This window comes from Pseudomonas sp. DWP3-1-3b3 (genome assembly GCF_049896305.1).
In the GTDB taxonomy this organism is placed as follows: Bacteria; Pseudomonadota; Gammaproteobacteria; order Pseudomonadales; family Pseudomonadaceae; genus Aquipseudomonas; species Aquipseudomonas azotoformans_A.
In genome coordinates this window covers 601,882-715,434 of record NZ_JAFCUA010000001.1, presented here as the reverse complement: position 1 = coordinate 715,434, position 113,553 = coordinate 601,882, and the positions used below count along the sequence as shown (strand labels likewise).

Sequence of the window (113,553 nt, the reverse complement as noted above, 5' to 3'; positions counted from 1 at the left end):
AAACCGTCGGCGGACACGGCCGAGGTGCTCAATACCTGTAAGGAAATTGCCGCTGCACCGGCGGCATCCTTGGGTTCGTATGTCATCTCCATGGCTGGCGCTGCGTCGGACGTGCTCGCGGTGCAATTGCTGCTTAAAGAGTCGGGCGTGCAGCGGCCGATGCGCGTAGTGCCGCTGTTCGAAACCTTGGCCGACCTGGATAACGCCGGCCCGGTGATCGAGCAACTGTTGCTGTTGCCAGGCTATCGTGCGCGTTTGCAGGGCCCGCAGGAAGTGATGATCGGCTACTCGGACTCGGCCAAGGACGCCGGCACCACCGCCGCCGCGTGGGCGCAGTACCGGGCGCAGGAGCGTCTGGTGGATATCTGCCGCGAGCAACAGGTGGAGCTGCTGTTGTTCCATGGTCGCGGTGGCACCGTCGGCCGTGGCGGCGGCCCGGCTCACGCGGCGATCCTGTCGCAGCCACCGGGTTCGGTGGCGGGGCGGTTCCGCACCACCGAACAGGGCGAGATGATCCGCTTCAAGTTCGGCCTGCCGGATATCGCTGAGCAGAACCTCAACCTTTATCTGGCTGCTGTGTTGGAGGCGACGCTGCTGCCACCGCCGCCGCCGGAGCCGGCCTGGCGGCATTTGATGGACGAATTGGCGGCAGACGGTGTCAGCGCTTACCGCGCCGTGGTGCGGGAAAATCCGCAGTTCGTCGAGTATTTCCGCCAATCCACGCCGGAACAGGAGCTGGGTCGCTTGCCCTTGGGCAGTCGCCCGGCCAAGCGTCGTGCGGGCGGCATTGAAAGCCTGCGCGCGATCCCGTGGATCTTTGGCTGGACCCAGACCCGCTTGATGCTGCCGGCCTGGCTGGGTTGGGAAGCAGCGTTGAGCAAGGCTCTGGAGCGCGGCGAAGGCGAGTTGCTGGGGCAGATGCGTGAACAGTGGCCATTCTTCCGTACGCGCATCGACATGCTGGAAATGGTGCTGGCCAAGGCGGATGCCGACATCGCCCGCCTGTATGACGAGCGCCTGGTGCAGCCGGACCTGCTGCCATTGGGTGCGCATCTGCGCGACCTATTGTCGCAGGCGTGCAGTGTGGTGCTCGGCCTGACCGGCCAGTCGCAACTGCTGGCCCATAGTCCGGACACCCTGGAGTTCATCCGACTGCGCAACACCTACCTCGACCCCCTGCACCTGCTGCAGGCCGAGTTGCTGGCCCGTTCACGCCAGCAGGAAGCGGCACAGGACAGCCCTCTGGAACAGGCGCTGCTGGTCTCCGTGGCCGGTATTGCCGCCGGTTTGCGCAACACTGGCTAGGGTTTTTTGCATGTTCTCAATGGCTTGCAGATAAACCACTGCGGCTGCCCTGAAAAGGGCAGTCGGCGTTTATGGGGCCGGGTTGCACTCAGGCACACCCTACCTATGACGCATGCCCTGCGCGGGTTCCTGCGACTTTTGGCGGCTTGTGTGGTTAAGGCCTGCTGTGTATCTTGATCAGCCTTTGGCCGTTTGGGCGGCCCGAATTCTATTTTTACGCGATTGGCCCCACGCGGCGAATCCGAGCATCATCTCTATAAAAAATTGAGGAGCACATCAATGCGCGTCATTCTGCTGGGAGCTCCCGGGGCCGGTAAAGGTACTCAGGCAAAGTTCATCACTGAAAAGTTCGGCATTCCACAAATCTCCACTGGCGACATGCTGCGTGCGGCCGTCAAGGCTGGCACCGAGCTGGGCCTGATCGCCAAGAGCGTGATGGACAGCGGTGGCCTGGTGTCCGATGACTTGATCATCAACCTGGTCAAGGAACGCATCAGCCAGGAAGACTGCAAGAACGGTTTCCTGTTCGACGGCTTCCCACGCACCATTCCCCAGGCTGAAGCCCTGGTGAAAGCCGGCGTTGAGCTGGATGCGGTGGTTGAAATCGCGGTGGAAGATGAAGAGATCGTCCAGCGCATTGCCGGTCGTCGCGTTCACGAAGCCTCTGGCCGCGTGTACCACACCGTCTACAACCCGCCAAAAGTCGAAGGCAAGGACGATGTGACCGGCGAAGACCTGGTACAGCGTAAGGACGACACCGAAGAAACCGTGCGTCATCGCCTGTCGGTCTATCATTCCCAGACCAAGCCGCTGGTGGACTTCTACCAGAAGCTGTCTGCTGCCCAGGGCAAGCCGAAGTACAGCCACATTCCTGGCGTCGGTTCGGTTGAAGCGATCACGGCCAAAGTGCTGCAAGCACTGAGCTGATCGCTCCACCGGCTTCACGGATAACGGCCCGCTTGCGGGCCGTTGTTGTTTATACTGGCGCACTTTTTTTCGACTTGGACACCCACACCGATGAGCACCCTGCTGGCCCTGGACACCGCGACTGAAGCTTGCTCCGTTGCCCTGCTGCACGATGGCAAGGTCACGAGCCACTACGAGGTGATCCCGCGTCTGCACGCGCAGAAGCTGTTGCCAATGATCAAGCAACTGTTGGAAGACGCAGGCACTACGCTGGCTGCGGTGGATGCCATCGCCTTCGGCCGTGGTCCGGGTGCGTTTACCGGTGTGCGTATTGCCATTGGTGTGGTGCAGGGCCTGGCATTTGCGCTGGAACGCCCGGTATTGCCGGTATCCAACCTGGCCGTTCTGGCCCAGCGCGCCTTGCGTGAACATGGCGCTCATCAGGTTGCGGCGGCTATCGATGCACGCATGGATGAGGTGTATTGGGGTTGCTACCGCGAAACGGCAGGCGAGATGCGCCTGGTGGGTGTAGAAGCCGTGCAGCCGCCTGAGTCGTCCGTATTGCCGGGTGATGCCAGCGGTGACTGGTTCGGTGCTGGCACCGGGTGGGGTTATGGGGAGCGCATCGCTGTGCCATTGGTTGGCAGAGACGCGGCGATGTTGCCCCACGCTGAGGATCTATTGACCCTCGCGCGCTTCGCGTTCGAACGGGGAGAGGCGATTCCAGCCGACCAAGCGGCTCCGGTTTACCTGCGCGATAAAGTGGCGCAGACCAAGGCCGAGCGCGGGATTATTTGACGTCAAAAATGATGGCAATTTGGGGCTAAATTCACCAATCGTCAGAATTTGCCCCCCGTTTTAAACCTTTTTCAAATTATGTGTTCTAGTTATCACCAGAGCATTTGCGCACCACGGATGATGCTGCCAAAATGCCATTACTGATAGCGAGTTCGCGCCCATGCGTATTGATGGCTTTTCCTCACAGTCCTACCCAATCAAGCGCAAGCCGCGTAAGGCAAACGTCACGGTAGACGAGTCTGTCGAGGATTCGCCGGACTTCATCGAGGTCCAGTCCGACGCGCAGGCCAACGCTCAAGCCCGTATCAGCGGTCTTCCCGCCCGTCAGCAAGACATGGTCTTCCCGCGTTCCATGAGCAAAAGCGTCGCCACCGCCCTGGCCAGCTACCTGACCACCGCCGGTTTTGTCGAATGGGATATGGAAGTGCTGGGCCTCGACATCCACATCTGATGCGCCTGCCTTACTACCTCGGTTGCCCGTCCTGGAGTGAAAACGCCTGGCGCGAGTACCTGTACCCCGCCGATGCCCGTTCCAGCGACTACCTCGCGCTCTACTCCCAGGTCTTCAACGCCGTTGAAGGCAACACCACGTTCTATGCACGACCCTCGACCGCCACGGTGCAACGCTGGGCTGAAATCATGCCCGACGATTTCCGTTTCACGGCCAAGTTTCCCGGTGATATCAGCCACAGCGGCAACCTGATTGAGCAGCTACCGGCTGCCGAAAGCTTTGTGGGCTTGATGAGCCCTCTGGGTGAACGGGTCTCGCCGCTGTGGTTGCAGTTGCCCGCGACGTTCACACCGCAGCGTCTGGGGGAGCTGGCAGGCTTCATTGATGGCTTGGAGCGGCCCATGGCGGTGGAAGTGCGTCATTCGGAATTCTTCGCCAAAGGTGATGCCGAGCGCATGCTTAACCGCTTGTTACGGGACCGGGGCGTTGAGCGCATCTGCCTGGACCCGCGTGCGTTGTTCAGTTGCACGTCTACATCGGCCGCCGTGCTGCACGCCCAATCGAAAAAGCCCAAGGTGCCGCCACGGCCGGCGGCACTGACGCAATTTCCCCAAGTGCGTTTTATCGGTCATCCCGAATTGGAAGCCAACGACCCGTTCCTGGTGCCGTGGGTGGAAAAAGTCGCCGGCTGGATCGAAGAAGGCCGCACCCCCTACGTGTTCCTGCACACCTCGGATAATCGCCTAGCCGCACAACTGGCCCTGCGTTTCCACGACCAGCTGACGTTGCGCCTGCCGTGTCTGCCGCCGCTGCCGACCTTGGATCGTGCTCCCGCCGTGGAGCAACTGGGGTTACTCTAGGGCTCCTTTTCCCGCCAGGAGCCAGACATGGATGCCCAAACCCTTCGCGCCGAAACCTTCAAGGCCTTGCACCAGCGTGACCGCGCGTTCGTGATGCCCAACCCGTGGGATGCAGGATCCGCCGTGATGCTGGCCAGCCTGGGGTTTGAAGCCCTTGCCACCACCAGTGCGGGCTACGCATTCAGCCTGGCGCGCCCGGATGCGGAAGGTGCGTTGTCCCTGGACGACACCTTGATCAACGCCCGCATGATTGCCCAGGCCACGGCGTTGCCGGTAGCGGCGGACCTGGAGAACGGCTTCAGCGACACCCCCGAGGGCTGCGCCCAGACCATCCTGCGTGCCGCCGCCACCGGTATCGTCGGCGGCTCCATTGAAGACGCCACGGGCATTGCCGCCGACCCGATCTATCCTTTCGAGCTGTCCGTCGAGCGCGTCGAAGCTGCGGTCGCCGCCGCGCGCAGCCTGCCATTCCCGTTCACCTTGACGGCCCGTGCGGAAAACCTCCTGCATGGTCGCCTGGATTTGCCCGACACTATCCGCCGCCTGCAAGCCTACGCCGAAGCCGGTGCCGACGTGCTGTATGCGCCGGCCCTGCGCAGTGCCGAAGAAGTGCTGGCGGTGGTCAAGGCGGTGGCGCCCAAGCCGGTGAACGTGTTGATGTCCGGCGGCTTGAACCTCAGCGTCGCGCAGCTCAGCGCGATGGGCGTGCGGCGGATCAGCGTCGGCTCGGCCCTGGCGTTGGCGGCCTATGGCGAGTTCTATCGTGCGGCTCAGGAGGTGTACGAGCTGGGCACGTTCACCTTTACCGAACGCAAGATGCCCTTCAGCCAGGCCAACGAGTTCTTCAAGGGTTAAAGGGTGCGCTTTTTCAACGTGATGGGCGTGCTGCTGATCCTGGCGGGCGGTTTTGCCGTTGGCGTCTGGCGTGGCTGGGTGCCGCTGCCGGCCGATTGGAACCCGTGGGCCCCGCTGGATGTGCGCGCCAGCCCGAACCTGTTGACCCGCTACAAGCTGGGGCGCCTGCAGGATGACCCGGCGCTGTGCGACCGGGTGCTGGAAACCTCGGGCCTGCGCGTCAGCCATCAAGCCGATACGCCCGCTGATGCGGCGTGTCCGCTGCGCAATACCTTGCGCGTTCAGGGGGCTGCGGTTGGCCTGAGCAGCAGTTTTCTCGCCAGTTGCCCGCTGGCGGTGGCGTTCGCCCTATTCGAGCGCCACAGCCTGCAACCGGCGGCCCAGGCGGTGTTCGGCCAGGCGGTGACGCGGGTCGATCATCTGGGCAGCTTTGCCTGCCGCAATATGTACAACCGCGCCGAAGGGCGACTCAGCCAACATGCGTCCGCCAATGCCCTGGACATCGCCGGTTTCCGCTTGGCGGACGGACGCAGTATCAGTGTGCTCAAGGATTGGCCGGGGGAGGGCGACAAGGCGCGGTTCCTGCGTCAGGTCCGCGACAGTGCCTGCGATGATTTCAACGTGGTGTTGAGCCCGGACTACAACGCCGCGCACCGCAACCATTTCCATCTGGACATGGGGCGTTGGTGGGTGTGTCGCTGAGTGTCAGGCGGCCAGGCGCAGGTTCTGGGTAACCAATGGGCGCGCCCAGTAGTAGTCGAAGTCGAGCGCCTTTTGCTGAGCGACCAGTTCTTCAGTCGGGTACGGGGTGGCGGCCGGCGGCAGCAGGTCCAGTTCGAATTCGGCGATGGGCAGGTGCAGTGGGCGTGGCTCCGGCGCCGGGCCTGGCTCTGGCAGCGGTTCGCCAGCGGTGAGCACAATCGGGCGGACCCAACCGCTTTCGAAGTTCTGCTGGCGCTGCTGGGCGACAATTTCCTCTTCCGGGAACGGCGTGGCAGCCGGTGGCAGCAGCTCGGTTTCGAACTCGGCGATTGGCAGGAACAGCGGTTCCGGCGGGGCGATTTCGGTGTCTTTCACGTCGCACTCACGCTGGGTGAGGATCTGCGACAACAGGTCGGCGCCGGCGCTGGGTTCTACCGCTGGGTCCGCCGGTGCCTGCGCCTGCACAGCCAGCGCGTCCGGCGTATCGCCGAGCTGCTCGGCCAACGCACGGGCGAAGAAGTCCTGCCACACATGACTCACCCCGGCCAGCGCTTGGGTATTGCGCAGGCCGTAGTGGTTGTGGGTCGGCAGTACACCGATGGTTAGGGGAAGAATGTCTGACATTTTTCTCGATCGACGCTCAGCTCTGGCAAAATACCTGACTGTTGTTTTTATCGGCCGCTGTTTGCCGATCCTTAATATTTTTGAGCGTAGCGATTGATGAGCGAACAACCAGCGGCCAGCCGCATCCAGGTCGAGGCCTTGGGCGAAGCGTTCCAGGGCCGTGCCGAGCATTGGGCAACACTGCTCGGGTTGCCGATGCACCTGGCGGATGCGGACTTTTCCCTACAAGTGGGCGAGCACGGCCTACAGCTGCAACAGCTCGGGCCTGACGCGCCGGGGCCGGTGCGGGTGGACTTTGTCGAAGGCGGCGCGGCGCATCGGCGCCTGTACGGTGGTGGCAGCGGGCAGATGATCGCCAAGGCCGTGGGCATCGCCCAAGGCGTGCGTCCACGGGTGTTGGACGCCACGGCTGGCCTGGGCAAGGACGCCTTCGTGCTGGCCAGCCTGGGCTGCGAGATGAGCCTGATCGAGCGCCAGCCGCTGATCGGCGCCTTGCTTGAAGATGGTCTGGCGCGTGGCGCGGATGATTTTGAGGTAGCGCCGATCGTGGCGCGCATGAAATTGCTCAAGGGCAACTCCATCGACGTGATGCGCGACTGGGAAGGCGAGCCGCCCCAGGTGATCTACCTCGACCCGATGTTTCCACACCGTGAGAAAACCGCCCTGGTGAAGAAGGAAATGCGCCTGTTCCGGCCACTGGTGGGGGATGATCCGGACGCGCCAGCGCTGTTGGCTGCCGCCTTGGCCCTGGCCAGCCACCGTGTGGTGGTCAAGCGTCCGCGCAAGGCACCGTGCATCGAAGGGCCTAAGCCGAGCCATGCGTTGGACGGCAAGTCCAGCCGGTATGACATCTATCCGAAAAAAGCGCTCAAGGTTTAAGCGGCAAGCAAAAGCGCTTTCAACTTGCAGCTAACCGCTTGCCGCTGCCTCCCTCCTATACGCCCGCATAAACAACCCCACCACCTCCTGCACATGGGCTTCGGCGGCTTCTTCACTCAGTTGCCCGCCGCAGCCATACAGCAAGCAGAAATTCGCCGTGCCCTTGAGCAGGCAGAAGAAATGCTCGGCCGCCGTAAAGGGTTTGTCGATGCTCAGTGCGCCGCTCTGGTCGATCTTGCGGAGCAGGCGTTCCATGCCTTGCAACATGCGCATGGGACCGGCCTCGAAGAAGATCTGCGAGAGTTTCACGTCCTGATTGCCGGTGGTCATCATCAGGCGATGCAGGTTGACCGATTCCTCGCTGTTGATCAGGCGATGGAACCCCCGCGCGATATTCAGCAACACAGTCTCCACGGGCATGCCCGCAGGCAACTCGAAGTACATCACCGGCAGTTGCTCTTCGCACTTGGCCACCACTGCGGCGGTGAACAAGGTCTCTTTGTCGTTGAAGTGGCTGTATACGGTCAGTTTCGACACGCCGGCCTCAAGGGCCACGGCATCCATGCTGGTACTGGCGTAGCCATTGCTCAAAAACAGGGTTTTCGCTGCTTCGAGGATTGCCTGGCGTTTTGCCATGTCCTTGGGGCGCCCGGGGCTATTGGTGTTCAGGGGATTGTCGGACATTTTCACCTTTAATACTGGACTGGTGAGTTTGGTATTAATAACATACCCGCCAGTATAATTATTCTTAGCTTCATTTGCGAAAGGTCCTACAGCATGCGCAGTACTTTCCTGCCCTTTGCGTTGCCTGTCAGTCTGGTCTTCCTGTTGGCCGGGTGCGGCCATGAAGAAGCGACCCAGACCACCCTCCGTCCGGCCATGGTGGTGCAGCCACAGCCTTCTGCACAGTCGATGGACAGCTACCCCGGTGAAGTGCGCGCCCGTTATGAGCCAGACCTGGCCTTTCGCATCGGCGGCAAAGTCAGCAAGCGCTTGGTGGAAGAGGGCGAGCGGGTCAAGGCCAATCAGGCGCTGGCCGAACTCGATCCTCAGGACGTGCGCCTGCAACTGGAAGCCACACGTGCCCAAGTCGCCGCCGCCGAGGCCAACCTTAGCCTGGTGCGCGCCGAGCGTGACCGCTACAAGACCCTGATGGACCGTCAGATGGTCAGCCGCTCCCAGTACGACAATTCCGAAAATCTCTATCGATCCGGTGAGGCCCGTCTCAAGCAGATCAAGGCCGAGTTCGACGTGGCCAGCAACCAGGCCGGCTATGCGGTGCTGCGTGCGCCACAGGACGGGGTGGTGGCCAAGCGTGCGGTGGAAGTCGGCCAGGTGGTGTCCGCCGGCCAGACCGTGTTCACCCTCGCTACCGATGGCGAGCGCGAAGTATTGATCAGCCTGCCGGAGCAGGGTTTTGGTCGTTTCAAGATCGGCCAGCCGGTATCGGTCGAGCTGTGGAGCCAGCCCGACCAGCGCTTCAGCGGCCGCATTCGTGAGTTGTCGCCGGCTGCCGATCCAAAGTCGCGTACGTTCGCTGCCCGTGTGGCGTTTACCGGCGGCAAGGTCCCGGCCGAACTGGGCCAGAGCGCCCGCGTGTTCATACAGGTCGACGGCGATATTCCACTCTCGGTCCCACTGTCGGCCCTCAGCGCGGAGAACGGTGCGTCCTACGTGTGGCGTGTACAGCCGGACAACACCCTCAAGCGCACACCCGTGCGCATCGGTGCCTTCGGTGAAAAAACCGTTCCGGTACTGGAGGGTTTGAGCGCCACGGACTGGGTCATTGCTGCGGGTGTGCATGTGCTCCATGAGGGCCAGCAAGTGCGCCCGGTGGATCGCTCCAACCGTGTGGTGAATCTGGCGGCCAAGGAGTAGTCCCCGATGGGTTTCAATCTTTCCGAATGGGCGTTGCGTAATCGCCAGATCGTACTGTTCCTGATGATCCTGCTGGCAGTGGTCGGCACCTTGTCCTACTCCAAGCTGGGACAAAGCGAAGACCCGCCGTTCACCTTCAAGGCCATGGTGATCAAGACCAACTGGCCCGGCGCCACGGCCCAGGAAGTCTCGCGGCAAGTCACCGAGCGCATCGAGAAAAAACTCATGGAGACCGGTGAGTACGAGCGCATCGTCTCGTTCTCGCGCCCCGGCGAATCCCAGGTCACCTTCATGGCCCGTGACTCCATGCATTCGGCGCAGATTCCCGAGCTGTGGTACCAGGTGCGCAAGAAGATCAGCGATATCCGCCAGACCTTGCCGCCGGATATTCAGGGGCCGTTCTTCAACGACGAATTCGGCACCACCTTTGGCAATATCTACGCCCTGACCGGCGATGGCTTTGATTACGCCGTACTCAAGGACTACGCCGACCGTATCCAGATTCAGCTGCAGCGCGTGGCGGATGTGGGCAAGGTCGAGCTGCTGGGCCTGCAAGACGAGAAGATCTGGATCGAACTGTCCAACCTCAAGCTGGCCACCCTCGGTTTGCCGCTGGCGGCGGTACAGCAGGCGTTGCAGGAACAGAACGCCGTCTCCACCGCCGGGTTCTTCGAAACCCCGAGCGAGCGTGTGCAACTGCGGGTTTCGGGCAACTTCAAGACCGTGGAAGAGATCCGCAACTTCCCGATTCGCGTAGGCGATCGAACCTTCCGCATCGGCGACGTGGCCGACATCCACCGTGGCTTCAATGACCCACCGGCACCGCGCATGCGCTACATGGGCGAAGACGCGATCGGCCTGGCCGTGGCCATGCGCGACGGCGGCGACATCCTGGTACTCGGCAAAGCCCTGGAAGGCGAATTCGCACGCCTGCAGAAGAACCTTCCGGCCGGCATGGAGCTGCGCAAGGTGTCGGACCAACCGGCAGCGGTGAAAACCAGCGTCGGCGAATTCGTGCAGGTACTGGCCGAAGCGCTGGCCATCGTGTTGCTGGTGAGTTTCTTCTCCCTCGGCGTGCGTACCGGCATGGTGGTGGCCCTGGCGATTCCGCTGGTGTTGGCGATGACGTTTGCCACCATGTATTACCTCGGTATCGGCCTGCACAAGATTTCCCTCGGCGCGTTAGTGCTGGCGTTGGGTTTGCTGGTGGACGACGCGATCATTGCCGTGGAAATGATGGCGATCAAGATGGAACAGGGTTACGACCGGCTCAAGGCCGCGAGCTTTGCCTGGACCAGCACTGCGTTCCCGATGCTCACCGGTACGCTGATCACCGCAGCGGGCTTCCTGCCGATTGCCACCGCGCAATCGAGTACCGGCGAATACACCCGTTCGATCTTTCAGGTGGTGACCATTGCGTTGCTCGCCTCCTGGGTGGCTGCGGTGGTGTTTGTGCCGTATCTGGGGGAAAAACTCCTGCCGGACCTGGCGAAGATTCATGCCGCCAAGCACGGCACCGATGGTCCGGATCCCTACGGCACACCTTTCTATCAGCGTGTAAGACGCCTGGTGGAGTGGTGCGTACGTCGGCGCAAAACCGTGATCGTCCTGACCCTGTTGCTGTTTATCGGCTCGGTGGCGCTGTTCCGTTTTGTGCCGCAGCAGTTCTTCCCGGCTTCTGGCCGTCTGGAGCTGATGGTCGATCTGAAGCTGGCCGAAGGGGCTTCCCTGAGCAACACCGCCGACCAGGTCAAGCGCCTGGAAGCCTTGCTCAAGGAACACGCGGGCATCGACAATTACGTGGCTTACGTCGGCACCGGTTCGCCGCGTTTCTACTTGCCGCTGGATCAACAGCTGCCAGCCGCCAGCTTTGCCCAGTTTGTTGTGCTGGCCAAAACCATCGAGGAGCGTGAAAGCCTGCGCACCTGGCTGATCGAAACCCTCAACGAACAATTCCCCGACCTGCGCTCACGGGTCACGCGCCTTGAAAACGGCCCGCCCGTGGGCTACCCAGTGCAGTTCCGTGTAACCGGCGAACATATTGAAGAAGTCCGCGCCCTGGCTCGGAAAGTTGCGGCGAAGGTTCGCGAAAATTCCCACGTGGTCAACGTGCACCTGGACTGGGAAGAACCGAGCAAGATCGTCTACCTCAATATCGATCAGGATCGCGCGCGCGCCCTTGGTGTGAGCACTGCCAACCTGTCGAAATTCCTGCAGAGTTCGTTGACCGGCTCCAGCGTCAGCCAATACCGCGAGGACAACGAATTGATCGAGATCCTCCTGCGCGGCACCGTGCATGAACGCACCGAGCTGTCGTTGCTGCCCAGCCTGGCGGTGCCGACCGACAATGGCAAAAGCGTAGCGCTGTCGCAGATTGCCACCCTCGAATACGGTTTCGAGGAAGGCATCATCTGGCACCGCAACCGCCTACCGACGGTGACCATCCGCGCAGACATCTATGGCAAGGAACAGCCGGCGACGCTGGTCCAGCAGATTCTGCCGACCCTTGAAGGCGTACGTGCCGAACTGCCAGATGGCTACCTGCTGGACGTTGGCGGCACCGTCGAGGACTCGGCCCGTGGCCAGAACTCGGTCAAAGCCGGCGTGCCGCTGTTTATCGTGGTGGTGCTGACTTTGTTGATGCTGCAACTGCGCAGTTTCTCACGCACCGCCATGGTATTCCTGACAGCGCCGCTGGGGCTGATCGGTGTGACGCTGTTCCTGCTGGTATTCCGCCAGCCGTTCGGCTTTGTGGCCATGCTGGGGACTATCGCGCTGTCCGGGATGATCATGCGTAACTCGGTGATCCTGGTGGATCAGATCGAACAGGACATCAAGGCAGGCCTGGCGCCCTGGCAAGCAATCATCGAGGCGACCGTCCGACGTTTCCGCCCGATTGTGCTGACAGCCCTGGCGGCGGTGCTGGCCATGATTCCGCTGTCACGCAGTGTGTTCTTCGGACCTATGGCCGTGGCGATCATGGGCGGATTGATTGTGGCGACGGCGCTGACACTGTTGTTTTTACCGGCCTTGTACGCAGCCTGGTTCCGGGTCAAGCCACCGGCCGTGTAAAGAGTTGTCGTAGGGGATTTCACAAAGCAGATACGGAGGCGGGAACGCTTCCAAGACGAGGGGCCACTCATTGATTACCTGATTGCCAGGTCTTTCGCCGGTAGGGCTTCACCCCTGCCGGTGGGAGCTTAAATCTGATGATTCAAGGAGTGCTCATGAAAATTGATGTCAATATCAGCTCTTCCCGGTCCGCGTGCAACAGCAACCCCTGCGGACCCAGCAAGCCTGAACCGGCCAAGCCTGACCCTTGCAAGGACTCTTGCAAGCCCGGCAAGAGCCTGGCCATCGGCTTCGGTGTCATGCCCCTGGGCATGATCGCGTTTGGTGGTCTTGGCCTAGGAAAGTTCTTCTGATCGTAGAAGAACCGCTTGAAACCAGGCAGGTGAGCCCCCCACACCTGCCTGGGTTTATTTTCGGTTTACAGCGCGCCGAAGACTTTCTTCGCCAGGCTGGTCGCGGCCGCCGCGGGGTTCTCGCGAATGGTTTCTTCCTGCTTGGCAATCATCTTGAACAACCCGTCCAGCGCCTGTTCGGTCACGTAGTTCTCAACGTTGGCGCTCTTGGCATCCACTGCACCAAAGGCTGCGGCTTTGCCGGCCAGGGCGTTGTATTGCTGGGCGACGCCGACCTTGTCGGTTGCGGCCTTGACGATCGGCAGGAACTTGGCGCGGATCTGTTCGCGGCTGCTTTTGTTGAGGTACTGGGTAGCTGAGTCCTGACCGCCACTGAGAATGCCCTTGGCGTCCGTCACGCTCATGTTTTTCACGGCGTTGACCAGGATCGGCTGAGCCTGGGTCACGGCGGTTTCGGCGGCCTTGTTCATGCTGGTTTCCAGCTGGGTCACCTGGTCGCCCATGCCGAACATTTTCAGTTTGTCGGCAACTTTGCCCAGCTTGCCGGGCAGGCCGATCTTCACTTCCGGGTTGTTGCTGAAACCACCGGGTACGCCCAGTTGCTTCACGGCGATCTGCGCGCCTTGGGTCAGGGCGTCCTTGAGGCCGCCACTGGCGTCGCCTTGGGACAGGCTGCTCAAGTCCAGGGCCATGGCGTTGGCGCCGAACAGCAGGCCGGCACACAGGGCAGTAAGACGAAGGGAGTTACGGAGCATGGGCGCTTCCTTTTTGATCTGGCTTAAGTTCTAGAGACTGTCAGTGGGCGACAGCATCAACCCGCAGGCGCAGCGGTTGCACGTCCTGGCCATTGAGCTGCACAGCGTGGCGTTCGGTGGTGATAAACAGTAGCTTGCCCTCCACTTCGATGCGAGCGCTCACCGAGTAAGTGTGGCCGGGTTTGACTTGCGCCGGGTCGTAGCTCAGGTGAAACGGCAGCGGCACCTGGCCTTTGACCGGGCCTTTCTGCTCGGCCAGGGTCACGGCCGGGGCGTCCATCAGCGACACGTCTTGCAGGCTGACGCTCAAGGTCGCGGTCGGTGGCAGGGCGATGCGTTGCAGGTAGAACACTTCGCCATCAAGGCTGGCTTTAGGGGCAGGGCTCATGGATTGGCAGGCTCCGAGCAGGGCAGTCAGGCCCAGGAGGATGATTTTTTTCACGGTGTTGCTCCTTTTCAACGGCGCCGGAATCCCTCCGGCGCCTCTTTAAATCTAGCGGGTTTCTTCAGGTGCAGTGGCTTCGGGTTCGACCGGTGCTTCAGCGGCGCCATCCACACGATGCAACGCCACCTGGCGGATCGACAGGCGAATCTCCGCCGGCAACACGCGCTTGGCCGCGCCTTCGGCCAGTTCGCCGAGCAGGTCGTGATAACTCAGCTTGCCGGCTTCGTCGCGGCGCAGCACATCTTGCTCCAGCAAGGTCTGGATGAAATGTCGGAAAAGGCTCTTGTCGAAGAATTCCGGGGCGTTGAGGCCATGCAGGATCGACAGGCGCTGGGCCATGATCGTGCACAGGTCTTCCAGTTCTTCGGCGCTGATGCTGTTCTGGCCGCTGTTGAGCAGCAGCGAAATCGCCATGTAGAAGCGTTGCAGGGTCTGGGCGATGCTCTTGGACAGCAGCGTCAACAGCACAAAGTGCCGCGAACTCGGCGCCGGACGCAGGTACACGTTGTTTTCGAAACGCAGCAGGCCTTGTTCGACAAAGGCCTCCAGCCATTGGTCGATCACCGTGTCCAGCTCTTCCAGCGACCAACGGATAAACAGCTCCGATTGCAGGTACGGGTACAGCGCGTGGGTGTAGCGCAGGATCTGGTCGCGGCTCATCCGCGAACTGCTCTGGAAGAAACTTGCCAGCAGCGCCGGCAGGGCAAAGATGTGCAGCACGTTGTTGCGGTAATAGGTCATCAGGACGGCGTTCTGCTCGTCCAGGTACAGAATCTTGCCCAGGGCATCACTCTGTTCCGACAGCAGGTCCATGTCCTTGACGTGCTTGATCAGCGCCAGGCCATCGCCTTCCGGCAGAGTGGTATGGGGCGAGTAGGGCACGCGGCGCAGCAGCGCCAGGTACAGGTCTAGCTGGCGCGCCATGGCCTGTTCATCCAAGGCCAGGCGGGTGGTGGACAGCAGCGCCAGAGCCACCAGGTTCACCGGGTTCACCGCCGCTGCTTCATTCAAGTGGCGTGCCACCTGTTCGCCGAGGCGGTTGGTGGTTTCGTTGAGCCAGGCGGGTTTATAGTTCGGGCCCAGTTCTTGGGAACGCCAGTCCGGTTGTTCGTTGTCGAGGAATTCGGCCAGTTTGATCGGCTCGCCGAAGTTGACCGCGACCTGGCCAAAGCGCTGCTTGAGCGCGCCGACCACTTTGAAAATATCGAAAATTGACTCTTTCTTCTTGGTCGCGCCGCGCAGCTCGCCCAGGTAGGTGCGGCCTTCGAGTACGCGCTCATAACCGATGTACACCGGCACGAACACGATCGGCATGCGCGAGGAGCGCAAGAAGCTGCGCAGGGTGATCGCCAACATGCCGGTCTTCGGCTGCAACATGCGCCCGGTGCGTGAGCGACCGCCCTCGACGAAGTACTCCACCGGAAAACCCTTGGTGAACAGGGTGTGCAGGTATTCGTTGAACACCGAGGTGTACAGCGGGTTGCCCTTGAAGGTGCGGCGCATGAAAAACGCACCGCCACGGCGCAGCAGGCTGCCGATCACCGGCATGTTCAGGTTGATCCCGGCGGCGATGTGCGGCGGCGTCAGGCCGTTCTTGAACAGCAGGTAGGACAGCAGCAGGTAGTCGATGTGGCTGCGGTGGCAAGGTACGTAGATCACCTCGTAACCCTGGGCAACCTTTTGCACACCTTCGATGTTATTGACCTTGATGCCGTCGTAGATCTTGTTCCAGAACCAGCTCAGCACCACCTCGAGGAAGCGGATCGCGGTGTAGGTGTAGTCCGAGGCGATCTCGTTGCCGTAGCGCAGGGCCTGGGCCTTGGCTTTTTCCGGGCTGATCTTCTCCCGTTCGGCCTCATCGGCAATGGCCTGGCGCACCAGCGGCATGTTGACCAGGCCCTTCACCAGGTTGCGCCGGTGTGACAAATCCGGACCGATGACCGCCGTCTTCAGGTTACGAAAGTGCACGCGCAGGATGCGTTGGGCCATGCGCACGGTGCGTTCGTGGCCTTTATTGTGCTCGATCAATTCACGCAGGTTGATAGGCGCAGAGAATTGCACCCGGGTCTTGCGACCGAGGATCAGGATGCTCAACAGGCGGCGCAGACGTCCGGTGACCGCCCAGCTGTCGGCAAACAACAGCTTCCACGGGCTGGACTCGCTCTCAGGGGATTGGCCCCAGAACACGCTCACGGGAATGATTTGTGCATTCTCTTCCGCGTGTTCGGTGAGGGTGTTGACCAATCGGGTCAGGGTAGGGGGGGCTCCGCGCTTGTCCTGGCGACCGAGCCAGTCCGGCTCCGGCGTGAGGTAGAAGAACGCCGCCGGCTCCATCAACGGGCCGACCGATACCGGCAGCACCGGGCGTGGCAGGCCGGCCTTGGTGCACTCGGCGTCGACCACGGCCAATTCGGTGAGGGAAGGCGATTGCAGGACGTAGAACACCGGCCGGCTGCGGTCCAGGTTAAGGGTCAGGGACGACTGGTTGATCGTCTCCGAGCGAACCCAGAGGTACAACAGTCGGCGCAAGGTGCCGAACACTAGACGGCGGAACGGGGAGCGGGTCATAGGCGTGCTGCTTCAAGTGGAAAAAACCGAGCAGGCGCTCGGGCGGGTAGTGTGCCGTATTCGCCGAAAATCGGCAAAAAAGCAGCGATGTAAACTTGAGTTGATCGTTTTTGAGCCTGTCTTATACTCGGCAGTTCAATGCGAGCGACTCAACAATAAAAATGCATGTGGGAGTAAGACAGATGGCAACGCGTGAAACCGGCAATGTGAAGTGGTTCAACGATGCAAAGGGCTATGGCTTCATCCAGCGCGAAGACGGCAAGGACGTGTTTGTGCACTACCGCGCCATTCGCGGTGACGGCCACCGCTCCCTGGCCGAGGGCCAGCAGGTGGAATACGCCGTGGTGACCGGCGAGAAGGGGTTGCAGGCGGAGGATGTGGTGGGGCTTTGAGCTAGAGTCATGCAACGCCGCTGAACCCATGTGGGAGCGAGCAAGCCCGCTCCCACATTTGATTGAGTTCACAACTCAGGTCTTATGCGGTTTTCCAGGTGATTTCTTCTTCGCCATCCGCGCTGATGCGCATCCAGTGATCAGCGCTTTCTTCACCTTCTTCCTCAACCCAAGTCCCCGGCGCGCAACGCACTTCCACGTTCAGCGCAGCAAATGCAGCGCGGGCGCAGGCGATGTCGTCATCCCACGGCGTCTGGTCGCTTTCCAGGTACAGGCTGTTCCATTTACCGACGGCTTTGGGCAGCCAGGTAACCGGCACATTACCGGCCTTGCATTTGTAGGTCTGACCTCTCTGGACCCAGTCGGAGCACGGGCCCAGAGCGGCGCCCAGCCAGGCGGCGATGGCCTTGTGGTCGACGTCGGCGTCCTTCAGGTAAATCTCGATATCGGGTTGGCGCATGGATGTTCCTCGTTGCGGGATTCGAAAATCCATTCGCGGATGCTGGAAAGTCAGTTATTGAAGCACGAAATAGTCGTAGCGCATCGACACAGTGACCACCAGCGGCTCGGCCGCTTCGATCACCTGTGCGCGACGCTCGGCGCTGGCACGCCAGCCGTGGGGTGTCATGGCCAGCAGGTTGGCGCGGTCCTGGGGCTCGGCCAGGCTCAGGGTAAATTCCAGCGTCTCGCTGTGCGCCAGGCTCATGCCGTCCGGCACCAGAGCCAGGTGCTTGTCGTCGGTGTACTCGCGCACTTCGTCGTACAGGCGTTCGCGCAGCTCCATCAGGTGGCCGCTGGTCGGGCCGACCTTCATCAAGCCGCCGCCGGGGCTGAGCAGGCGCTTGGCCTCTTCCCAATCCAATGGGCTGAACACGCTGGCGAGAAACTGGCAGCTGCCTGAGGCCAACGGCACACGGGCCATGCTGGCGATCAACCAGGTCAGCGACGGAGTGCGCTTGCACGCCCGCTTGACCGCTTCCTTGGAGATATCCAGCGCGTAGCCGTCGGCGCGGGGCAGGGCGTCGGCGATCTGCGCGGTGTAGTAACCCTCGCCGCAACCGATGTCGACCCAGCGCGCCGGGGCACGCTCGGCGGCCAGTTCGGCCAGGCGCTTGGCCACCGGGGCGTAGTGCCCGGCGTTGAGGAAGTCGCGGCGCGCTTCCACCATCGCCAGGTTATCGCCGGGGTCGCGGCTGTTCTTGTGCTGCACCGGCAACAGGTTCAGGTAACCTTGGCGTGCGCGGTCGAAACGGTGTCCGGCCGGGCACGCCACGCCATTGTCCACCGCGTTCAGCGGTGCGCTGCAAAGGGGGCACGCGAGCATCAGGCGAGCAACTTGATCAGGGTCTGGTAGTAGATCTCGGTCAGTACATCGAGGTCGCTGGCCAGAATGCGCTCGTTGACCTGGTGGATCGTCGCGTTGACCGGGCCCAGTTCGACCACTTGGGTACCCAACGTGGCGATGAATCGCCCATCGGAGGTCCCGCCACTGGTGGACGCCTGGGTCTCACGCCCGGTGATCGCCTTGATGCTGGCCGAGACCGCATCCAGCAACGCGCCCGGTTCGGTGAGGAACGGCAGGCCCGACAGCGCCCACTCCACATGCCAGTCCAGGCCATGTTTATCGAGGATCGCCGCGACACGCTGTTGCAGGCCTTCAACGGTGGATTCGGTGGAGAAGCGGAAGTTGAACACCGCCGTCAGGTCACCGGGAATCACGTTGGTCGCGCCGGTGCCGGAGTTCAGGTTGGAGATCTGGAAGCTGGTCGGCGGGAAGAAGGTGTTGCCGTCATCCCAATGTTCGGCGGCCAATTCGGCCAGTGCCGGCGCAGCCAGGTGGATCGGGTTCTTCGCCAGGTGCGGGTAGGCCACGTGGCCTTGCACGCCGCGTACGGTCAGGGTCGCGCCAAGGGAGCCGCGACGGCCGTTCTTGACCACATCGCCCACCAGGGTGGTGCTCGACGGTTCGCCGACGATGCACCAGTCCAGGCGCTCCTTGCGTGCCGCCAGGCGTTCGATCACGGCTTTGGTGCCATGGTGCGCCGGGCCTTCTTCATCGCTGGTGATCAGGAAGGCTACCGAGCCCTTGTGGTCCGGGTAGTCGGCGACAAAACGCTCCGACGCCACCAGCATCGCCGCCAGGCTGCCTTTCATGTCTGCTGCGCCACGCCCGCAGAGCATGCCGTTTTCATCGATCAGCGCGTCGAACGGGTCGTTCTGCCAGGCCTGTACCGGGCCGGTCGGCACCACGTCGGTGTGGCCGGCAAAGCACAGCACCGGGCCTTCGTGCTTGCCGTGGGTGGCCCAGAAGTTGTCCACATCTTCGATGCGCATTGGCTCAAGCGCAAAACCGGCGTCGCCCAGGCGCTGCATCATCAGCTTCTGGCAATCGGCGTCGATCGGCGTGACCGACGGGCGACGGATCAGGTCGATGGCAAGTTGAAGGGTCGGCGAAAGGTCGGCATGGGCCGTCATGGGGGGAACTCCGGAGCTTTTATAAATGAGCAGGCAAGGCGCACAAAACGGCCGTTATCTTATAGCAAAACGGCGGCCAGAGGCCGCCGTTTAGTGCATTGCGCAAGTTTTTACGCCGCTGGCGCGGGTTCCGGCGCCGCCGCAGGTTTGGGCAGCGAAGACAGGAACGCCATGATCAGTGCCGCCACATACGGCAGCGACTGCACCAGCAACATCACCACCCAGAAGCGGATGTCATTGCTTGGCAGGCCCTGCACCAGGTAGATCCCCAGCGCCGCGCCCCACAACAACAGCATGATGAACATTTCTTCGCGCGCTTCGGAAATCGCTACCCAGAAACCATGGTTATCCGCGTTTTTCGGGGTACGGAAGAACGGAATGCTGGTGGTGAAGAAGCCATACAGCACCGCCTTGGCGATGGTGTGCGACAACGCCAGCCCGGCCAGGGCCGCACAGAAAGCATCCTTCAAGTTCACGCCTACCGCACGACGGTAGAGGAAGATGATCTTGCCGACCTTGAACACGAACAACGCCAACGGCGGGATCGCGAAAATCAGCAGCGGCGGGTCAACCCGCGTCGGCACGATGATCATTGCCGCCGACCACAACAACGCGCCGACGGTGAAGAAGATGTTCATGCCATCCGCCACCCACGGCAACCAGCCCGCGAGGAAGTGGTAGCGCTGGCCACGGGTCAGCTCGGTGTCCTTGCCGCGCAAGAGGCTTGCGGTGTGACGCTTGATGATCTGGATCGCGCCGTAGGCCCAGCGGAAACGCTGTTTCTTGAAGTCGATAAAGGTATCCGGCATCAAGCCCTTGCCGTAGCTGTCGTGGTAATACGCCGCCGACAGGCCTTTCTCGAATACGCGTAGGCCCAGTTCGGCATCTTCGCAGATACACCAGTCGGCCCAGCCCAGTTCTTCAAGCACCGAGCGACGGGTCATGGTCATGGTGCCGTGCTGGATGATCGCGTCACGGTCGTTGCGAGTGACCATGCCGATATGGAAGAAGCCCTTGTATTCCGCGTAGCAGAGCTTCTTGAAGGTGCTTTCGTTCTGGTCGCGATAATCCTGCGGCGACTGCACCACGGCGATTTTCGGGTCGGCGAAGTGCGGCACCATATGCTTGAGCCAGTTCGGCGACACGCAGTAGTCCGAGTCGATCACCGCGATCACTTCGGCGTCCTTGGCGGTGTGCGGAATCAGGTAGTTCAGCGCGCCACCCTTGAAACCGGCCAGGGGCGAGACGTGGAAGAACTTGAAGCGCGGGCCCAGGGTTTCGCAGTAGTCGCGCACCGGTTCCCATACCGCCGGGTCCTTGGTGTTGTTGTCGATGATCAGGACTTCGTAGTCCGGGTAATCGAGGGCGGCCAGGGCGTCGAGGGTCTGTTTGACCATCTCCGGCGGCTCGTTGTAGCACGGCACATGGATCGACACTTTCGGACGGTAGTCCGAATCGCCTTCCACCGGCAGGAATTCACGTCGACGCTTGTGGGTCCACACCGCTTCCGCCAGTTCGTGGGCTTCGGTCAGCAACACGATAAACACGCCGAGCGCGCCGAGGGCGAGCAGGATGCCCACGGTGACGCTGAACCAGGTGCTGTATTGCTGGCTGTAGTCGTAGCCGATCCACACCAGCACCGAACCGCAGAGGAACGCGATAAAGGTCAGGAAGGTGCGACCACGCTGGCGCAGGGCCGAGCCGTCGATCATCAGCAGGGTCAGGGACAGCAGGGCCAGCACCACCGAACCAATGGCCAGCACGCGCCATTGCGGGATTGCGACCACGGGCCCTTCAAAGTTGAATTTCTGCTGGCGTGCGGCGTTATACACGCCCCAGTAAGCGCCCGCCGAGCCTTCGTCGCTGACTTTCCACGGCTGATCGAAGGCCTCGATCACAAAGTAGTTGAAGCCCTGGCGGTTCAGTTTGTTCACCAGCGTGCGCAGGTAGATCGCCTGGTCGGCGGGGGAGGTTTCATTACCCCCGCGCATACGGCCGTTGCTCGGCCAGCCGACTTCCGACAGCAGCAGCGGTTTTTTCGGGAACAGTTTCTTCAGGTCCCGGGCACGGTCGAGTACGTATTGGCCGGCCTTGTCCATCGGGATGTATTCCCAGAATGGCAGGATGTGCGCGGCGATCAGGTCGACGTGCTTGGCCAGTTGCGGGTTTTTCTCCCAGATGTGCCATTGCTCGGACGTGGTCACCGGCACTTTCACGGCGGCGCGCACCCGGTCCAGCAGCACGATCAGCGCTTCTGGGGTGATTTCTTCACGGAACAGCGCTTCGTTGCCGACCACCACCCGCACGACACTGCGCGAGCTGTTGGCGATTTCGATGGCGCGCTGGATTTCCCGCTCGTTGCGCTCAAGGTCCGGGCTGATCCAGATCCCCAAGGTCACACGCAGGCCGAATTCTTCCGCCAGCTTGGGGATATCCCCCAGAGTGCCGTCGACCGAGTAGGTACGGATGTTGTCCGTCAGCTTGCTCATGATCTCGAGGTCGCGACGCATCTGGTCGTCGGTCGGGTACTGGTCTTTCTGCGGGTACTGGCCCTGCTGGAACGGCGAGTAGGAAAAACCGGAGATCTGTTCAGGCCAGTTGGGGGTGGTGACGGGGCGGTTGATCAGCGCCCAGAAACCGGTGAACAGCGCGGCGATTGCCAGCACGATCACCAGATTGAGTCCAAATTTACGCGATGCCATGGCTATTTCGGGTTCCAAAGGGTGTGGAACGAAAAGAGGTGTCGGCCTGCGCCGAACGGCGCGCATCCTACACCGGCCCTTCCCTGACCGTACAGCAAGCAGAGAAAAACCGGACTTTAGTCAGCGAAAGGCCATCTAAGTTCTTTACTTGTAGCTTGTCGCTTCGAACTTGTCGCTCTGTAGTCCATAATGCGCGCCGGTTTTTGGGGTAATGGTCATGAGCACAGAAGATCCGCGGTTTGCAGGCGTCGCCCGCTTGTATGGCATTGAAGGCCTGGAACGCTTGAAAGCAGCCCATGTGGCCATCGTCGGCGTTGGCGGCGTAGGCTCCTGGGCGGCGGAAGCCGTGGCCCGTTGCGGGGTGGGCGAGATTTCGCTGTTTGACCTGGATGACGTCTGCGTGAGCAACAGCAACCGCCAGTTGCACGCGCTGGACAGCACCGTGGGCAAGCCCAAGGTCGAGGTGATGGCTGAACGCCTGCGCGGCATCAACCCGGATTGCACCGTGCATGCGGTGGCGGATTTCGTGACCCGCGACACCATGGCCGAATACATCACACCGGACATCGATTGCGTGATCGACTGCATCGACGCGGTCAACGCCAAGGCCGCGCTCATCGCCTGGTGCAAGCGCCGCAAGATCCAGATCATCACCACCGGCGGCGCCGGCGGGCAGATCGACCCGACGTTGATCCAGGTCTGCGACCTGAACCGCACCTTCAATGACCCGTTGGCGTCGAAAGTGCGCTCGACCCTGCGCCGCGACTACAACTTCTCCCGCACCGTGACCCGCCATTACAGCGTGCCGTGTGTGTTTTCCACCGAACAGCTGCGCTATCCGAAGCCGGACGGCAGCATTTGTTTGCAGAAGAGTTTTGTCGGGGATGGCGTGAAGCTGGACTGCGCGGGTGGTTTTGGTGCGGTGATGATGGTGACGGCCACGTTCGGCATGGTGGCGGCCACCAAGGCGGTGGACAAGATTGTGGCCGGGGTGCGCCGGCCTTCCGAGCGGATCAAACCCGCCTAGATCTCACTGCTGAACATAGATCCAAATGTGGGAGCGGGCTTGCTCGCGAATGCGGTGACTCAGTCAATGATGTACCTACTGACACTGCGCTTTCGCGAGCAAGCCCGCTCCCACATTTAGTTTTGTGTAAGGCTTAATGCCCGCATACGCTGCAGCACAGCGTTCAGGCCATTGCTGCGCGACGGTGACAGTTGGCGGGACAGCCCCAACTGTGCAAACCAGTCAGGCAGATCCACCGCCTGCAATTCTGCGGCGGACAGGCCATTGACCCGCGCCAGCAGCAACGCCACCAACCCACGAATCATCCGTGCCTCGCTGCTGGCGGCGAACTGCCAGTGACCATCGCGCAAATCTGCGACCAGCCACACCAGGCTTTCGCAGCCCTGTACGAGATTGGCGTCGACTTTATCCTCATCGGCCAGGGCAGGCAGGCGCTCGCCCCATTGCATCAGCATCCGCGCGCGCTGCTCCCAGCTGCCGACGGCCTTAAAAGCCTCAAGTGCGGCTGCGGCATCCACCGGTAAGCTCATCGCAGCATATCCAACGCTTGATCCAGCGCTTCAAAGAAGCGTTCCAGGTCATCGGAATCGTTATACAGCGCCAGGGACACGCGAATCGCCCCCGACAGATGCATCGCCTTGAGCAACGGCATGGCGCAGTGATGCCCGGCGCGCACGGCAATGCCTTGCTCGGTCAGCAGGTGCGCGAGGTCGGCGTTATGCACGCCATCGACCACAAAGCTGACCAGCGCCACCTGCGGCGAACCCAGCACGCGCACGCCATTGCGTGCCTTGAGCCCGCGCAACAGGTAGTCATGCAACGCCGCTTCATGGGCGATTACTGCCGGCTGATCCAGCGAACTCAGGTAATCCAGGCTGGCGCCCAGGCCGATCACGCTGGCAATCGGCGGGGTGCCGGCCTCAAAGCCCAGCGGCGCCGGGCGGAAGCTGGCGCTGTGGTAATCGGCCTGTTGCACCATCTCGCCGCCGAACTGCCAGTGGCGCAAGTGGTGGAGGGCGTCGTTACGGCCAAACAGCACACCGACGCCGTCCGGGCCATACAGTTTGTGGCTGGAAAACACATAGAAGTCGCAACCCAGCGCCTGCACGTCGTGACGACCATGGACGATGCCTTGGGCGCCGTCGATCACGGTCAGGGCGCCGTGGGGCTGGGCGAGTGCCAGCAGGGCTTCCAGTGGCTGCCAGGCGCCGAGCACATTCGACAGCTGGCTCACTGCCAGTAATCGCGTGCGCGGGCCGATCAGCTCGGCAGCGGCAGCCAGGTCGATCACGCCGTCATCAGCCAGTGGCAGTACCACCAGGTTCAGTGCGCGACGCTTGGCCAGTTGCTGCCAGGGCAGCAGGTTGGCGTGGTGTTCCAGGGCGCTGATGACAATCTCATCGCCCGCATTGAATAAGTGCTCAAGACCATAGGCCAAGAGGTTCAGCGCTGAAGTTGCGCCGTGGGTGAATACGATCTGCCCGCTGTCGCCTGCATTCAACCACTGCGCGACCTTGCTGCGGCTGTCTTCAAACGCCTGGGTCGCATGGGCGCCTGGCAAATGCTGGGCGCGGTGCACATTGGCTGCGCCGTTGGCGTAGTAATGGCTGATGGCATCCAACAAAGCCTGGGGTTTTTGCGTGGTGGCGGCGTTGTCCAGGTAGGTCTGGTCTTGCCGTTGCAGGGTGGCGATGGCCGGAAAGTCGGCGCGCCAGGGGGAGGGCACTAGCATGGTGTTCAAGACTCGTATAAGCGAGCCCCAGGGTCGGGGCCCGCTAGGGGCATCGAGTGGCTGCTTAGTTGTGAGCGTGCAGCGCTTCGTTCAGTTCGATGGCTGATTTGTGGGTTTTGCACTCCACGGCACCGGTCTCGGAGTTGCGGCGGAACAGCAGGTCCGGTTGGCCGGCCAGTTCACGCGCCTTGACCACTTTGACCAGTTGGTTCTGCTCGTCCAGCAGCGCGACCTTGGTGCCGGCGGTGACGTACAGGCCCGATTCCACGGTGTTACGGTCGCCCAACGGGATACCGATACCGGCGTTGGCGCCGATCAGGCAGCCTTCGCCAACCTTGATCACGATGTTGCCGCCGCCCGAGAGCGTGCCCATGGTGGAGCAACCGCCGCCCAGGTCCGAACCCTTGCCGACGAATACGCCCGCCGATACACGGCCTTCGATCATGCCCGGGCCTTCGGTGCCGGCGTTGAAGTTGACGAAACCTTCGTGCATCACGGTGGTGCCTTCGCCCACATAGGCACCCAGGCGGATGCGTGCTGCGTCAGCGATACGCACGCCGCTCGGCACCACGTAGTCGGTCATTTTCGGGAACTTGTCCACCGAGAACACTTCCAGCAGCTCGCCACGCAGGCGGGCTTCCAGCTGGCGTTCGGCCAGTTCGTTGATGTCGATCGCGCCCTGGCTGGTCCAGGCCACGTTCGGCAGCTGCGGGAACACACCGGCCAGGCTCAGGCCGTGGGGCTTGACCAGGCGGTGGGACAGCAGGTGCAGCTTGAGGTAGGCCTCAGGCGTGGAGGTCAGTGCGGCGTCTTCGGCCAGCAGAGTGGCGACCAGCGGCGTGTGGCTTTCGGCCAGGCGGTTGAGCAGCGCGGCTTGGGTAGCGTCGACATTCTTGAGCGCATCAGCCAGTTGCAGCGCTTGGCTGATGGTGAAGGTGATCGCCTGGTTGCCTTCGGTGTAGCCGAGGATCGGCGCGATGGCTGCGACGATTTCTGCCGACGGGTTGAGCAGCGGTTGTGCGTAAAACACTTCCAGCCAAGCACCTTGGCGGTTCTGAGTGCCGACGCCGAAGCCCAGGCTGAACAGGGAATTGGACATGCTGTTACCTCTACAAAAATGGAAAGGGCTGGCCTACTTGAGGGCCGCCGAATAACTATCTGGCTTGAAGCCAATCAGGGTTCTGTCACCGAGATCAAGCACCGGGCGCTTGATCATCGAGGGTTGTGCGAGCATCAATTCAATGGCTTTCGACTGATCGAGATCGGCTTTGCGTTCGTCTTCGAGTTTGCGAAAGGTGGTGCCCGCACGGTTCAAAACCACCTGCCAACCGTGCTCGTCGCACCATTGGGTCAAGTGTTCGCGGTCGATACCGGCCGTTTTGTAGTCGTGGAACTCATAGTTGACGCCGTGCTCATCGAGCCAGGTGCGCGCCTTTTTCATGGTGTCGCAGGCTTTGATGCCGAAAAGGTGCAACGTTTTGCTTGAAGCGGTCAAGGAATTGCCCCCCTTTGGACCAAGTAGAAACGAAAGGTCACGGATTATGCCACGACCAGCGCGTTTGGGTGCCGCTCGTCAGCGCTGTGCGACTTTTGTGCAAAAGCCAGCGAGTAACATAGCCGGGTAATATGGCACTTCAACGGCCAGTTGTTGCCTGATGTGTGTCGTTGCAAGTCGATTGTCCGGGAAAACCGCGTTATGCAAACCGCCTACACCGTTCTTATCCTGCTGATGCTGGTCAGCGTTTCGCGTCTGGTCGGGCGTGTCATTCCTCTGCCGTTGCCCTTGGTACAGATTGCCGCCGGTGCCTTGCTGGCCTGGCCGACGCTGGGGCTGCATGTGGCGCTGGACCCCGAGTTGTTCCTGTTTCTGTTCCTGCCGCCGTTGCTGTTCTCCGATGGCTGGCGTATGCCCAAGCGCGAGTTGTGGCGGCTGCGCGGGCCGATCCTGACGTTGGCGGTGGGCCTGGTGCTGTTTACCGTGGTGGGCGCCGGTTACTTCATCCATTGGATCTTGCCGACTATCCCGTTGCCGGTGGCCTTCGCCCTGGCGGCCGTGTTGTCGCCGACGGATGCCGTGGCGGTGTCGGCCATTTCCCAGAATCGCTTGCCCACGCCGCTGATGCACATGCTCCAGGGCGAGGCCTTGATGAATGATGCTTCGGGCCTGGTGACCTTCAAGTTCGCCCTGGCGGCGGCGCTGACCGGGGTGTTTTCCCTGGCGGATGCCAGCCTCACATTCGTCTTGGTGGCTGTCGGTGGCCTGGCAGTCGGCGTGGCCCTGAGTTGGCTGGTCGGCCGTTTGCGCGCGTGGATGATCGCCCGTGGCTGGGACGACCCGGCCACCCACGTGGTGTTCATGTTGCTGCTGCCGTTTGCGGCCTATGTGCTGGCCGAACGCCTGGGCGCATCGGGCATTTTGTCGGCGGTGGCGGCGGGCATGATGCAAAGCTGGCTCGACCTGTTGCCGCGCCAGACCAGCACGCGCCTGCTCAATCGCAGCGTGTGGTCGTTGCTGGAGTTCGCCTTCAACGGTTTGATCTTCCTGCTGCTGGGCTTGCAACTGCCGGACATCATCAAAGCGGTGGTCAGCCATGAGCCGACACTGTGGCCAACCCTGTTTTATCGCTGCCTGGATGTGGTGGCGATCTTCCTGGTGCTGGTGGTGCTGCGGTTTATCTGGGTGCAGAGCATCTGGCGGCTGTCGGGCTTGCTGCGCAGGTTGCGTGGGAAAAGCGAACTGACGCTGGTGCCGACCGCCCGTTCCTGCTGGCTGTTGACGGTCGGCGGCGTGCGTGGGGCGGTGACGTTGGCGGGTGTGATGTCGGTGCCGTTGTTGCTGGCGCCTGGACAGGATTTTCCCGAGCGTGACCTGCTGATTTTCATCGCGGCAGGCGTGATTCTGTTGTCGCTGGTCGCCGCCTGTATCGCCTTGCCACTACTGTTGCGTGGCATCGAAAAAAGCCCGGACGAAAAACGCCACAAGGAAGTGCGCGAAGCCTGGAAGAGGACTGCCGTTGCGGCCATTCACGCGCTTGAAGCGCAAGAACCGGCAGACGCCGAAACCCAGGACGCCGCTCAAGCCGCGCTTGCCACGGAGCTCAAGGCACGGCTGATGTCGGAATATCGCCATCAATTGGACGTGTTCAATGACTCCGCCGAAGCCCAGGCCCTGGCGCAGCAGATGGACCTGCTGGAGCGCAAACTGCGGCTCAAGGCCCTGCGGGCGCAGCGGTTGGAGTTGTACAGTTTGAGTCGTCATCACCAGATTGGTGATGACGTGCTGCGTGAGGTGCTGGCGGATCTGGATATGAGTGAGGCGAACCTGGGCAAGATCAGGTGACTGGCGACTCAGCTGGCTGTTCCTTGGGATAGGCTTTTTTCGCCCAAGCAATATCGCCGTCACTCAAGGACCAGGTTTCGGACTGGCCCCAGTTCCCATCCGTAACGTCCGGCTTGATTTCATAGTGCATGACAGAGTCTCCGTCATAGGGAAGCAGATCGTATTTCGGCCGTTTGGGCAGGGGGAGAACATTGTTGTCTACTTCAGACTTGCCCATTTTGTGAGTTTTCTTGTAGTAGTCGTAGGTCTTTTCTGTGTTCCATGGAATGTTTGAGTCTGGATGTTGATGGGCGTGATGAGCTCCCAGCATATGTCCAAACTCATGCATGACAACGTATGCGAACCTGGGGTGTTTGTGGTCCATCGGTAGTGTCATGGATGGGATTGCCTGACCCATGCGACTCGACATTTTGCCGATTGATGAGTGGCCGCCGCTGGTTGTGGCGGCTTCAATTCGAACATCACCTTTGTTGCCAGCCACGAATTCGAATTTGAGATTGATATGGGGCAACCACTCGCTCGCGGCTGCTTTGACCGCCTTCGCATATTCACTGTCCGGGGCGTGATCGAATAGGGCGATTTTGATCGTGCTGTTCTGCGGCCAGTACTTGCGAGGCTCGCCAATATTGCGCCGGTGCCTTGAAAGAGTGGGCGCATCGGTGGTGAGGTCAGCGCTTTGAGTGGTGGCTGGTGAGAAGTGAGTAGCTGGATGAGCGGCTGCATTGATCATGGTTTTTCCCGTGGTCAGGTAGGACGAAGGTATTGGTTTATTCGTCCAGACCGCAAGAACGTTCCTGATCATGGCGTGCGAGAGTGTGAGCCCACGTATATGTGGCGCGCGTGGGCTCTGCCTTTCACTGCTTGCGTTGAATAAACTCGCGAATCCGCTCCGCCGCTTCCACGCACTCCGCCAACGGCGCAACCAGCGCCATGCGCACACGGCCGGCGCCAGGGTTGAAGCCGTCCACTTCCCGTGACAGGTACGAACCCGGCACGACGGTCACGTGTTCTTCCACGAACAGGTCACGGCAGAACGCGGCGTCGTCGCCATTCACATTCGGCCACAAATAGAAACCGCCATCCGGACTCTCTACGTCCAGCACTGGCTTGAGAATCGCCAACACTGCGTCGAATTTTTCGCGATACAAATCACGATTGGCGAGCACGTGGGCTTCATCCTGCCAGGCCGCAATGCTCGCCAGCTGGGTCTGCACCGGCATCGCACAGCCGTGGTAGGTGCGGTATAGCAGGAACGCCTTGAGGATGTCCGCGTCGCCGGCCACGAAACCGGAGCGCAGGCCCGGCAGGTTGGAGCGCTTGGACAGGCTGTGGAACACCACGCAGCGCTTGAAGTCCTGACGGCCCAGTTCGACGCAGGCGCTCAACAGGCCGGGCGGCGGGGTTTGTTCGTCGAAGTACAACTCGCTGTAGCACTCGTCGGCGGCGATGACGAAGTCGTATTCGTCGGCCAGGGCGATGAGTTTTTTCAGGGTATCGACCGGGATCAGCGCGCCGGTCGGGTTGCCGGGCGAGCACAGGAACAGGATCTGGCAGCGTTTCCAGATGTCTGGCGTCACGGCGTCGAAGTCCGGGTTGAAGCCATTGGCGTCCAGGCACGGCAGGTAGTGCGGCTTGGCCCCGGCGAGGAACGCGGCGCCTTCATAGATCTGGTAGAACGGGTTCGGGCTGACTACCAGCGCGTCGTCGCCACGGTTGACCACGGTTTGGGTAAAGGCGAACAGCGCTTCACGGGTGCCGTTGACCGGCAGGATATTGCGCGCCGGGTCGAGCCAGCCGTTGGGCACGTTGAAGCGACGTTCGCACCAGGCGCCGATGGCTTCGCGCAGGGCCGGGATGCCCAGCGTGGTCGGGTACACGGCCATCTGGTCGAGGTTGTTGCTCAATGCTTCGGCCACGAAAGTGGGCGATTTATGTTTCGGTTCGCCGATGGAGAGCGCGATCGGGCGCTTGTCCGGGTTTGGCGTGACGCTGCCCAGCAGGGCGCGCAGTTTCTCGAACGGGTAGGGCTGGAGCTGGTTCAGAGCGTTGTTCATCGGTGGATCTCGTGCAAGGCGTTAAAAACTGGGGCGACGCTTTTCAAATAGTCAGGCGTGTCAGCTCGACGCCGGGTTCCTGGGTCACGCTCAGCTGCTGGACGATGGCTTCCTGCAGGCGCAGGCACAGTTCCGGGTCGGACAGCGGCTGGTTGTCGGCATCGGTGATGAAGAACACGTCTTCCACGCGCTCGCCGAGGGTCGCGATCTTGGCGTTTTGCAACGACAGGTCGAACTCCAGGAAAATCCCGCCGATGCGGGCCAGCAGGCCCGGACGATCCGGGGCGCTGAGTTCCAGTACTGTCACCGGCCGCTGGGCGTCATTGGAAATGGTCACCTGTGGCGCAAACGCAAAGTGCTTGAGTTGGCGCGGTACCCGACGCTGGATGATGGTCGGGTAGTCGTCAGGGTTGCGCAGGGCCTCGGTCAGGCCTTCGCGGATCTTTTTCACGCGTGCCGGGTTGTCGCCAATCGAGTCGCCATCGGTGTCGAGCACGATATAGGTGTCGAGGGTGAACTGGCTGCTGGAGGTGATGACGCGGGCGTCATGGATGTTCAGGTTGAGCTGGTCCATGGCTGCCACGGTCACGGCGAAGAAGTCGTGCTGGTCGGGTGCGTAGATGAAAATCTGCGTGCCGCCTTCGAATTCGCGCTGGGTGGTTTCCTTGATCAGCACCAGCGGGCCGCCATCGGCGGGCTGTTGCAGGATCGCATCGGTGTGCCAGGCGACATCGCCGGCGGTGTGGCGCAGGAAGTAATCGTCACCCAGCTGCGACCACAACTGCTCGACGTCGTCCGGGTCGTTACCGCCGCGCACCAGAATGTCCAAGGCCGCGCTTTGGGTGCGGCGGATCTGCTCTTCGCGGTCCACCGGGTTCTCCAGGCCACGGCGCAGGGCGCGCTTGGTCTCGGTGTACAGCTGGCGCAACAGGCTGGCACGCCAGGAGTTCCACAGCGTCGGGTTGGTGGCGTTGATGTCGGAGACAGTCAGCACGTACAGATAGTCGAGGCGGGTTTCATCGCTGACGATCTGCGCAAAGTCGTGGATCACCTGCGGGTCGGACAAGTCCTTGCGCTGGGCGGTGGTCGACATCACCAGATGGTTCTGCACCAGCCAGACGATCAGGCGGCTGTCCCACACGGGCAGTTGGTGGCGCTGGCAGAAGGCCTCGGCGTCAACCGCGCCCACCTCGGAGTGGTCGCCATGCCGACCCTTGCCGATGTCGTGGTACAGGCCGGCCAGGTAGATCAGCTCGGGCTTGGGCAGCTTGGCCATGAGTTTGCTGGCCAGCGGGAATTTCTCTGACACTTGCGTGTACTGAAGCTTACGCAGGTGCTTGATCAGGTTCAGGGTGTGGGCGTCCACGGTATAGATGTGGAACAGGTCGTGCTGCATTTGCCCGACGATAAAACCGAACTCCGGCAGATAGCGCCCCAGGATGCCGTAACGGTTCATGCGTCGCAGGTTGCGGTGGATACCGATCTTGCACTTGAACAGCTCGATGAACAGGCTGGTGTTGCGGATGTCGTTGCGGAAATCGTCGTCGATCAGGTGACGGTTCTCCCGCAGCAGGCGGATGGTGTCGGCGCGTACGCCTTTGATTTCCGGCTGTTGGGCCATCAGCACGAAGATTTCCAGCATGGCGAACGGCGTACGGCGGAACACGTTGTCGTTGCGTGCCTCGATATAGCCGTCGTGCAGTTGGAAGCGTGCGTTGATCGGCTGCGGCGGCGCTTCGTCTTCAGGGGCCAGGATCACCTCTTCGAAGTGCTGGATGATCAGGTCGCTGAGCTGGGCAATGCTCATGACCACCCGGTAATACTGCTGCATGAAGCTTTCGATGCTGGTCTTCGCGTTCTCACCTTCAAAGCCCAGCAGGGTGGCGATGGAGCGCTGGTGGTCGAACAGCAGGCGGTCTTCGGAGCGCCCGGCGAGCATGTGCAGGGCGTAGCGCACTTTCCACAGGAACTCCTGGGACGAGGCCAGCAGGGCGTTTTCGCTCTCTACCAGGAAGCCCTCGCCAGCCAGGGCGCGCAGGTTCAGGGTGCCGTACTGGCGACGGGCAACCCACAAAATCGTCTGGATATCCCGCAGGCCACCGGGCGAGCCTTTGACGTTGGGTTCCAGGTTGTATTCGGTGTCGTTGTACTTGTGGTGCCGGGCCTTTTGCTCGGCACGCTTGGCCAGGAAGAAGTCCTTGCTCGGCCACATGTGTGCGGTGCTGGTGACTTCGAGCATGCGCTGGCGCAGGCGCTCGGGGCCGGCGATGGTGCGGCTTTCCATGAGGTTGGTGATGACGGTGAGGTCGGCGCGGGCCTCTTCGGCGCATTCGTCGACCGAGCGCACGCTTTGGCCGACTTCCAGGCCGATGTCCCACAACAGCGTCAGAAAACGCTCGATGGAATCGCGAAAGATCTCATGATCGGCGCTGTCCAGCAGGATCAGCAGGTCGATGTCCGAGTAGGGATGCAGCTCGCCGCGCCCATAGCCGCCGACCGCCACCAGGGCGATGTCGGCGTCTTCACTCCAGCTGAACTGTTCCCAGGCCTTTTGCAGGATGTTATCGACAAACCAGGCGCGGTCCTCGATCAGTCGGCGGATGTCCCGGCCGCTGCGAAAGCGCTCGTCGAGCACCTCGCGGGCCTGGCGGATGGCCTTCTTGAACGCGGCGATTGGGCTCGCCTTCAGGGCCAGTTCGGCCTGGAACTGGCCACGGTCGAAGAGTTCGGGGTCCACCTGGGGCATCGATCGGCTTTCCTTTCTATCTATAAGTCAGTTACAGGGTTGCGGGAAAACCGAAGCAATCATCACGCCGAAACGCGTGGAATGGTGTCGTCAGCGCGCAGGGTGAAGATCTCGTAGCCGGTTTCGGTGACCAGCAGGGTGTGTTCCCACTGGGCCGAGAGCTTGCGGTCCTTGGTGATGGCGGTCCAGCCGTCGCCCAGCACCTTGGTGTCGGCCTTGCCCTGGTTGATCATCGGCTCGATGGTGAAGGTCATGCCCGCCTTGAGCTCCATGCCGGTGCCAGCGCGGCCGTAGTGCAGGATCTGCGGCTCTTCGTGGAACACGGTGCCGATACCGTGGCCGCAGAATTCGCGCACCACCGAGAAGCCGTTCTTTTCCGCGTGCTTCTGGATCACTTCACCGATATCGCCCAGGCGGCAGCCAGGCTTGACGATTTCGATGGCCTTGTACATGCATTCCTGGGTGACCTGGGACAGGCGCTCGGCCCAGACCGGCACATTGCCGACGTGGAACATGCGGCTGGTGTCGCCGAAGTAGCGGTCCTTGATCACGGTGACGTCAATGTTCAGGGTGTCGCCGTCCTTCAATGGCTTGTCGCCTGGAATTCCGTGGCAGACCACGTGGTTGACCGAGGTGCAGATCGACTTCGGGAAGCCCTTGTAGTTCAGTGGCGCAGGGATGGCACCCTGCACATTGACTATATAGTCGTGGCAGATCTGGTTCAGGGTTTCGGTGGTGACGCCGGGCTTGACGTGTTCGGCGATCATTTCCAGCACGTCGGCAGCCAGTTTGCCGGCGATGCGCATGCCAGCGATGTCTTCGGCGGTTTTCAAGCTAACGGTCATACAGGCTCTCTCTAGCGCGACGCGCTGAAATCAATACGGTTTACGGGCGTGCGACAAAAGGTTGCAGAGTTCGCACAAGCCACAGAAAACGCGATTCTAACAGACGATGGCCTCAAATCATGAGCCTCTGATGATCGCTTCTCTCTATAAGGTAGGGCTATGTCGGCTCTATTCAAGGGGTTACACGAAAGCGCGCAGCGGCAAATGTGATTGCGTATTCCGTTTTTGCCGATGCTGTGGTATAAAATGCGCCGCTTTCCGGGGATACCTCGTAAAGCTTAAATCCACACACGTGTCGACACGATGACCTGGGTGCCGGAGGCCTTGATGCCGCTGGTTGGTCATTGGGATACGTGGAGGCCAAACCCGACTTATTAAGGAACTATCATGTCCCAAGTCAACATGCGCGATATGCTGAAGGCCGGTGTGCACTTCGGTCACCAGACCCGTTACTGGAACCCGAAAATGGGTAAATACATTTTCGGCGCGCGTAACAAGATCCACATCATCAACCTTGAAAAAACCCTGCCAATGTTCAACGAAGCTCTGACTTTCGTAGAGCGCCTGGCTCAGGGCAAAAACAAGATTCTGTTCGTCGGCACCAAGCGTTCCGCTGGCAAGATCGTTGCTGAAGAAGCAGCACGTTGCGGTTCGCCGTACGTCGATCACCGCTGGTTGGGCGGCATGCTGACCAACTTCAAAACCATCCGTGCTTCCATCAAGCGTCTGCGTGACCTTGAAGTGCAAGCCGAAGACGGTACTTTCGCCAAGCTGACCAAGAAAGAAGCGCTGATGCGCTCCCGTGACCTGGAAAAGCTCGATCGTTCCCTGGGTGGTATCAAGGACATGGGCGGTCTGCCTGACGCACTGTTCGTTATCGACGTTGATCACGAGCGCATCGCGATCACCGAAGCCAACAAGCTGGGCATCCCTGTTATCGGCGTAGTCGATACCAACAGCAGCCCGGAAGGCGTTGACTACATCATCCCAGGTAACGATGACGCAATCCGCGCTATCCAGCTGTACATGGGTTCGATGGCTGACGCTGTAATCCGTGGTCGCAACCACGTTGCTGGTGGTACCGAGCAGTTCGTTGAAGAAGCTCCGGTAGCTGCCGCTGAGTAATTAGCGCCCTGGCGTTGACTCAGTAAGCAAAAAGGGGGCTTGGCCCCCTTTTTGCCACCTCGAAAACCGTTTGTCGGTAACGCAGCTACATCATTTGTAACGTGCAGTGGCCTACAACGGAGATTCGGGAAGAATTGATCGCCCGTTTGATCGGGTGGAATGGTTGAAAACCTATCCAAGAGGATTTTGAAATGGCAGAGATTACTGCAGCGTTGGTTAAAGAACTGCGTGAGCGTACCGGCGAAGGCATGATGGATTGCAAAAAGGCCTTGACCAAGGCCGGCGGCGACATCGAAAAAGCCATCGACGACATGCGTGCCTCGGGCGCCATCAAGGCCGCCAAGAAAGCAGGCAACGTCGCTGCTGAAGGCGCTATCGCTCTGGTTGAAGACGGTAAAGCTGCCGTTCTGCTGGAAGTGAACTCGCAGACCGACTTCCTGGCCCTGCAAGATGACTTCAAGGCATTCGTTGCTGCCAGCGTCAAGAAAGCATTCGACGACAAGCTGACTACCGTTGAGCCTCTGATCGAAGCTCAAGAAGCTGATCGCCTGGTACTGGTCGGCAAGGTTGGCGAAAACGTCAACATCCGTCGCCTGACTCGCGTTGAAGGTGATGTGGTGGGTGGTTACCTGCACGGCAACAAGATCGGTGTAGCCGTTGTTCTGAAAGGCGGCGACGTTGAGCTGGCCAAAGACATCGCTATGCACGTTGCTGCAAGCAACCCAGAATTCCTGCTGCCTTCGGAAGTTTCTGACGAAGCGATCGAGCGTGAAAAAGCTGTGTTCCTGAGCCTGAACGCCGACAAGATCGCCGGCAAGCCAGAAAACATCGTTGAAAACATGATCAAAGGCCGTATCAGCAAGTTCCTGGCTGAAGCGAGCCTGGTTGAGCAGGCGTTCGTCAAGAACCCTGAAATCAAGGTTGGCGAACTGGCTAAGAAAGCCGGTGCTGAAATCGTTTCCTTCACTTACTACAAAGTAGGCGAAGGCATCGAGAAGCCGGTCGACAACTTCGCTGAAGAAGTTGCTGCCCAGCTGGCTGCCGCCAAGCAATAAGACAGTTTTCAACTGTCGCCCGAAAGAGGCTGCCCGCTCACGCGCGCAGCCTCTTTTCAAATGGGAAGGCCGATTTTAATTGGCTTCCCTTCGGAACTGGCTTACAAAGCCGTGTTCCGATGGCGCTGTAGCAGCGTCCAGCTAGAGTGAACGCAAGCCGTAAACGGCTCGCCAAGAATTTTTAAAAATACGCCGCAGGAGAGATTCGCAATGGCTCAGCAGGGCAGTGGTTATCAGGCTCGCTATAAACGCATTCTACTCAAGCTTAGCGGCGAGGCCCTGATGGGCTCGGAAGAGTTCGGGATCGATCCCAAGGTGCTCGACCGCATGGCGTTGGAAGTCGGCCAACTGGTCGGTATCGGCGTACAAGTCGGCCTGGTGATTGGCGGTGGCAACCTGTTCCGCGGTGCGGCACTGAGCGCCGCCGGCATGGATCGGGTCACTGGCGACCACATGGGCATGCTGGCCACTGTGATGAACGCCCTGGCCATGCGTGACGCCCTGGAGCGTGCCAACATCTCGGCTATCGTGATGTCGGCTATTTCCATGGTCGGCGTGACCGATCACTATGACCGCCGCAAAGCCATGCGCCACCTGAATTCCAAGGAAGTGGTGATCTTCGCTGCTGGTACGGGCAACCCGTTCTTCACCACCGACTCCGCAGCCTGCCTGCGTGCCATCGAAATCGACGCTGACGTGGTGTTGAAGGCGACCAAGGTGGATGGCGTGTACACTGCCGATCCATTCAAAGACCCGCATGCCGAGAAGTTCGATCATCTGACCTACGATGAAGTGCTGGATCGCAAGCTGGGCGTGATGGACCTGACGGCTATTTGCCTGTGCCGCGACCACAAGATGCCGCTGCGCGTATTTAACATGAACAAGCCCGGCGCCCTGCTGAATATCGTACACGGCGGCGCAGAAGGGACTCTGATCGAGGAAGGCCAACAATGATCAACGAAATCAAGAAAGACGCCCAGGCGCGTATGCAGAAATCCCTGGAATCCCTGAGCCATGCATTCGGCCAGATCCGTACCGGCAAGGCGCACCCAAGCATCCTGGGCAGCGTGATGGTGCCTTACTACGGTTCCGATACCCCGATCAGCAGCGTCGCCAACATTACCGTTAAAGACTCGCGCACCCTTCAAGTTGTCGCGTTCGAGCGCAACATGCTGGGTGCTGTCGACAAGGCCATCCAGAGCGCCGGTTTGAACCTCAACCCGACCAACCTGGGTGAGCTGCTGTTGATCTCCATGCCAGCCCTGACTGAAGAAACCCGTAAGGGCTTCACCAAGCAGGCGCGCAGCGCAGCCGAAGACGCCCGTGTTGCCGTGCGCAACATTCGTCGCGATGCCCTGGGTGACCTGAAGAAACTGGTCAAGGACAAGGAAATCAGCGAAGACGAAGAGCGTCGTGCCACCGCTGATATCGACAAGCTGACCAAAGATGCCGAGGCCCAGATCACCAAGGCCACGGAAGAAAAAGAAAAGGACCTGATGGCCGTATAAGGGGTCAGGACGCCTTCATGGAAAAGACCAAGCAGACTGTACCCTCTGTGGTGCCGCGCCATGTCGCGATCATCATGGATGGGAATAATCGCTGGGCGAAGAAACGCTTTATGCCGGGTGTTGCCGGGCATAAAGCGGGTGTCGATGCGGTAAGGGCTGTGATTGAGGTGTGCGCCGAAGCCAAGGTTGAGGTGCTGACCTTGTTCGCCTTCTCCAGTGAGAACTGGCAACGGCCCGCCGAAGAAGTCAGCGCCTTGATGGACTTGTTCTTCAAGGCCTTGCGTCGTGAAGCCAAGCGCCTCAACGACAACAACATCAGCCTGCGCATCATCGGCGATCGCTCGCGCTTTCATCCCGAACTGCAAGCCGCCATGCGCGAAGCCGAGGCCATTACGGCCGGGGCCAATCGATTTGTGCTGCAGATCGCAGCCAACTACGGTGGCCAGTGGGATATCGCCCAGGCTGCACAGCGTCTGGCGCGTGAAGTGCAGGCCGGTCATCTACGGCCGGACGACATCACCCCCGAACTCTTGCAAACCTGCCTGGTGACCGGCGATCTGCCGTTGCCTGACTTGTGCATCCGTACCGGTGGCGAGCACCGCATCAGCAATTTCCTGCTGTGGCAGCTGGCCTACACCGAGCTGTACTTCTCCGACCTGTTCTGGCCGGACTTCAAACACGATGCCATGCGCAATGCGCTGGCCGATTTCGCTTCCCGTCAGCGTCGCTTCGGTAAAACGAGCGAGCAGATCGAAGCTGGAGCCCGGGTTTAAATGCTTAAACAACGAATCATCACAGCACTGATCCTGTTGCCTATCGCCTTGTGTGGGTTTTTCCTGCTCGACGGTTCCGCCTTTGCGCTGTTTATCGGTCTGGTCGTCACCCTGGGTGCCTGGGAGTGGGCGCGCCTGGCGGGTTTCAGCGCGCAATTGCCGCGTGTCGTGTATGCCGCTGTCGTAGCTGCCTTGGCGTTCCTCTTGTACATCCTGCCGGACCTAGCGCCGTGGGTGTTGGGGGCGGCCGTGTTGTGGTGGGCGCTGGCGACATTCCTGGTGCTGACCTTTCCACGCACCAGCGGCAAGTGGTCAAGTGTGGCCTGCAAGTTGGTGATTGGCTTGTTGATTCTGTTGCCAGCCTGGCAAGGGTTGGTGGAGATCAAGCGTTACCCAATGGGTAATTGGCTGATCCTGGCGGTCATGGTGCTGGTCTGGGGCGCTGATATCGGCGCCTACTTCTCAGGCCGGGCCTTCGGCAAGCGCAAGCTGGCGCCGGCGGTCAGTCCAGGCAAGAGCTGGGAGGGCGTGTATGGCGGCCTGGCGTTGACCCTGGTGATCGCACTCGTTGTCGGTGTTGTGCGCGGCTGGTCGGTGAAGGAAATCTTTTTGGCGCTGCTGGCCACCGCCATTGTCGTGTTCATCTCGGTCGTGGGTGATCTCACCGAAAGCATGTTCAAGCGTCAGGCCGGGATCAAGGACAGCAGCAACCTGCTGCCGGGTCACGGCGGCGTATTGGACCGCATCGACAGCCTGACCGCTGCCATCCCGATCTTTGCCGTACTCTTGTGGATGACCGCTTCGTGAGCCGCCTGCAGCAAGTCACCGTGCTGGGTGCAACCGGTTCGGTGGGGTTGAGTACCCTCGATGTTATTGCTCGTCATCCTGATCGCTACCAGGTCTTTGCCCTGACCGGTTTTACCCGTTTGAGCGAATTGCTGGCCTTGTGCGTGCGTCATGCGCCGCGTTTCGCCGTGGTGCCTGAGGCGGCGGCGGCTCGTGGGCTGCGGGACGATCTTCGGGCTGCCGGGTTGTCCACTCAAGTGTTGGTGGGCGAGGAGGGGCTGTGCCAGGTCTCGGCCGATGCTGAAGTCGATACTGTCGTCGCCGCCATTGTCGGCGCTGCGGGCCTGCGTCCGACCTTGGCTGCCGTGGACGCTGGCAAGAAAATCCTGCTGGCCAATAAAGAAGCGCTGGTCATGTCCGGTGCGCTCTTTATGCAGGCGGTGCGCAAGAGCGGTGCCGTGTTGTTGCCGCTGGACAGCGAACACAATGCAATCTTCCAGTGCATGCCCGGCGATTATGCCCGTGGCCTGAGCCAGGTGGGTGTGCGTCGGATCCTGCTGACGGCTTCCGGTGGCCCGTTCCGACAAACCCCGCTGGCTGAACTGGAGCACGTATCGCCCGACCAGGCGTGCGCTCATCCGAACTGGTCCATGGGGCGCAAGATCTCCGTGGATTCGGCGAGCATGATGAACAAAGGCCTGGAGCTGATCGAGGCGTGCTGGTTGTTCGATGCGCGTCCGGATCAGGTCGAGGTGGTGATTCACCCACAAAGTGTGATTCATTCCCTGGTCGACTACGTGGACGGTTCGGTCCTGGCGCAGTTGGGCAACCCTGATATGCGCACGCCGATTGCCAACGCCCTGGCCTGGCCGGAGCGGATCGATTCGGGCGTAGCGCCTTTGGATCTGTTTGCTGTGGCCCGTCTGGACTTCGAGGCGCCGGACGAGCAACGTTTCCCTTGTCTAAGCCTGGCGCGGCAGGCGGCTGAAGCGGGTAACAGCGCACCGGCGATGCTGAACGCGGCCAACGAAGTGGCTGTGGCAGCGTTTCTCGAACGGCGCATCCGCTTTCCGCAGATCGCGAGTATCATCGAGGATGTCCTGGCGCTTGAGCCTGTCGTCGCAGTGAATGATCTTGGGGCCGTCTTCGAGGCCGATACCAAGGCTCGGACCCTGGCAGAACAATGGTTGAGCCGCAACGCGCGTTAGTCTGCAGGCAGGTTTGAGTCTTCAGGCACTGGATTGGAATGCGGAGAAATTAGATGAGTGCGCTTTACATGATTGTCGGCACCCTGGTTGCTCTGGGTGTGCTGGTTACCTTCCACGAATTCGGCCACTTCTGGGTGGCGCGTCGTTGCGGCGTCAAGGTACTGCGCTTTTCCGTCGGTTTCGGCATGCCGCTGGTGCGTTGGCACGACCGTCGTGGCACCGAGTTTGTGATTGCGGCTATCCCGCTGGGTGGCTACGTCAAGATGCTCGATGAGCGCGAAGGCGAAGTGCCGGCAGATCAGTTGGATCAGTCTTTCAATCGCAAGACCGTTCGTCAGCGTATCGCCATTGTCGCCGCCGGCCCGATCGCCAACTTCCTGTTGGCGATGGTGTTCTTCTGGGTGTTGGCCATGTTGGGCAGCCAGCAGGTGCGTCCGGTCATTGGCGCGGTCGAGTCGGACAGTATTGCCGCCAAGGCTGGATTGGTTGCCGGGCAGGAAATTGTTTCCATTGATGGCGAACCCACCACGGGCTGGGGCGCGGTCAATTTGCAGTTGGTGCGTCGTCTGGGTGAAAGCGGCATCGTCAACGTGGTGGTGCGCGAGCAGGATTCCACCAGCGAAACCCCGCGTGAGCTGGCCCTCGATCATTGGCTCAAGGGCTCTGATGAGCCTGATCCGATCAAGTCCCTGGGCATACGCCCATGGCGTCCGGCCTTGCCGCCGGTCCTCGCTGAGCTGGACCCGAAAGGTCCGGCCCAGGCTGCCGGCCTGAAAACCGGTGATCGCCTGTTGGCCCTTGACGGGCAGGTGCTGGGTGACTGGCAGCAGGTGGTCGATCTGGTTCGTGTACGTCCTGATACTAAAATTGTGCTGAAAGTTGAGCGCGACGGTGCTCAAATCGACGTCCCGGTGACCTTGTCGGTCCGTGGGGAAGCCAAGGCTGCCGGGGGTTACCTGGGTGCCGGGGTCAAGGCTGTCGACTGGCCGCCATCGATGGTGCGCGAGGTGAGCTACGGGCCGTTGGCAGCGATTGGCGAAGGTGCAAAACGCACCTGGACCATGAGTGTGCTGACCCTGGAATCCCTCAAGAAAATGTTGTTCGGCGAGCTCTCGGTAAAAAACTTGAGTGGACCGATAACCATTGCTAAAGTGGCGGGCGCTTCTGCCCAGTCGGGTGTCGCGGATTTCCTGAATTTCCTGGCTTATCTGAGTATTAGCCTGGGTGTTCTGAATTTGTTGCCCATTCCTGTACTGGATGGGGGGCATCTGTTGTTTTATCTGGTCGAGTGGGTGCGTGGTCGCCCCTTGTCGGATCGGGTGCAGGGTTGGGGGATACAGATCGGTATCAGTTTGGTGGTCGGGGTGATGTTATTAGCCTTGGTCAACGATCTGGGTCGACTGTAACGCTTCGCTGAATTGCGAATCTGCCGCATTTTGCGGCAGTTTGTTTATTGCCAGTTGGAATAAGAAAGGACTTCATGAAACGTCTGCTGCTAACTGCGGTTCTCACCGTATTGATGATCGCCGAAGTTCACGCCGAGTCCTTCACCATCTCCGATATTCGCGTCAACGGCCTCCAGCGGGTTTCCGCGGGTAGCGTCTTTGGTGCATTACCGTTGAACGTCGGTGAACAGGCTGATGACCGTCGCCTGGTGGAATCCACTCGTGCGCTGTTCAAAACCGGTTTCTTTCAAGACATCCAACTGGGTCGCGAAGGCAACGTCCTGGTCATCACCGTGGTCGAGCGACCTTCCGTCGCCAGTATCGAGATCGAAGGCAACAAGGCGATCTCTACTGAAGACCTGATGAAAGGTCTCAAGCAATCCGGCCTGGCCGAAGGCGAGATCTTCCAGCGCGCCACCCTTGAAGGTGTGCGTAACGAACTGCAACGCCAGTACGTTGCCCAGGGTCGCTATTCCGCGACCGTGGAAACGGAAGTGGTGCCGCAACCTCGTAACCGTGTCGGCCTCAAGGTCAACATCAACGAAGGCACCGTGGCGGCGATCCAGCACATCAACGTGGTGGGCAATACCAAGTTCGCTGATGAAGACCTGATCGACCTGTTCGAACTCAAGACCACCAACTGGTTGTCGTTCTTCAAGAACGATGACAAGTACGCCCGCGAAAAGCTGTCCGGTGACCTGGAGCGCCTGCGTTCCTACTACCTGGACCGTGGTTATATCAACATGGATATCGCTTCGACCCAGGTGTCCATCACCCCGGACAAGAAGCACGTCTACATCACCGTCAACGTCAACGAAGGCGAGAAGTACAAGGTTCGTGACGTGAAGCTGAGCGGCGACCTGAAAGTGCCTGAAGACCAGGTCAAGGCGCTGTTGCTGGTGCAGAAGGACCAAGTGTTCTCGCGCAAGCTGATGACCACCACTTCCGAGCTGATCACCCGTCGCCTGGGTAACGAAGGCTACACCTTCGCCAACGTCAACGGCGTGCCGACGCCCCATGATGATGACCACACCGTGGACATCACCTTTGTGGTCGATCCAGGCAAGCGTGCCTACGTGAACCGTATCAACTTCCGTGGCAACACCAAGTCTGCGGACGAAGTGCTGCGTCGTGAAATGCGCCAAATGGAAGGTGGCTGGGCATCGACTTACCTGATCGACCAGTCCAAGACCCGTCTTGAACGCCTGGGCTTCTTCAAGGAAGTCAACGTCGAAACCCCGGCCGTACCGGGTGTGGATGACCAGGTTGACGTGAACTACGCCGTGGAAGAGCAAGCATCGGGTTCCATCACCGCCAGCGTCGGCTTCGCACAGAGTGCCGGTCTGATCCTCGGTGGTTCGATCACCCAGAACAACTTCCTGGGTACCGGTAACCGTGTTTCCATCGGCCTGACCCGAAGCGAATACCAGAGCCGATACAACTTCGGTTATACCGACCCCTACTGGACTGCTGACGGTGTGAGCCTGGGCTACAACGCCTTCTACCGCACCACCGACTACAAAGACCTCGACGTTGATGTTGCAAGCTATGCGATCGACAGCCTCGGCGCCGGTGTCAACGTGGGCTACCCGATCAGCGAGACTTCGCGTCTGACGTTCGGTTTGACCGCGCAACAGGATGAGATCAAGACCGGTGTGTACACCGTGGACGAGATCTTCGACTTTACCCGTCGTGAAGGCGACAAGTTCCTGAACTTCAAGGCGTCTGCCGGCTGGTCCGAGTCGACCCTGAACAAAGGTGTACTGGCAACCCGTGGTCACTCCCAGAGCCTGACCCTGGAAACCACCACGCCGGGCAGCGACCTGTCGTTCTTCAAACTCGACTACCGTGGCCAGTTGTTCACGCCGTTGAGCGACAACTACACCATGCGCCTGCACACTGAACTGGGCTATGGCGATGGTTATGGCTCCACCAATGGTCTACCGTTCTACGAGAACTACTACGCGGGTGGCTTCAACTCCGTACGTGGTTTCAAAGACAGCACCTTGGGCCCTCGTGGTACTCCAAGCCGTGGTGTTGGCGTAACCGGTAACCAGGGCACTGTGGTTGACTCGGACAATGACCCACTGCCGTTCGGTGGTAACGTTCTGATCCAGGGCGGTGCGGAAATCCTGTTCCCGCTGCCGTTTGTGAAAGATCAGCGTTCCCTGCGGACTTCGGTCTTCTGGGACGTGGGTAACGTGTTCGACTCCAAGTGCGAGCAGATCACCAACCCGAGCGGTGTGAAGTCCAAGACCGAGTGCAACGACGTGAGCCTCAGTAATCTGGCAAGCTCCGTGGGTGTGGGTGTGACCTGGGTGACCGCGCTGGGCCCATTGAGCTTTGCTCTGGCCATGCCGATCAAGAAACCGGACAACGCTGAAACCCAGATTTTCCAATTCTCCCTCGGCCAGACGTTCTAAGCGTCTGACCCAAGATAACGACAACGGATTCTGTAGGAGTGCATCGTGCGTAAGTTGACTCAATTGGTTCTGCTGGCAACCGTGCTGGTAGCGACCCCGGCCTTCGCCGAAATGAAAATCGCCGTCCTGAACTATCAGATGGCCCTGCTGGAGTCCGATGCGGCCAAGCGTTATGCCGTGGATGCCGAGAAAAAGTTCGGCCCACAACTGACCAAGCTCAAGACTCTCGAAAGCAGCGCTAAAGGTATCCAGGATCGTCTGGTTGCCGGTGGCGACAAGATGCAGCAAGGCGAGCGCGAGCGTCTGGAGCTTGAATTCAAGCAAAAGGCCCGTGACTACCAGTTCCAGTCCAAAGAACTGAACGAAGCCAAGGCTGTTGCTGATCGTGAAATGCTGAAACAACTGAAGCCGAAACTCGACAGCGCTGTAGAAGAAGTCATCAAGAAAGGTGCCTTTGACCTGGTGTTCGAGCGTGGCGCTGTGATCGACGTCAAGCCTCAATACGACATCACCCGTCAGGTGATCGAGCGCATGAACCAGCTGAAGTAAGCCATGACCGCGACTATCAAGCTCGGCGAGTTGGCCGAGTTCCTGGGAGCCACCTTGCGTGGCTCCCAGGAGAAAGAAATCACTGGGCTAGCCACCTTGCAGGAGGCTGGCCCAGCTCAGTTGAGCTTCCTCGCAAACCCCCAATACCGTAAATACCTGGTCGATAGCCAAGCTGCAGCCGTGTTGCTGAAAGCCGCTGACGCCGAAGGGTTTGCCGGGGATGCGCTGGTGGTGCCTGACCCTTACCTGGCCTATGCGCGGGTGTCGCACCTGTTCGATCCGAAACCCAAGGCTGCTGCCGGTATTCATCCATCTGCGGTCATTGCCGAGGATGCCCAGGTTGATCCTGCGGCCAGCATCGGCGCCTTTGCGGTGATCGAGAGTGGGGCACGCATTGCGGCCGATGTCACGGTTGGTGCCCACTGCTTTATCGGCGCGCGCTGCCAAATCGGCGCCGGCGGTTGGCTGGCGCCGCGCGTGACCTTGTACCACGATGTGCGTATCGGTGAGCGTGTAGTCATCCAGTCGGGTGCCGTGATTGGCGGTGAAGGTTTCGGCTTTGCCAACGCCAAGGGCATCTGGAACAAGATCGCCCAGGTCGGCGGTGTGCTGATCGGTGACGACGTGGAAATCGGCGTGAACACGGCTGTCGATCGCGGGGCCCTGGCCGATACCGTGATTGGCAATGGCGTGAAGCTCGACAACCAGATCCAGATCGCCCATAACGTGCAGATTGGCGATCACACCGCCATGGCGGCCTGCGTGGGTATCTCCGGCAGCACCAAGATCGGCAAGCATTGCATGCTCGCCGGTGGCGTCGGGCTGGTAGGGCATATCGATATTTGCGACAACGTCTTCATCACCGGCATGACCATGGTCACCCACTCGATCACCGAGCCAGGGGCCTATTCTTCCGGTACCGCCATGCAGCCTGCGGCTGAATGGCGCAAGAGTGCAGCGCGGTTGAGGCAGCTCGACGACATGGCTCGACGTCTCAAACAGCTGGAAAAGCGTGTTGGGGACGTGACCCCTGGCGGTAATGCTTCATCAGAAGGCTGATACCATTTCCATATCAAGTGTGCACAGCCGCTAGACTGCCTCCTTGATTTGCTAGCGGGGCGTGCGTTTAGTTCGCCCGCCCCCAATCTTTATTACAGGCTTCCCCCCGAAATGATGGACATCAACGAGATTCGCGAATACCTGCCTCACCGTTACCCGTTCCTGCTGGTGGATCGCGTAGTGGACCTCAACATCGAGGAAAAGCGCATTCGTGCCTACAAGAATGTCAGCATCAACGAACCGTTCTTCAACGGTCACTTTCCCGCGCATCCCATCATGCCGGGTGTGTTGATCATCGAAGCGATGGCCCAGGCTGCCGGTATCCTTGGTTTCAAAATGCTCGACCTCAAGCCTGCCGACGGCACGCTTTACTATTTCGTGGGCTCCGACAAGTTGCGTTTCCGCAACCCGGTTACCCCGGGTGACCAGTTGATCCTGGAAGCCAAGTTCATCAGCTGCAAGCGCCAGATCTGGAAGTTCGAATGCCAGGCTTCGGTGGACGGCAAGCCGGTATGCTCCGCCGAGATCATCTGCGCGGAACGCAAACTATGAGTTTGATTGACCCTCGCGCAATCATCGATCCGTCGGCCGTTCTGGCCGCCGACGTTGAGGTCGGCCCTTGGTCGATCATCGGCGCAGGTGTGGAAATCGGCGAGGGGACTGTCATCGGGCCGCACGTGATCCTCAAAGGTCCGACCCGCATTGGCAAACACAATCGCATCTACCAGTTCTCGTCGATAGGCGAGGACACCCCGGACATGAAGTACAAGGGGGAAGAAACACGCCTGGTAATCGGTGACCACAACATCATCCGTGAAGGCGTGACCATTCACCGTGGTACCGTTCAGGATCGGGCCGAGACCACCCTGGGTGATCACAACCTGGTGATGGCCTACGCGCACATCGGTCACGACAGCGTCATCGGCAACCACTGCATCCTGGTCAACAACACCGCGTTGGCCGGGCATGTGCACGTTGACGATTGGGCGATTCTGTCCGGGTTCACCCTGGTCCATCAGTACTGCCATATTGGCGCCCACAGCTTTTCCGGCATGGGCACCGCCATTGGCAAGGACGTTCCGGCATTTGTCACGGTATTCGGCAACCCGGCCGAAGCGCGCAGCATGAACTTCGAAGGCATGCGCCGTCGTGGTTTCAGCGAAGACGCCATCCACGCCCTGCGCCGAGCCTACAAGGTGGTTTACCGCCAGGGGCTCACGGTTGACCAGGCGTTGACCCAACTGGTCGAGCCGGCAGCGTTGTTCCCGGAAGTCGCGGTGTTCCGTGACTCGATCCAGGCGTCGACCCGCGGCATCACCCGCTGATCATGGCCAATCTGCGTATCGCGCTGGTGGCCGGGGAAGCTTCCGGCGACATTTTGGGCGCAGGTCTTATGCGGGCCCTCAAGGCCCAGCATCCGGCGGTTGAATTCATTGGCGTCGGCGGTCCACTGATGCAGGCTGAAGGGCTCACGTCCTACTTTCCTATGGAGCGTTTGTCGGTCATGGGACTGGTCGAAGTGCTGGGTCGCCTGCGTGAGCTGTTGGCCCGTCGCAAGCTGCTGATCCAGACCCTGGTCAAAGAAAAGCCCGACGTGTTCATCGGCATCGATGCGCCGGATTTCACGCTCAACATCGAACTCAAATTGCGTCAGGCCGGCATCAAGACCGTGCACTACGTCAGCCCGTCCGTGTGGGCGTGGCGGCAGAAGCGCGTGCTCAAGATCCGTGAAGGCTGTGACCTGATGCTGACGTTGCTGCCGTTCGAGGCGCGGTTCTACGAAGAGAAGGGCGTGCCGGTAAGGTTTGTCGGACATACCCTGGCCGACACCATTCCGTTGCAGGCTGACCGCGCCGCCGCGCGTGCCGAACTGGGCTTGCCCGACGGCCCGTTGGTCGCACTGATGCCTGGCAGTCGTGGTGGCGAAGTTGGCCGCCTGGCCTCGGTATTTTTTGATGCTGCCGAGCGTCTGCAAGCCTTGAAGCCGGGCGTACGTTTCGTGCTGCCCTGCGCGAGCCCGCAGCGTCGTGCGCAGATCGAAACGCTGCTGGAAGGCCGCAACCTGCCGTTGACTCTGCTCGACGGCCAGTCGCACCTGGCCCTGGCGGCCTGTGATGCGGTGCTGATCGCCTCCGGCACTGCCACTCTGGAGGCCTTGCTCTACAAGCGTCCGATGGTGGTGGCCTACCGCTTGGCGCCGCTGACCTTCTGGATTCTCAAGCGCATGGTCAAAAGTCCTTATATCTCCCTGCCCAATCTGCTGGCCCAGCGCCTGTTGGTACCGGAGTTGTTGCAGGACGATGCGACGCCTGAGGCCCTTGCGCAAACGCTGCTACCGTTGATCGATGGCGGCGAAGAACAGACCCGTGGTTTTGACGACATCCATCGCCTATTGCGCCGTGATGCCTCGAACCAGGCGGCCGACGCCGTGCTGACCTTGATCGGCCAGAAAAAGGAAAGCGTATGAACACGCAAATAGGCCTGGATTTCAGCCTGGTTGCCGAAGCCCACGAACTGGTCGCCGGTGTCGACGAAGTCGGGCGTGGGCCTTTGTGCGGTGCCGTGGTCACGGCGGCGGTGATCCTCGATCCGAACCGTCCGATCCTCGGCCTCAATGACTCGAAGAAACTCACCGAGGCGCGCCGTGAAAAGCTCTACGATGAGATCATCGAAAAAGCCTTGAGCTGGCACATCGCCCGGGCCGAAGTCGAAGAAATCGACGAGCTGAATATTCTTCACGCCACCATGCTCGCGATGCAGCGTGCGGTTGAAGGCCTGCACATCACGCCAAAAATGGCGATGATCGACGGTAACCGTTGCCCCAAGCTGGCCATGCCTTCTGAGGCAGTGGTGAAGGGCGATAGCAAGGTACCTGCCATCGCAGCCGCCTCGATCCTGGCCAAAGTCAGCCGTGATCGTGAAATGGCCGCGTTCGAATTGATCTACCCCGGCTACGGCATTGGCGGGCATAAAGGCTATCCGACGCCCGTTCATCTGGAAGCCCTGGCTCGCCTGGGGCCGACGCCGATCCACCGCCGCTCGTTCGCCCCGGTTCGCCAGGCCTACGAGCTGCGCGAGAGCCTCAACGAGGTCTAGTCGCAAGGCTGATGTTTTGCTCAAGGCCCGGTACAATCCGGGCCTTGTTGTTTTCCACGTATAAGAGATCACTATGCCGGCTTCATTCGTTCACCTACGCCTGCACACTGAATACTCCTTGGTCGACGGCCTGGTACGGATCAAACCGCTGGTCAAAACCCTGGTGGGCATGAACATGCCCGCGGTCGCGGTGACCGATCAGAACAACATGTGTTCCCTGGTCAAGTTCTACAAGAACGCCATGGGCGCCGGCATCAAGCCGATCTGCGGCGCCGATCTATGGCTGTCCAACAAAGATCCGGATAACCCGCTGAGCCGCATCAGCCTGTTGGCGATGAACGGCGTGGGTTACCGCAACCTCACCGAACTGATTTCCCGTGGTTTCATCGACGGCCAGCGCAATGGCTCGATCATCATCGAGCGCGAATGGGTCGCCGAGGCCAGCGAAGGCCTGATCATGCTGTCGGCCGCCAAAGAGGGCGAAATCGGTGTCGCGCTGTTGGGCGGCAATCCGCAGGAAGCCGAAGTCCTGGCCAAGGAGTGGATGCAGGTCTTCCCTGACCGTTTCTACCTGGAAGTCCAGCGCACCAACCGCCCCAACGACGAAGAGCATCTACACGCCGCCGTGGCCCTGGCTGACAAGCTGGGCGCGCCGCTGGTTGCCACCAACGATGTGCGCTTCATCAAGAAGGAAGATTTCGAGGCGCACGAAACCCGCGTGTGCATCGGTGAAGGCCGGGCTTTGGACGACCCGCGTCGCTCGAAGAACTACAGCGAAGAGCAGTACCTCAAAAGCGCCGACGAAATGGCCGAGCTGTTCAGCGATCTGCCCGAGGCCCTGGAAAACTCTGTCGAAATTGCCAAACGTTGCAACATCGAAGTCAAGCTGGGCAAGCACTTCCTGCCCAACTTCCCGATTCCGGATGGCATGACCATCGACGAGTACTTCCGCAAAGTCTCGTTCGACGGCCTCGAAGAGCGGCTCAGCGTCCTGCTGCCCAAGGACACCACCGAAGATTATGACGCCAAGCGCCAGGTCTACGTCGACCGGCTGAATTTCGAGCTGGATATCATCATCCAGATGGGGTTCCCCGGTTACTTCCTGATCGTAATGGACTTTATCCAGTGGGCCAAAAGCAACGGCGTGCCGGTAGGTCCGGGCCGGGGGTCGGGTGCCGGTTCGCTGGTGGCTTACGTACAGAAGATTACCGACCTCGACCCGCTGGAATATGACCTGCTGTTCGAACGCTTCCTGAACCCGGAACGGGTTTCCATGCCCGACTTCGATGTCGACTTCTGCATGGACGGCCGGGACCGCGTGATCGAGTACGTGGCCGAGAAATACGGTCGCAATGCGGTGAGCCAGATCATCACCTTCGGTTCCATGGCGGCAAAGGCTGTAATCCGTGACGTGGCGCGGGTGCAGGGCAAGTCCTACGGCTTGGCGGACCGTCTGTCGAAGATGATCCCGTTCGAAGTCGGCATGACCCTGGAAAAAGCCTACGAGCAGGAAGAGATCCTGCGCGACTTCATCAAGATCGATGAAGAGGCCGCCGAAATCTGGGACATGGCGCGCAAGCTCGAAGGCGTGGTGCGTAACGTCGGTAAACACGCCGGCGGCGTGGTGATTGCGCCTACAAAACTCACCGACTTTTCGCCGATCTATTGCGACGAAGAAGGCGATGGCCTGGTGACCCAGTTCGACAAGGACGACGTGGAGGCGGCCGGCCTGGTGAAATTCGACTTCCTCGGCCTGCGAACCCTGACGATCATCGACTGGGCGCTCAAGACCATCAACCGCGACCGCGCCAAGGTCAACGAAGCGCCGCTGGATATCGCGTTTATCCCGCTGGATGACAAACCGACTTACACCTTGCTGCAAAAAGCCGAGACCACGGCGGTGTTCCAGCTTGAGTCGCGGGGCATGAAAGAGCTGATCAAAAAGCTCAAGCCCGACTGCCTGGAAGACTTGATCGCACTGGTGGCCCTGTTCCGTCCGGGCCCGCTGCAATCGGGCATGGTGGACGACTTCATCAACCGTAAGCACGGCCGCGCCGAGCTGGCGTATCCGCACTCTGACTACCAGTACGAAGGCCTCAAGCCGGTATTGGCGCCGACCTACGGCATCATCCTGTATCAAGAACAGGTGATGCAGATCGCCCAGGTGATGGCCGGCTACACCCTCGGCGGCGCGGACATGCTGCGTCGCGCCATGGGTAAGAAAAAGCCCGAGGAGATGGCCAAGCAGCGTGGCGGTTTCATTGAGGGTTGTGCAACCAACAATATCGACGCGGACCTCGCCGGTAACATCTTCGACCTGGTGGAAAAATTCGCCGGTTATGGCTTCAACAAATCCCACTCCGCCGCCTACGGCCTGGTGTCGTACCAGACTGCCTGGCTGAAGGCCCACTACCCGGCGCCGTTCATGGCCGCGGTACTCTCGGCGGATATGCACAACACCGACAAGGTCGTGACCTTGATCGAAGAAGTGCGCACCATGAAGCTGCGCCTCGATGCGCCGGACGTGAACGCCTCGGAGTTCAAGTTCACGGTGAACGACGAAGGCCGCATCATTTATGGCCTGGGCGCGATCAAAGGCGTGGGCGAAAGCCCGGTGGAAGCTATCGTTGAAGCGCGTCAGAGTGGGCCGTTTGCCGACCTGTTCGACTTCTGCGCGCGGGTTGACCTCAAGCGCATTAACAAGCGTACTCTCGATGGCCTGATCCGCAGCGGCGCACTCGACCGTCTCGGCCCGTATTTCCATGATGAGCCCAAGGCTTACCAGGCGAATATCGACCGCAACCGTGCGGTGCTGCTCACCGCCATGGAAGAAGCGATCAAGGCTGCCGAACAGACCGCCCGCACCCATGACAGCGGCCATGCCGACCTGTTTGGCGGGTTGTTCGTCGAAGAAGACGCGGATGTGTACGCTAACCACCGCAAGGCCAAGGAGCTGACTCTCAAGGAGCGCCTCAAGGGTGAGAAAGACACCTTGGGCCTGTACCTCACGGGTCACCCGATTGACGAGTACGAGGGCGAGATCCGCCGTTTCGCCCGTCAGCGCATCATCGACCTGAAACCTGCGCGGGATACCCAGACCGTTGCCGGCATGATCATCGCCTTGCGGGTGATGAAGAATAAAAAGGGCGACAAGATGGGCTTCATCACCCTCGATGACCGTTCGGGGCGCATCGAAGCCTCGCTGTTTGCCGACGCATTCCACTCCGCACAGTCGCTGTTGCAGACCGATGCCATGGTGGTGGTGGAAGGGGAGGTCAGCAACGATGACTTCTCCGGCGGCCTGCGCCTGCGGATCAAGCGGGTGATGAGCATGGAGGATGCGCGCACCAATCTGGCCGAAAGCCTGCGCTTGAAGGTGAAAACCGAAGCGCTCAAGGGCGATCAGCTACGCTGGTTGGGTGATTTGCTCAAGCGCCACCGTGGCGCGTGCCCGGTGACCATGGAGTACACCGGCAGTGACGCCAAGGCCATGTTGCAGTTTGGTGAAACCTGGCGAATTGATCCGGCTGATGGCTTGATTCAAGCATTGCGTGACCAGTTCGGCCGTGACAACGTCTTCCTCCAATACCGTTGACGGTCAGGCAGTCCTGCATAGCCTGATCTCGACTGAACATTTAATCTCGACCTAAACGCGCCTCTCCCTTAAGGTAGGGCGCGAATAGACAACCGGCTGGCCAGGCACGCCCTGGCCGTCGACCCAAGACGGACGCTTATGAACCCGAATTTTCTTGATTTCGAACAGCCGATCGCTGACCTGCAAGCCAAGATCGAAGAACTGCGCCTGGTCGGCAATGACAATTCGCTGAATATCGGCGATGAGATCGCTCGCCTGCAAGACAAGAGCAGCACGCTCACCGAAGACATCTTCGGCAAGCTGACCAGCTGGCAGATCGCGCGCCTGGCCCGCCACCCGCGCCGTCCGTACACCCTGGACTACATTCAGCACATTTTCACCGAGTTCGACGAACTGCACGGCGACCGCCACTTCTCCGACGACGCGGCCATCGTAGGCGGTATCGCTCGCCTGGACGACCAGCCGGTGATGGTGATCGGTCACCAGAAAGGCCGTGAAGTGCGTGAGAAGGTTCGCCGCAACTTCGGCATGCCGCGTCCGGAAGGCTACCGCAAGGCATGCCGCCTGATGGAAATGGCCGAACGCTTCAAGATGCCGATCCTGACCTTCATCGACACTCCGGGTGCCTACCCAGGTATCGACGCTGAAGAGCGCAACCAGAGCGAAGCGATCGCCTGGAACCTGCGCGTCATGGCCCGCCTGAAAACCCCGATCATCGCCACCGTGATTGGTGAAGGGGGTTCCGGCGGCGCACTGGCCATTGGCGTCTGTGACCAGTTGAACATGCTGCAATACTCGACCTACGCGGTGATTTCGCCGGAAGGTTGCGCCTCGATCCTGTGGAAAACTGCCGAGAAAGCGCCGGACGCTGCCGAAGCCATGGGCATTACCGCTGATCGCCTCAAAGGTTTGGGTATCGTGGATAAAGTCATCGCCGAGCCTTTGGGCGGCGCCCACCGCGACCCGGCTGCTGCTGCCGCGACGATCCGCGCTGAACTGGGTTCGCAGCTGGCGATGCTCAAGAAGTTGGATAACGAAGCGCTGCTGGCCCGTCGTTATGAGCGTCTGATGAGCTACGGTCTGTAAGACTACGCTGCGCCCAATGTGGGGCTGGCTTGTGTGGGAGCTGGCTTGCCTGCGATAGCATCACCTCGGTGCAACTGCGAAACCGAGGCGTCTGCATCGCGGGCAAGCCACGCTCCCACATTTGTTTTGTGTATGCTTGACGAACGTATTCCTGTTTTGCGGCGGTGACGTGAGATGAAACCCAGCCTGACCGCCAAACTCCTGCGCACTACCGCCCCGTGGCGCTCCGCCCCGGCCTGGCGCATTGCATTCTCGGGTGGGCTTGATTCCACCGTCCTCTTGCACCTCCTGGCCAACCTGGCCAAAACCGACACCCTACCGCCCCTCAGTGCTGTCCATGTTCATCATGGCTTGCAAGCTGCCGCTGATGCGTGGCCCGCTCACTGTCAGTCGACATGCGACAGCCTGGGCGTGCCATTGCGCGTGATGCATGTGCAGGTGCAACCTGGCGCCAGCCTTGAGCGTGCCGCCCGTGATGCGCGTTACCAGGTGTTTACCGAGGTGACCGGAGCAGGGGAGGTGCTACTGACGGGCCAGCATCGCGACGATCAGGCAGAAACCTTGTTGTTCCGTCTGCTGCGTGGGGCAGGTGTGCGCGGGCTGGCGGCAATGCCGGTACAGCGCCCGCTGGCGGCAGGCTACCTTGTACGGCCCTTGTTGGATGTCCCGCGTGCAGAGCTGGAAGCCTATGCCGAGGCGCACCAGCTCACATGGATTGAAGATCCTTCGAACGCGGACTCGCGGTTCTCCCGTAATTACTTGCGCCATCGCGTGCTTCCTGTCCTGACGGAACGTTGGCCGCAGGCTACCGCAAACCTGGCGCGCACCGCCGAGCACCTGAGTGAAGCCCAGGACTTGCTGGATGAGCTGGCGCAGATGGACCTGCGAGCCGCCAATCAATCTTCGCCGTTTCCCTGGCTGCATTTGCCGTCCTTGGGCCTTGCTCCTTTGCGCGAGCTCTCCGACGCCCGCCAACGCAACGCGCTACGCCACTGGCTAACCTCTCTGACCCGTTTACCCGACAGCGACCACTGGGCCAGTTGGCATTCCCTGCGTGATGCCAAGGGCGACGCACAACCCCAATGGCGCCTGGCTGATGGCGAATTGCACCGCAGCGGTGAACGTATCTGGTGGCTGCCCTCCACTTGGTCGGAATTTTCCGACGCAACGGTGAGCTGGCCCGATCCGCAAAACCCACTAGAGTTACCCGGCAATGGTCAGGTGAAATTGACGGGCAGGATACCCGGAGGCCCATTGACGATCCGCTACCGCCAGGGCGGCGAAATCCTCGCAGTGCCAGGCCGCGGTCGGCGCGACTTGAAGCGCCTGCTTAACGAAAGTGGCCTGCCGGGCTGCGTCCGTGGCAGATTGCCGCTGCTGTACCAGGGCGAGCAATTGCTGGGTGCGCCCAGCCTTGCGGGACTCTGGCCGGCACCGAGTGATGACTGGCAATTACATTGGATGCCACAGACCTGCGATCAAGGTTTGAGCTGATAGCGCCTTTCCGGTAGACTACGCTCCCTTCTTGATACAACTTCTGTGGATTCGTTTGAATCGCAGCAGTTGCCGATTACCAAGCAGTCTTTGCTGGGCGATTCCAAAAAATGTGTAGCGATCAACGTACCGGTGTTTCATTGCTGGTCTGTCACCACGCGGCGGTTTTTTTGAAAGGTGCACTGTGATTAATGCAGGTGATCGGGGGCTTCGGCCTTCCTTCGCTTTCCCCGGCGGCTCGGACCGCTTTAACGCAGACTTCTAGGGTTTTTCATGACGCGCTACATATTCGTCACGGGCGGTGTTGTTTCTTCATTGGGGAAAGGCATCGCATCGGCTTCATTGGCGGCCATCCTGGAGGCGCGGGGACTTAAGGTCACCATGCTCAAGCTGGACCCGTACATCAACGTTGACCCGGGCACCATGAGCCCGTTCCAGCACGGTGAAGTGTTCGTCACCCACGACGGCGCCGAGACCGACCTGGACCTGGGCCACTACGAGCGGTTCATCCGCACGACCATGACCCAGAACAACAACTTCACCACCGGCCGTGTCTACGAGCACGTGCTGCGCAAGGAGCGCCGTGGTGACTACCTGGGTGCAACCATCCAGGTGATCCCGCACATCACCGACGAGATCAAGCGCCGCATCATCAAGGGTGCAGGCGATGCCGACGTGGCGATGGTCGAGATCGGTGGCACCGTGGGTGACATCGAGTCGCAACCGTTCCTCGAAGCCATCCGCCAGCTGCGTTTCGAAGTCGGCGCCAAGCGCGCGATGCTGATGCACCTGACCCTGGTCCCGTACATCGCCACTGCCGGCGAAACCAAAACCAAGCCTACCCAGCATTCGGTCAAGGAACTGCGTTCCATCGGCCTGCAGCCGGACGTGCTGGTGTGCCGCTCCGATCATCCGATCGACATTTCCTCGCGTCGCAAGATCGCGCAGTTCACCAACGTTGAAGAACGTGCGGTGATCGCGCTGGAAGACGCCGACACCATCTACAAGATCCCGGGCATCCTGCATTCGCAAGGCCTGGACGATTTTGTGGTCGAGCGTTTCGGCCTGCAATGCAATGGCGCGGACCTGTCCGAGTGGGAAGCCGTGGTCGACGCCAAGCTCAACCCTGAGCACGAAGTCACCATCGCCATGGTCGGCAAGTACATGGAACTGCTGGACGCGTACAAGTCGCTGATCGAAGCGATGAGCCACGCCGGTATCAGCAACCGTACCAAGGTTAACCTGCGCTACATCGACTCTGAAGACATCGAGAACCAAGGCACTGCCTTGCTCGAAGGTGTGGACGCGATCCTCGTGCCAGGCGGTTTCGGCCTGCGTGGCGTGGAAGGCAAGATCACCGCTGTTCAATATGCTCGCGAGAACAAGGTGCCGTACCTGGGTATCTGCCTGGGCATGCAAGTGGCCGTCATCGAGTTCGCCCGTAACGTGCTGGGCTGGAAAGACGCCAACTCCACCGAGTTCGACAGCAAGAGCGGTCACCCGGTCGTGGGCCTGATCACCGAGTGGGAAGATGCCACCGGCGCGGTCGAGACCCGTACCGAAGCGTCCGACCTGGGCGGCACCATGCGCCTCGGCGCGCAGGACTGCCTGCTGGAGCCGGGCTCGCTGGTTCACGATTGCTACGGCAAGGACGTGATCGTCGAGCGTCACCGTCACCGCTACGAAGTGAACAACAACCTGCTGCCGCAAATCAAAGAGGCCGGCCTGAAAATCTCCGGTCGCTCCGGTGATGGCGCGCTGGTTGAAGTGGTCGAAGCACCGGATCATCCATGGTTCGTGGCGTGCCAGTTCCACCCTGAGTTCACCTCGACGCCGCGCGACGGTCACCCGTTGTTCAGCGGTTTCGTCAAGGCCGCACTGACGCAACACCAGAAGAAGGCGTAACCCTGATGGCCCAGAAGATCATTCGCGTCGGCGACATCGAGATTGCCAACGACAAGCCCATGGTGCTGTTCGGCGGCATGAACGTGCTGGAAAGCCGCGACATGGCGATGCAGGTCTGTGAAGAGTACGTGAAGGTTACCGAAAAACTCGGTATCCCTTACGTGTTCAAGGCCAGCTTCGACAAGGCTAACCGTTCGTCCGTGACCTCCTATCGCGGCCCAGGCCTTGAAGAAGGCATGCGGATCTTCCAGGACATCAAGCAAGCCTTCGGCGTGCCGATCATCACCGACGTCCACGAGCCTGAACAGGCTGCCGTGGTCGCCGAGGTGTGCGACATCATCCAGTTGCCGGCCTTCCTGTCGCGCCAGACCGACTTGGTCGTCGCGATGGCCAAGACCGGCGCTGTGATCAATATCAAGAAAGCCCAGTTCCTCGCACCCCAGGAGATGAAACACATCCTGAACAAGTGCGTGGAAGCGGGTAACGACCAGTTGATCCTCTGCGAGCGCGGTTCGAGCTTCGGCTACAACAACCTCGTGGTGGACATGCTCGGTTTCGGCATCATGAAACAGTTCGAATACCCGGTGTTCTTCGACGTGACCCACGCGCTGCAAATGCCCGGTGGTCGCGCCGATTCCGCGGGCGGGCGCCGTGCCCAGGTGCTGGACCTGGCCAAGGCTGGCATCAGCCAGTCCCTGGCGGGCCTGTTCCTGGAAGCCCATCCGGACCCGGACAACGCCAAGTGCGACGGCCCATGCGCCTTGCGCCTGGACAAGTTGGAGCCATTCCTGGCCCAGCTCAAGCAGTTGGACGAACTGGTCAAGAGTTTTCCGACGGTAGAGACCGCGTAAGCCGCGTTTCTCCGGTAGAATTTCCCACGCTTTACGCTCAGGCCCGCGGGCCTGAGCCTTGTCGTCTGCAAGCCTGCCTCGTTGTTCCACCCTTGCGGTCGGTCAAAAGATTTCCTTCAGCTGCGTCGTTTTCGTCAACTTTGGAGTGTTTACAACAATGGCAAAAATCGTCGACATCAAAGGTCGTGAAGTTCTCGACTCCCGTGGCAACCCCACCGTCGAAGCCGACGTGCTTCTCGATAACGGCATCATCGGCAGCGCCTGCGCGCCGTCCGGTGCTTCTACCGGTTCGCGCGAAGCGCTGGAACTGCGTGATGGCGACAAGAGCCGTTACCTGGGCAAGGGTGTACTCAAGGCTGTAGCCAACATCAACGGCCCGATCCGTGACCTGTTGCTGGGCAAGGACCCGCTGGACCAGAAAGCCCTGGACCACGCGATGATCAAGCTCGACGGCACCGAAAACAAAGGCAGCCTGGGCGCCAACGCCATCCTCGCCGTGTCCCTGGCCGCTGCCAAGGCCGCTGCCCAGGACCAGGACCTGCCGCTGTACGCCCACATCGCCAACCTGAATGGCACTCCGGGTGTTTACTCCATGCCGGTGCCGATGATGAACATCATCAACGGTGGCGAGCACGCCGATAACAACGTCGACATCCAGGAATTCATGGTGCAGCCGGTGGGCGCCAAGTCCTTCTCCGAAGGCCTGCGCATGGGCACCGAGATTTTCCATCACCTCAAAGCTGTGCTGAAGGCCCGTGGCCTGAGCACTGCCGTAGGTGACGAAGGTGGTTTTGCACCGAACCTGGCGTCCAACGAAGATGCACTGAAAGTAATCTCCGAAGCCGTGGCCAACGCTGGCTACAAGCTCGGCACCGACGTGACCCTGGCCCTGGACTGTGCGGCCAGCGAGTTCTTTGAGGACGGTAAGTACAACCTGTCCGGCGAAGGCCAGGTGTTCAACTCCGAAGGTTTCGCTGACTACCTGAAAGGCTTGACCGAGCGCTACCCGATCATCTCGATCGAAGATGGCCTGGACGAGTCCGATTGGGACGGCTGGAAAATCCTCACCGACAAGATCGGCGAGAAAATCCAGCTGGTGGGCGACGACTTGTTCGTGACCAACACCAAGATCCTGAAAGAAGGCATCGATAAAAAGATCGCCAACTCGATCCTGATCAAGTTCAACCAGATCGGCACCCTGACCGAAACCCTGGAAGCCATCCAGATGGCCAAGGCTGCGGGCTACACCGCCGTGATCTCCCACCGTTCCGGCGAAACCGAAGATTCGACCATTGCCGACCTGGCTGTGGGCACCTCGGCGGGCCAGATCAAGACCGGTTCCCTGTGCCGTTCCGACCGCGTTTCCAAGTACAACCAATTGCTGCGTATCGAAGAGCAACTGGCGGGTAAGGCCAAGTACAACGGTCGCGGCGAGTTTCGCGGCTGATCGCACTTGTTGGTAAGGCATGGTAAAAAGTCGGCGGATTGCGTCGGAAAACTCACGACAGTGTGGATTTCGACGCTAATCTGATGGCTATCAAGCACAAGCCTGGTTCTTCCAGGCTTCGTGCTATCAGTTGCTTCAAAAGTTTTGCATGGCTGTCTTTTTTCACTGGATACCCGATATTCGATGCGCAGTCCCAATTGGTTGTTCCTCGTCTTGCTCTTGTTGCTGGCTGGCCTGCAGTACCGCCTATGGGTGGGTAATGGCAGCTTTGCGCAGGTAAAAGACCTGACCGAGCAAATTGCTGCACAGCACGCCGAAAACGAGATCTTGCTGGAGCGTAACCGCGTCCTCGATGCCGAAGTGCTTGAGCTGAAAAAAGGTACGGAGACCGTTGAAGAGCGGGCTCGTCATGAATTGGGCATGGTCAAGGAGGGCGAAACCCTCTACCAGTTGGCCCAATGAACCCTGGTTTGCCGGCCTTCTGGGCCGTGATTCCTGCCGCGGGCGTTGGTGCCCGTATGGCTGCGGACCGTCCCAAGCAATACTTGCAGCTGGGCGGGCGCACTATTCTCGAACACAGCCTTGGCTGTTTTCTCGACCATCCATCGCTCAAAGGCCTGGTGGTCAGCCTTGCTCCTGATGATCCTTATTGGCCGACGCTGGCGTGTGCGGTTGACCCACGTATCCAGCGTGCGGACGGTGGCTCGGAGCGTTCAGGCTCGGTACTTAACGCGCTATTGCACCTGAATGCCCTGGGTGCCAGTGATGACGATTGGGTGCTGGTGCACGATGCGGCACGACCGAACCTGAGTCGCGATGACCTCGACAAACTGCTGGCTGAGCTGGCAGACGACCCGGTGGGCGGCCTGCTGGCCGTGCCGGCCCGCGATACGCTCAAACGCGTCGATAAACACGGGCGGGTGGTCGAAACCGTCGACCGCAGCCTGATCTGGCAAGCCTACACGCCGCAGATGTTCCGCCTCGGTGCCTTGCACCGCGCATTGGCCGACAGCCTGGTGGCGGATGCCGTCATCACCGACGAAGCCTCGGCGATGGAATGGTCCGGCCAGGCGCCGCGCCTGATCGAAGGGCGCTCGGACAATATCAAGGTGACCCGGCCGGAAGACCTGGAGTGGTTGCGGTTGCGGTGGGCTAACCGTAGGTAGCCAGCTAGACCGTGTCGACCCCTTCGCGAGCAAGCCCGCTCCCACACTTGACCGCGTGTGTCCTGAAGAAACGCGGTCAAAATGTGGGAGCGGGCTTGCTCGCGAAGAGGCCAGTACAAGCACCCCACAATCACCCGCTGTACTCCGGTCTCCCAGCCAGCCCCTCCTTCAAGAAATCCACCAACTTGCGTACCTTCGGCGACAAATGCCGCTGCTGCGGATACAACGCCCACACCGCCGTATTCGGCGGCTGATGCGCCTCCAGCAACGACACCAGCGCGCCACTGTGCAGATGCTCCAGCACGTAATAGTCCGGCAACTGGCATAACCCTACGCCCTGCAACGCCGCGTCCAGCACCGCTTGCCCACTGTTGCAACGCCAGTTTCCCTGCACCCGCTGGGAAAATTCCCGCCCGTCCTGGGCCAGTTGCCAGATATCCGAGCTGCCGATCAAGCAGTTATGCCGACTCAATTCCGACAAACTATGTGGCCGACCATACCGCGCCAGGTAGGACGGCGACGCGCACAAGTACATGCACCTCGGCGCCAGGCGGCTGGCGACCATGCGCGAATCCTGCAAACGCCCCAGGCGGATTGCCAGGTCGAGGCCTTCATGCACCAGGTCCAGCTGGCGGTTGCTCAGCTCGATATCCACCCGCAACTGCGGATAGAGCGCCATGAACCGCGTGACCAGCGGCACAATAAAACGCTCGCCGTACGCCACCGCGCAGGTCATGCGCAACATGCCCTTGGGTTCGCTGGTGAGGTCGCCCACCGCGCGCAAGGCTTCTTCGCGGCCGTCCTGTAGGCGTTGGCAATGTTGCAGGAAGGTCTGGCCAGCTTCGGTCAGGGTCACCTTGCGCGTGCTGCGATACAGCAGCCGCGTTTGCAGGCGTTCTTCCAAGCGCGCCACTTGGCGGCTGATGTGGGACGACGATACGCCCAGCCGTTCCGCCGCCGCGGTGAACTGGCTGCATTCGGCGACCGCGACGAACTCATCGATGCCTTCCCAGCGGTTTTCCAACATCACGATTATCCCTGTACAGCAATAAAGTTTTGCTTTTGCCCGGATTATTCATCAGTCAGCCATGTTTTACACTCACCGTCTCAGTTTTTAACCGCCTGGAGAAACCCGGATGATCAAGTCCCGCGCTGCCGTAGCCTTCGAAGCCAAGAAGCCCCTTGAGATCGTTGAAGTGGATGTCGCCATGCCTAAGGCTGGCGAAGTGTTGCTGCGTGTAGTCGCTTCGGGCGTGTGCCATACCGACGCCTACACGCTGTCGGGTGCTGATCCGGAAGGCATCTTCCCGTCGATCCTCGGTCACGAAGGCGGAGCGGTGGTCGAAGCGATCGGCGAAGGCGTGACGTCGGTGGCGGTGGGTGATCACGTGATCCCGCTGTACACCCCGGAGTGCGGCAAATGCAAATTCTGCCTGTCGGGCAAGACCAACCTGTGCCAGGCCATCCGTTCCACCCAGGGCAAAGGCCTGATGCCGGACGGCACCACGCGTTTCTCCTACAAAGGCCAGCCGATTTTCCACTACATGGGCACCTCGACTTTCTCCGAGTACACCGTGCTGCCGGAAATTTCCGTGGCCAAGATTCCTAAAGAGGCGCCGCTGGAAAAAGTCTGCCTGCTGGGCTGTGGCGTCACCACCGGTATCGGTGCAGTGATCAACACGGCCAAGGTCAAGCCGGGCGACACCGTGGCCATCTTCGGCCTTGGTGGTATCGGCCTGTCGGCGGTGATTGGCGCAGTTAAAGCCAAGGCCGGCCGTATCATCGCCATCGATATCAACCCGGCCAAGTTCGAAATCGCCAAGCAACTGGGCGCCACCGATTGCATCAACCCGAAAGACTACGATCGCCCGATCCAGGACGTGATCGTCGACCTCACCGACGGCGGCGTGGACTTCTCCTTCGAATGCATCGGCAACGTGCAACTGATGCGCGCCGCGCTTGAGTGCTGCCATAAGGGTTGGGGCGAGTCGGTGATCATCGGTGTGGCCGGTGCCGGCCAGGAAATCGCTACCCGTCCATTCCAACTGGTGACCGGTCGCGTCTGGCGCGGTTCGGCCTTCGGCGGCGTGCGCGGCCGCAGCGAATTGCCAAGCTACGTGGAAATGGCCCAGACCGGCGAGATCCCGCTGGATACCTTCATCACCCACACCATGGGCCTGGAAGACATCAACAAAGCGTTTGACCTGATGCATGAAGGCAAGAGCATTCGTACCGTCATCCACTTCTGAGGTCGGCCATGAGTCTGGAAAACCTGTCGTGCCAGAAAAGCTTCGGCGGCTGGCATAAACGCTACAAGCATCATTCCGATGTGCTCGGTTGCGATATGGCCTTCGCCGTCTACCTGCCGCCGCAAGCGGAGGAGGGCGGCAAGTTGCCGGTGCTGTACTGGCTGTCCGGCCTGACCTGCACCGACGAGAACTTCATGCAGAAGGCCGGCGCCCAGCGCATGGCTGCCGAGTTGGGCTTGATCATCGTCGCGCCGGACACCAGCCCGCGTGGGCCGGGTGTGCCGGGCGATCCAGACAACGCCTGGGATTTCGGCCTCGGCGCCGGCTTCTACCTGAATGCCACCCAGGAACCCTGGGCCAAGCACTATCGGATGCATGACTACGTGGTGCGGGAATTGCCGACATTGGTTGAAGCGCATTTCCCGGCTTCGGACAAACGCGGCATCAGCGGCCACTCCATGGGCGGCCACGGGGCGCTGGTGTGTGCGTTGCGCAACCCTGGGCGTTACCTGTCGGTGTCGGCGTTTTCGCCGATCAACAACCCGATGGATTGCCCGTGGGGCCAGAAAGCCTTCTCGCGTTATTTGGGTGAAGAGCGCTCTAAATGGCGCGAGTGGGACGCCTGCGTGCTGATCAGCGAAGCCTCGGAAAAGCTGCCGCTGCTGGTGGACCAGGGCGATCGCGACGATTTCCTCGCCGTGCAACTCAAGCCTGAAGCCCTGCAGCAAGCGGCCAAGGCGGCCAACCATCCGCTGGAACTGCGCCTGCAACCTGGTTACGACCACAGCTACTTCTTTATCGCCAGCTTCATCGAAGACCATTTGCGACACCATGGCCGTGCTTTGCTCGGTTAATGTGAGGCAAAAGTAGGTAGAATCACGCCCTGAATTAAATCGGGGCGTTTTTTTATGCGTATTGGCCACGGCTACGATGTGCACCGTTTCGCTGAAGGCGATTTCATCACCCTGGGCGGCGTGCGCATTGCGCACCACCATGGGTTGCTGGCTCATTCCGACGGCGACGTTGTGTTGCATGCCTTGAGCGATGCTTTGCTCGGCGCAGCGGCGTTGGGCGATATCGGCAAGCACTTTCCGGACACCGACCCGACCTTCAAGGGCGCGGACAGCCGTGTACTGCTGCGTCATGTGGTCGGCTTGATCCATGCCAAAGGCTGGAAGGTCGGCAACGTCGACAACACCATCGTGGCCCAGGCGCCGAAGATGGCCCCCCATATCGAGTCGATGCGCGCGCTGATTGCCGCGGATCTGCAAATAGAACTGGATCAAGTGAACGTGAAAGCCACCACCACCGAAAAGCTCGGCTTCACCGGTCGGGAAGAGGGCATTGCGGTGCACTCTGTTGCCTTGTTGCTGCGCGCATGAATGACCTGCAACTGTTGGGTCCACGGGCCTATGGCGAGGCCTTGGGCAGCGCGGTACTGAAGGCGACGGCCGAAGACTTCCAAGTTGATGAAGTGCTGGACATCCCGCTGACCGGCGAAGGTGAGCACCTGTGGTTGTGGGTGGAAAAACGCGGGCTCAATACCGAGGAAGCCGCGCGGCGGATCGCCAAGGCGGCGGGCGTGCCATTGCGCACGGTCAGCTATGCCGGGCTCAAGGATCGCCAGGCGTTGACCCGCCAGTGGTTCAGCGTGCAGCTGCCCGGCAAGGCCGATCCGGACATGAGCGCGGCGGAAAACGACACCCTCAAGATCCTCAAGACCGCCCGCCACAAGCGCAAGCTGCAACGCGGTGCGCACTCGGCCAATGGTTTCACCTTGCGCCTGACCCAGTTGGCCGGTGATACCGCCGCTATCGATGCGCGGTTGCAACTGATTGCACAACACGGCATTCCCAACTATTTCGGCGCCCAGCGTTTTGGCCACAACGGCGGCAACGTGGTCGACGCCCGTGAGTGGGCCGCGCGCAAGGCCTTGCCGGAACAGCGCAACGTGCGATCGCGGTTGCTGTCCACGGCGCGCAGCTTTCTGTTCAACAAAGTGTTGGCAGCGCGTGTGGCCGATGGTTCGTGGCAACGTGCCCAGGTCGGCGACTTGCTGGCGTTTACCGACAGCCGCAGTTTTTTCCCGGCAGGGGAGGCTGAATGCAGCGACCCGCGCCTGGCGATCCTGGACCTGCACCCGACCGGCCCGCAGTGGGGCGAAGGCGATTCGCCTGCCACGGGTGCAACCTTTGAACTCGAACAGGCTGTTGCTGCCGATGAAGCCGACCTGCGTGATTGGCTGGTGAATGCCGGCATGAGCCAGGAACGTCGCATTCTGCGACTGCCCATTGGCGGTTTGACGTGGCATTATCCCTCGCTGGACATTCTGCAATTGGAATTCGTCCTGCCGGCCGGATGCTTCGCCACTGTCTTGGTGCGCGAGCTTGTTGATCTGGTGCCGGTGGGGCAGACGGACAACCCATGCGTATTCTGATATCAAACGATGACGGTGCCACCGCACCCGGTCTTGCCGCGCTCTATGCTGCGCTGGAAGATTACGCCGAGTGCGTGGTGGTCGCCCCCGACCAGGACAAGAGCGGCGCCAGCAGTTCGCTGACGCTCGACCGTCCGCTGCACCCGCACGTCCTGGCCAATGGCTTTATCAGCGTGAACGGCACCCCCACCGACTGCGTCCACCTGGCGATCAACAGCCTGCTGGATCAGGAGCCGGACCTGGTGGTATCGGGTATCAACCTCGGTGCCAACCTGGGCGATGACGTGCTGTATTCCGGCACCGTGGCGGCGGCGCTTGAAGGTCGCTTCCTGGGGCGTACGGCGTTCGCCTTTTCGTTTGCTTCGCGCCAACTGGATAACCTGCCGACCGCTGCGTATTTTGCGCGCAAGCTGGTGGAGGCCCATGGCTCCCTGAACCTGCCACCGCGCACGGTGCTCAACGTCAATATTCCCAACTTGCCCCTCGACCATATTCGCGGCATCCAGCTGACGCGACTGGGCCATCGCGCCCGCGCGGCGGCGCCGTTGAAGGTGGTCGACCCGCGTGGCAAGGAAGGCTATTGGATTGCCGCGGCGGGTGATGCGGAAGATGGCGGTGAAGGCACGGACTTTCATGCCGTGATGCAAGGTTATGTATCGATTACCCCGTTGCAATTCGATCGCACCTTCAGTGATGCCTTCAGTGGGCTCGATGGCTGGCTGGAGGGGCTGCGCTGATGGGCCGTGAACAAGACGACTTGCTGCGCCGGGGCATCGGCATGACGTCCCAGCGTACCCGCGAACGCTTGATCCAGCGCTTGTACGAAGAGGGTTTGTCCAACGCTCAGGTGCTGGAAGTGATCCGGCGTACGCCTCGGCACCTGTTTGTCGATGAAGCCCTGGCCCACCGTGCCTATGAAGACACGGCGCTGCCCATCGGCCACAATCAGACCATCTCCCAGCCATACATGGTGGCGCGCATGAGCGAGTTGCTGCTGGCGGCGGGGCCTTTGGACAAGGTGCTGGAAATCGGCACCGGCTCCGGCTACCAGACCGCCGTACTGGCGCAACTGGTGGAGCGGGTGTTTTCGGTCGAGCGCATCAAGGTGCTGCAAGACCGTGCCAAGGAGCGCCTGGTGGAGTTGAACCTGCGCAACGTGGTGTTTCGCTGGGGTGATGGCTGGGAAGGCTGGCCGGCCCTGGCGCCGTACAACGGCATCATCGTCACCGCCGTAGCCACCGATGTGCCCCAGGCGTTGCTTGATCAACTCGCTCCAGGCGGACGTCTGGTCATCCCGGTAGGCTCCGGCGAAGTGCAACAATTGATGCTCATTATCCGTGAGGAAGAGGGCTTTTCCCGGCATGTACTCGGCGCCGTGCGCTTCGTGCCATTGCTCAATGGCCCGCTGGCCTGATCATTTGTTCGCGGGCAGTGAATTCTGTTGGCGGGGATGTGTCTTACGGCGGGGTCTATCGAGTCAACATGATCGGGCGTCGGCATTAAACACGATGAATTTTTCGTTTCAGTCGTGTGCCGGTAAAAAGCCAATGCCCAGTTATACTTGCGTCATATTTCAAGCCTGATACAGGCATTCATGTTCAGCCACCACAAAGGGAGCGGCGGGTGAGTCTCACAGGTCTTGCGCAGCGTATGAGTAAAACAAGCTTTCATCGACTGGTGCTTGGCCTCGTCTTCAGTTCCGTGTTGGTCGGGTGTTCCAGCTCGCCAAGCAGCGGCGCACGGGTGGTTGACCGTAATAATGCCGTCCCGCAGAAACCGACGGTGACCACCGGACAATATGTGGTGCGCAAGGGCGATACGATGTTCTCTATCGCCTTCCGATATGGTTGGGATTACAAGGCACTTGCAGCACGTAACAATATTCCTGTGCCATACACGATACATCCGGGTCAGACGATTCGCTTCGACGGACGCACCGGTTCAACGCCTACGGCAGTTGTGACAAACACCGGATCTTCGCCGTCGTCTTCGAGCAAAACCACCCTCATCACCCGGCCTGCAGGCACCGCCACACCGGCCCCTGCGACCAAGCCGGCACCCGCGCCGTTGCCACCTGCCGGGCCTGCGCCGACCGGTTGGGGATGGCCCTCAAACGGAGTGCTGATTGGAAAATTCTCTTCAAACGGTAGTTTGAATAAAGGCATTGATATCGCCGGAGATTTGGGACAGCCTGTTTTAGCTGCGTCTGATGGGACAGTGGTGTACGCCGGGAGTGGTTTACGGGGCTACGGCGAGCTGGTCATCATCAAACACAGCGATACCTACGTCAGTGCTTACGGTCATAACCGTAGGCTGTTGGTTCGGGAGGGGCAGCAGGTCAAAGTCGGACAGACAATTGCCGAAATGGGGTCAACTGGTACAGACCGGGTGAAACTGCACTTTGAGATTCGCCGCCAAGGGAAGCCTGTAGACCCACTGCAATTCCTACCCCGTCGTTGATGTGTTGCACAGCCTGTTCCCTCACGTAGAAGGAACAGGCTCCAGCGTTGCCAAGGATAAAGGCGCCGCTTGAGCTTGAGGTCGAACTCACCAAAGGACTATAACAATGGCTCTCAGTAAAGAAGCGCCGGAGTTTGACATCGACGATGAGGTTCTCCTTATGGAGACCGGTATCGATACGGAATCGATGTCGAATGAGGGACCTGCTGTACCTTCAGTTCGCACCAAGTCCAAGAACTCCACCGCGTTAAAGCAACACAAGTACATTGACTACACGCGGGCGCTCGATGCGACCCAGCTGTACCTCAATGAAATCGGCTTTTCCCCTCTGCTGACCCCCGAAGAAGAAGTCCATTTTGCGCGCTTGTCGCAAAAGGGCGATCCGGCTGGGCGCAAGCGCATGATTGAAAGCAACCTGCGTCTGGTGGTGAAAATCGCCCGACGCTATGTCAATCGTGGGCTGTCCCTGTTGGACCTGATCGAGGAGGGCAACCTGGGCTTGATCCGGGCTGTGGAGAAGTTCGACCCTGAGCGGGGCTTCCGCTTTTCGACCTACGCCACCTGGTGGATTCGTCAGACCATCGAACGGGCGATCATGAATCAGACCCGCACGATCCGGTTGCCGATCCATGTGGTCAAGGAGCTCAACGTCTACCTGCGGGCAGCGCGTGAGCTTACCCAAAAACTCGATCATGAACCTTCGCCCGAAGAAATCGCCAACCTGCTGGAAAAACCGGTAGGAGAGGTCAAGCGCATGCTGGGTCTCAATGAGCGCGTGTCTTCGGTCGATGTCTCGCTGGGTCCGGATTCGGATAAAACCCTGCTGGACACCCTGACGGATGATCGTCCTACCGATCCTTGCGAGCTGTTGCAGGACGATGATCTTTCCCAAAGCATTGACCAGTGGCTGTCGGAGCTCACGGACAAGCAGCGTGAGGTGGTAATTCGCCGCTTCGGCCTGCGTGGCCATGAGAGCAGCACCCTGGAGGACGTAGGCCTGGAGATCGGCCTGACCCGTGAGCGGGTGCGGCAGATCCAGGTGGAGGGGCTCAAGCGCTTGCGTGAGATCCTGGAGAAGAATGGCTTGTCGAGTGAGTCGTTGTTTCAGTAACTACGCAGGACGAAATGTGGGAGCGGGCTTGTGTGGGAGCTGGCTTGCCTGCGATGGCATTAGCTCGGTGTAACTGAATAACCGAGGCGATTCCATCGCAGGCAAGCCAGCTCCCACATCACGCACCGCTCCCACATTTTTTGTGTTCGCTACCAAATCCCGGGCATAAAAAAACCCCGCTTTTAAGGGCGGGGTCTTTTCGACTAAGTCAGTACAAGTTAGATAACTTGAACTTCTTCAGCTTGCATGCCTTTCTGACCGCGGGTAGCGATGAAAGAAACCTGTTGGCCTTCTTTCAGGCTTTTGAAGCCGTCGGATTGGATAGCTTTGAAGTGAACGAACAGGTCGTCACCGGATTGTGGAGTGATGAAGCCGAAGCCTTTTTCATCGTTGAACCACTTAACGGTACCAGTTTGGCGATTAGACATGGTGTATCTCCTTGGACAAAGTTAACTGCGACTCAGGAAAAGCCCTGGCCGAGACTGAGTGCAAAGAGCAGGAAAAATTCTTGGAGATGGTTGGATCGAAATTCAACATATCGTGTAGAGATTCTCAGTGACACAAGCAGCACAGTGGCGCCACCTTAACCCTTTTTCCGGGACGTGCCAATGATATTTCCGAAGGTTTCTCCATTTTCGTGACTGGCGGTGATGTTTCCGCTCACCGGGCACGCCAATACAGGTCCCGGCCCCGCTGGCTACGGCTTATAGCAGCAGGCGCATTCGTCAAGAAAAGCCTTGTGACCTTTGAACCCCAACGCCGGCCCCGGTAAGATGCCCCACAGAATTTTTCCACCTCGCTATTCAGGACACCCGCCATGAGCATCAAATCGGACAAGTGGATTCGCCGCATGGCGCAGGAACACGGCATGATCGAACCGTTCGTCGAGCGCCAGATCCGTGGCCAAGGCGATGCGCCGGTGATTTCCTACGGCGTTTCCAGCTATGGCTACGATGTGCGCTGCGCCGATGAATTCAAGGTGTTCACCAACATCAATTCGGCGATCGTCGACCCAAAGAACTTCGACGAAAAGAGCTTCGTCGACGTCAAGAGCGACGTGTGCATCATTCCGCCGAACTCCTTCGCCCTGGCGCGCACCGTGGAATTCTTCCGTATTCCCCGTGACGTGCTGACCATCTGCCTGGGTAAAAGCACCTACGCGCGTTGCGGCATCATCGTCAACGTGACTCCGCTTGAGCCGGAGTGGGAAGGGCACGTGACCCTGGAGTTCTCCAACACCACCACGCTGCCGGCGAAAATCTACGCCAACGAAGGTGTGGCACAGATGCTGTTCCTGCAGTCCGATGAGGCCTGTGAAGTGTCCTATAAAGACCGCGCAGGCAAGTACCAAGGCCAGCGAGGCGTCACCCTCCCACGCGCTTGATCGAAAGCTCCTACGCGTAAAGGGAATTAGTCTGCAGAAAGTGACTCTATCTAGGTGTACTGCCCCGGCGTGTGTAAAACGCGCCGGGCCACGCTTGAGGAGTACCTTATGAAGCTCGACCCGCGAATAAGCGCAGAACTTGCCCGGCTTGAACCCAATCAGATTGGCGTTCTGGCCTGGTCCCTGATGGCCGATCCTGCTTATGCCGGCGGCATCCCCGGCCAGCCTGAGCCGGACTATCCACAGCCCACCGAACCAGGCGAGCCGACCTTGCCGGACGAGCCACCACCCGCGCCTGTCGCCTGATTACTGGCTCACCGGCCAGACTTCATGATCGCCAATCACATAGATTCGGCGGTCATTGTCCTGCTCCACCCCATGCCCGCCGGTAAATGCACCGAACGCCGGCAGCAGGCTGACTCGGGCGCCGATCACAAAGCACGGCAGCCGCAAACTCTGCCGACCCTTGCCGCGCAACCGATACACCGGATGTACATGCCCCGCCAGCACGTGGTGGCTGGGATGGGCGTCAGGTTCGTGCTGCAAGGCAAAAGGGCCCATCAGAAGGGGCTCCGCAACCACGTCTATCCTCAAATCCTCGGGCGGGTCGCCCGCGCGTTTATCGTGATTGCCGCGAATCAAGGTCATGGGCAGGTCAGGATTAAGGGCCCGCCAGCGTCTCAATGCGCCCAGCGTGCCACTGGCGTGTGATCCCGGACCGTGCAGGAAGTCGCCGAGAAAGATCACCTGAGTGCAGGGTAGCGCCGAGAGCAGCCGGTCCAGGCGCTGCAGGTTATCGGTGGTGGTGCCCTGTGGCACCGGCTGCCCGAGGCTGCGATACGCCGAGGCCTTGCCGAAATGTGCGTCGGCGATCATCAAGCATTGGCGCGCAGGCCAGTAGACCGCCTTGTCTGCCAGCAACCACAATTGCTCACCCTCAAGCATCACCGTGCACACCATCAGCGCTTCCCGTTATCCGCGACTTTTTCCAGGTCCTTGACCATCCGTGCGATGCGCTCCGAGAGTTTCTCCGAACTCATGCTTTCGCGCATCCTTTCAACCAGCAGCGGGAATGCCAAGGGCGTAGGGCGTACGATCCGATGCAAGTCCAGTTTCAGCGCGCAAAGATGACGTAATGTCTCTTCGAGGCGACGAATGTCCAGTTCATCGCGTAGGACTTCTTCGCCTGCCTGGGTCAGCAACAAGTTCTGTGGGTCGTACTGCTTGAACACCTCAAAGAACAACCCGCTGGAAGCCTGCACCTGCCGGGTACTTTTCGGCGCGCCGGGGTAGCCGGCAAATACCAACCCGGCAATGCGCGCGATTTCACGAAAACGGCGCAGGGCCAGTTCCCCGGCATTCAGGCTGGCCGCTACATCTTCCAGGAGGTTCTGCGGACTCAGCAGCGCTCCGTTCAATAGCGTCGACCAATCCACTTCGGTGGCACTCAGCAGTTCCAGCCCATAATCGTTGACCGCGATCGAGAAGGTAACGGCCTGCCCTTGGCTCACGCGCCATGCCAACAGACTCGCCAGCCCCAGGTGCACCTGACGCCCGGCAAAGGGATAGAGAAACAGGTGCCACCCCTCCCGTGACTTAAGCGCCTCAGCCAACAAATGCTTGCGCGTCGGCAAGCCCGACCAGCGCAACTGTGTCTGCAACAAGGGTTGCACCGCTTGCATCTCCGGCCCGTCAAAGTGCCCGTGGGCCGCAGTATCAAAGCGCTCCACCACCGCTTGCGCAAGTTCATTGGAAAGCGGCATGCGCCCGCCATTCCAGCGCGGCACAGCGGCTTTCTTGGCGCTGCTGCGACGTACATAAGCGGTCATGTTTTCCACACGGACCAATTCCAGCAAGCGACCGGCAAACAGAAAGCCATCGCCCGGCTTGAGCCTTGCAATGAACCCTTCCTCGACACTGCCCAGGTTCTTGCCGCCACCGCCCTTGCTCCAGAATTTCAGAGTGATGCTGGCGTCACTGACGATAGTGCCCACGCTCATCCGATGGCGCCGCGCCAGTCGTGCATCCGGGACGCGCCAGATGCCGTGCTCGTCCGGCTCCACGCGTCGGTAATCCGGGTAGGCCGTCAGCGACAGCCCCCCGTGCCGCACAAAACCCAGGGCCCAGGCCCAGTCTTCAGCCGTCAGGTCATGGTAGGCCCAGGCACTGCGCACTTCCGCCAGCAACGCATCCGGCGTAAAGCCGCCGCCCAGCGCCATGCTCACCAAATGTTGTACGAGCACATCCAAAGGCTTGTAAGGCGATTCCCGCGCTTCGATACGCCGTAGCGCAATCGCATCCTGAGCGGCGGCAGCCTCCACCAGCTCCAGACTGTGGGTCGGCACCAGCGTCACTCGTGACGGCCGCCCCGGCGCATGCCCCGAGCGCCCGGCGCGTTGCATCAGCCGCGCCACACCTTTGGCCGAGCCGATCTGCAACACACGCTCCACTGGCAGGAAATCCACTCCCAGGTCCAGGCTTGAGGTACACACCACCGCCTTGAGCTGGCCGTCTTTCAAGGCCCGTTCCACCCAGTCACGGGTTTCTCTGGATAAAGAGCCATGGTGCAGCGCAATCACCCCGGCCCAATCGGGGCGGGCGTCCAGCAATGCCTGGAACCAGATCTCCGATTGCGCCCGCGTGTTGGTAAACACCAGGCAACTATTACTGGCGTCTACCTCGGCCACCACCTGGGGCAACATTTTCAAACCGATATGACCGGCCCACGGAAAGCGCTCGGTCACGGGGGGCAATAAGGTGTCGATCACCAACTGTTTAGCCGTTTGCCCCTGCACATTGATCCCGTCGCCCTGTGGGACCAAGACCTCCAGCGCGTGAGCCTGATTACCCAAGGTCGCCGAAATACCCCACACCATCAAATCTGGGTGCCAGCGCCGCAACCGTGCCAGCGCCAGTTGCAGTTGCACGCCTCGTTTATTACCGATCAGTTCGTGCCATTCATCCACTACCACCATGCGCAGGTGCCCCAGGCTGGCCTCGCTGTCGGCACGGGCGAGCATCAGCGTCAGACTTTCCGGGGTGGTGACCAGCGCGGTGGGCTGGCGACGGGTCTGCCGCGCGCGTTCGCTGTTGCTGGTGTCGCCCGTGCGCAGGCCGACGCTCCACGGAATCTGTAGCGCTTCAAGTGGCGCTTCAAGGGCGCGCGCGGTGTCGGCGGCGAGGGCGCGCATCGGCGTGATCCACAGCACCGTCAACGGTTCGGCAGGCGGTTTGCGTTTGCCGGTAGTCGGGGCGCGGGCGATGGCGAAACGATTGAGGGCAGCAAACCACAGTGCGTAGGTTTTCCCGGCACCGGTGCTGGCATGCAGCAATCCCGAGTGGCCTGCTTCAACCGCCGCCCATACGTCTTTTTGAAAGGTGAACGGCTTCCAGCCCTTGGCGGCGAACCATGTCTTGGCGAAGTTGTGAGAAGTTGCCATACAACGGCTGATGCTCTGGAGGGCCTATTTCACAGACCCTCCGGGCATGGCAAAGGTTTAACCGGTTATTGCGACTTGACGCCGCAATAATACAACCCGGAAGCGTTGGCCTGGCCCACCCTTGCGCAAGTGACGGACGGCGGCATGTCCAGCGGCATGCTGGCCTGGCGTCGAACCAGATAAAAGTCCTGGGACAGTGGCTGCTGTTGCAGCTGTTTGGTGTGGCGGGCCCAGCCAGCACTGTAAAACTCCGCCGAATAGGAGCGCGTCCCCAGATAGATCAGGTCGCCGGGGGCGGCGGGTTGTTGCGCCTTCCACAAGGCAACCATGTCTTTCTGGTTTTGTGGACGATCGGACAGCAGGCCGCTGATGATGATCAAGCAGCCGGCAATCGGCAGTGCCAGTGCCACAGCGGCGATGACGATTGCGCGTATTTTCTGGCAGATGACATCGGCCAGCAGTAGCGCCCAGGCCGGCAACGCAGGCAGTACGTAGGTCCAGAGAATATTGGTGGACAGGGTGAAGAACAGCGGTGTTGAAAGCGCCCACGCCAGTATGAAGATGAAGTATTCGCGCTGGCCTTGCAGGGTGGAACGCTCCTTCACCAGCAACGGCAGGAATAATGCCCAAGGTAAAAGCCCGCCCAGCAGATGCAGCCAGATCATCGCCAAGGGTTGGGCATGTGCGCTGCCGTAGAGGTCGCCCTGCCAGTTACTGATGATGTAGCGACTGAAGTGTTCGCCGACGATGAAGTATTCCAGGAACCCCGGTGTCTTTTGTTCCGCCAGCCAATACCAAGGCAGCGCCACGGCAAGCATCAACGCGATGCCTGGCAACCACGGCAGGCTGAGCAGCCGGCGCCAGTGGCCCGTGAGGGCCAGCCATAGGGCAGCAGGCAGCGTAATCAGGACCAGCGCCAATGGGCCCTTCGCGAGCAGGCCGAGGCCCAGCGCAAAAAAACCGACCAGCGCCCAGCCTCGGTCCGCGTATACCAGCCCGCGCCACAACCCCAGGTGGGCGAGCAAAAGGGCGAAGGCCAGTGCGCTGTCAGTCAAGACCGCGCCGCTGGCAAGGAACCCTAGGGAGCATGTCGAATAGATAATCGCCGCCGTCAGCCCGACCTGAAGGCTGCGTTCCCGGCTGGCGAATTGCACGATGAGCAGGCAGCTGGCGACATGCATCAACCAGCTGGAGAAACGACTGGCGAACTCGTTGATGCCGAACACCTGCATGCTCAACGCCTGTAGCCAGAATGACAGCGGTGGTTTGCCCCAGAATGGCACGCCGTGATCGAACATCGGGGTGATCCAGTCATTGGAGACCAGCATCTTGCGGGCAATTTCCGCGTAGCGGGCTTCCGACGTGTCCATCAGCGGATACAGCCCCAATGTACCCAGGCGCACCAGCAGGACGGTCAACAAAATGCCCCAGAGCAGACGGATGGAAGCTGAACGGTTCATGGCGACAACCTTTTGGAAGGGATTCAAGGGTGCTTGCGTTTATGCAGCGCGTTGGGCCTGGGGCTCACCACCTTCAGCACCCGGCCGACGTACTCGCCGATCACGGCGGTGCCCAGGCATAGCAGCAGGATCGATTGCACCAGCAAATGCTCATGAGTCAGTTCGCCGAAGCTCGCCGCTGCGGCGACCCACAGCGAGCCGAACACAAAGCTTGTGGCACTCAGGTAGCTGTACATCCGCAATGGGCGCGTAGAGAAGGCCAGAATCGAATCGGCGCACAGGTCCAGCAATGACAACGTGGTCCATTTGGTCCTGCCGGCCTGGCGCGCTGTGCGGTCGTAATTCACTTCGGTACTCGGGTAGCCGAGCCAGCTGACCAGCAGTTTCAACACGCCGGCGTTGTCGTCCATGGCGCGTATGGCTGCCCGTGCATGGGGCCCGATCAACCTGAAGTCGCTGACTTGCTGGGGTATCTCAAAGTCGTCGATCAGTTGATCCATGGTCGCGTAGTAAAGTCGCGCAGCGGTGCGTTTCGCCCAGGAGTCACAGCGCCGCGAGCGGCGTTGCATGTTCACTATCTCGTAGCCTTTGAGCCATTCCTGCACCATCAGCGGGATCAACTCGGGCGGGTCCTGCAGGTCGCTGTCCATGATGATCACAGCACCGCTTTCCACGGCATTGATGCCCGCGCGCATGGCGGCTTCCTTGCCGAAGTTACGGCTCAAGTGCAGGCTCTTGACCCGTGGGTCCTGGGAAAATTGATCGATGATCGCGGCAGTCCGGTCTTGGCTGCCGTCATTGATATAAAGCACTTCAGTGGGGACTTTCAATCGGTCGACGATTGCCATCAGCCGTGAGTGAAGTTCGGCTATTACGCATTGTTCGTTAAAACAAGGGACCAGTATTGTAAGTTTTGTATCCGGTATGGGGTCACTGGAAAGGCTTGCGGTGGAGGTCATGTTTGAATACCCAGAGGTGGTTGATCGTAAAGCCCTGAAAGGTAGCGGTGGCGGTTGCCAGTACTTGTGCAAGCAGTGGAGGAGCCCCCCAGGAGGTCAGTAAGTTGACCATTAAGGTGTTGGTTAAAACCTGGCAGGTGGCCGTAATGAGAAAGCGCAATTTGTTACAGGAACGTTGTGCAAATACCCAATCCCTGGACAGGCAAAAGGCGACCAAAGCCCCCGTAGAAGCAGCAAGAAACGTCGATGGTGTGGGGGCAAGCGATGTTAATAAACAGACAAACACCGCGTAATGAACCAACGTTGCGATGGCGCCTGCGCTCAAGTAACGGATGAATAAACTCAGTATTCTTTGCATTGCCAGACTGTATAAGATGAGACGTGAATCAAATGTCACGTTGTGAAATGGTATTTGTTGTGGGTTTTTAATTGTTTGCTGAAGGAAATGTCTTAACTGTTTGTGCGAATTGGGAGTTTGTCTTTATGGAAATATTACTGGTGGAAGATGATCACGCATTGGCAGGTTCGTTGGGAGATTATCTCGGCGAGTTTGGTTACGAAGTGGACTTCGCGCGTGATGGGCGAAGTTGCCTGGAACGTGTCCGCCAGCATGAATACGACCTGATTGTGATGGATGTCGCCATGCCCCGCATGAGCGGTTTTGACACCTGTCGTCAATTGCGCCGGGAGCAGAATGAAACGCCGGTCCTGTTCCTGACCGCCCGCGATGCGCTCCCTGATAAGGAGGAGGGTTATGAAGCCGGCGGTGACGACTACTTGATCAAGCCGTTCGAGCCCCAGGAGTTGATCTGGCGCATCCGAGCGCTGATGCGCCGTGGTGCGCCGCGCAAACCGCGAAGCCCCCGGCAATTGGGCGACCTGATCATCGACCCAGCCTCTCAATCGTTGCACCACAACGGTGCCGTCAAGGTGTTGCCCGCCCTTCAGTTCAGCCTGTTGAACCTGTTGGCCGATGTGGCGCCGGAGCCGGTCAGCCGAGGCAAGCTTGAAGCTGCGCTGTGGCCCGACGGCGACCCGCCGGACAGTGATGCGCTACGCACCTACATTTACCGGCTGAGGCAAACCCTGGGCAAACCTTACGGCAATGATCTGATCCGGACTGTCCACGGGAAAGGGTACCGCCTTGCTATTCCCCACTGACTCATTCTTCACGCGAATCCTCTACACCCTGCTGCCGTTCATGGCACTGATCACCGGGTTCTATAGCCTGCTGATCTGGCTCGCAGTCGCCGTCACCGAGGATTACATCGTCGAGAGCTATCTGAACCTGGAGGCCGAGGCGTTTCAGGGTAAACACGCCCAAGTGGGACGTGCCGCGCCAATGCCCAACGCGATCTACCTGAAAGGCTATTGGTCGACGGACCCCACATTGCCTTTGGTTGCCCTGAACCTGCCGCCAGGGCACCACGAACTTGCGAAAGGGGATGTGCACGTATTGGTGAGTGCCGTTGGCGGCGAGTCCGCGTTGCTGGTCTTGTTACTGGATGAATCCAAGCTCAGCCAGACTGAAGGCTACCGCACGCAGATTTTCGGACTGTTGTGTGCAGTCGCAGGCTTGATCCTGATCCTTGGCGCCATCCTGGCCATCGCCATTGCCCGGGCCATCGCCCAGCCAGTGAGCCAGTTGGCGGCGGAAGTCGCCGATGCAGGGCCTGGGCCGGCCCGGTTCAGCGGCTTTGACCGCCAGGATGAGATCGGCACCTTGAGCCGCACGCTGTCCTCACTGGTGACCCAGCAACACAGCACGTTGCAGCGGGAAAAGGCATTCACCCGGCACGTCAGCCATGAGTTGCGCACGCCCTTGAGTATCTTGAACAACTGCCTGGCGATCCTGCGCCTGCCAGGCTGCAACGCGGAAAAATCAGCGCGTAGCCTGTTGCGCATGGAAGCTGCCCTGGCCGGGATGAAAATGACGATCGAGCTGTTTTTGTCCCTGGCCCGTGAACCGCGTCAATTGCCCCATGAGGCGATTGACCTGGCCGTGGTGGTTGCCGAACAGATCGAGAAATACCAGCTGCTTTACCCCCATGCCGCGGGCGTGCGGGTGTTTGCCGGTGCGCCGACGATCACCCAGGCCAACGAGGCGATCGCCCGCAGCGTGGTGCAGAACCTGCTGGGTAACGCTGTTCAGCACGGTGCCGGGAAAATCCGCGTGGTCCTCACGGAGCAGCATCTAGTCATCCTGAATAACCGGGTGGACCAGCTCGCGTCACCGGGCTTCGGCTTTGGCCTGGAAATCGTCTCGCGCGCCTGCACCCATGCCGGCTGGCGCCTTGAAACCCGGCGCACGCTGCATACCTTCCGGGCTCACGTCAGGTTTACTTGAGATTGCAGCTGAGGAACTGCTGCAACCGTTCGCTCTTCGGATTGCCCAGCACCTCTTCCGGCACGCCTTGTTCCTCCACCAGGCCCTGGTGCAGGAACAACACCTGGTTCGACACTTTGCGTGCAAAGCTCATTTCGTGCGTCACCATGATCATGGTGCGGCCTTCCTCGGCCAACCCCTGGATCACCTTCAACACTTCGCCCACCAGCTCCGGGTCGAGGGCCGAGGTGGGTTCGTCGAACAGCATCACCTCTGGCTCCATGGCCAAGGCGCGCGCGATGGCGACGCGTTGCTGCTGGCCGCCGGAGAGGAACGCCGGGTACTGATCCGCCACGCGTGCCGGTAAGCCCACCTTGTCCAAGTAACGACGGGCACGGTCCTCGGCCTCCTGCTTGCTGCAACCCAGCACCCGGCGCGGGGCCATGGTGATGTTCTCCAGCACGCTCATGTGGCTCCACAGGTTGAAGTGCTGGAACACCATCGCCAGGCGCGTGCGCAGGCGCTGCAGTTCGGCATCATCGGCCACGCGCATGCCGTGGCGGTCGCTGACCATGCGGATCGGCTGGCCGTCGAGGGTCATGGCGCCGTCGTTGGGGGTTTCCAGGAAGTTGATGCAGCGCAAAAAGGTGCTCTTGCCCGAGCCGCTGGCGCCGATCAGGCTGATCACGTCACCGGTCTTGGCCTTGAGCGAAACACCTTTGAGCACCTCATTGTCGCCATAGCTTTTATGCAGGCCTTCAACGGTCAATTTGTACATGGGGCGTGCATCCTCAAGGCGAAAGTAGATAGCCGCTGCGGTAGGCATCAAGGCCTGCGACATGGGCGATGACCATCCCGGCAGTGGCCATGCGGCGCAGCGAACGGGCGTAAAGCAGGCCGGCATTGCGACAATGCACGGGCGTTACGCGGTCGGAAATGGGGTCGATGATTTCAGCGATCAGTTGCCCGGCTTCCAGGTACTCACCGGGAAGGGCGCTGAACACCAACAGGCCGCCCATGGGCGTCGCCACCGGCTCAACGCCTGCCAGCGGTGTGGCCGGGTAGGGCAGCTCGGGCAGTGGTGCGGCTTCCCCGGCAATGGCGCCGAAGTGGATCAGGTAATCGATGATCGCCTGGCAGTCGAGGGCGGCCAGGCCGTGGTTGACGTCGCCCTGGCCGCGCAGTTCGACGGTCACCGAAAAGCTGCCCATGGGGATCGGGAAGCGCTCGCCGAAGCGTTGCTGCAACTGCCACCACACCAGGGTGAAACACTCATCGAAGGATTGCCCGCCGGAGTCGGTCGCCAGCAGGTTCGCCTCCGAGCCGATATAACGCGCCAACGGCTCAACCTGCGGCCAGGCCTCGGGCGTGGTGTACAGGTGCGCCACGGCTTCGAAATCGCAATGCAGGTCCAGCACCATGTCGGCGTCACACGCCAGGCGTTGCAGCACCAGGCGCTGGGATTGCAGTTGGGTCTCAGCGCTTTGCGCAGCGAGGGCGGTCGACAGCGCGGCGCGGATCAACTCGACGTTGTGCTGGGGATCGTCCCCAAGCAGCTCCTCGACTTGATTGCCCACGGTTTCACTGAGGTCGACAAACAGGCGATTGAAGTTCTGCCCGCTTTCCAGCTCGTAGCGGCCCAGGGGGATATCCATCAGCACCTGTTCCAGGCCCACCGGGTTGGCGATGGGCACCAGCACAATCTCGCTGCGCAGGCGACCGGCCGCCGCCAGATCAGCCAGCCGCACCTTCAGGTGCCAAGCCACCAGCATGCCCGGCAGCTCATCGGCATGCAGCGACGACTGGATGTAGATCTTGCCTTCGGCCTGCTCCGGGCCGAAGTGAAAACTGTGAATCTGCCGTGCCGTGCCTGGCACCGGCGCGATCAGTTCATGGACCTGATGACGCATGAAAGCTCCTTAATGGCTCGGCCCGAGGAAGGCCAGCCAACGACGCTCCGCCAACCGGAACAGACCGACCAGGGCGAAGGTCACGGTCAGGTAGATCAGCGCAGCGATTCCGAATGATTGAAAGGTCATGAAGGTGGCCGAGTTGGCGTCCCGCGCCACTTTGAGGATGTCGGGGATCGTCGCGGTGAAGGCCACCGTGGTCGAATGCAACATCAGGATCACTTCATTGCTGTAGTACGGCAACGAACGGCGTAACGCCGACGGCATGATCACGTAGGCGTACAGCTTCCAGCCACTCAAGCCGTAGGCCTTGGCTGCTTCGACTTCACCATGGGCCATGCTGCGGATCGACCCGGCGAAAATCTCCGTGGTGTAGGCGCAGGTGTTGAGGGCGAAGGCCAGGATGGTGCAGTTCATCGCATCGCGAAAGAACGCATCCAGCAGCGGTTGTTCGCGCACAGCGGCGAGGCTGTAGATGCCGGTGTAGCAGATCAGCAGCTGGATATAGAGCGGCGTGCCCCGGAACAGGTAGGTGTAGAACTGCACTGGCCAACGCACCAGGCGCTTGCGCGACACACGGGCGATGGACAACGGGATCGACACCAGAAAGCCGATGACCAGCGCGGCCGTGAGCAACCACATCGTCATCGCCAGGCCGGTGATGTGCTGGCCGTCGCTATAAAGGAAGGGGCGCCAGTATTCCTGCAAGAGTTCGATCATCGCACGGCCTCCCGGGCGCCAGCGGAGTAGCGACGTTCAAGGCGACGCAGGACGAAGTTGGACGCGCTGGTGATCAACAGGTAAATCAACGCGGCGAGTACCAAAAAGTAAAACAGCTGGTAGGTGCTCTTGCCAGCATCCTGGGCGGCTTTGACCAGGTCTGCCAGGCCGATGATCGACACCAGGGCCGTGGCCTTGAGCATCACCATCCAGTTATTGCCGATCCCCGGCAGGGCAAAGCGCATCATCTGCGGGAAGGTCACGTAGCGAAACCGCTGGCCACGCTTGAGGCCATAGGCTGTGGCGGCTTCCAGTTGGCCACGGGGCACCGCGAGAATTGCACCGCGAAACGTCTCGGTGAAGTACGCACCGTAGATAAAACCGAGGGTGATCACCCCGGCGCTGAAGGGGTCGATTTCGATGTATTCCCATTCCATGAAATCGGTCAAACCGGTCAGCCAGGTTTGCAGGCTGTAGAAAATCAGCAGCATCAGCACCAGGTCGGGCACGCCGCGAATCAATGTGGTGTAGAGCTGGGCGGGAATGCGCAGGAAGGGCAGGCTGGAGAGTTTGGCGCTGGCGCCGAGCAGCCCCAGCAACACGCTGACGGCCAGAGACAGCACCGACAACTTGATGGTCATCCAGGTGCCTTGCAGCAACAGCGGGCCGAAACCCTTCAGGCTGAGCGCGCTCAACCCGAGGGTTTGCAATAATTCTTCGAACATAAATCAGGACCTATGGCGATAAAAAAGCGCCCCTCCAAAGGAAGGGCGCTCCAGGCATTATTTGCCGCTGTACAGGTTCAGATCGCCAAAGTGTTTCTTCTGGATGGTGGCGTAGGTGCCATCATCGTGTAACGCTTTGATACCTTTATCCAAAAGCGCCTTCAGTTCAGTGTTACCTTTTTTGATACCGACGGCGGTTTTCGACGGCAGCAACGGGTCGTCGATGGCCGCGCTGACTTCATAACCGGCACCGGCCGGCGACTTCAGGAAGCCCAGTTCGGCTTGCAGCATGTCCTGCACGGACGCGTCGAGACGGCCGGAGGTCAGGTCGGCGTACACCTGGTCCTGGTTGGCGTAGGCCTTGGTGGTCACACCGGCTTTATCCAATACAGCCTTGGCGTAGGCTTCCTGGATGGTGCCTTGCTCGTAGCCCACGGATTTGCCCTTGAGGGATTCTGGCGTCGAGTAGCCCGCGCCTTTCTTGAACACCAGCGAAGTCGGGCCGGAGAACAGTTCGCTGGAGAAGTCGATGGCCTTTTCACGCACCGGGGTCACGGTCATGGATGAGATCACGCCGTCGAACTTGTTGGCTTTGAGGCCTGGAATCATGCCGTCAAAGTCACTTTCAACCCACTTGCACTTCACTTTCAACTCGGCGCAGATCGCATTGCCCAGGTCGATATCGAAGCCTACCAGGCTGCCGTCGGCGGCCTTGGATTCGAACGGCGCGTAGGACGGATCGACACCAAAACGCAATTCCTTGTATTCCTTGGCCGTGGCTACACCTGCGGCCATGCACAGGGCCAGTGCAGAAAGGGTCAGCAATGCTTTTTTCATTATGTAATCCCTGGAAACCAAGATAAGCGCTTGTGGCGCGTTTAGGACTGTTACTGAACGGTGTCAGACGGATCACAAGTAGCAATTTCTGCACCATAGTTCCGAATGAGCGTTTTAAAAGGTACGGGAAGGGAGATCTGAGTGTAGGAGATGCCCGAAAATGGGCATCGAAAAATGAGTGCACTGTTTCAGGTCAGAAGGTCTTGCAGGGTGGCGAGGTTGTCGGCTTCCTCGACTTTTTTGTCCTGCCGCCAGCGCAACATCCGTGGAAACCGCACCGCAATCCCACTCTTGTGCCGCTTGGACAGGGCAATGCCCTCGAACCCCAGTTCAAACACCATGCTTGGCGTCACACTGCTGACCGGGCCGAATTTTTCCACGGTGGTCTTGCGCACAATCGCGTCGACCTTGCGCATTTCTTCGTCGGTCAGGCCGGAGTAGGCCTTGGCAAATGGCACCAGCGAGCGTTCGCTGCCAGCCGGGCCGTCCCACACGGCGAAGGTGTAGTCGCTATACAGGCTGGCGCGTCGGCCATGGCCGCGCTGGGCGTAGATCAACACCGCGTCGACGCTGAACGGGTCGACCTTCCACTTCCACCACACACCCATGTCCTTGGTGCGGCCGACGCCGTACAGGCCATCGCGTGCCTTGAGCATCATGCCTTCCACGCCGAGGCTGCGCGAGGCGTCGCGTTGTTCGGCCAGGTCTTCCCAGGTCGCCCCGGTCAACAGCGGCGACGCCCGTAATAGCGGCTGGTTGCACTGGGCGATCACCTGTTCAAGCTGCGTGCGACGCTCAGCCTGGGTGTGGTTGCGCCAATCGTCGCCCTGGTGTTCCAGCAGGTCGTAGGCCAGCACCGCAACCGGGGCGTCCTCCAGCACTTTTTTGCTCAGGGTCTTGCGCCCAATCCGCTGTTGCAGCAGGGCGAAGGGTTGCACCGCGTCTTTCCACACCACGATTTCGCCGTCGATCACCGTGCCATCGGGCAACCCGCTTACCAGGCTGTGCAGTTCGGGGAAGCGCTCGGTCACCAGTTCTTCGCCACGGGACCAGATCCACAGGCGGCCGTCGCGTTTTACCAGCTGCGCGCGGATACCATCCCACTTCCATTCCACTTGCCAGTCGGCGGGGGAGCCCAGCAAATCGTTGAATTGTTCCACTGGTTGCGCCAAGCCATGGGCCAGAAAAAACGGATAAGGCTGCCCGCCACGTTGGGCATGTTCGTCAGGCGATTCAGCGGCGATCAGCTTTAGATAGCCTTGGGCCGTAGGACGGTTAGACAGATCGGTGTAGCCCACCAACCGCTGCGCCACGCGCTTGCTGTCCAGGTCGGCCATCGCAGCGAGAGCGCGGGTGACCAGCAGCTTGGACACGCCCACGCGGAAGCTGCCGGTGATCAACTTGATGCACACCATCAGGCTGGGTTGATCCAGTTGTGCCCATAACGCCGGTAGACGCTCGGCCAATTCCAATGGCGGCAAGCCACGCAGGGGCAGGAGTTTTTCCTCCAGCCATACCGCCAGGCCGTCCTGCGAGGTGTAGGTGGATTCCGGCAGCAGCAGGGAAATGGTTTCCGCCAAGTCACCCACCGATTGATAGCTTTCTTCAAACAACCACGGCTCGATGCCGGACGCTTCGGCGGCCATGTCACGCAGCAGGCGCGTCGGTACCAGTTGCCGAGGGCGTCCGCCGGACAAGAAATACACGGCCCAGGCCGCATCTTCCGGCGCGGCATCGCGGAAGTAGGCTTGCAACGCCGCCAGTTTGGCGTTGCTGGAGGTGGTGGCGTCGAGGTTGGCGTACAACTCGGCAAAGGCCTTCATGGGCTGGCCTCTTCTTCGTCATCACCGTATTCAGTGGTGAAGCCCTGGGCATCCAGGCCTTTTTCCCGCAGATGGCGCACCAATACGCCGACAGACCCATGGGTGACCATCACCCGCTCGGCGCCGGTTTGCTCGATGGCCCACAACAGGCCGGGCCAATCGGCGTGATCTGACAGTACAAAACCCCGATCCACGCCGCGCCTGCGTCGGGTGCCGCGCAGGCGCATCCAACCGCTGGCGAAGGCGTCGCTGTAGTCGCCGAAGCGCTTGATCCAACTGCTGCCGCCGGCCGAAGGTGGGGCGATGATCAAGGCTTGGCGCAGCAGCGGGTCGGTTTTCTTGAAGTCACCGGCGTAAAGGGTTTCGGGGATGTAGATGCCGGCCTCGCGGTACACCCGGTTCAACGGTTCGACCGCGCCATGGCTGAGGATCGGGCCGATGCTGGCGTCGATGCCATGCAGGATGCGCTGGGCCTTGCCGAAGGAATAACAGAACAACACGCTGGCCTTGCCGACGGCGATATTCGCCTGCCACCAATCGTTGATCCCGGCGAAGATCTGCGCCTGGGGCTGCCAGCGGTAGATCGGCAGGCCGAAGGTGGATTCAGTGATAAAGGTGTGGCAGCGCACCGGTTCGAAGGGCGCGCAGGTGCCGTCGGGTTCGACTTTATAGTCTCCGGATGCGACCCAGACTTCGCCCTTGTATTCCAGGCGCACCTGGGCCGACCCCAAGACATGCCCGGCCGGGTGAAAACTCAGGGTGACGCCGTGGTGCACCAGTTGCTCGCCGTAAGCCAGGGTTTGCAGGTTGATGTCCTGACCGAGCCGCGAGCGCAGGATGCCTTCGCCAGGGGCGGCGGCCAAATAGTGCTGGTTGCCGGTGCGGGCGTGGTCGCCATGGGCATGGGTGATGACCGAGCGTTCCACCGGGCGCCAGGGGTCGATGTAGAAATCTCCGGCGGGGCAGTAGAGGCCTTCGGGGCGGGCGATGACAAGGTCCATGGACGTGCCGGGGGCGATGGGCTTATCAGGTAGGAGGCGGGGCGGAGTGCAGAAGTTCTATCTGAATGCATGCAGAACAAATGTGGGAGCTGGCTTGCCTGCGATGAGGCCCTATCAGTCAACCTTTGAGTGACTGAAGCACCGCAATCGCAGGCAAGCCAGCTCCCACATTTTTGATCCGGCTTCTCCAGTGAGAAACCGGATTACTTGCCCGGCGTCAGGGTTAACCGGGTTTTCCCATACACCTTCTCGAAGTTCTGCGGCTGCATCGGGAAGCTCAGGTATTGCGCCTTGAGCGACGGGTCGATGCCATTGGCATAGTTAGGGCTGGCCGGGTTGCCGGACTGGCCGATGCCGCCCTGGCCCGTCATCGGTTCCACCTGGCCAAAGTCGACGATCATGCGCAGCGCCGGCACCTGGGTGGTGGCGAAGTCCTGGCCCCAGCTGTACGGCGCCGGATTCAAGGTGTTGTGGTCACCACCGGCGGCCAGCGGACCGCGAATCACCTGGCCGTTGGTGTTTCTCCAGGTGGTGGTGTGCAATTTGCCCCACTGCCAGGCCTTGTGATCGGCACCCAATTGACTCTCACCCGCGCTGATCGCGGCGGCCAGGCTGCGGGCGAGGATTGTCGGTTTGTCTTCTTTCTGCGGGGTGCGCACGTCGTCCCAGAACGGGCTGTCTTCGCGGCCCAGCAAGTGGTCGGCCTGGGCGGCGTAGGACAGGTTGGCATTGCTGACAAACGCCTTCCAGCTGGCACTGTTTTCCGGGCCGAGTTCGTCGAGGAAGATCTGTTTGGTGCTTTCCTGCAGGAACAGTTCATAGATCGCCGCGTCGGCGGAGGTGGACACCAGGCGGCCGTCAAAAGCCATCAGGCGAGCCAGGGCTTCGCGTGCCTTGGCCTGTTCGGCCGCCGGCAGCGCGTCAATCGCCTGCTTCAGCGGCTGGGCCATGCCTGGCGCCTGGAACATGGTCTTGAGCTTGGCGGCGAAGGTGGTGGTCTGGTCGTACTGCATGGCGATCATGCTGCGGCTGTCATGCTTGCCGGCATTGGCCAGTTGCGCCAGACGCTCGCTACGTTCCGGCGCATCCCAGGAGTTGGACAACTGCATGCCATAACCACGCGGCGCGGTGCGTTGGTTGGCGGTGCCGATCCAGCCTTGGGCCGGATCCTGGTCATACGGGTGCAGCATCGCGTCGGCATAACCGTCCCAGTCAAACCGCGTGTCCCAGCCCGGCGACGGCAGCAGGCCTTCGCCTTCGCGACGGTTGGGGAAGCGTCCGGTGACTTGCCAGCCAATGTTGCTGGCGTCGGCGAAGATCATGTTCAGCGCAATGGCGCGAATTTCGCGGGTGGCGTCCGAGGCCTTGCCGGCGTTTTTCGCACGGGACAGGTCGAAGAACGCATCCAGGCTCTTGTCGTCCTTGAAGTCGGCGGTTTGCAGCGCCAGGCCCAGGCCGGTGGTCAGCGCCTGGCTGCTGTTGAGCAGGGCGCCGTGGCGGGTTTCGTACACCACTTCGCGAATGGAGCGTTGGCCTTTGACGAAGAAGGTTTCGTTACGCACACCGGCGGGTAGCCATTTGCCGTTGTTCTCGTAGTACAACGCGCTGCCCTGGCGTTTGACCTTTTCCAGGAACAGGTCCTGGGTGTCGCCCTTGACCGTGCTCATGCTCCACGCGACGTTGCCGTTGAAGCCGGACAACAGCGTCGGCAGGCCGGCAATCGAAGCGCCCACGGCCTGGTATTTCGGTGCGCGGATCTGCACGTAGCTCCACGGCGACGGCGCTTGCGGCTGGGTGGCGAGGTCGCTGGCCAGCAGGCTTTTACCGCTGCGGCTGCGTTGCGGGCCGATGGCCCAGTTACTTGAGGTGGTCACTGCCAGCGAATTGAGGCTGTTCAGTTGTTGGCTGACTGCGTCCAGTCCGGCCAGACCGGTGATCTGGCCCAGGTTCACGCCCTTGAGCTTCTCGGCTTCGGCCAACGGGATCGCTTCGTCCGGCGCACTAGGCGTGAGCCACGCGAGTTTGTCGACGCCGACTTTCTGCGCCAGCACCAGCGAGGCAATTTCTTCCTGCAGGTTGGCCGACTCGCTGAAATTCAGCAGGCAGAACAGCAGTGCCGAATCTTCCGGCTTCCAGTACTCGGGCTTGTAGCCGGTCTGGGCCAGGTCCGGCGGCAGCTTGTCGCGGTAGCGGAACAGGTAGGCGTTGACGCCACGCGCATACACTTCAAAGAAGCGCTTGAGGCGCGGGCTTGAGGCGTTGTACAGCTCGCCGGCGCTTTTCTTCAGGTTGACCGCGCGCATGAACCGGTCGACATCCAGCACCTCGGGCCCGGACATTTCTGCCAGGCGGCCCTGGGCCAGCAGGCGCAAGGTGACCATCTGCGTGATGCGATCACTGGCGTGCACATAACCGAGGCTGAACAGCGCGTCATGGAAGGTGTTGCTTTCGATCAGCGGCATGCCCTGGGCATTGCGGCGCACGGAAACATTCTGTGCCAGGCCTTTGATCGGCTGCACGCCGGCGACCGGTGGCAGGGTGTCCTGGGTGCTCTGGAGCTGGCAACCGGCCAGGCTTAACGCACTGGCCACTGCCGCGGCAACGCCGAACCGGGGAAGAAAATGTGAGAGGGCTGGCGAGGCCATGGCAAAGCTCCTGCGGGGGTAGCGTCAGTAAAGGCGCTACGTTAGTGAGCGCGGCGAAACGGCGCAAGCAGGAGCTATGCCTTATTTTCAGGAATTGCGTATCAAGACTTGGGCGGGTTCACCTTCTGAACCAACTCATACGCGCGCACTGTTGCCGGCCGTTCCTTGATGCTGTTGAACCAGCGATGCAGATGTGGGAAATCTTCCAGGCGCTGGCTCTGCCATTTGTGGGAAACAATCCACGGGTAGATGGCCATGTCGGCAATGCTGTAGGCCTCCCCTGCCACGAATGCACGGTCTGCCAAACGTCGGTCCAGCACGCCGTACAGGCGGGCGGTTTCGTCCACATAACGTTTGATCGCGTAGGGGATTTTTTCCGGTGCGAACTGGCTGAAGTGGTGATTCTGACCCGCCATCGGCCCCAGGCCGCCCATTTGCCAGAACAGCCATTGCAGCGCTTCCTGACGACCGCGCAAGTCTGTTGGAAGGAACTGGCCGGTTTTTTCCGCGAGATACAACAGGATTGCGCCGGATTCAAACAGCGAAATCGGCGCGCCGCCGTCGGTCGGGTTCTGATCGACGATGGCTGGGATGCGGTTGTTGGGAGCGATCTTCAGGAAGTCAGGCTTGAACTGGTCGCCCTGGCCGATGTTGATCGGATGCACCTTGTAGGGCAGGCCGGCTTCTTCCAGGAACAGCGATACTTTGTGACCGTTAGGGGTAGTCCAGTAATACAGGTCGATCATGAAGCTCTCCAAAAGTGGTGATGCTTGAGCGGATGCCTGTAGGTATAGGTAATGTTGGGTGTGCGAAAATTCAATGAAACATTTGCGCATACCCTTAGAAGCAAATCAAAAAGCGCCATCCACCAGCACCTGCAACGATTGCTGCGAACAGCGCTCGATGCGCGCCCGCACGCGATACACCTCGGCAAACAGCAGTGGATTGAGCACTTCGTCCGCCGCGCCGCTGGCGTACAAACGTCCCTGGCGCAGCACGGCGATATGGTCGGCGAAGCGCGCAGCCAGGTTGATGTCGTGCAGCACCACCACGGCGATCAGGTTGTGTTCGCGCACCAGCCCGCGCACGCAGTCCATCACCTTCAGCTGGTAATTGAGGTCGAGGGCGCTGGTGGGTTCGTCCAGCAGCATCACCTGAGGACGACGGGCGATCAGTTGCGCGAGGCTGACCAGTTGGCGTTGGCCACCGGACAGTGTGCTTAACAGTTGATCGGCCAAATGCGCGATGCCAATGCGCTGCAAGGCGTCGAAGGCTTCACGCAGGCACGCATCGCTGGACAAGGGAATGCCCTCGACATTCGCCACGCGCAGGGCGGCGATCACACTTTCCATCACGCTGAGGCTCAAGCCTGGCGGCAGGTTCTGCGGCATGTAGGTCACGCGTCGCGCACGTTCGGCGACAGACATGGCCGACAGGTCAAGATCACCCAATCGTACAACGCCTTGCATCTTTTCCAGCCCGGCCACGGCACGCAACAGGGTGGACTTGCCGGCGCCATTGGGGCCGATCAGAGCGGTCAAACTGCCATGGGGCAGGGTGGGTAGGCTCAGATCGTGCACGATCTGCCGGCGCCCGTAACTCACCTGGGCGTTGTGTACGCTCAACCCTTCGCTCATAACTGCCTCCCGCGCTTGAACACCAGCACCACAAAAATCGGCACGCCCACCAACGCGGTGACGATACCCACCGGCACGATCACACCGGGCATGATCAACTTGCTGGCAATCGACGACAGCGCCAGCAGCAACGCGCCGGTCAAGGCGCTGGCCGGCAACAGGAAACGTTGATCTTCGCCCACCAGGATCCGCGCGATATGCGGACCAACCAGGCCGATAAATCCGATGGTGCCTACAAAGGCTACGGCGGTGGCCGACAGCAGACTGATGCGCAGCAGTGAGAAAAACCGCAGCCGCTTCACGTCCACGCCAAAGCTTTGCGCGCGGTCCTCACCCATGCGCAACAGGGTCAGGCGCGGTGCGGCGGCAAAGGAAAACGGCATGACGACCGCCACCACCAGGGCCAGGATGCCGAGCTTGTCCCAGTTGGCGCGGGTCACGCTGCCGAGGGTCCAGAACACCAGTTGTTGCAGCACATCTTCGGTTGCAACCAGCTGCAGCAAGGCCACCACCGCGTTGCAACTGAACACCAGGGCAATGCCGAACAGCACCAGGCTTTCCACTCCGGCGCCACGCAGGCGCGACATGGCTTGCAGCAAAAACACCGACGCAGCGGCGAAGATGAAGGCCGAGATGGAAATCGCCGTGTTGGCCGACACCCACAACGTCGTCACCGGAAACACAATCACCAGCGACGCGCCCAACGCTGCCGCCGACGACACGCCCAGCGTGAACGGGCTGGCCAGCGGGTTGTTCAGGATTGCCTGCATCTCGGCCCCGGCCAACGACAACGCGCAGCCCACCAACACCGCCATCAGCGCGTAGGGCAGGCGCACGTTCCAGATGATCACCTGGTCGGTGGCGCTCAGATGCGACGGGTGAACAATCCCGTCAAGCAGCGCCAGCAGGCCCATGCCCGACGGACCGCTGGACAGGTCTACCAAGATGGCGCAGACCAGTGCAGTGCCGAGCAGGCCCAGCAGCCAGGTACGCCGCGCCAGCAGGCGGCGGTAGCCGTGGGTGGCGCTGGCGAGGTCGAGTGTCTGGGTTGTCATTTAGGGGTATCGATCCAGTACGCACCCTGCAACGGCATTCCCAGGAACTGCGCGTTGATCTGCTCCATGGTCGCCTGCGGATCCAGCTTGGCGAACAGTTCTGGATGCACCCATTTGGCCAGCGATTCAATCGCCAGCAGGTTGTACGGCGAGTTGTAGAAGTCATGCCACAGGCCGTGGGCATTGCCTTCGCGGATGGCGCGAAGGTTGGCGAATTCCGGGCGTGCCAGCACTCGGTCGAAGGCTTCACGCGCCTCGTCGTTGCTGACGCCAGCCCCCAGGATCAGCCCAGGCTTGTGGTTACCGGTGGCGACATAAATATCCGGATCCGCTTTCAGCGCGTACTCCACACTGATATCCCCCAGCGCCCCCGGCACCACATCGGCGGCGATGTTGCGCCCGCCCACCAGCTTGATCACTTCACCCATGCCGCTTTTGCCGGTGGTGTGCCCCGGCGCTTGCCAGGCCCCGGCCAGCAGTTCGAGGAACACACTCGGGCGCGGCCCCGCCGGCAAGGTGGCGACCGCATCGGTGATGACTTTGATGTGCTGGTCATAGAAACCCAGGAACGCCTTGGCCTGGGTCTCACGCCCCAATGCCTGGCCCAGCGCGTTCATGCTGGTGTGAGTGCCCTGCACCGGATTGATACGGAAGTCGACGAACAGCACGGGAATGCCCGCCTTGGCCAGCACGTCGGCGACCGGGCTGTGTTCGGTAGGGCCGTGGCCGGAAATGCTGAACACCGCCAGGTCAGGTTTCAGCGAGAGGATCTCCTCGGCGCTGACGCTTTGCTCCGACGCTTGGCCGATCAGCGGGATATCTTTCACCGTGGGAAATTTCGCCACGTAGGCGTTATAGGTGTGCTGGTCCAGCAGCTTCAAATCGTTCTGCCAGCCGACAATGCGTTGGAACGGCGCGGCGCGGTCCAGCAGGGCAAACGCCGAGATCAACCGGCCTTCACCGAGGACCACGCGTTTTACGTTGTCAGCCACTTCGACCTTGCGGCCCAGCACGTCGGTGACTTCATGGGCCGCAGCGGTTTCGGCATAGCCGAGGACCAGGGCGCCGAACAGCACACCCAGCTTGAGCAGGTGACGGGGTTTCAACATGGCAGGGACTCCAGGTGAAGGCGGCGCATCAGACATCGCTCCAGCGCCGCAACAGGTTGTGATAGGCGCCGCTCAGTTGCAGCAGCGCGTGGTGGTCGGCGTCTTGGGCGGTGAGGGTCTGGATGGCCACATCCATGTCCAAGAGCAACTGGCGCTGGCTGTCTTCGCGCACCAGGCTTTCGATCCAGAAGAAACTCGCGATGCGTTCACCACGGGTCACCGGGTTGATCTTGTGCAGGCTGCTGCCGGGGTAGATCAGCAGGTGGCCGGCGGGCAGCTTCACCGCGTGCTCGCCGAAGGTGTCGCGTATCACCAGTTCACCGCCGTCATAGCTGGCCGGGTCGGCCAGGAACAGCGTGGCGGAGATGTCGGTGCGCACCCGCTCGCGCACGCCCTTGATGCCGCGAATAGCGTTGTCGATATGCCAGTCGAACCCTTCACCGCCGCTGTAGCGGTTGAACAGCGGCGGGTAGATGCGCTTGGGCAGGGCGGCCGACATGAACAGCGCGTTATCCGACAGCCGCGCCAGAATTTGCTCGCCGATGCGCAGGGCCACTGGCGAATCTTCCGACAACTGTCGGTTGTTTTTCGCCATGGCCGAGCGCTGTCCGGCGGTCACCTTGCCGTCAACCCAGGGCTGATCGAGCAAGGTGGCCACGGTGGTTTCGACTTCGCTGGCGCTGAGCAGCGCCGGGATTTCGATCAACACGGTTCAGAACTCATAGTCGACGCTGGCGGTGAGGGTGCGCCCGGCACCTGGGATGCCGTAGAGCTGGAAGCCGTCGAGGGACGCGCCGACCTGGCTGTAATAAAACTTGTTGAACACGTTGTTGAGGTTGAGGTTGACCGTGGTGTCCTTGTTTACCTTGTATTGTGCGGCCAGGTTGCTCAGCCAGTAGCCGGGGGCTTTTTCGTGGTCGCGGGTGTAGATCGCGTACACGCCGGACGGGCCATTGGCGTAGCTGCTGTTGTTGTTCAAGCCGCCGACGTATTTGTTGTCGGTGTAGCGGCGTCGACCCACGTATTGCTCGCCGTAGCTGAGGCTCAGGGCGTCGGTGACGGCGTAGGTGGTCCACAGGTTGGCGGTCAGGTCGGGGACGTTCTTGGCTTCGGCGCCTTTGTTGATGCCTTTGGTCTGGGTGCTCTTGAGTGTCGAGAACCCGCTGTAGGCGGTCCAGCGCGGGGTGATATTGCCTTGCAGGCCCAGTTCGATGCCGTCTACACGCTTGGCGGGCAAGGCACGTACCGGGGCGGATTCGCCGTCCTGGTATTCCCAGGCATTGTCCAGTTCGGTACGGAAGATCGCCGCCGTGACGTTGAGCCTGTCGTGGGCAATGTCCCACTTGGTGCCCAGTTCATAGGTCTTGGACTTGGCCGGGCTGTAGTTGCTGGTACTGGCTGCGCCGTAGATCTGGTTGTTGGTCGATGCGCCCAGTGCCGACGGCTGCGCCGCTTCGCTGTAGGACACATAGATACTGCCGTTGGGCAGCGGTTTGAACACCGCGCCAACCCGACCGCTGACGGCACCGTCAGTACTGCTGATGCTGGCCTGGCCACGCTGGCTGGTTTGTGCGCGCCAGTTGTCATAGCGCAACGAGCCCAGCACTTGCCACTGATCGTTGAGGGTGATGGTGTCGCCCAGATAGATCCCGGCGTTGTCGATCACCGACCGCGGGTCGCCTTCGCCTTTGGTCACGTAAGTGCTGGCGAAGCTGTGGCTGGGGTCGTTCATGTCGAACAGCATGTCGCCGGCCGGCACCTTGGCGTTGCGTTTCAGGCCGCCGTAGGTCTCGTGATAGAACTCCAAACCGCTGACCACGGCGTGCTGCAGGCTGCCGGTGGTGAGGTTGAAATTGAAGTCGGTCTGGTTGTCGAGGATGGTGTAGCGCTTGGACAAACCGAAGTCACTGCCGCGCAGGATGCCGTAGGCGGTATTACTGTTATTTACATAATCGGTGTAGGCATTCACCGTGCTGCCCGGCACTTGGCTGATCGGTCCTACACCGGTGTAGCCCAAGGTCGCACAGCGGGTGCCGGTGCAGGTCTTCTGGCCGTTAGCATTGGCGGCGAAGAAGCGTGCCGGGGAGAGCACGGCAAAATTGTCGCTGCGTTCCCAACGGGTCTGGTTGCGCAGGTTGGCGTCATTCCAGTCGAAGTCATGCTCGAAGCGTGCGGTGAGCGAGGTGGTTTTGTTCTCTTGGGTGTAGAGGCTGGAGTCGCCGTACCAGTTGGAGCGCTTCACGCCGGGCATGCGATCGCCATTCGTCCCACGCTGGATCGGCACGCCGCCGTCCGGGGTGTTGGTGTCTTTCTGATAGAAAGTGTCGATGAAGAAGCGCGTGTCAGTACCCAGTCCGAAGCCGAACGAGGTGGCAATGCCCCAGCGGTCGTAGTCCACGTCGTCACGTTCGGCCACCTGGTTGTAGTGCTTCATCAGGTTGACGCGTACGGCGGTGGAGTCGTTGATCTGTTTATTCAGGTCGGCGGTGAGACGGCGGTAGGCATCGGTGCCGATACCGGCGGAGACGCGGTTGGCGTCGCCCAAGTGCGCTTCTTTACTCACCAGGTTGACGCTGCCACCCACGGCGGACACGCCGGATTCGATGGAGCCGGTGCCCTTGAACACTTCCGCCTGTTGCAGGTTGAAGGTGTCGGTACGGGTGGACATGCCCGCATCGCGCACGCCGTCGACGGTCAGGCTCTGCTCGGAAGAAAACCCGCGAATCGAAAACAGATCGCCCCAGCCCAGGTTGCCCTCGCCGGACATGAAGGTAATGCCCGGCACGTTGCGCAACACTTCCTGCAGGGTCTGCGCGTTCTGCTCCTTGAGCACCTGCTGCGGCACGATGGTCACGCTTTGCGGGGCGTCCAGCAGCGGTTGGCTGATTTTTGCCGAGGTCACCCGGTCCACCTTGAAGGTGGAGGTGGCTTCGCCATCGACCTTGATTTCCGGCAGGCTCAGCACCGAGTCATTGGACGTGGCCGTTGGCGCGTCAGCCAAGGCAACCGGTGCGACGCTGCCGGCAGCCAGCAGGCCGAACATCGGTGCCAGGGTGGTATGCAGCGTGTGGCTGCGAGGTGTGGGCAATGACATGAGTGGCTTCCGAGTCTAAATTACAATTACTCTCATTTAGGTTCGGTAGTCTAAAGAGCGATTTCCCCTGCCATACCCCAGGTTTGTATCGCTGATGCGTGATTATGGTTTCCTACAACATTCCATTACATTTGCCTGCACGGCTGGCTGAACTTTCGGCTATTTGCTGCGTTTCATTGTTTTTCGGATTGACTGCCCATGGCCAAGCAAGACCACCTGCTGATCGTTGATGACGACCCGCAAATCCGCCAGTTGCTCTGCGACTACTTGAGCGACGCTGGCTTCCAGGTGTCCACCGCTGCCGACGGCAAGGAAATGCGCCGCCGCCTGGCGCTGAATGTCATCGATCTGATCGTCCTCGACCTGATGCTGCCCGGCGAAGACGGCCTGAGCCTGTGCCGCGAACTGCGGGTGAACTCCAACATCCCGGTGGTGATGCTCACGGCCAAAGGTTCGTTGATCGACCGCATCGTCGGCCTGGAAATTGGCGCCGACGATTACCTGCCCAAACCGTTCGACCCACGCGAACTGCTGGTGCGGATCAAGGTGGTGTTGCGCCGGGTGCAGAGCTTTCCCGACCGCGCGCGCCTGGATGAAGCGCCGAGCATCCGTTTTGCCGGCTGGCAGCTCGACACGCGGGCGCGACAGTTGCTCTCGCCGGAGGGCGTGGTGGTCAGCCTGGGCAACTCGGATTACCGCGTGTTGCGCCTGCTGTTGCAGCACCCCAATCGCCCGTTGAGCCGCGACTTTTTGCTCAACCACGTGTTCGACAAAGACAGCACGCCGTTCGACCGTTCCATCGACGTGTGCGTCAGCCGCTTGCGCTCGCAACTGCCGGCCCATTTGATCAAGACCGTGCGCAACGAAGGCTACATGCTCACCGCCGACGACGTGGTGCTGGAGTCGTGAGACTGCTGCCGCGTTCGTTGTTCGGGCGGCTGGTGCTGATTTTGGTCAGCGGCATGCTCGCGGCGCAGGCGCTGACCAGCAGCATCTGGTACGACCGGCGTCATGGGCAGGTACTGGAAATCCCTGCGCGCTTGATCGCCACGCGCCTGGCGGACGTGGTGCGCCTGGTGCACAGCGACCCGCAACAGGCGGACCAGCTGATCAAGATGCTCGACACGCCGACCTTCCGCCTGACCCTCAGCGACCAGGCCAGTAATACGCCCAGCACGCTTCACGACAGCGACCGGCCCACCGAGCGGTTGATCAAGAAGGTGTTGTCGGAAAAAACCGGCTACGCCCAGACCCTGATCCTGTTGCGCCTGTCGTTGGTGGATGGTGAGGGGCAAACCGCCGGGCTGTCGACCCTGCTCGGTTCCAAACCGGTGGTGGGGCAGTTTCTGATCGACCTGCGCTTGCCCGACGGCCGCTGGTTGCAGGTGGATGCCAGCGAAGAACAAGGCTGGACCAGCACTTCACCGCTGGACCTGCTGTTCGATTACGTCATGCGCATTTATTTGCTGCGGGTGCTGGTGCTGGTGTTGATCGCGTTGGTGGCGGTGCGCCTGGCGATCCGCCCGCTCAACGCGTTGGCCAAGGCGGCCGAAGCCCTGGGGCGGGATATCCAGCGTCCGCCGTTATCGGTGGACGGCCCCACCGAAGTACGCCGTGCTGCCCAGGCGTTCAATGCCATGCAACAGCGGCTGATCGCCAACATCGCCGAGCGCACGCGCTTTCTTGCGGCTATTTCCCACGACCTGCGTTCACCGATCACACGCCTGCGCCTGCGCACCGAGATGCTGGAAGACAACCGCACAAAGGAGCGTTTTCGCAGTGACTTGGAAGAAATGGAGCACATGGTCTCCAGCACCCTGGATTTTGTCAGCAGTGGCGAAATCAACGAGGCGCGACAGAACATCGATATCAATGCCTTGCTGCAAAGCTTGCAGGCCGATCTGCAAGATGTGGGCGAAAACGTGGTGATCGAAGGCCGGGCCAAACAGCCACTGCCGGGTTACGCCCGTAGCCTCAAGCGTTGTGTGCAGAACCTGCTGGAAAACGCGGTGCGTTATGGCCGTGAGGTGGTGGTGCGGGTCGAGGACCAGGTGGAGAGCTTGAAGATCGTCATCAGCGACCGGGGGCCGGGGATTCCCCAAGAACAGCTGGAGCAGGTGATGGAGCCGTTTTATCGGGTGGAAGGTTCACGCAATGCCGAGACCGGCGGGTATGGCTTGGGGTTGAGCATCGCTCACACCATCGCCAAGGCGCATGACGGGCGGTTGAGTTTGCGTAATCGCGAAGGTGGGGGGCTTGAGGTGGAGTTGCTTTTGTGGAGAGCCCGCTCACCACAGTAAGTGGGCTCCTCCGGGGTCAGGGCCTTACGCCCCGTGGCACTTCTTGAATTTCGTCTCGCTGCCGCACGGGCAAGGATCATTGCGACCCACGTCCTTCAAGGCGTTGCGCACCGGCTCCTGGTGAGCGTGGCCGCAGTTCGGGCCGTGGACATGGCCGTGGTCGTGATCATGGTGATCGTGATCGTGGTTGCAGTCAGGACCATGGACATGGGGTTGCTGAGTCATCGATGTCGCTCCGGAATAAAATCGCCGGGGATTATCTCGCCATTGTGGTTCACCTGCACGTCATAACCGATGAATAATCCGGTTTTCAGCTCACCCTCCAGGCGATACGGCACCGGCCGGTCAGGATTTTTCAGCATCTGCACCACATCGCGGATCTGCGGCCAGAGGTTGGTGCGCACCGACACCCGGAAAAACTTATGACTGCGCGGCGGTACGGTGAGCCATTCATTGGACTCGCCTTCGGTCAGCACAAAATCATCCAGGGTCACCTTGTAGATCAGGCCGCGTACGGTCAGGTCGGCGTCGTCGCGGTTGTCCACGCGAAAGTACAGCTTGAATTTCTGCTCCAGCAACTTGGCGCGCACCACTTCGACTTTGACCAAGGAAACGTGGGGCGGCGGGGAATCATCTTCGAACCACGACGCGCAGCCGGTCAGGCCAAGGGTCAACGCCAGCAGCAAGCTGTATATCCGGAGCATGGCGTTAATCCTTTGAGATTTTAGAGGTAGCTGGAGCAGCACTTCTTGAATTTCTGCCCGCTGCCGCACAGGCAGGCATCGTTGCGCCCGGCCTTCACTTCCACTGTCGGGTCGATGAAGTACCAGCGCCCTTCATTCTGTACGAAAGAGGACTGCTCGCGGTGGCTATGTTCGCCGGTGCTGTCATGCCAGCGCGCGGTGAAGGTCACGAAAGCGTGTTCCGGCTGGCCGCCGAACACCTCGGAGCTTTCCACCTCCAGGCCAAGCCAGGTGCTTTGGGCGCTCCAGGCGGCGATGGCATTTCGGTCCAGACCGGCCTGTTGCGCGGGCAGGGTGGTGGCGACCAGGTAGTCCACCAGGCCTAGCACATAGGCGCTGTAGCGCGAGCGCATCAACGCGGTGGCGCAGGGCGCCGGGTGCCCTGCGTGATAATGGCCGCAGCAGGCATCCAGCAGGTTGCCACTGCCGCAGGGGCAAATGGATGTACTCATCGGGTTACCACCAATACTTTCCGAAGTTTTCCGGGTTGGCCCAGAAGCGGGCGTTGAGCCAGTCCGGCACCTGTTTATAGTCAAGCAGATCATAGGTAAACAGCGTCAGAACCTGCTCGTCGCGCTGGAAGCGCTCGCCAGCCTGCAGGGCCAGGGAGAAGAAGTCGGTGTCCTTCCAGTCGCAGGCGGCCAGGTCCACCAGCACGGCAATGCGGCTGGCATTCAGGTTGCGGATGCCGCCGAGCAGGGTCAGGCCTTGTGGTTTTGACAGGTGCTCCAGGCAGTCCACCACCAGTGCCAGGTCAAACCGCTGTGCGGCAAGCTCCGCGGGCAACGCGCCGGGCTGCGCGACGGACACCTGGGTATCCGGGTGGGCTTGTTGAAAAGCCTCCAGCGCCGGGAACTGGCTGGCGCCCAACAGCAGCAGGCGTTTGGGCTGGTGCAGGTCGAGCAAGGCGGCCAAGGCTTGCTGGGGTGTACGGGCAGAAATACCGGCGATCATCAGAGATCCTCACATCAGGACCCTAGAGACTAGCGCGGCTGAGCGTGCGGGCCTAGAGCGGGCGGCCGAGAAAAGTCCTACGAATGCGGCGATCCTCAATGAATACAGGGGCGCGGCGTAGTGGCGCAGATGAAAAGAGCGGTCTTTACTCCACCCATCGGCCCCCGCCGATCCCCTCAGGAGAAATCAGATGAGCATCATGCGGACAGCTCTACCCTTGGTTCTGCTAACCGGAGTATTGACAGGTTGCGCAGGTTTGCAAAAAACCGATTGGCCCACCTGCGCCGCCCTTGGCGGTGTGACCGGTGCGGCGATCGGTGCCACTGAAAGCTCGGCCTACGCGGGCGCTGGTGCTCTGCTGATCGGCGGCATGGCGGGTGCGTATTGCTGGGTGCACGGCGATGGCGACGAAGACGGCGATGGTGTGCCGGACAGCCGTGACAAGTGCCCAGGCACGCCAAAAGGCGTGCAGGTGGATGCCAATGGTTGCCCACCGACACCGCCACCGGCCGTGGTTGAAGAAGTGGTCGTGGTCAAGGAAGAAACCATCGTGATCCGCGATGTGCACTTCCAGTTCGACTCGGCCAAGCTGACGGCGGCGGACAAAACCAAGCTCGATACCGTCGCCACGCGCTTGAAACAGGAAGCCCCGAGCGCCCAGCTGCGGGTCAGTGGCCACACCGACAGCGTCGGTAAAGACGCCTACAACCAGAAACTTTCGGAAAAACGCGCCCATTCGGTTACGGACTACCTGATCGGTGCAGGCGTACCGCGCAGCAACTTTGTCTCGGTAACCGGTGCAGGCGAAAGCCATCCGGTAGCCGACAACAAAACCGCTGAAGGCCGCGCCCTGAACCGTCGCACGGAAATCCAGATCAACCGCTGACGGCCCTTGCCCCTGTGGGATCCACAGGGGCATTGCTGCCAATCCTCCCCCTTTATTAACTTTTTTGATCCTTCACTGGCAAAGCGCCTGTGGAAGTCGTTACTGTGCGTCCAAAGAAAAACTAGAAATAATTTTTAAAAGAATTCAGGGGAGCTCCACGATGCGTAAGGTTTTACTGCTGGCCCTGTTGGTCAGCCCTGTTGCCCTGGCTCAAAGCGTCAGTGTGGAAACCAACTCGTTGATGCGCCTGCCCAGCAGCACCAGCGTGTTGCAACTGGAGCGCTTGGAAGTGGCGGATTACGGCACCTTGCTGATCCCTGCCACCATCAGTCAGGTTACGGTGGATGAACTGCACCTGGGCCGCGACGCGCGCATCGCCATTGTGCCCGGCAACACCGCGCTGCAATTGCAGGTGCGCCATGCGCAGTTGGACCACGGCAGCCAGATCACCTCGCGCGGCGCGCCCGGCACCCATGAAAAACCGGCCAAGGCCGGGCGAGACCTGACCTTGCGCATCAACTCCCTGGCAGCAGACGAACTTTCAGTCGACGCTCGCGGCGGCGCCGGTGCCCAAGGCTATGCCGGGCTGGACGGTGCCAATGGCGTGGACCCAGGTTGCACCTGGGGCTCGGCCGGTCGCGGCGCCAATGGTGACAACGGCGGTGATGGCTTGCCTGGCGCGTCCGGCGCGCAGGTGCGGGTCGAGCTGCCGCAGGACTTCCCGGCGCAGCAGATCAAGGTCTGGGTGGACGGTGGCCCCGGCGGTTTGGCCGGCACGGCGGGCAAGCCGGGCAAAGGTGGACAGTCCAAGGGCTGCCTGGTGTATCGCGCTGATGGCGGCGAAAAGGGCCGCCCAGGGTTGGAAGGGCAGCCGGGGCCGGCTGGGCCTGCGGGTACTGTGACTATTCAGCGGCTGTGAATCGTTTGGGCTGACGTCTTCGCGGGCTTGCCCGCGAAGAGGCCCTAAAGAACACCCTTAGAACATGGGCCGAGCCGAAGCAATCGCCACCACCACCAACCCCACGATCAAGTTAATCCCCACCAACCGCCGGATCTGCCCCAGCACCGCAGCCCCCGTCGGCCAGTCCTCCGCCGCCACCGCCGTGCGCAATTCCGGGAATTTCAACGCCTGGATACGGATAAACAACGCCGTCATCACCAGATACAACCCCATCATCACCTGCACATAACGCGGTGCTGTCTCAAAGCCGTTGAAGCGCAATTGCAGCAGGCCTATGCCGCTGATCGGCAAAATCGCCACCGCGACCCACACCCACACGAAAAAACGTTGAAACACATTCGCCCACAACCTGAGGCGGGCAGGACCCTCAAGTGCCGCCACAGCGGCGGGGCGCAGGATCATCCAGGCGAAAAACATACCGCCGACCCATACCAGGGCGGCCAATACATGCAGGGTGTAAGCGAGGCTAAACGCGGTCATTGTGGTACTCCGTTCTGCGCGGGATTCATTAGCGGGGTATGATAGCCGCCGATCCGAACCACTGAAAATTTATCCAGCGTTTTTTGCGCCCGACTATCCATGATCAGCACTGAACTCAAAACCACGATCCAGGGCGCCTATTCGCGTTTTCTCGAAGCCAAGAGCTTGAAACCGCGCTACGGCCAACGCCTGATGATCGCCGAAGTGGCCAAGGTCCTCGGGGATATCGACACCGACGACGAAGGTCGCCGCGAGGGTGAGCCCGCGGTCGTGGCCGTCGAGGCCGGCACCGGTACCGGCAAGACCGTGGCCTACAGCCTGGCTGCGATCCCCACCGCCAAGGCCGCCGGCAAGCGCCTGGTGATCGCCACCGCCACCGTCGCCCTGCAAGAGCAGATCGTCTACAAAGACCTGCCCGACCTGATGCGCAACAGCGGCCTGAATTTCACCTTCGCCCTGGCCAAGGGCCGTGGGCGCTACATGTGCCTGTCCAAGCTCGACGTGCTGTTGCAGGAAGGCCACGCGCAAACCGCTACGGCGTCGCTGTTTGAAGAAGAAGGCTTCAAGATCGAGGTGGATGAAGTCAGCCAGAAGCTGTTCACCAGCATGATCGAGAAACTCGCCGGTAATAAATGGGACGGTGACCGCGACAGCTGGCCCACCGCCCTGGAGGATGCCGACTGGGCGCGCCTGACCACCGACCACAGCCAGTGCACCAATCGCCATTGCCCCAACTTCGGTCAGTGCGCTTTCTACAAGGCCCGCGAAGGCATGGGCAAGGTCGATGTGATCGTCACCAACCACGACATGGTCCTGGCCGACCTGGCCCTGGGCGGCGGCGCCGTGCTGCCCGACCCGCGTGACACCCTCTACGTTTTCGACGAAGGCCATCACCTTCCCGACAAGGCCATCGGCCATTTCGCCCACTACACACGCCTGCGTTCCACTGCCGACTGGCTGGAAACCACCGCGAAGAACCTCACCAAGTTGCTCGCCCAGCACCCGCTGCCCGGTGACCTGGGCAAGCTGATCGAACAGGTGCCGGAGCTGGCGCGGGAGATCAAGACCCAGCAGCAATTCATGTTCAGCGCCTGCGAGCAGGTGGCGGATTTCAAACCCGGCGAAGACGTCGAGGGCCGTGAGCGGCCGCGCCATCGGTTCGTCGGCGGTTTGATTCCCGAGCACATGCGCGAAATGGGCATTGAGCTGAAGAAGGGTTTCTCACGCCTGACCGATCTGTTCACCCGCCTCACCGACCTGCTCAAAGAGGGCATGGACGGCGAGGTCAACATCGGCATCGCCAGCAACCAGGCCGAGGAGTGGTACCCGCTATTCGGCAGCCTGTTGTCCCGTTCCCAGGGCAACTGGGAATTGTGGACGGCCTTCACCGTTGAAGACCCGGAAGACAACCCGCCCATGGCGCGTTGGCTGACCCTGTCGGAAAGCGGTGCGTTGTTCGACATCGAGGTCAACGCCAGCCCGATCCTGGCCGCCGAAATGCTGCGCCGTAATCTGTGGAACGTGGCCTATGGCTGCCTGGTCACCTCGGCCACGCTGACCGCCCTGGGCACCTTCGACCGCTTCCGCATGCGCGCCGGCCTGCCGAAAAAGGCTGTCACTGCGGTGGTGCCGAGTCCGTTCCATCACGCCGACGCCGGTGTGTTGCGAGTGCCGGACCTCAAGGCCGATCCACGGGATGCAGCGGCCCACACGGCTGCGATCATCCGTGACCTGCCGGAGTTGGTAGAAGGTTCACGCGGAACGCTGGTGCTGTTCTCGTCGCGCAAACAGATGCAGGACGTGTTCGACGGCCTCGACCGTGACTGGCGCAAGCAGGTGTTTATCCAGGGCAACCTGTCCAAGCAGGAAACCCTCAACAAACACAAGGCGCGGGTGGATGGCGGGGATTCCAGCGTGCTGTTCGGCCTGGCGAGTTTCGCCGAAGGGGTGGACTTGCCCGGTGCCTACTGTGAGCACGTGGTGATCGCCAAGATCCCGTTCTCGGTGCCGGATGATCCGGTCGAGGCGGCCTTGGCCGAATGGATCGAAGCACGGGGCGGTAACCCGTTCATGGAAATCTCGGTGCCGGATGCTTCCTTGAAGCTGGTCCAGGCCTGCGGTCGCTTGCTGCGTACCGAAGAAGACCGAGGCACCATCACCTTGCTCGACCGCCGATTGGTCACCCAGCGCTATGGCAAGGCTATCCTTAATGCGTTGCCGCCGTTCAGGCGCGAAATTTCTTAAGCCACCGTGGGCGGATTCGCCCACTTCGTGGTCTATCTCACTGTATTTCATCAGGCCATCCATCGGCCGTCTGGGAGAACCTTGCTCGTATGATTCGCACGCTGCCCGCCCTTTTTGCCCTGCTGTTCGCCGCGCCCTTGATGGCCGCGCCCGCCGGGCAACAGACCCTGTTCAATTTCGTCCGGCCTGCCGATGTGGTCAAGGTGGCGACCCAGGACGCCAGCCTGCCGCAGTACAACGCTGAACAGACTCCCGAAGGTGAAGTGCTGCGCCGTATCACCTTCAACCCGGCTGCCGAGCCAAGCCTGGTGCTTAGCCCGCAGACTGGCGCCTGGGACTGGTCTCAGTCGGGGGCCATGAGCCTGCGCATCCAGAGTGCGATGGATTGGGCGCTGACGCTCTACGTGAAAGTGCAGAGCAGTGATGGCCGTACCCTGGTCAGTCGCATCGACCTGCCGGCGGGCCCGGCCCAGACCCTGCTGGTCCCGTTGCAGGCCAACTCGCCGCTGAGCCAGGGCATGAAGGCCGGCCCGCCGATGCCGATCACCGTAGACGGCCAGCGCGTCTTGCTGGCCAGCAGCGCGGGCGAGATCGACCGTAGCCAGGTGGTCTCGGTGACGCTGTCGATGATCAAGCCCAACGCCGCCCAAAGCATCCTGCTGGAGCGCTTTGGCGTGCAGGACAGCGAGCCGGTGTTGAAGGCCGCCTACAGCGAATTGGTGGATGCCTATGGTCAATCCACCCGTGCCCGCTGGCCGGAAAAGGTCAGCAGCGACGAACAACTCAAGGCTGCAGCAGCCAAGGAGCAACAGCAGCTCCAGGGCTGGCTGGCCACGCGGGATAAGTCCGCGCTGGACCAATACGGCGGCTGGAACAAAGGCCCGGCCTTCGACGCCAGCGGCTTTTTCCGCACCGAGAAGCGCGATGGGCGTTGGTACCTGGTGACGCCGGAGGGGCATCCGTTCTATTCGCTGGGCGTTAATACCGTGGCCCCGGACAACACCCAGACCTACGTGTCCGGCCGAGAATGGATGTTCGCAGCACTGCCCAAGGCTGGCGAACCGTTCGACAAGTATTACGGCAGCGGCGACAACCGCACCGGCAACGGTGCGGGTGAAGGCCGCAGCTTCGGTGCCGGGCGCTGGTACGATTTCTACGGCGCCAACCTGCAACGCACCTACGGCGGTGACGGGTTTGACCAGAAGCGCTGGACCACTCACACCCTCGACCGCCTGCAAGCCTGGGGCTTCAACACCGTGGGCAACTGGAGCGACGACGACCTGGCCCGTGCCGACCGTGTGCCCTACACCTTGCCGCTGTCGATCGTCGGCGACTACACCAGCATCAGCACCGGCACCGACTGGTGGGGTGGCATGCCCGACCCGTTCGACCCGCGTTTTGCCATGGCCACCGAGCGCGCCGTCGCTATCGCCGCCCGCGATCACCGCGATGATCCGTGGTTGATCGGCTTCTTTGCCGACAACGAGTTGGCCTGGGCCGGCCCTGGTGATGATCCGAAGTCTCGCTATGCCTTGGCCTACGGCACCTTGCGCATGACCACCGACGTTCCGGCCAAGCGCGCGTTCCTCAAGCAACTGCGTGACAAGTACCGTAACGAAGAAGGCCTGTCGAAAGCCTGGGGCATCGAATTGAAGGGCTGGGAGCTGATGGAAGACCCAGGCTTCGAACCGCCGATGCCCAACCCTGAGCACCCGGAGATCGAAGCGGACTTCAAATACTTCCAGAAGACCTTTGCCGATGCTTACTTCAAGACCATTTCCGACTCGCTGAAATGGCATGCGCCCAACCAGCTGCTGCTGGGCGGTCGTTTCGCCGTGAGCACGCCGGAAGCCGTGGCGTCCTGCGCCCAGTATTGCGATGTGCTGAGCTTCAACATGTACACCCTCAAGCCGCAGGACGGTTATGACTTCGCTGCCCTGCGTGCGCTGGACAAGCCGGTGCTGATCACCGAATTCAACTTCGGCTCGGCTGACCGTGGCCCGTTCTGGGGCGGCGTGACGCAGTTGGCCAAGGAAGAGGACCGCGGTGTGGCGTACGGCAACTTCCTCAAGCAGGCCATGGCTGAACCGTCGATTGTCGGCGTGCACTGGTTCCAATACCTGGATCAGCCGGCAACCGGGCGTCTGCTGGACGGCGAAAATGGCCACTTTGGCCTGGTGGGCATCACCGACGTGCCGTTCCAGGGCTTTGTCGACAGCGTGCGCAAAAGCAACCTGGCAGCGGTCGATCAACTGGGCAAGGAGGCGGAAAAGGCCAAGGCAGCCGGTGCCGTGCGTGAAAGCGAAGGCGGCAGGGTCGGGCACGAAGGCAAAGGCCCGGGGCAGGGCGCTGGGCATGCGGGCGGGCACTCAGGGAATGGTCATTGATTGAGGGCTGACGGGTTCACAAAACCCACCAGTACTGGAACAATGTCGGCCACTTTTTGCTGTGTTGTCCGAGGGTGTTCAGGTGCAGATCCAGGGTCATTACGAACTCCAGTTCGAAGCGGTACGGGAAGCCTTTGCCGCGTTGTTCGATGACCCGCAGGAGCGTGGTGCCGGGCTGTGTATCCAGATAGGCGGCGAAACCGTCGTCGACCTGTGGGCCGGCACCGCCGACAAGGACGGTGCCGAGGCCTGGCACAGTGACACCATCGTCAACCTGTTCTCCTGCACCAAGACCTTCACCGCCGTGACGGCCCTGCAATTGGTGGCCGAAGGCAAGTTGCAACTGGACGCACCGGTCGCCAACTATTGGCCTGAATTTGCGGCAGCGGGCAAAGAATCCATCACCCTGCGCCAGTTGCTCTGCCACCAGGCCGGGTTGCCGGCAATCCGCGAGATGCTGCCGACCGAGGCGCTATACGACTGGCAACTGATGGTCGATACCTTGGCGGCCGAAGCCCCATGGTGGACGCCCGGCCAAGGTCATGGCTACGAGGCGATCACCTACGGCTGGCTGGTGGGTGAATTGCTGCGTCGCGCCGATGGGCGCGGACCGGGAGAATCCATCGTGGCGCGGGTTGCGCGGCCACTGGGGCTGGACTTCCATGTGGGCCTGGCGGATGCAGAGTTTTATCGTGTGGCACATATAGCGCGTAGCAAAGGCAATATGGGCGATGAAGCCGCACAACGTTTACTGCAAGTAATGATGCGTGAACCCACGGCCATGACGACCCGTGCATTTGCTAATCCACCGTCTATTCTGACCAGCACTAACAAACCTGAATGGCGCCGTATGCAGCAGCCAGCGGCAAATGGTCACGGTAATGCACGCAGTCTGGCGGGCTTTTATAGCGGCTTATTGGACGGTAGTTTGCTCGAAGCCGACATGCTCGAACAATTGACCCGCGAACACAGTATCGGGCCGGATAAAACATTATTGACACAAACCCGTTTTGGCTTGGGCTGCATGTTGGACCAACCGCAGCTGCCCAATGCCACCTTCGGCCTTGGCCCGCGTGCATTCGGGCATCCTGGGGCGGGCGGCTCGGTCGGGTTTGCCGACCCAGAGCATGATGTAGCGTTTGGTTTTGTGACTAATACATTGGGGCCTTATGTACTTATGGACCCACGGGCACAGAAGTTGGTCGGAATATTGGCCGGTTGTCTGTAAACCCCTTGCTGTTTCACGTTTTTTTGTTACAAAGGCAACTATAAGAAGGCGCTGAACGAAACGATGTAACTTTAATGTTCTGTAAGCGTCTGTTTAACGGGTCATCCAGACCCCCGTTTCTTTTCTCATTTTGTGGATATCTCATGTTATCGAACAAGTCCTTGGCACTGGCGCTATGCCTCACTATTACCGGCTGCGCACAAACTCCACAAAATGATGCCGAGGGCGGGCATTGGTGGTCATTTGGATCTGATAAGGCCGCGACCAAGGATGCAGTGACCCAAACCGATGCCAAGCCGGACGCTAAACCGGACGCCAAGCCCGCTGCCGGCGCCAAGCCTGCCGCCCCGGTAGCCGCTGCTGCCGCTCCCGCTCCCGCTGCCAAGGCTGACACCGGCTCCAGCTGGTGGCCGTTCTCTTCCAAGAGCGCCGACGAAAAGGCCGCCGATGCCAAGGCTGACCTGAAAGCCGACCTCAAGGCCGCCGAGCCAGCCCCTGCCGCTGCCCCAGCTGTCGCCAAGAACGACACCGAAACCAAATGGTGGTGGCCGTTCGAAAGCAAACCCAAGCCGTTGGCCAAGGTCGACGTGACCAACGTGCCGATGCCGGATCCGAAAATCACCCAGGCCTGGCTGGATGACTATGAGCCGCGCCTGCGCGCCGCCATCAAGGACAGCAACCTGCAACTGGAACGACGCGACAACGTGCTCGTCGTGATCGCGCCGGTAGACGGTTCCTACAACCCGAAACGCCCAGCCATGTTGCTGCCGGTCACTCTCGGTCCGTTCACCCGTGTTGCCAAGGCCGTTGAAGCCGATCCGAAGACCGCCGTACTGGTGCTGGGCCACGTTGATGCCACCGGCACCGCCCCGGCCAGCCAGGCGTTGTCCAAGGAACGCGCACAATCCATCGCTTCGATCTTCAGCCTCAGCGGTCTGAAGCAGGACCGTCTGATGCTGCGTGGTATGGGCGACCTGATGCCACGTGCCGCCAACGACAGCACTCAGGGCCGTGCGCTGAACCGTCGCATGGAGATCATGTTCACCCAGCGCACCACCATGTTGGCGCTGTTGAGCAAGTATCAATCGGGCAAAACCCCGCCTGTCGCTGAAATGGTTGCGGTACAGGCCGCTCCAGCGCCAGTAGCAGCACCTGCTGCGAAGAAAGCCGCAGCGAAAAAAGCCCCGGTCGCCAAGAAAGCCGCCGCCAAGCCCGCCGCTAAAAAAGCGCCAGCCAAGCCTGCTGCCAAAAAAGCTGCACCGGCTGCCAACGACCAGGCGAAAAACTGATCCGCTGAACCAGAAGGATAAAGCCGCATGACCCAGGCACTGGCCGATATGCGCCGTGACTACACACGGGATGGTTTGAGCGAGGCCCAGGCCCCGAGCGAGCCGTTTGCCTTGTTCCACCAGTGGTTTGCCGACGCGGTGAAAACCGAGCAGCCACCGGTGGAGGCCAATGCCATGACCTTGGCCACGGTCGACCAGGACGGTCGCCCTCACTGCCGCATCCTGTTGCTCAAGGGCCTGGACGCGCAGGGCTTTACCTTTTTCACCAACTATCAGAGTGCCAAGGGCCAGCAGCTTGCGGCGCGGCCGTTCGCGGCCATGACCTTCTTCTGGCCGACCCTGGAGCGCCAAGTGCGCATCGAGGGGCGGGTAGTCAAGGTCACGGCTGAAGAGTCGGACGCTTATTATCAGGTCCGCCCGCTGGGCAGCCGCCTGGGTGCCTGGGCGTCTCCGCAGAGCCAGGTCATTCGTGACCGCGAGGAACTGCACGACCTGCTCAAGGCCACCGAGCAGCGTTTCAGCGACACCCAGCCCGACTGCCCCGAGCATTGGGGTGGGTATCGCTTGCTGCCGGAACGCATCGAGTTCTGGCAAGGTCGTGCCAGCCGCTTGCACGACCGCCTGAACTATCGCCTGCAAGGGGCCGATTGGACCCGCGAGCGCTTGGCGCCCTGAGCTGCACCTTTCGTCACTTCACCTGAATGTTGCCCATCACGCTGAAGTCTCTATTACAGAGGCTTCGGGCGTGTAGTGCTGTGTGGTGTTCCTGGCGACTGTCGCGACTACAATCAAAGTAATCCTTGAAGGGTACGCTACCGTTCGTCGATTTTTCTGGTGCGGGCAGTCTGTACTCAGGCTGAATGAAAGCAATTTTCTGCGGTGCTTGCCGTGACAGGCGTCAAGCTGCAGCGTTTAATGACCACCTGTCCTTTGGAGTTGATGCTATGCGTAAGTCCGTTTTACTGGTTGCCTGCTTTACCACCCTGTCGTTGCTGCTGGGTGGCTGCGCCTCGAGTCTGACCGGCGACTCGTACTCCCGTGACGAAGCGCGTCGTGTACAGACCGTGCGCATGGGCACCATCGAATCCCTGCGTCCGGTGAAAATCGAAGGCACCAAGACCCCAATCGGCGGCGCTGCCGGCGCAGTCATCGGCGGTGTTGGCGGCAGCGCCATCGGCGGTGGCCGTGGCAGCATCGTGACTGCCGTGATCGGTGCTGTTGCTGGCGGCCTGTTGGGTTCGGCCACCGAAGAAGGGCTGACCCGCACTCAAGGTGTGGAAATCACCGTTCGCGAAGACGACGGCAGCATGCGCGCCTACGTGCAGGCTGTGCAGGAGAATGAAATTTTCCGCATTGGTGACCGCGTGCGCATCATGACCGTTGATGGCACCAGCCGCGTTACTCGCTAAGCCCTGGTTGTAGAAACACAAAACCCCAACCGGGTGACTGGTTGGGGTTTTTGGTTTTCTGGGCGGGCATTTTTAGGTGGCGGTCGGATTAAATGCAAAAACGCAGGCAATAAAAAACCGCCTTAGTAGGGCGGTTTTTTATTGCATACCCAACTAACGGCTGGGGATGCGACTCAAAGATGCATTGACCTGCATCCAAAGGCCACGTGTTCCGGTAAGTGTGCTGGAGGTAGGCCCAACGTAAGGGGGCCGACGACGTATGTGGAACCTCGTAGTGAACTGCCTGCGTGCTTATCACGTATGGAAGTTCCTGCGAGACAGCTTCGATGACCTGTAAGGTCTGAGAAGTGGAGCCGCCTCGGTCAATCCGAGGCGGCTTTTTGGTTTTCGGTCTGTCGGTTCAACCCTGAAGCGTGGCCTTCTTACGACTCGCCATCGCCGTCACCGCATAACCAATACACGCTGCCAGAATCGATCCGGTCAAAATCCCCATTCGGTCCTCACCTGCAAACTCACTGGCACCCGGCACAAATGCCAGCGAACCGACAAACAGGCTCATGGTAAAGCCGATCCCACAGAGGATCGCCACACCAAACACCTGCCCCCAGTTCGCGCCGCTGGGCAGGGCGGCGAGGCCGGTCTTGATGGCCAGCCAAGTAAGGCCAAACACACCCACGGTCTTGCCGATCAGCAGGCCAGCGGCGATGCCCATGGGCACGTGGTGGGTGAAGCTTTCCAGGCTGACGCCGGTCAGGGATACGCCGGCGTTGGCGAAGGCAAACAGCGGCAAGATGCCGTAGGCCACCCACGGGTGCAGGGCGTGTTCAAGCGTGAGCAGCGGCGAGGGCTCGGCGTTCTTGGTACGCATCGGGATGCAGAAGGCCAATGTCACGCCGGCCAGCGTTGCATGCACGCCGCTCTTGAGCACGCAGACCCACAGGATCAGCCCAATGATCAGGTATGGCCCAAGCTTGATGACGCCCAGGCGGTTCATCGCAATCAAGGCAACCAAGCACGCACCCGCGCCTGCAAGGGCAGCGCCGGACAGGTCGGCGGAGTAGAACACCGCAATCACAATGATCGCGCCCAGGTCGTCAATGATCGCCAGGGTCATCAGGAACAGCTTCAGCGACACCGGCACGCGCTTGCCGAGCAAGGCCAGCACGCCGAGGGCGAAGGCAATGTCGGTGGCCATGGGGATCGCCCAACCGGAGAGTGCGGCGGGGTAATCCTTGTTGATCGCCCAGTAGATCAGCGCCGGCACGACCATGCCGCCGATAGCCGCCGCGCCTGGCAGCACCACTTGCGAGGGCTTGGACAGGTGGCCGTCGAGCAGTTCACGCTTGACCTCCAGGCCGATCAGCAGGAAGAACAGGGCCATCAGGCCGTCGTTGATCCACAGCAAGGCCGGCTTGGCGATTTTCAACGCGCCGATCTGCGCCACCACCGGTACGTCGAGAAACGCCTCGTACAGGTGCGACAAAGGTGAATTGTTGATGATCAACGCCAGGGCGGCAGCCGCGATCAACAACAGACCGCTGGCGGCTTCCAGCTGGAAGAAACGGGTAAAAGTGCTACGCAGAGGCAAGGGATGCTCTCCAATCCAGATTCAATAGGTGGGTACCCTAACCCGTACCGTTAGTTGTTAAAACAAAAGTTATATTCTTATTTGTTATAAGCAGCTGTTTGGCATGACGTTGCGTCTAAGCCTGGCAATTGTGTGTCCGATTGAGTCGGTACTGTATCTGTGTCACACGTAGGAAACCCCCTAAAATCAGGGCTTACACCTTCAGAGAAACCCTCCATGAGCGACCACCGTCCCTGGGCCCGCGAAGCCATTCGCATTATTGAAGCCGACTTCCAGCGCAGTGCCGACACGCACCTGATCCCGTTGCCGCTGCCGGGGTTGCCGGGTATCGAGTTGTACTTCAAGGACGAGTCCAGCCACCCCACTGGCAGTCTCAAACATCGACTTGCCCGCTCGCTGTTTCTCTACGCGCTGTGTAACGGTTGGCTCAAGCCGGGCGCGCCGGTGATCGAGGCCTCCAGCGGTTCGACGGCAATTTCCGAAGCCTACTTCGCGCGTTTGCTCGGTTTGCCGTTTATTGCGGTGATGCCGGCCACCACTTCCCAGGAAAAGATCGCGCAGATTGCCTTCTATGGCGGCAAGAGCCACCTGGTAAAGGATCCCACGCAGATCTACGCCGAATCCGAACGCCTGGCGCGGGAAAGTGGCGGTCACTTCATGGACCAGTTCACCTACGCCGAACGTGCCACTGACTGGCGGGCGAACAACAATATCGCCGAGTCGATCTTCCAGCAGATGCGCTTCGAGCAGCATCCGGAACCGAGCTGGTTGATCTCCAGCCCCGGCACAGGCGGCACCACCGCGACCCTCGGGCGTTATGTGCGTTATCGCCAGCACTGCACACGCGTGTTGTGCGCCGATGCCGAGCGATCGGTGTTCTTTGATTACTACCAGAGTGGCGATGCGAGCTTGCGCCTGGACTGTGGTTCGCGCATCGAAGGCATTGGTCGGCCACGGGTCGAGGCGTCGTTCCTGCCCAAGGTGATTGATGCGATGGTCAAGGTGCCGGATGCACTGTCGCTGGCGGCCATGCACTATCTGGCCGAGCGCTTGGGACGGCGGGTCGGTGGTTCCAGCGGGACCAACCTGGTCGGCGCTCTGGTGGCGGCGCAGCAAATGAAAGCGGCGGGTGAGTCGGGTTCGATTGTGGCGATCTTGTGTGATGGCGGGGAGCGGTATGCCACGACTTACTACGATCAGGCCTGGCTCAACGCCCAGGGCTATGAATTGGCCGAGTTGATTGCGGCCGTTGCGGCCAGTGTCGAGCGGGGCGAGCCGTTGCCGGACAGCATCCTGCGCGCCAACATTTAATCGTGTAGGAGCCCGGCGAACCGGGCTCCTACCAGGGCATGTGTCAGGCCTCGATACCCAACATGTCCCGCGCCAACGCCTCGGCAATCCGAATCCCATCCACGCCTGCCGACAGAATCCCACCGGCATAACCGGCGCCTTCCCCGGCCGGGAACAGGCCTTTCACGTTCAGGCTCTGCATCGATTCGTTACGGGTGATCCGCAGCGGCGATGAAGTGCGTGTCTCAATGCCGGTCAACACCGCGTCGTGCAGCGAATAACCCTTGATCTGCTTTTCGAACGCTGGCAAGGCTTCACGGATCGCTTCGATGGCGAAGTCCGGCAAGGCCAGCGCCAAATCGCCCAGGGACACACCTGGTTTGTAGGACGGTTCCACACTGCCGATCGCCGTCGACGGCTTGCCGGCGATGAAGTCACCCACCAGTTGTGCTGGCGCCTCGTAGTTGCTGCCGCCGAGGACATAGGCGTGGGATTCCAGGCGTTCCTGCAGCTCGATACCCGCCAGCGGACCACCCGGATAATCCACCTCAGGGGTGATGCCGACCACGATGCCGGAGTTGGCATTGCGCTCGTTACGCGAGTACTGGCTCATGCCGTTGGTGACCACACGGCCCGGCTCGGAAGTCGCCGCGACCACGGTGCCGCCGGGGCACATGCAGAAGCTGTAGACCGAGCGGCCGTTCTTGGCGTGGTGTACCAGCTTGTAGTCGGCCGCGCCGAGTTTCGGGTGGCCGGCGTATTTGCCCAGTCGCGCGGCGTCGATCAAGGATTGCGGGTGTTCAATACGGAAACCCACCGAGAACGGCTTGGCTTCCATGTACACACCACGGCCATGGAGCATGCGGAAGGTGTCGCGGGCGCTGTGGCCCAGCGCCAGGATCACGTGCTTGGACAGGATCTGCTCGCCGCCATCGACGACCACGCCGTTCAACTGGCCGTCTTCGATCAGCACGTCGGTCACGCGCTGTTCGAAGCGCACTTCACCGCCGAGGGCGATGATCTGCTCGCGCATGTTCTCTACCACGCCGGTCAGGCGGAACGTACCGATGTGCGGCT

General features: G+C 60.8%; 105 protein-coding genes (2 of these 105 cut by a window edge). 60 read left to right on the top strand and 45 right to left on the bottom strand.

Annotated elements, in window-relative coordinates; translation table 11 throughout:
* From ppc to ACP7BX_RS03530, 7 genes are all read left to right on the top strand, one after another.
* Positions 1–1,305, top strand: partial view of a phosphoenolpyruvate carboxylase gene (ppc, locus tag ACP7BX_RS03560; RefSeq protein ID WP_177111022.1) — the 3' end only. Its footprint begins 1,323 nt before the window's first position; only the last 1,305 of its 2,628 coding nucleotides appear in the window; its start codon lies off the left edge, out of view; its stop codon occupies positions 1,303–1,305.
* Between the two features lie 279 nt (positions 1,306–1,584).
* Positions 1,585–2,232, top strand: coding sequence for an adenylate kinase (gene adk, locus ACP7BX_RS03555; RefSeq protein WP_010212617.1), 648 nt, complete (start codon positions 1,585–1,587; stop codon positions 2,230–2,232).
* A 90-nt stretch (positions 2,233–2,322) separates the two neighbouring features.
* Positions 2,323–3,009, top strand: a complete 687-nt coding sequence (gene tsaB, locus ACP7BX_RS03550; RefSeq protein WP_426129848.1) for a tRNA (adenosine(37)-N6)-threonylcarbamoyltransferase complex dimerization subunit type 1 TsaB — start codon at positions 2,323–2,325, stop codon at positions 3,007–3,009.
* A 160-nt stretch (positions 3,010–3,169) separates the two neighbouring features.
* On the top strand, positions 3,170–3,460 hold the full coding sequence (locus ACP7BX_RS03545) for a hypothetical protein (RefSeq protein ID WP_016979856.1): 291 nt from the start codon (positions 3,170–3,172) through the stop codon (positions 3,458–3,460).
* Positions 3,460–4,320 (top strand): DUF72 domain-containing protein, encoded by an 861-nt coding sequence (locus ACP7BX_RS03540; RefSeq protein WP_426129846.1) that lies wholly within the window; start codon positions 3,460–3,462, stop codon positions 4,318–4,320. The genes ACP7BX_RS03545 and ACP7BX_RS03540 overlap by 1 nt, the downstream gene beginning before the upstream one ends.
* A 27-nt stretch (positions 4,321–4,347) precedes the next feature.
* Entirely contained in the window at positions 4,348–5,175 is an 828-nt protein-coding gene (locus tag ACP7BX_RS03535; RefSeq protein ID WP_426129844.1) for an isocitrate lyase/PEP mutase family protein, read from the top strand.
* A gap of 3 nt (positions 5,176–5,178) precedes the next feature.
* Positions 5,179–5,877, top strand: a complete 699-nt coding sequence (locus ACP7BX_RS03530) for an extensin family protein (protein ID WP_426129842.1) — start codon at positions 5,179–5,181, stop codon at positions 5,875–5,877.
* Positions 5,878–5,880: 3 nt separating this feature from the next.
* On the opposite strand, the gene ACP7BX_RS03525 is transcribed toward ACP7BX_RS03530, so the two are convergent.
* Complete coding sequence (locus ACP7BX_RS03525; protein ID WP_177111028.1) at positions 5,881–6,501, bottom strand: energy transducer TonB; 621 nt, start codon at positions 6,499–6,501, stop codon at positions 5,881–5,883.
* A gap of 96 nt (positions 6,502–6,597) precedes the next feature.
* Between ACP7BX_RS03525 and ACP7BX_RS03520 the strand changes: the two genes are divergently transcribed.
* Positions 6,598–7,380: a class I SAM-dependent methyltransferase gene (locus tag ACP7BX_RS03520; protein WP_426129840.1), complete on the top strand. Its 783-nt coding sequence runs from the start codon at positions 6,598–6,600 to the stop codon at positions 7,378–7,380.
* A gap of 30 nt (positions 7,381–7,410) precedes the next feature.
* On the opposite strand, the gene ACP7BX_RS03515 is transcribed toward ACP7BX_RS03520, so the two are convergent.
* Entirely contained in the window at positions 7,411–8,064 is a 654-nt protein-coding gene (locus tag ACP7BX_RS03515) for a TetR/AcrR family transcriptional regulator (protein WP_426129838.1), read from the bottom strand.
* Between the two features lie 93 nt (positions 8,065–8,157).
* Here ACP7BX_RS03515 and ACP7BX_RS03510 point away from each other — a divergent pair, with 93 nt between their 5' ends.
* The 3 genes from ACP7BX_RS03510 to ACP7BX_RS03500 all read left to right on the top strand — a co-directional run bounded on the left by ACP7BX_RS03510 (position 8,158) and on the right by ACP7BX_RS03500 (position 12,683).
* Positions 8,158–9,258 carry an efflux RND transporter periplasmic adaptor subunit gene (locus tag ACP7BX_RS03510; protein ID WP_426129836.1) on the top strand — a complete coding sequence of 367 codons (1,101 nt, stop codon included), beginning with the start codon at positions 8,158–8,160 and terminating at the stop codon, positions 9,256–9,258.
* Positions 9,259–9,264: 6 nt separating this feature from the next.
* Entirely contained in the window at positions 9,265–12,330 is a 3,066-nt protein-coding gene (locus tag ACP7BX_RS03505; RefSeq protein WP_426129834.1) for an efflux RND transporter permease subunit, read from the top strand.
* 155 nt (positions 12,331–12,485) lie between these two features.
* Positions 12,486–12,683: a hypothetical protein gene (locus ACP7BX_RS03500; RefSeq protein WP_314525420.1), complete on the top strand. Its 198-nt coding sequence runs from the start codon at positions 12,486–12,488 to the stop codon at positions 12,681–12,683.
* 65 nt (positions 12,684–12,748) lie between these two features.
* Here ACP7BX_RS03500 and ACP7BX_RS03495 read toward each other — a convergent pair whose 3' ends face one another.
* Genes ACP7BX_RS03495 through plsB form a run of 3 tightly spaced genes read right to left on the bottom strand, consistent with a single transcriptional unit; the run spans position 12,749 to position 16,451 of the window.
* Positions 12,749–13,438: a DUF4197 domain-containing protein gene (locus ACP7BX_RS03495; protein WP_033902808.1), complete on the bottom strand. Its 690-nt coding sequence runs from the start codon at positions 13,436–13,438 to the stop codon at positions 12,749–12,751.
* Between the two features lie 40 nt (positions 13,439–13,478).
* Positions 13,479–13,880, bottom strand: coding sequence for a YbaY family lipoprotein (locus ACP7BX_RS03490; RefSeq protein WP_033902807.1), 402 nt, complete (start codon positions 13,878–13,880; stop codon positions 13,479–13,481).
* Between the two features lie 51 nt (positions 13,881–13,931).
* Positions 13,932–16,451, bottom strand: coding sequence for a glycerol-3-phosphate 1-O-acyltransferase PlsB (gene plsB, locus ACP7BX_RS03485; protein WP_314525424.1), 2,520 nt, complete (start codon positions 16,449–16,451; stop codon positions 13,932–13,934).
* 182 nt (positions 16,452–16,633) lie between these two features.
* Between plsB and ACP7BX_RS03480 the strand changes: the two genes are divergently transcribed.
* Positions 16,634–16,843 (top strand): cold-shock protein, encoded by a 210-nt coding sequence (locus ACP7BX_RS03480; protein WP_032891681.1) that lies wholly within the window; start codon positions 16,634–16,636, stop codon positions 16,841–16,843.
* 82 nt (positions 16,844–16,925) lie between these two features.
* On the opposite strand, the gene ACP7BX_RS03475 is transcribed toward ACP7BX_RS03480, so the two are convergent.
* From ACP7BX_RS03475 to ACP7BX_RS03460, 4 genes are all read right to left on the bottom strand, one after another.
* Positions 16,926–17,303 (bottom strand): hypothetical protein, encoded by a 378-nt coding sequence (locus tag ACP7BX_RS03475; protein WP_426129831.1) that lies wholly within the window; start codon positions 17,301–17,303, stop codon positions 16,926–16,928.
* A gap of 54 nt (positions 17,304–17,357) precedes the next feature.
* Positions 17,358–18,167 carry a putative RNA methyltransferase gene (locus ACP7BX_RS03470; RefSeq protein ID WP_269133062.1) on the bottom strand — a complete coding sequence of 270 codons (810 nt, stop codon included), beginning with the start codon at positions 18,165–18,167 and terminating at the stop codon, positions 17,358–17,360.
* On the bottom strand, positions 18,167–19,318 hold the full coding sequence (gene dapE, locus ACP7BX_RS03465; RefSeq protein WP_028619141.1) for a succinyl-diaminopimelate desuccinylase: 1,152 nt from the start codon (positions 19,316–19,318) through the stop codon (positions 18,167–18,169). Before dapE ends, ACP7BX_RS03470 begins: the two co-directional genes overlap by 1 nt.
* A gap of 110 nt (positions 19,319–19,428) precedes the next feature.
* Positions 19,429–22,020 carry a glycosyltransferase gene (locus tag ACP7BX_RS03460; protein WP_314525436.1) on the bottom strand — a complete coding sequence of 864 codons (2,592 nt, stop codon included), beginning with the start codon at positions 22,018–22,020 and terminating at the stop codon, positions 19,429–19,431.
* 217 nt (positions 22,021–22,237) lie between these two features.
* Here ACP7BX_RS03460 and tcdA point away from each other — a divergent pair, with 217 nt between their 5' ends.
* Positions 22,238–23,047: a tRNA cyclic N6-threonylcarbamoyladenosine(37) synthase TcdA gene (tcdA, locus tag ACP7BX_RS03455; protein WP_177076230.1), complete on the top strand. Its 810-nt coding sequence runs from the start codon at positions 22,238–22,240 to the stop codon at positions 23,045–23,047.
* 116 nt (positions 23,048–23,163) lie between these two features.
* Here tcdA and ACP7BX_RS03450 read toward each other — a convergent pair whose 3' ends face one another.
* From ACP7BX_RS03450 to ACP7BX_RS03435, 4 genes are all read right to left on the bottom strand, one after another.
* Positions 23,164–23,577: a SufE family protein gene (locus ACP7BX_RS03450; RefSeq protein ID WP_426129828.1), complete on the bottom strand. Its 414-nt coding sequence runs from the start codon at positions 23,575–23,577 to the stop codon at positions 23,164–23,166.
* Positions 23,574–24,779, bottom strand: coding sequence for an aminotransferase class V-fold PLP-dependent enzyme (locus ACP7BX_RS03445; protein WP_426129826.1), 1,206 nt, complete (start codon positions 24,777–24,779; stop codon positions 23,574–23,576). Before ACP7BX_RS03445 ends, ACP7BX_RS03450 begins: the two co-directional genes overlap by 4 nt.
* A gap of 64 nt (positions 24,780–24,843) precedes the next feature.
* The gene (gene dapD / locus ACP7BX_RS03440; RefSeq protein ID WP_033902798.1) at positions 24,844–25,878 is read right to left on the bottom strand and encodes a 2,3,4,5-tetrahydropyridine-2,6-dicarboxylate N-succinyltransferase; all 1,035 of its coding nucleotides are present in this window, start codon (positions 25,876–25,878) and stop codon (positions 24,844–24,846) included.
* 33 nt (positions 25,879–25,911) lie between these two features.
* Complete coding sequence (locus ACP7BX_RS03435; RefSeq protein ID WP_236318523.1) at positions 25,912–26,220, bottom strand: arsenate reductase; 309 nt, start codon at positions 26,218–26,220, stop codon at positions 25,912–25,914.
* 255 nt (positions 26,221–26,475) lie between these two features.
* Here ACP7BX_RS03435 and ACP7BX_RS03430 point away from each other — a divergent pair, with 255 nt between their 5' ends.
* Positions 26,476–28,119, top strand: a complete 1,644-nt coding sequence (locus ACP7BX_RS03430; protein ID WP_314525448.1) for a Na+/H+ antiporter — start codon at positions 26,476–26,478, stop codon at positions 28,117–28,119.
* Here the strand turns inward: ACP7BX_RS03430 and ACP7BX_RS03425 are convergent.
* From ACP7BX_RS03425 to map, 4 genes are all read right to left on the bottom strand, one after another.
* The gene (locus ACP7BX_RS03425; protein WP_314525451.1) at positions 28,112–28,849 is read right to left on the bottom strand and encodes a M12 family metallopeptidase; all 738 of its coding nucleotides are present in this window, start codon (positions 28,847–28,849) and stop codon (positions 28,112–28,114) included. The two genes, ACP7BX_RS03430 and ACP7BX_RS03425, sit on opposite strands and share 8 nt — an antisense overlap.
* A 124-nt stretch (positions 28,850–28,973) precedes the next feature.
* Positions 28,974–30,173 (bottom strand): succinyldiaminopimelate transaminase, encoded by a 1,200-nt coding sequence (gene dapC, locus ACP7BX_RS03420; RefSeq protein WP_426129823.1) that lies wholly within the window; start codon positions 30,171–30,173, stop codon positions 28,974–28,976.
* 43 nt (positions 30,174–30,216) lie between these two features.
* Positions 30,217–32,919, bottom strand: coding sequence for a [protein-PII] uridylyltransferase (locus ACP7BX_RS03415; RefSeq protein ID WP_426129821.1), 2,703 nt, complete (start codon positions 32,917–32,919; stop codon positions 30,217–30,219).
* A gap of 62 nt (positions 32,920–32,981) precedes the next feature.
* Positions 32,982–33,764, bottom strand: a complete 783-nt coding sequence (gene map / locus ACP7BX_RS03410; protein ID WP_016975842.1) for a type I methionyl aminopeptidase — start codon at positions 33,762–33,764, stop codon at positions 32,982–32,984.
* A 387-nt stretch (positions 33,765–34,151) separates the two neighbouring features.
* Here map and rpsB point away from each other — a divergent pair, with 387 nt between their 5' ends.
* The 23 genes from rpsB (at position 34,152) to ispD (ending at position 60,335) form a co-directional block, all read left to right on the top strand.
* Entirely contained in the window at positions 34,152–34,889 is a 738-nt protein-coding gene (rpsB, locus tag ACP7BX_RS03405; protein WP_003189158.1) for a 30S ribosomal protein S2, read from the top strand.
* A gap of 191 nt (positions 34,890–35,080) precedes the next feature.
* Positions 35,081–35,944, top strand: a complete 864-nt coding sequence (gene tsf / locus ACP7BX_RS03400) for a translation elongation factor Ts (protein WP_038849203.1) — start codon at positions 35,081–35,083, stop codon at positions 35,942–35,944.
* 210 nt (positions 35,945–36,154) lie between these two features.
* A complete protein-coding gene (pyrH, locus tag ACP7BX_RS03395; RefSeq protein WP_003189161.1) occupies positions 36,155–36,898 on the top strand; it encodes a UMP kinase in 744 nt (247 codons plus the stop codon).
* Entirely contained in the window at positions 36,895–37,452 is a 558-nt protein-coding gene (frr, locus tag ACP7BX_RS03390; RefSeq protein WP_012722596.1) for a ribosome recycling factor, read from the top strand. Before pyrH ends, frr begins: the two co-directional genes overlap by 4 nt.
* 17 nt (positions 37,453–37,469) lie before the next feature.
* Positions 37,470–38,225 carry a polyprenyl diphosphate synthase gene (gene uppS, locus ACP7BX_RS03385; protein WP_016974405.1) on the top strand — a complete coding sequence of 252 codons (756 nt, stop codon included), beginning with the start codon at positions 37,470–37,472 and terminating at the stop codon, positions 38,223–38,225.
* Entirely contained in the window at positions 38,226–39,032 is an 807-nt protein-coding gene (locus tag ACP7BX_RS03380) for a phosphatidate cytidylyltransferase (protein ID WP_133074436.1), read from the top strand.
* Positions 39,029–40,219: a 1-deoxy-D-xylulose-5-phosphate reductoisomerase gene (ispC, locus tag ACP7BX_RS03375; RefSeq protein ID WP_426129818.1), complete on the top strand. Its 1,191-nt coding sequence runs from the start codon at positions 39,029–39,031 to the stop codon at positions 40,217–40,219. Before ACP7BX_RS03380 ends, ispC begins: the two co-directional genes overlap by 4 nt.
* Before the next feature lie 53 nt (positions 40,220–40,272).
* The gene (rseP, locus tag ACP7BX_RS03370) at positions 40,273–41,625 is read left to right on the top strand and encodes a sigma E protease regulator RseP (protein ID WP_426129816.1); all 1,353 of its coding nucleotides are present in this window, start codon (positions 40,273–40,275) and stop codon (positions 41,623–41,625) included.
* Between the two features lie 74 nt (positions 41,626–41,699).
* Positions 41,700–44,087 carry an outer membrane protein assembly factor BamA gene (gene bamA, locus ACP7BX_RS03365; protein WP_033902789.1) on the top strand — a complete coding sequence of 796 codons (2,388 nt, stop codon included), beginning with the start codon at positions 41,700–41,702 and terminating at the stop codon, positions 44,085–44,087.
* A 45-nt stretch (positions 44,088–44,132) separates the two neighbouring features.
* Positions 44,133–44,636, top strand: coding sequence for an OmpH family outer membrane protein (locus ACP7BX_RS03360; RefSeq protein WP_033902788.1), 504 nt, complete (start codon positions 44,133–44,135; stop codon positions 44,634–44,636).
* A gap of 3 nt (positions 44,637–44,639) precedes the next feature.
* The gene (gene lpxD, locus ACP7BX_RS03355) at positions 44,640–45,695 is read left to right on the top strand and encodes a UDP-3-O-(3-hydroxymyristoyl)glucosamine N-acyltransferase (RefSeq protein ID WP_426129814.1); all 1,056 of its coding nucleotides are present in this window, start codon (positions 44,640–44,642) and stop codon (positions 45,693–45,695) included.
* Between the two features lie 111 nt (positions 45,696–45,806).
* Positions 45,807–46,247: a 3-hydroxyacyl-ACP dehydratase FabZ gene (fabZ, locus tag ACP7BX_RS03350; protein WP_016976866.1), complete on the top strand. Its 441-nt coding sequence runs from the start codon at positions 45,807–45,809 to the stop codon at positions 46,245–46,247.
* On the top strand, positions 46,244–47,020 hold the full coding sequence (gene lpxA, locus ACP7BX_RS03345) for an acyl-ACP--UDP-N-acetylglucosamine O-acyltransferase (RefSeq protein WP_033902786.1): 777 nt from the start codon (positions 46,244–46,246) through the stop codon (positions 47,018–47,020). The genes fabZ and lpxA overlap by 4 nt, the downstream gene beginning before the upstream one ends.
* Before the next feature lie 2 nt (positions 47,021–47,022).
* The gene (gene lpxB / locus ACP7BX_RS03340) at positions 47,023–48,162 is read left to right on the top strand and encodes a lipid-A-disaccharide synthase (RefSeq protein ID WP_426129809.1); all 1,140 of its coding nucleotides are present in this window, start codon (positions 47,023–47,025) and stop codon (positions 48,160–48,162) included.
* A complete protein-coding gene (gene rnhB / locus ACP7BX_RS03335) occupies positions 48,159–48,791 on the top strand; it encodes a ribonuclease HII (RefSeq protein ID WP_133074432.1) in 633 nt (210 codons plus the stop codon). The genes lpxB and rnhB overlap by 4 nt, the downstream gene beginning before the upstream one ends.
* A gap of 73 nt (positions 48,792–48,864) precedes the next feature.
* Positions 48,865–52,386 carry a DNA polymerase III subunit alpha gene (gene dnaE, locus ACP7BX_RS03330; RefSeq protein WP_426129807.1) on the top strand — a complete coding sequence of 1,174 codons (3,522 nt, stop codon included), beginning with the start codon at positions 48,865–48,867 and terminating at the stop codon, positions 52,384–52,386.
* 138 nt (positions 52,387–52,524) lie between these two features.
* A complete protein-coding gene (locus ACP7BX_RS03325; RefSeq protein WP_016976871.1) occupies positions 52,525–53,472 on the top strand; it encodes an acetyl-CoA carboxylase carboxyltransferase subunit alpha in 948 nt (315 codons plus the stop codon).
* A 174-nt stretch (positions 53,473–53,646) separates the two neighbouring features.
* Complete coding sequence (gene tilS, locus ACP7BX_RS03320) at positions 53,647–54,966, top strand: tRNA lysidine(34) synthetase TilS (RefSeq protein WP_426129805.1); 1,320 nt, start codon at positions 53,647–53,649, stop codon at positions 54,964–54,966.
* Between the two features lie 273 nt (positions 54,967–55,239).
* Positions 55,240–56,871 carry a CTP synthase gene (locus ACP7BX_RS03315; protein ID WP_010212443.1) on the top strand — a complete coding sequence of 544 codons (1,632 nt, stop codon included), beginning with the start codon at positions 55,240–55,242 and terminating at the stop codon, positions 56,869–56,871.
* A gap of 5 nt (positions 56,872–56,876) precedes the next feature.
* Positions 56,877–57,722, top strand: a complete 846-nt coding sequence (gene kdsA / locus ACP7BX_RS03310; RefSeq protein ID WP_010212442.1) for a 3-deoxy-8-phosphooctulonate synthase — start codon at positions 56,877–56,879, stop codon at positions 57,720–57,722.
* A 157-nt stretch (positions 57,723–57,879) separates the two neighbouring features.
* The gene (gene eno / locus ACP7BX_RS03305) at positions 57,880–59,169 is read left to right on the top strand and encodes a phosphopyruvate hydratase (RefSeq protein WP_016976873.1); all 1,290 of its coding nucleotides are present in this window, start codon (positions 57,880–57,882) and stop codon (positions 59,167–59,169) included.
* A gap of 183 nt (positions 59,170–59,352) precedes the next feature.
* Complete coding sequence (gene ftsB / locus ACP7BX_RS03300; RefSeq protein ID WP_003231201.1) at positions 59,353–59,631, top strand: cell division protein FtsB; 279 nt, start codon at positions 59,353–59,355, stop codon at positions 59,629–59,631.
* The gene (gene ispD / locus ACP7BX_RS03295; RefSeq protein ID WP_426129802.1) at positions 59,628–60,335 is read left to right on the top strand and encodes a 2-C-methyl-D-erythritol 4-phosphate cytidylyltransferase; all 708 of its coding nucleotides are present in this window, start codon (positions 59,628–59,630) and stop codon (positions 60,333–60,335) included. Before ftsB ends, ispD begins: the two co-directional genes overlap by 4 nt.
* A gap of 130 nt (positions 60,336–60,465) precedes the next feature.
* Here ispD and ACP7BX_RS03290 read toward each other — a convergent pair whose 3' ends face one another.
* On the bottom strand, positions 60,466–61,362 hold the full coding sequence (locus ACP7BX_RS03290; protein ID WP_426129800.1) for a LysR substrate-binding domain-containing protein: 897 nt from the start codon (positions 61,360–61,362) through the stop codon (positions 60,466–60,468).
* 109 nt (positions 61,363–61,471) lie between these two features.
* On the opposite strand from ACP7BX_RS03290, the gene ACP7BX_RS03285 reads away from it, so the two are divergent.
* The 8 genes from ACP7BX_RS03285 (at position 61,472) to rpoS (ending at position 68,592) form a co-directional block, all read left to right on the top strand.
* The gene (locus tag ACP7BX_RS03285; protein WP_010212435.1) at positions 61,472–62,584 is read left to right on the top strand and encodes an S-(hydroxymethyl)glutathione dehydrogenase/class III alcohol dehydrogenase; all 1,113 of its coding nucleotides are present in this window, start codon (positions 61,472–61,474) and stop codon (positions 62,582–62,584) included.
* Positions 62,585–62,592: 8 nt separating this feature from the next.
* A complete protein-coding gene (gene fghA, locus ACP7BX_RS03280) occupies positions 62,593–63,438 on the top strand; it encodes an S-formylglutathione hydrolase (protein WP_426129798.1) in 846 nt (281 codons plus the stop codon).
* Positions 63,439–63,492: 54 nt separating this feature from the next.
* A complete protein-coding gene (ispF, locus tag ACP7BX_RS03275) occupies positions 63,493–63,966 on the top strand; it encodes a 2-C-methyl-D-erythritol 2,4-cyclodiphosphate synthase (protein WP_012722614.1) in 474 nt (157 codons plus the stop codon).
* Positions 63,963–65,021, top strand: coding sequence for a tRNA pseudouridine(13) synthase TruD (gene truD / locus ACP7BX_RS03270; protein WP_033902777.1), 1,059 nt, complete (start codon positions 63,963–63,965; stop codon positions 65,019–65,021). The genes ispF and truD overlap by 4 nt, the downstream gene beginning before the upstream one ends.
* Positions 65,009–65,758: a 5'/3'-nucleotidase SurE gene (gene surE / locus ACP7BX_RS03265; protein WP_061435552.1), complete on the top strand. Its 750-nt coding sequence runs from the start codon at positions 65,009–65,011 to the stop codon at positions 65,756–65,758. Before truD ends, surE begins: the two co-directional genes overlap by 13 nt.
* A gap of 41 nt (positions 65,759–65,799) precedes the next feature.
* On the top strand, positions 65,800–66,435 hold the full coding sequence (locus ACP7BX_RS03260; protein WP_010212427.1) for a protein-L-isoaspartate(D-aspartate) O-methyltransferase: 636 nt from the start codon (positions 65,800–65,802) through the stop codon (positions 66,433–66,435).
* 209 nt (positions 66,436–66,644) lie between these two features.
* Positions 66,645–67,481, top strand: coding sequence for a peptidoglycan DD-metalloendopeptidase family protein (locus tag ACP7BX_RS03255; protein ID WP_314525508.1), 837 nt, complete (start codon positions 66,645–66,647; stop codon positions 67,479–67,481).
* A 106-nt stretch (positions 67,482–67,587) separates the two neighbouring features.
* On the top strand, positions 67,588–68,592 hold the full coding sequence (rpoS, locus tag ACP7BX_RS03250; RefSeq protein ID WP_016976882.1) for an RNA polymerase sigma factor RpoS: 1,005 nt from the start codon (positions 67,588–67,590) through the stop codon (positions 68,590–68,592).
* Positions 68,593–68,810: 218 nt separating this feature from the next.
* On the opposite strand, the gene ACP7BX_RS03245 is transcribed toward rpoS, so the two are convergent.
* A complete protein-coding gene (locus ACP7BX_RS03245; RefSeq protein WP_002554837.1) occupies positions 68,811–69,020 on the bottom strand; it encodes a cold-shock protein in 210 nt (69 codons plus the stop codon).
* A gap of 389 nt (positions 69,021–69,409) precedes the next feature.
* On the opposite strand from ACP7BX_RS03245, the gene dcd reads away from it, so the two are divergent.
* Together dcd and ACP7BX_RS03235 are read left to right on the top strand one after the other, a co-directional pair.
* Complete coding sequence (gene dcd / locus ACP7BX_RS03240) at positions 69,410–69,976, top strand: dCTP deaminase (protein ID WP_010212421.1); 567 nt, start codon at positions 69,410–69,412, stop codon at positions 69,974–69,976.
* Between the two features lie 108 nt (positions 69,977–70,084).
* Positions 70,085–70,282 (top strand): hypothetical protein, encoded by a 198-nt coding sequence (locus tag ACP7BX_RS03235; protein ID WP_016976883.1) that lies wholly within the window; start codon positions 70,085–70,087, stop codon positions 70,280–70,282.
* Here ACP7BX_RS03235 and pdeM read toward each other — a convergent pair whose 3' ends face one another.
* From pdeM to ACP7BX_RS03210, 5 genes are all read right to left on the bottom strand, one after another.
* Entirely contained in the window at positions 70,283–70,936 is a 654-nt protein-coding gene (pdeM, locus tag ACP7BX_RS03230) for a ligase-associated DNA damage response endonuclease PdeM (protein ID WP_426129794.1), read from the bottom strand.
* On the bottom strand, positions 70,936–73,416 hold the full coding sequence (locus tag ACP7BX_RS03225; RefSeq protein WP_426129792.1) for a ligase-associated DNA damage response DEXH box helicase: 2,481 nt from the start codon (positions 73,414–73,416) through the stop codon (positions 70,936–70,938). Before ACP7BX_RS03225 ends, pdeM begins: the two co-directional genes overlap by 1 nt.
* Before the next feature lie 65 nt (positions 73,417–73,481).
* Positions 73,482–74,876: an ArnT family glycosyltransferase gene (locus tag ACP7BX_RS03220; RefSeq protein WP_426129790.1), complete on the bottom strand. Its 1,395-nt coding sequence runs from the start codon at positions 74,874–74,876 to the stop codon at positions 73,482–73,484.
* 23 nt (positions 74,877–74,899) lie between these two features.
* Complete coding sequence (locus tag ACP7BX_RS03215; RefSeq protein WP_426129788.1) at positions 74,900–75,835, bottom strand: glycosyltransferase family 2 protein; 936 nt, start codon at positions 75,833–75,835, stop codon at positions 74,900–74,902.
* A complete protein-coding gene (locus ACP7BX_RS03210) occupies positions 75,807–76,193 on the bottom strand; it encodes a GtrA family protein (RefSeq protein WP_426129786.1) in 387 nt (128 codons plus the stop codon). The genes ACP7BX_RS03215 and ACP7BX_RS03210 overlap by 29 nt, the downstream gene beginning before the upstream one ends.
* 125 nt (positions 76,194–76,318) lie before the next feature.
* Here ACP7BX_RS03210 and ACP7BX_RS03205 point away from each other — a divergent pair, with 125 nt between their 5' ends.
* Positions 76,319–76,996 carry a response regulator transcription factor gene (locus tag ACP7BX_RS03205; RefSeq protein ID WP_177111062.1) on the top strand — a complete coding sequence of 226 codons (678 nt, stop codon included), beginning with the start codon at positions 76,319–76,321 and terminating at the stop codon, positions 76,994–76,996.
* A complete protein-coding gene (locus ACP7BX_RS03200; protein WP_426129784.1) occupies positions 76,980–78,182 on the top strand; it encodes a hypothetical protein in 1,203 nt (400 codons plus the stop codon). The genes ACP7BX_RS03205 and ACP7BX_RS03200 overlap by 17 nt, the downstream gene beginning before the upstream one ends.
* On the opposite strand, the gene ACP7BX_RS03195 is transcribed toward ACP7BX_RS03200, so the two are convergent.
* The 14 genes from ACP7BX_RS03195 to ACP7BX_RS03130 all read right to left on the bottom strand — a co-directional run bounded on the left by ACP7BX_RS03195 (position 78,175) and on the right by ACP7BX_RS03130 (position 94,717).
* On the bottom strand, positions 78,175–78,939 hold the full coding sequence (locus ACP7BX_RS03195; protein ID WP_426129782.1) for an ABC transporter ATP-binding protein: 765 nt from the start codon (positions 78,937–78,939) through the stop codon (positions 78,175–78,177). The two genes, ACP7BX_RS03200 and ACP7BX_RS03195, sit on opposite strands and share 8 nt — an antisense overlap.
* A 13-nt stretch (positions 78,940–78,952) precedes the next feature.
* Positions 78,953–80,071 (bottom strand): succinylglutamate desuccinylase/aspartoacylase family protein, encoded by a 1,119-nt coding sequence (locus tag ACP7BX_RS03190; RefSeq protein ID WP_426129780.1) that lies wholly within the window; start codon positions 80,069–80,071, stop codon positions 78,953–78,955.
* Between the two features lie 9 nt (positions 80,072–80,080).
* Entirely contained in the window at positions 80,081–80,791 is a 711-nt protein-coding gene (locus ACP7BX_RS03185; RefSeq protein ID WP_177003322.1) for an ABC transporter permease, read from the bottom strand.
* Positions 80,788–81,516, bottom strand: coding sequence for an ABC transporter permease (locus tag ACP7BX_RS03180; RefSeq protein ID WP_010212412.1), 729 nt, complete (start codon positions 81,514–81,516; stop codon positions 80,788–80,790). The genes ACP7BX_RS03185 and ACP7BX_RS03180 overlap by 4 nt, the downstream gene beginning before the upstream one ends.
* Before the next feature lie 57 nt (positions 81,517–81,573).
* On the bottom strand, positions 81,574–82,353 hold the full coding sequence (locus ACP7BX_RS03175) for a transporter substrate-binding domain-containing protein (protein ID WP_033902768.1): 780 nt from the start codon (positions 82,351–82,353) through the stop codon (positions 81,574–81,576).
* Between the two features lie 188 nt (positions 82,354–82,541).
* Positions 82,542–84,176 (bottom strand): ATP-dependent DNA ligase, encoded by a 1,635-nt coding sequence (locus tag ACP7BX_RS03170; protein ID WP_426129777.1) that lies wholly within the window; start codon positions 84,174–84,176, stop codon positions 82,542–82,544.
* Entirely contained in the window at positions 84,173–85,177 is a 1,005-nt protein-coding gene (locus ACP7BX_RS03165) for a ligase-associated DNA damage response exonuclease (protein WP_426129775.1), read from the bottom strand. The genes ACP7BX_RS03170 and ACP7BX_RS03165 overlap by 4 nt, the downstream gene beginning before the upstream one ends.
* A gap of 203 nt (positions 85,178–85,380) precedes the next feature.
* Positions 85,381–87,822: a penicillin acylase family protein gene (locus ACP7BX_RS03160; RefSeq protein WP_426129773.1), complete on the bottom strand. Its 2,442-nt coding sequence runs from the start codon at positions 87,820–87,822 to the stop codon at positions 85,381–85,383.
* A 101-nt stretch (positions 87,823–87,923) separates the two neighbouring features.
* Positions 87,924–88,568: a glutathione S-transferase N-terminal domain-containing protein gene (locus ACP7BX_RS03155; RefSeq protein WP_033902764.1), complete on the bottom strand. Its 645-nt coding sequence runs from the start codon at positions 88,566–88,568 to the stop codon at positions 87,924–87,926.
* 105 nt (positions 88,569–88,673) lie between these two features.
* Positions 88,674–89,459 carry an ABC transporter ATP-binding protein gene (locus ACP7BX_RS03150; RefSeq protein WP_038849698.1) on the bottom strand — a complete coding sequence of 262 codons (786 nt, stop codon included), beginning with the start codon at positions 89,457–89,459 and terminating at the stop codon, positions 88,674–88,676.
* Positions 89,456–90,514, bottom strand: coding sequence for an iron ABC transporter permease (locus ACP7BX_RS03145; RefSeq protein ID WP_314525551.1), 1,059 nt, complete (start codon positions 90,512–90,514; stop codon positions 89,456–89,458). The genes ACP7BX_RS03150 and ACP7BX_RS03145 overlap by 4 nt, the downstream gene beginning before the upstream one ends.
* Complete coding sequence (locus tag ACP7BX_RS03140; protein WP_426129769.1) at positions 90,511–91,623, bottom strand: ABC transporter substrate-binding protein; 1,113 nt, start codon at positions 91,621–91,623, stop codon at positions 90,511–90,513. Before ACP7BX_RS03140 ends, ACP7BX_RS03145 begins: the two co-directional genes overlap by 4 nt.
* A gap of 28 nt (positions 91,624–91,651) precedes the next feature.
* Positions 91,652–92,332 (bottom strand): Fe2+-dependent dioxygenase, encoded by a 681-nt coding sequence (locus ACP7BX_RS03135; protein WP_314525556.1) that lies wholly within the window; start codon positions 92,330–92,332, stop codon positions 91,652–91,654.
* Positions 92,333–92,335: 3 nt separating this feature from the next.
* Positions 92,336–94,717, bottom strand: coding sequence for a TonB-dependent receptor (locus ACP7BX_RS03130; protein ID WP_426129767.1), 2,382 nt, complete (start codon positions 94,715–94,717; stop codon positions 92,336–92,338).
* Positions 94,718–94,915: 198 nt separating this feature from the next.
* On the opposite strand from ACP7BX_RS03130, the gene ACP7BX_RS03125 reads away from it, so the two are divergent.
* Together ACP7BX_RS03125 and ACP7BX_RS03120 are read left to right on the top strand one after the other, a co-directional pair.
* A complete protein-coding gene (locus ACP7BX_RS03125; protein WP_016975044.1) occupies positions 94,916–95,626 on the top strand; it encodes a response regulator in 711 nt (236 codons plus the stop codon).
* A complete protein-coding gene (locus ACP7BX_RS03120) occupies positions 95,623–97,017 on the top strand; it encodes an ATP-binding protein (RefSeq protein ID WP_177110103.1) in 1,395 nt (464 codons plus the stop codon). The genes ACP7BX_RS03125 and ACP7BX_RS03120 overlap by 4 nt, the downstream gene beginning before the upstream one ends.
* A 24-nt stretch (positions 97,018–97,041) precedes the next feature.
* Here the strand turns inward: ACP7BX_RS03120 and ACP7BX_RS03115 are convergent, their stop codons facing one another.
* From ACP7BX_RS03115 to ACP7BX_RS03100, 4 genes are read right to left on the bottom strand one after another with little or no spacing between them, the layout of a single operon-like run.
* On the bottom strand, positions 97,042–97,242 hold the full coding sequence (locus tag ACP7BX_RS03115) for an SEC-C metal-binding domain-containing protein (protein WP_426129765.1): 201 nt from the start codon (positions 97,240–97,242) through the stop codon (positions 97,042–97,044).
* Positions 97,239–97,721: an LEA type 2 family protein gene (locus ACP7BX_RS03110; RefSeq protein WP_178955370.1), complete on the bottom strand. Its 483-nt coding sequence runs from the start codon at positions 97,719–97,721 to the stop codon at positions 97,239–97,241. The genes ACP7BX_RS03115 and ACP7BX_RS03110 overlap by 4 nt, the downstream gene beginning before the upstream one ends.
* Before the next feature lie 20 nt (positions 97,722–97,741).
* Complete coding sequence (locus ACP7BX_RS03105; RefSeq protein WP_178955372.1) at positions 97,742–98,212, bottom strand: YchJ family protein; 471 nt, start codon at positions 98,210–98,212, stop codon at positions 97,742–97,744.
* A 4-nt stretch (positions 98,213–98,216) separates the two neighbouring features.
* On the bottom strand, positions 98,217–98,714 hold the full coding sequence (locus ACP7BX_RS03100) for a DUF6231 family protein (protein ID WP_426129762.1): 498 nt from the start codon (positions 98,712–98,714) through the stop codon (positions 98,217–98,219).
* A 190-nt stretch (positions 98,715–98,904) separates the two neighbouring features.
* On the opposite strand from ACP7BX_RS03100, the gene ACP7BX_RS03095 reads away from it, so the two are divergent.
* Both ACP7BX_RS03095 and ACP7BX_RS03090 read left to right on the top strand, forming a co-directional pair.
* The gene (locus tag ACP7BX_RS03095) at positions 98,905–99,600 is read left to right on the top strand and encodes an OmpA family protein (protein ID WP_426129760.1); all 696 of its coding nucleotides are present in this window, start codon (positions 98,905–98,907) and stop codon (positions 99,598–99,600) included.
* A 160-nt stretch (positions 99,601–99,760) separates the two neighbouring features.
* Positions 99,761–100,519, top strand: coding sequence for a collagen-like protein (locus ACP7BX_RS03090; RefSeq protein ID WP_426129758.1), 759 nt, complete (start codon positions 99,761–99,763; stop codon positions 100,517–100,519).
* 57 nt (positions 100,520–100,576) lie between these two features.
* Here ACP7BX_RS03090 and ACP7BX_RS03085 read toward each other — a convergent pair whose 3' ends face one another.
* Entirely contained in the window at positions 100,577–101,041 is a 465-nt protein-coding gene (locus ACP7BX_RS03085; RefSeq protein WP_426129756.1) for a CopD family protein, read from the bottom strand.
* A gap of 99 nt (positions 101,042–101,140) precedes the next feature.
* Here ACP7BX_RS03085 and dinG point away from each other — a divergent pair, with 99 nt between their 5' ends.
* From dinG to ACP7BX_RS03055, 6 genes are all read left to right on the top strand, one after another.
* A complete protein-coding gene (dinG, locus tag ACP7BX_RS03080; protein ID WP_038849724.1) occupies positions 101,141–103,285 on the top strand; it encodes an ATP-dependent DNA helicase DinG in 2,145 nt (714 codons plus the stop codon).
* A gap of 89 nt (positions 103,286–103,374) precedes the next feature.
* Positions 103,375–105,672 (top strand): beta-galactosidase, encoded by a 2,298-nt coding sequence (locus ACP7BX_RS03075; protein ID WP_426129754.1) that lies wholly within the window; start codon positions 103,375–103,377, stop codon positions 105,670–105,672.
* 82 nt (positions 105,673–105,754) lie between these two features.
* Positions 105,755–106,900, top strand: coding sequence for an EstA family serine hydrolase (locus ACP7BX_RS03070; protein WP_033902842.1), 1,146 nt, complete (start codon positions 105,755–105,757; stop codon positions 106,898–106,900).
* Between the two features lie 143 nt (positions 106,901–107,043).
* Positions 107,044–108,189: an OmpA family protein gene (locus tag ACP7BX_RS03065; RefSeq protein ID WP_314525583.1), complete on the top strand. Its 1,146-nt coding sequence runs from the start codon at positions 107,044–107,046 to the stop codon at positions 108,187–108,189.
* Between the two features lie 27 nt (positions 108,190–108,216).
* Entirely contained in the window at positions 108,217–108,864 is a 648-nt protein-coding gene (gene pdxH / locus ACP7BX_RS03060; protein ID WP_033902749.1) for a pyridoxamine 5'-phosphate oxidase, read from the top strand.
* A gap of 269 nt (positions 108,865–109,133) precedes the next feature.
* Positions 109,134–109,598: a glycine zipper 2TM domain-containing protein gene (locus tag ACP7BX_RS03055; protein WP_003189251.1), complete on the top strand. Its 465-nt coding sequence runs from the start codon at positions 109,134–109,136 to the stop codon at positions 109,596–109,598.
* A gap of 400 nt (positions 109,599–109,998) precedes the next feature.
* On the opposite strand, the gene nhaA is transcribed toward ACP7BX_RS03055, so the two are convergent.
* The gene (gene nhaA / locus ACP7BX_RS03050) at positions 109,999–111,186 is read right to left on the bottom strand and encodes a Na+/H+ antiporter NhaA (RefSeq protein ID WP_314525589.1); all 1,188 of its coding nucleotides are present in this window, start codon (positions 111,184–111,186) and stop codon (positions 109,999–110,001) included.
* Between the two features lie 216 nt (positions 111,187–111,402).
* Here nhaA and ACP7BX_RS03045 point away from each other — a divergent pair, with 216 nt between their 5' ends.
* A complete protein-coding gene (locus ACP7BX_RS03045; protein ID WP_426129750.1) occupies positions 111,403–112,497 on the top strand; it encodes a PLP-dependent cysteine synthase family protein in 1,095 nt (364 codons plus the stop codon).
* 43 nt (positions 112,498–112,540) lie between these two features.
* Here ACP7BX_RS03045 and ACP7BX_RS03040 read toward each other — a convergent pair whose 3' ends face one another.
* Positions 112,541–113,553, bottom strand: partial view of an NAD(P)/FAD-dependent oxidoreductase gene (locus ACP7BX_RS03040; RefSeq protein ID WP_314525594.1) — the 3' portion only. It continues 601 nt past the right edge of the window; 1,013 of the gene's 1,614 nt are visible here — the last part of the coding sequence; the start codon falls outside the window, past its right edge — the gene reads right to left on this strand; its stop codon occupies positions 112,541–112,543.

Coding starts and splice junctions, on each gene's coding strand:
- adk (WP_010212617.1), top strand. CDS start 1,585: ATGCGCGTCATTCTGCTGGGAGCTCCCGGGGCCGGTAAAGGTACTCAG.
- tsaB (WP_426129848.1), top strand. CDS start 2,323: ATGAGCACCCTGCTGGCCCTGGACACCGCGACTGAAGCTTGCTCCGTT.
- ACP7BX_RS03545 (WP_016979856.1), top strand. CDS start 3,170: ATGCGTATTGATGGCTTTTCCTCACAGTCCTACCCAATCAAGCGCAAG.
- ACP7BX_RS03540 (WP_426129846.1), top strand. CDS start 3,460: ATGCGCCTGCCTTACTACCTCGGTTGCCCGTCCTGGAGTGAAAACGCC.
- ACP7BX_RS03535 (WP_426129844.1), top strand. CDS start 4,348: ATGGATGCCCAAACCCTTCGCGCCGAAACCTTCAAGGCCTTGCACCAG.
- ACP7BX_RS03525 (WP_177111028.1), bottom strand. CDS start 6,501: ATGTCAGACATTCTTCCCCTAACCATCGGTGTACTGCCGACCCACAAC.
- ACP7BX_RS03520 (WP_426129840.1), top strand. CDS start 6,598: ATGAGCGAACAACCAGCGGCCAGCCGCATCCAGGTCGAGGCCTTGGGC.
- ACP7BX_RS03515 (WP_426129838.1), bottom strand. CDS start 8,064: ATGTCCGACAATCCCCTGAACACCAATAGCCCCGGGCGCCCCAAGGAC.
- ACP7BX_RS03510 (WP_426129836.1), top strand. CDS start 8,158: ATGCGCAGTACTTTCCTGCCCTTTGCGTTGCCTGTCAGTCTGGTCTTC.
- ACP7BX_RS03505 (WP_426129834.1), top strand. CDS start 9,265: ATGGGTTTCAATCTTTCCGAATGGGCGTTGCGTAATCGCCAGATCGTA.
- ACP7BX_RS03500 (WP_314525420.1), top strand. CDS start 12,486: ATGAAAATTGATGTCAATATCAGCTCTTCCCGGTCCGCGTGCAACAGC.
- ACP7BX_RS03495 (WP_033902808.1), bottom strand. CDS start 13,438: ATGCTCCGTAACTCCCTTCGTCTTACTGCCCTGTGTGCCGGCCTGCTG.
- plsB (WP_314525424.1), bottom strand. CDS start 16,451: ATGACCCGCTCCCCGTTCCGCCGTCTAGTGTTCGGCACCTTGCGCCGA.
- ACP7BX_RS03480 (WP_032891681.1), top strand. CDS start 16,634: ATGGCAACGCGTGAAACCGGCAATGTGAAGTGGTTCAACGATGCAAAG.
- ACP7BX_RS03475 (WP_426129831.1), bottom strand. CDS start 17,303: ATGCGCCAACCCGATATCGAGATTTACCTGAAGGACGCCGACGTCGAC.
- ACP7BX_RS03470 (WP_269133062.1), bottom strand. CDS start 18,167: ATGCTCGCGTGCCCCCTTTGCAGCGCACCGCTGAACGCGGTGGACAAT.
- dapE (WP_028619141.1), bottom strand. CDS start 19,318: ATGACGGCCCATGCCGACCTTTCGCCGACCCTTCAACTTGCCATCGAC.
- ACP7BX_RS03460 (WP_314525436.1), bottom strand. CDS start 22,020: ATGGCATCGCGTAAATTTGGACTCAATCTGGTGATCGTGCTGGCAATC.
- tcdA (WP_177076230.1), top strand. CDS start 22,238: ATGAGCACAGAAGATCCGCGGTTTGCAGGCGTCGCCCGCTTGTATGGC.
- ACP7BX_RS03450 (WP_426129828.1), bottom strand. CDS start 23,577: ATGAGCTTACCGGTGGATGCCGCAGCCGCACTTGAGGCTTTTAAGGCC.
- ACP7BX_RS03445 (WP_426129826.1), bottom strand. CDS start 24,779: ATGCTAGTGCCCTCCCCCTGGCGCGCCGACTTTCCGGCCATCGCCACC.
- dapD (WP_033902798.1), bottom strand. CDS start 25,878: ATGTCCAATTCCCTGTTCAGCCTGGGCTTCGGCGTCGGCACTCAGAAC.
- ACP7BX_RS03435 (WP_236318523.1), bottom strand. CDS start 26,220: ATGAAAAAGGCGCGCACCTGGCTCGATGAGCACGGCGTCAACTATGAG.
- ACP7BX_RS03430 (WP_314525448.1), top strand. CDS start 26,476: ATGCAAACCGCCTACACCGTTCTTATCCTGCTGATGCTGGTCAGCGTT.
- ACP7BX_RS03425 (WP_314525451.1), bottom strand. CDS start 28,849: ATGATCAATGCAGCCGCTCATCCAGCTACTCACTTCTCACCAGCCACC.
- dapC (WP_426129823.1), bottom strand. CDS start 30,173: ATGAACAACGCTCTGAACCAGCTCCAGCCCTACCCGTTCGAGAAACTG.
- ACP7BX_RS03415 (WP_426129821.1), bottom strand. CDS start 32,919: ATGCCCCAGGTGGACCCCGAACTCTTCGACCGTGGCCAGTTCCAGGCC.
- map (WP_016975842.1), bottom strand. CDS start 33,764: ATGACCGTTAGCTTGAAAACCGCCGAAGACATCGCTGGCATGCGCATC.
- rpsB (WP_003189158.1), top strand. CDS start 34,152: ATGTCCCAAGTCAACATGCGCGATATGCTGAAGGCCGGTGTGCACTTC.
- tsf (WP_038849203.1), top strand. CDS start 35,081: ATGGCAGAGATTACTGCAGCGTTGGTTAAAGAACTGCGTGAGCGTACC.
- pyrH (WP_003189161.1), top strand. CDS start 36,155: ATGGCTCAGCAGGGCAGTGGTTATCAGGCTCGCTATAAACGCATTCTA.
- frr (WP_012722596.1), top strand. CDS start 36,895: ATGATCAACGAAATCAAGAAAGACGCCCAGGCGCGTATGCAGAAATCC.
- uppS (WP_016974405.1), top strand. CDS start 37,470: ATGGAAAAGACCAAGCAGACTGTACCCTCTGTGGTGCCGCGCCATGTC.
- ACP7BX_RS03380 (WP_133074436.1), top strand. CDS start 38,226: ATGCTTAAACAACGAATCATCACAGCACTGATCCTGTTGCCTATCGCC.
- rseP (WP_426129816.1), top strand. CDS start 40,273: ATGAGTGCGCTTTACATGATTGTCGGCACCCTGGTTGCTCTGGGTGTG.
- bamA (WP_033902789.1), top strand. CDS start 41,700: ATGAAACGTCTGCTGCTAACTGCGGTTCTCACCGTATTGATGATCGCC.
- lpxD (WP_426129814.1), top strand. CDS start 44,640: ATGACCGCGACTATCAAGCTCGGCGAGTTGGCCGAGTTCCTGGGAGCC.
- fabZ (WP_016976866.1), top strand. CDS start 45,807: ATGATGGACATCAACGAGATTCGCGAATACCTGCCTCACCGTTACCCG.
- lpxA (WP_033902786.1), top strand. CDS start 46,244: ATGAGTTTGATTGACCCTCGCGCAATCATCGATCCGTCGGCCGTTCTG.
- lpxB (WP_426129809.1), top strand. CDS start 47,023: ATGGCCAATCTGCGTATCGCGCTGGTGGCCGGGGAAGCTTCCGGCGAC.
- rnhB (WP_133074432.1), top strand. CDS start 48,159: ATGAACACGCAAATAGGCCTGGATTTCAGCCTGGTTGCCGAAGCCCAC.
- dnaE (WP_426129807.1), top strand. CDS start 48,865: ATGCCGGCTTCATTCGTTCACCTACGCCTGCACACTGAATACTCCTTG.
- ACP7BX_RS03325 (WP_016976871.1), top strand. CDS start 52,525: ATGAACCCGAATTTTCTTGATTTCGAACAGCCGATCGCTGACCTGCAA.
- tilS (WP_426129805.1), top strand. CDS start 53,647: ATGAAACCCAGCCTGACCGCCAAACTCCTGCGCACTACCGCCCCGTGG.
- ACP7BX_RS03315 (WP_010212443.1), top strand. CDS start 55,240: ATGACGCGCTACATATTCGTCACGGGCGGTGTTGTTTCTTCATTGGGG.
- kdsA (WP_010212442.1), top strand. CDS start 56,877: ATGGCCCAGAAGATCATTCGCGTCGGCGACATCGAGATTGCCAACGAC.
- eno (WP_016976873.1), top strand. CDS start 57,880: ATGGCAAAAATCGTCGACATCAAAGGTCGTGAAGTTCTCGACTCCCGT.
- ftsB (WP_003231201.1), top strand. CDS start 59,353: ATGCGCAGTCCCAATTGGTTGTTCCTCGTCTTGCTCTTGTTGCTGGCT.
- ispD (WP_426129802.1), top strand. CDS start 59,628: ATGAACCCTGGTTTGCCGGCCTTCTGGGCCGTGATTCCTGCCGCGGGC.
- ACP7BX_RS03290 (WP_426129800.1), bottom strand. CDS start 61,362: ATGTTGGAAAACCGCTGGGAAGGCATCGATGAGTTCGTCGCGGTCGCC.
- ACP7BX_RS03285 (WP_010212435.1), top strand. CDS start 61,472: ATGATCAAGTCCCGCGCTGCCGTAGCCTTCGAAGCCAAGAAGCCCCTT.
- fghA (WP_426129798.1), top strand. CDS start 62,593: ATGAGTCTGGAAAACCTGTCGTGCCAGAAAAGCTTCGGCGGCTGGCAT.
- ispF (WP_012722614.1), top strand. CDS start 63,493: ATGCGTATTGGCCACGGCTACGATGTGCACCGTTTCGCTGAAGGCGAT.
- truD (WP_033902777.1), top strand. CDS start 63,963: ATGAATGACCTGCAACTGTTGGGTCCACGGGCCTATGGCGAGGCCTTG.
- surE (WP_061435552.1), top strand. CDS start 65,009: ATGCGTATTCTGATATCAAACGATGACGGTGCCACCGCACCCGGTCTT.
- ACP7BX_RS03260 (WP_010212427.1), top strand. CDS start 65,800: ATGACGTCCCAGCGTACCCGCGAACGCTTGATCCAGCGCTTGTACGAA.
- rpoS (WP_016976882.1), top strand. CDS start 67,588: ATGGCTCTCAGTAAAGAAGCGCCGGAGTTTGACATCGACGATGAGGTT.
- ACP7BX_RS03245 (WP_002554837.1), bottom strand. CDS start 69,020: ATGTCTAATCGCCAAACTGGTACCGTTAAGTGGTTCAACGATGAAAAA.
- dcd (WP_010212421.1), top strand. CDS start 69,410: ATGAGCATCAAATCGGACAAGTGGATTCGCCGCATGGCGCAGGAACAC.
- ACP7BX_RS03235 (WP_016976883.1), top strand. CDS start 70,085: ATGAAGCTCGACCCGCGAATAAGCGCAGAACTTGCCCGGCTTGAACCC.
- pdeM (WP_426129794.1), bottom strand. CDS start 70,936: ATGGTGTGCACGGTGATGCTTGAGGGTGAGCAATTGTGGTTGCTGGCA.
- ACP7BX_RS03225 (WP_426129792.1), bottom strand. CDS start 73,416: ATGGCAACTTCTCACAACTTCGCCAAGACATGGTTCGCCGCCAAGGGC.
- ACP7BX_RS03220 (WP_426129790.1), bottom strand. CDS start 74,876: ATGAACCGTTCAGCTTCCATCCGTCTGCTCTGGGGCATTTTGTTGACC.
- ACP7BX_RS03215 (WP_426129788.1), bottom strand. CDS start 75,835: ATGACCTCCACCGCAAGCCTTTCCAGTGACCCCATACCGGATACAAAA.
- ACP7BX_RS03210 (WP_426129786.1), bottom strand. CDS start 76,193: ATGCAAAGAATACTGAGTTTATTCATCCGTTACTTGAGCGCAGGCGCC.
- ACP7BX_RS03205 (WP_177111062.1), top strand. CDS start 76,319: ATGGAAATATTACTGGTGGAAGATGATCACGCATTGGCAGGTTCGTTG.
- ACP7BX_RS03195 (WP_426129782.1), bottom strand. CDS start 78,939: ATGTACAAATTGACCGTTGAAGGCCTGCATAAAAGCTATGGCGACAAT.
- ACP7BX_RS03190 (WP_426129780.1), bottom strand. CDS start 80,071: ATGCGTCATCAGGTCCATGAACTGATCGCGCCGGTGCCAGGCACGGCA.
- ACP7BX_RS03185 (WP_177003322.1), bottom strand. CDS start 80,791: ATGATCGAACTCTTGCAGGAATACTGGCGCCCCTTCCTTTATAGCGAC.
- ACP7BX_RS03180 (WP_010212412.1), bottom strand. CDS start 81,516: ATGTTCGAAGAATTATTGCAAACCCTCGGGTTGAGCGCGCTCAGCCTG.
- ACP7BX_RS03175 (WP_033902768.1), bottom strand. CDS start 82,353: ATGAAAAAAGCATTGCTGACCCTTTCTGCACTGGCCCTGTGCATGGCC.
- ACP7BX_RS03170 (WP_426129777.1), bottom strand. CDS start 84,176: ATGAAGGCCTTTGCCGAGTTGTACGCCAACCTCGACGCCACCACCTCC.
- ACP7BX_RS03165 (WP_426129775.1), bottom strand. CDS start 85,177: ATGGACCTTGTCATCGCCCGCCCCGAAGGCCTCTACTGCCCCGCCGGA.
- ACP7BX_RS03160 (WP_426129773.1), bottom strand. CDS start 87,822: ATGGCCTCGCCAGCCCTCTCACATTTTCTTCCCCGGTTCGGCGTTGCC.
- ACP7BX_RS03155 (WP_033902764.1), bottom strand. CDS start 88,568: ATGATCGACCTGTATTACTGGACTACCCCTAACGGTCACAAAGTATCG.
- ACP7BX_RS03150 (WP_038849698.1), bottom strand. CDS start 89,459: ATGAGCGAAGGGTTGAGCGTACACAACGCCCAGGTGAGTTACGGGCGC.
- ACP7BX_RS03145 (WP_314525551.1), bottom strand. CDS start 90,514: ATGACAACCCAGACACTCGACCTCGCCAGCGCCACCCACGGCTACCGC.
- ACP7BX_RS03140 (WP_426129769.1), bottom strand. CDS start 91,623: ATGTTGAAACCCCGTCACCTGCTCAAGCTGGGTGTGCTGTTCGGCGCC.
- ACP7BX_RS03130 (WP_426129767.1), bottom strand. CDS start 94,717: ATGTCATTGCCCACACCTCGCAGCCACACGCTGCATACCACCCTGGCA.
- ACP7BX_RS03125 (WP_016975044.1), top strand. CDS start 94,916: ATGGCCAAGCAAGACCACCTGCTGATCGTTGATGACGACCCGCAAATC.
- ACP7BX_RS03115 (WP_426129765.1), bottom strand. CDS start 97,242: ATGACTCAGCAACCCCATGTCCATGGTCCTGACTGCAACCACGATCAC.
- ACP7BX_RS03110 (WP_178955370.1), bottom strand. CDS start 97,721: ATGCTCCGGATATACAGCTTGCTGCTGGCGTTGACCCTTGGCCTGACC.
- ACP7BX_RS03105 (WP_178955372.1), bottom strand. CDS start 98,212: ATGAGTACATCCATTTGCCCCTGCGGCAGTGGCAACCTGCTGGATGCC.
- ACP7BX_RS03100 (WP_426129762.1), bottom strand. CDS start 98,714: ATGATCGCCGGTATTTCTGCCCGTACACCCCAGCAAGCCTTGGCCGCC.
- ACP7BX_RS03095 (WP_426129760.1), top strand. CDS start 98,905: ATGAGCATCATGCGGACAGCTCTACCCTTGGTTCTGCTAACCGGAGTA.
- ACP7BX_RS03090 (WP_426129758.1), top strand. CDS start 99,761: ATGCGTAAGGTTTTACTGCTGGCCCTGTTGGTCAGCCCTGTTGCCCTG.
- ACP7BX_RS03085 (WP_426129756.1), bottom strand. CDS start 101,041: ATGACCGCGTTTAGCCTCGCTTACACCCTGCATGTATTGGCCGCCCTG.
- dinG (WP_038849724.1), top strand. CDS start 101,141: ATGATCAGCACTGAACTCAAAACCACGATCCAGGGCGCCTATTCGCGT.
- ACP7BX_RS03075 (WP_426129754.1), top strand. CDS start 103,375: ATGATTCGCACGCTGCCCGCCCTTTTTGCCCTGCTGTTCGCCGCGCCC.
- ACP7BX_RS03065 (WP_314525583.1), top strand. CDS start 107,044: ATGTTATCGAACAAGTCCTTGGCACTGGCGCTATGCCTCACTATTACC.
- pdxH (WP_033902749.1), top strand. CDS start 108,217: ATGACCCAGGCACTGGCCGATATGCGCCGTGACTACACACGGGATGGT.
- ACP7BX_RS03055 (WP_003189251.1), top strand. CDS start 109,134: ATGCGTAAGTCCGTTTTACTGGTTGCCTGCTTTACCACCCTGTCGTTG.
- ACP7BX_RS03045 (WP_426129750.1), top strand. CDS start 111,403: ATGAGCGACCACCGTCCCTGGGCCCGCGAAGCCATTCGCATTATTGAA.